Below are 115,343 nucleotides of genomic sequence, written 5' to 3'. Positions count from 1 at the left end.
GATGTGAAGTTTAGTGGTGTTTCTTGGTATAAAAATGAAGGATTCTACTACTCAAGCTATGACAAACCACAAGGAAGTGAGTTGTCTGCTAAAACGGATCAACACAAGTTATACTACCACAAATTAGGAACAGCTCAAAAAGAAGATGCCTTAATTTTTGGTAAAGATCAAAAGAGAAGATATGTAGGTGGTTACGTAACAGGTGATAATCAGTATTTAGTGATTACTGCAGCTAACTCAACCTACGGAAATGAATTGTACATCAAAGATTTGACGAAAGCAAATAGTCCAATCGTAACGTTGGTTAGCAATTTTGACAGTAGTAACGGTGTATTAGATAGTAAAGACGGTAAGCTGTATATTGTAACTGATTTTAAAGCACCTAACTCACGTGTAGTAACGGCAGATGTGACGAAACCACAACAAGCAAATTGGACTGATTTTATTGCTGAAACCGAAAATGTATTGTCTCCAACAAAAGGTGGAGGATTCATTTTTGCTAGCTATTTGAAAGACGCTGTTTCTATGGTAAAACAGTATGACTATAGCGGTAAAGAAGTGAGAACAATCGAATTGCCAGGGATTGGAACAGCAAGTGGATTTAGTGGTAAAAAAGAAGATACAACCTTGTATTATTCTTTCACTAACTACATCACGCCAGGTACGATCTATGCGTTAGATGTAAAAGAAGGAGCTTCAAACGTATATGAACAACCAAAAGTAAAATTCGATGCTACGCAGTATGAATCGAAACAAGTATTCTATACGTCAAAAGATGGAACAAAAGTTCCAATGATTATTACGTACAAAAAAGGAATCGAACTGAACGGTAAAAACCCGACTATGCTATATGCTTATGGAGGGTTCAATATTAGCTTAACGCCTTCATTTAGTATTGCTAATGCAATTTGGTTAGAAAACGGTGGAGTGTATGCAGTGCCAAACCTTAGAGGAGGTGGTGAATATGGTAAAGCATGGCATGTGGCTGGAACAAAATTGCAAAAGCAAAATGTGTTTGACGATTTCATTGCAGCAGCGCAATACCTAATTGACAATAAATACACGTCATCAGACTTCTTAGCAATCAAAGGTGGATCAAATGGAGGGTTATTAGTTGGAGCAACAATGACACAACGTCCTGACTTAATGAAAGTCGCTCTACCTGCAGTGGGTGTGTTGGATATGTTGCGTTACCATACGTTTACTGCAGGAGCTGGATGGGCGTATGATTACGGTACAGCAGAAGATAGCAAAGAAATGTTTGAGTACTTAAAAGGATACTCTCCTTTACATAATGTAAAAGAAGAAAATTATCCTGCAACAATGGTGACAACTGGTGATCACGATGATCGTGTTGTTCCTGCACACAGCTTTAAATTTGCTGCTGAATTACAGGCAAAAGACAAAGGACAAAATCCAATGCTGATCCGCATTGAAACCAATGCTGGACATGGTGCGGGTAAATCAATTGCACAACAAATTCAAGAGCATGTTGACTTACAAGCTTTTACTTTGTACAATATGGGAGTAAAGAAATTAAAATAATCGGTTCCTATGACCACAAAAAAAACCTCATCTACTTTGGATGAGGTTTTTTATTAGTTGTATTTGTAATCTTTAATGCCCGCGTTGATTTCTGCATTAATGAAATTTTGTTCCGGTGGAATTGGACAGGAAAATTTTGGGTTATACACACAATATGGATTATAAGCCAAATTAAAATTTAAAATAATTAAGTCTCCTTCGGGTATTTCTAAATCAATATAGCGTCCACCTCCATAGGTACTAACACCTGAAGTTAGATCCGTAAAAGGAAGGAAGAGGTGTTTCTCGTACTCTTTTTGATTACGAAGATTAATGTCTTGGAAAAGAGCTAAGGTTTGCTGTTTGCCATTTAGACTAAAAGTAGCTTCCCCATACTTGACGTAAATTGGTTTGCGTTCTGTCGTGGTTGGCATTTCAAAGGGCAATTCATCTGGCGTGCGCTTGAATGTAGCTTCGATGATAAAACGTTCATTTACAGGGAAAAAATCAAGTCCTTTAAATTTTTTTAAGGCATCAGGTACAAGAGGTGAAGTTTCCTTGTCGGAAAATTCTTTATTCAAACTTTTTTGAAATATAAGGGCTTTGTCTTTTTCTGTTTTAGGTGTGGTGCATGCTAGCTGTAATAAAATTAGAGCTCCAAGCATAATCAATCGTTTCATTTTTCTGTTTTGTTCTGGGTTGACCGTAAAAATAACAAAAAAAGGTTTGCCTTTTGAAGACAAACCTCTACAATAAGTATAGAATTGAAAATTACTTGATATGTGCGCGTAGCATCCATGCTGCTTCTTCGTGTTTTTCTAATAATCCAGTTAAGAAATCTGCAGTTCCTTGATCGTGCATATCGTCAATACCATCAATATTTTCTCTCAAATAGATGATAATCGCTTCGTGATCCTTGCATAGATCCTTAATCCATGAGGCACTGTCGTTGCCTGCATTATCTCTAGATTCAGCTAGTTGAGTTAAGGCAAGGTATTCTTTTAAGCTGCTAGGTGCGTAATGTCCTAAGTGGCGAATTCGCTCTGCAATAGCATCTACGTCCACAATGGTAGCTTCGTATTGTGTTTGAAAGAATAAATGCATCGAATGAAAGTCAATGCCTTCTACGTTGTAATGTGCGTTTCTCGTTTTCGTATAAAGCACAAATTCATCTGCTAATAATCGAGCGAGAATGTCAGTTATTTTTTGTCTTACGTCGTCTTTTAGACCAATGTTTGTTTTCATAGTGTTTGATTTTTAGTTCTTTACAAGGTACGAAAAAGGGAGAAAGTACCCTAAATTTGGGTGATAAATAAATGATAAAATTGATTTCAATCTTAAAAAAGTTCGATTTTTTTTAAAAGGAATACATAAAAAAAGGACCTGTTTCCAGATCCTTTATCGGTTTATTTTTTCAGTTTATCTGCTGCATTTTCCAAGCCTTTTTGCGCTTCTTTTGCGGCGTCATTTACATTTTCTTTTGTTTCTTTGGCCTCTTCTTTAAGGTCTTTTACTTTTCCTTTGGCCTCCTCAAGTGATTTTGCAGCTTCCTCTTTTAATTCTTCTGTTTTTTCACCAACTTGGTTCACTACTTCTTCTGTTTTAGCTTTTGTAGCCTCCCATGCTTTTTGTGCCTCGTCTAGCGTTTTTCTAGCTGCTTCTTCAGCTGCTTTGTCTCCACTTTTTACTGCCTCTTCAAGTGCTTGTTTTGCCTCTTCAAATTGAACCTCAGCTTCCGACTTTGCCTCTGTTAATTCAGTTGCTGGAAGAGTATCCGTTTCTGTAGGTTCCGATTTATTCTCTTTACAAGATGTAGCAAATAACAATCCACCAATAGCTAATGATAATACAATTTTTTTCATAACAAAAATATTTAAGTTTGATTAAAGTTATAAAAAATCTAGCTAAACAGGAAATAAAATGGACAAAATGTAAAGGTTTATTTCTTTTTGCCTTTTAAATCCAAAGGGCCATATCCCTTGATGTATTTGGCGATGGTCTGCTTTCTCTTGCTTACATAAGGGCCTGACTGTACCGGATTATAGCGTCTCGGACTGGGTAAGATTACCGCCAAACCCGCCGCTTCTTGTACGCTAAGCTTAGCTGCACTCTTCTTATACCAATGTTGAGCCGCCGCTTCTGCACCGTAAACACCATCTCCCATCTCAATACTGTTGAGGTAAACTTCTAAGATGCGTTCTTTAGACCAGAATAATTCAATTAGCACCGTGAAATAAGCCTCAAAACCCTTGCGAATGTAACTTCGACCTGGCCATAGAAAAACGTTCTTAGCCGTTTGTTGGGAAATTGTACTTCCTCCTTTGATGCGCTTGCCTTTTTCGTTGTTTTTCATCGCCTTTTCAATCGCTTTGAAGTCAAATCCATTGTGACTCAAAAAGTGTCCGTCTTCACTGACGATTACCGCCTTTTGTAGGTTCGGACTCATCTGGTCGATAGAAACCCAATCGTGCTCCAATTTAAATGATTTACCATCCTTCTTCTGTTCATACAAGCGTATAAACATTAAAGGGGTGTAGGGGATTGGAACAAAACGAAAAAAAATAACGGAAAGAATGCTTAACGCAAAGAACCACAACACAAGCTTAAAAATAAAGCGTATAAGTTTGCGAACCATAGATTTATATCATATAAAAACGTGTACAAATGTACTAACATATTGTCAATTATAATTCGCGGCGAAAAAAAAATGGATAAAAAAAAAGCTATCCCAAAGGTAGCTTTTTTATCTGTTATACTGGATTTGTCGTCCATAAAGAGGCTGTTTTTAACAGGGCTCTTCTCGGTAGCTTTAAGGTCGCTACAAGTAGTTCTGCAAAATCTTCTGGTTGTAAGATGTGATCGGGATTACCATCCGTTAGACCTAACTCAATCGACATATCGGATGCTATCGTACTTGGTGTTAAGGTACACACGCGAATATTGTTTTTTCGCACCTCTTTCATTAAAGACTCTGATAAACCAATGACAGCGAATTTAGATGCTGAATACGCAGAGGTTGATGGATTTCCATTTAAGCCTGCAGTTGAGGCAACATTGAAGATGTCACCTTCGTTTTTTGCAAGTAAATGAGGTAACACCTCACGCGTTACATTGTACACTCCCATGACATTGGTTAGTAAGATTTCTTCCCAACGATCCGCAGGCATGTCTGTAAATTTTCCAAATTCTGAAATTCCCGCATTGTTTACCAAAATATCTACACCTCCTAAGCGATCGATTACTTTAGCAATTGCTGTATGTGTAGCTGCTTTATCTACTACATCAAATACGGCATATGTGGCTTTTACTCCTAGTGCTGTTAGTTCTTCTACTGTTTGTTTGAGGCGTTCTTCGTTTCTACCGGTGATTGCCACGTTAATTCCTTCTTTTGCAAAGGCAAGTGCTGTAGCCTTTCCTAATCCTCTACCACCACCTGTGATAATTGCATTTTTTCCTTTTAATGGACTCATAGCCTTGTGTTTTTATATGTTAGATTAATTAATTTGTTTCGATAGCTCGCTCAATCGCATTCCATAAGCCATATCGTTTTACTAAGGCTTCTTTGGATACGCGAATGACATCTTGCCATTTTTGCTCCTCCGTACCACATAGTTCACTGATCATTTGCATCGCCATCGGTCCATGCTCATCTCCATCTAATTCGATATGACGCTCAAAGTAATAAATTAATTTTGACAAGTCTGTTTCGGGAAAGTTAAGTTGAAACCCTTTTAAGATTTCTGTGAACATATCGGGAATTAAATCCTCGCGACCAAATGTGAAGGCAGCGGCGATTTCATGTGGTTTTCCTTGTGCAATCACATCAAATGTAAAGGTTAAAAAGTCTTTGATATCTTGATCAACTGCTAGTTCTGCAATGGCTTGAGCAATGGTTGTACCTTCTTGAAGTTGTTGGAGGAAATTAGCAATTGTTTGAGTATCAGCTTGCGCCCCTTGCATGGCGTCTACATACATTTCGAAGTGGCTTAAGCGCTGTCCATCCATGGCGAGGTCTGATTCTTCTGCTAAGACAATTTCGTTGATTAAATAACGCGTCTGTGGGTAAGGCGAAGCAAACCAAGGTGTAGTTGTACACGTTAGCTTTTGTTGTAGGGCTTTGAGTAAAGACATAAAATCCCATACCGCATACACATGCCCTTCCATAAATTGTTGTAGATGAGCAATTGTAGTTATTTTTTGATATAAAGGATGCTCTAATAATGCCTGACGCTCTGGCGTAAGGAGCTGATTGACGGTTTGAATGTTCATAATGGGTAAAGTATTTGTACAAAAATAAAAAAGCTTCTCGGTAAGGAGAAGCTCTTTATATAAAGTTTATCTATTTTGTTATAAGCTAGACTACTTGAATGCAGGAAATCCTGTGACATCCATACCTGTAATTAACAAGTGAATGTCATGTGTTCCTTCATATGTTACAACTGATTCAAGGTTCATCATGTGACGCATAATTGAATACTCACCTGTGATACCCATACCTCCTAACATTTGACGTGCATCACGTGCAATTTCTAATGCCATCGCTACGTTGTTGCGTTTTGCCATAGAAATCTGTGCTGTTGTTGCTCTTCCTTCATTTCTCAAAACACCTAAACGCCAAGTTAATAATTGTGCTTTGGTGATTTCAGTGATCATCTCTGCTAATTTCTTTTGTTGTAATTGTGTAGCTCCGATCGGTTTGTCAAATTGGATGCGCTCTTTTGAGTAACGCAAAGCCGTATCATAACAATCCATCGCTGCTCCAATAGCTCCCCAAGCAATTCCGTAACGTGCAGAATCTAAACATCCTAGAGGTGCTCCTAATCCTGATTTGTTAGGTAATAAGTTTTCTTTAGGAACTTTTACGTTGTCAAAAATAAGCTCTCCTGTTGCAGAAGCTCTTAATGACCATTTGTTATGGGTTTCAGGTGTTGTGAAACCTTCCATTCCTCTTTCTACGATTAATCCGTGAATTCTACCTTCTTCGTTTTTCGCCCAAACTACAGCGATATCAGCGAAAGGTGCATTTGAAATCCACATCTTAGCTCCGTTTAATAGGTAGTGATCACCCATATCTTTGAAGTTGGTGATCATCCCCCCAGGGTTTGAACCATGGTCAGGCTCCGTTAAACCAAAACAACCGATCATTTCTCCAGTTGCTAATTTGGGTAAGTATTTATTGCGTTGTTCTTCGTTACCGTATTTCCAAATCGGATACATTACTAAAGATGATTGTACAGATGATGTTGAACGTACACCTGAATCACCTCTTTCAATTTCTTGCATAAGTAAACCATACGAAATTTGGTCTAATCCTGCTCCTCCGTATTCTGTTGGAATATAAGGACCAAATCCTCCAATTTCACCTAAACCTTTGATGATTTGTTTTGGGAATTCTGCTTTTTGAGCATATTCTTCAATAATTGGAGATACTTCTTTTTTTACCCATGCTCTCGCTGCATCGCGAATCAATTTGTGCTCTTCTGTAAGCAAATCATCTAAAAGATAGTAATCGGGTGCCTGAAATAAATCTGGTTTCATAATATTCTTAAGTTTATCAGTTGTGACAACAAAAATAAGTAATATTTAGATATGTGCAATTTTTGCGCGTGAAACTATATTTAAATTGTCTTTGTTTTTCTGTTTCTAGGCAGAAGCTTCATTTTTTTTGTTTTTTCTACGTTTTATACGGCGTCTAACGAGGTATAAAACTCCCAACGTGATAAGAATAAAAGGCCAAATGTAAAACAACCCTAAAGTAAAGGAAACGAGATTGCTCCAACCTTCTTTAAATGCCGTCAAAAATTCAGAACCAAATGCTGTTGTTGTAGGTTGTGTTTTTTCGTAAAATACAACGGTAAGTGTGCTATAAGCCACACTGTTTTTTAAGTAGTTTAATCGACCTTCATACGACTCAATATCCGATCTCAAGGCTTCGATTTCTTTTTCAATTGCCAAGATTTCCTCTATTTTATTCGCTTTGTTTAATAAGGCTTTATAGCGGTTTTCCAACTCTTTTTTCGTGTGTAGACGCGATTCAACATCGATAAATTCTTCCGTTACATCTGTGGCTTGAACATCTTGTTGTTCTATTTTTTTTGCGGTAGTTGAAATAGAGGCAAGAAGCAACTCAAAATTTTCTGCCGGAACGCGTAAGGTGAGCGTATAGGTAATGCGGTTGCCGTAAGTTTCGGCATTGTCTTGGGCAAGATACCCTTGATACCGAGTTAAATTAGCAGTAATCTCTTTGCGCGTTTCTAGTGCATGGGAAGTCTCGAAACGGATATTGCCATTTTTGATTATTTTGCGCGCTATCGCTTGTTGACCTTCTGATTTTTGCACGGAAGGAGAATCAGCTAATGCTGAACTTGCTGCAGTATCCGCACTAAGGTATTCTTTGCGTTGGTCGCAGGAGCATACAGCTAAAAGCGCACTGCATCCTAAGACGAGGAATAACATTCTTTTTTTCATGGCTTTCTTTTTTTTTATGCTGTGTACATCGTCCCCAAAAAGGAAAATGAACAAAGCGACTAGAGTTCTTAAAATTATTAAAAACAAATGAAAGTTAGGTAGTGATTTTTACTAGGGATAAGGGAAGGAATTAGGCAGAGAAAAAATACCTTGTCAGTCGTTTAAAAAATGGTAAATTGCGAGATAACCAATCTAATACACAACTAAATAATGAAAAAAACGACCCTTTTATTTTTAATGCTTGCGCTATCAACACTAAGTATGGCGCAAGAAAAATTGCATATCAAAGGCAAGTTAAAAGGACTAACGGAGGATGCAAGACTTTTTCTTGTTAGTGGAAATCAAGAAGAAGAAATCGCAAAACAAGGAGAGAATTTCGAAATTGAATTGCAATTAATAGAAGCGCCAGCAACGGTTTATTTGTTGGTAAGCGATGCGAGTGGGCATAAAAACACTCGTTTCTTTTTGGGTAATGAAGCTGTAGTGATTGAAGGATCGATGGATAACTTTTCTCAAGATATTCGCGCAATAAATTCAAAAAATGATCAGCTGCGCTATGAAAATTATTTAGCAAGTAGAGCTTTGCGCTTAGAAGGAAACAAAATACAGCAAGAAGCGATGGACCTTTGGAATCAAGGTAAAAGGGATAGCATACAATATATCTATTACAATCAAGTAGAACCTTTAGGTAAGATGACCAAAATCTACAGGCAAGTAAATCAAATTGATTACGTTTTTATAGAAAAGCACATCAATACACCCTACGGACGCGCTATGCTCCAATATGTGAAAGATAGATATACAGAGGATCAATTGAGACACTTGTTGAATTTAGTCAAACCAAAGTACAAACAGAGCAAAGAAGTCCTTTACCTCGACGCATTGGTAAACTATAAACAATTGGAATTAGGTGATTCGTTTTACGATTTTACAGCCTTAGATCACAAAGGAAATACAGTAGCGTTTAGTGATTTTTTTCAAGGTAAACCGGTTATTTTAGAATTTTCAACGATACAATGTGGCGCTTGTCAAGAAGCAGCTCCTCATACGTCAAAATTAGCTGAAGAAGTAAAAGATAAAGTGACCTATGTAACGTATTATGTCGACGACGGAGAAGAGGCCATGCAAATGTATTACGAATTAAAGGGCAGTAAAGGCATAATGCTTTGGAACAAGGAAGGACGTATGAGTTTGATGAATGCAAAGTACAAAATTGAAGGTACACCAAGTTATATTTTCTTTGATGCTGAAGGAAAGGTAGCCCATATAGAAGTGGGATACGAAACAGGGGTATTCGAACAAATGGTCAAAACGTGGTTAAAATAAAAAATGTCTCTCATCTGAGAGACATTTTTATTGAAATTTAGAATAAACAACAACCAGAAAAAGAGATAAACCACGCTCTTTTCTCGGTTTACTATAAAGTGAAGTATAGTCTATTTTTAAAGCGAGACGCTTATTTATCGGCTAAGCGGAGAATATCTCCAAATACGCCTCTAGCTGTTACAGAGGCTCCCGCTCCCGCTCCTTGAATGATAATGGGGTTTTCTCCATAACTCTCGGTGTAGATTTCAAACAAACTATCAGAACCTTGTAATTGCCCCAATGCAGAATTGAGAGGTACTGCAATTAATTTGGTTTCTAAAATTCCTTTGTCTTGCTGTAAATCACCCGATAGCTCTCCTACATAACGCAAAACGGTAGCTGGTTTTAGCGCTTTTTTACTAACGTCAAAGGACGAATCAAGCTGTTGAAGTTGCGACAGAAAATCAGCTGTTTTTAAACGTTGCAAAGCTGGAGGAATCAGATTTTGAATTTCGATTTCTCCGAATTCATTTTGTAAATCTAATTCACGAGCAAGAATAAGCAACTTGCGTCCTACATCATTACCCGATAAATCTTCTCTAGGATCGGGCTCTGTATATCCTTTGTCAATCGCCTCCTGTAAGATCGTACTAAACGGTAGGTCTGTTGTGGAATAGCGATTGAAAATATAGCTTAGACTACCTGAAAAAATCCCTTTGATACGCGTGATATTCTCACCAGATAGATGCAGTAATTTAATGGTGTCAATCAAGGGAAGTCCCGCACCCACATTTGTTTCGTATAAATATTCTTTGTGATTGTTTTTTAGCGTTTGACGCAGTTGCTGATAAAAGGAATACGAAATCGTATTCGCAATTTTATTAGACGAAATCAAATCGAATCCACCTTCCACCAGTTGAATGTAGTGTGAAACAAAGGAGGTCGATGCGGTATTGTCTATGGCGATTAGATTTTCCAAATGATGTTGTTCTGCAAAGGCGATTACATCTTCTATTGCATAAGGTGTTCCTTTCTGAGCTAATTGGCCACGCCAATCTCCCGTGATACCCGTATCAGATAGGAGCACTTGTTTGGAATTTCCAATGGCAAAAAGGTTCAATGCGATGTCTTTCTTTGCTTCGATTGATGTTGCGGAAGTCAAGATTTGATCAATCAAGGTGCCTCCCACTAAACCATGACCAAAAACAGCAAGGTTAATTTTCTTGGCAATACCAAATATCTGTCCATGAATAACATTTAGCGCTTTTTTCGCCTCTTCTTTGCGTACAACTAAGCTAACATTTTTTCCTGTTACGGTATTGTGAAAGAGGATGGGCGTAATTTTGTTTTTGACCAAAGCAGCATAAGGCTTATCAAAAGTGCTAAGGTCTTGTCCAATAATTGAAATAATAGCTATATCGGGATGAAGTGTAATCTGATCAACATCTTTGGTGTAGAAATCGGGTTGAAACTCTTTTTTGAGTACTTCAAGCGCCAAGGAAGCGTCTTTGCTTTCTACCGTAAAACCCAATCCTCGCTCAGATGATCCCTGTGAGATTACACCAATGCTGATTCCGGCATGGGCTAGCGCTGTAAAGATACGTGCGTCTATACCAACAATGCCCAGTAAACCACGTCCTTCTAGTTGAATTAAGGATACATTCGATTGTACTGAAAGCGATTTGATTCCTTTCTTACTCGGATTAGCAGAGATTAAAGTACCCTTGTTTGCTGGATTCAAGGTATTTAAAATGCGAAGGGGAATTTTGTTGGGTAATAGGGGTAAAATAGTCTTCGCATGCAAAATTGACGCGCCAAAATTGGCAAGTTCATTCGCTTCATCGAAATGAAGTTCATCGATTTTTTGAGCGTTTTTTACCCAGTCTGGATTAGCAGTATAGATCCCATCAACGTGAGTATAGTTTTGCAATTCGTCAGCTGCGGTGAAATTAGCAAGTAGAGCAGCAGAATAATTGCTGCCATTTCTACCTAAAGTAGTGGTTTCTCCTTTATCGGTGGCTCCAATAAAGCCAGTCACCACAGCAAGTGCTTGAGGATCTAAACTCTTGAAGTATACAGTTGTTTTGGCTTTGGAAACTTCCTCTTGCACTTGTGCCTGACCGAAGGATGCATCAGTAACGAAAAAATGACGACTGTCTACCGCTACAGCGGGTATGCCTTGTTCAACCAAGTGATGAGTCACTACTTTACTCGCTATAAGTTCTCCTTGTGCTAATACGTTATCTTTTATTTTTAGGCTGTAGTCTTCTATTAGTGAAACTCCTTCAAAGAGCTTTTGTAAAAGGGTAAACTCCTCCTGTAGGTCTATCCCTAGGTGATACGATCTCGTCTGAAAAGCAAGAAATGACGAGAGATAATCTTCTTGATTCTTGGCTAAATCTAGGATAGATTCGAGGGTGTCCGTAGTATCTCCAATAGCAGAAACAACTAGAGCAATTGTGTCTTGTGCTGCTTTTTTTTGTACGATCTGTATGACGTTGTCGAAAGCTTGCCCTGATGCAAGTGATTTTCCGCCAAACTTTACTATTTTCATGATTGTATTGCTTTAAAATAAGGGTTGTAATAGACGGTTTAGTTGCTCGTATTCAATGAGAAAAGCATCGTGACCGTGTATAGATTGTATTTCTTTATAATTGATAGTTGCCCCATATTGCAGTAAGGCCTCATAGGTTTGCAACTGTTCTTTTCTGGTAAACATATAGTCCGAATCTATGGCTATTAGCGTAATATTCGCTGTCGTTTCTTGGCTAAAGACGAGTAATTGATCCACAGTGAATCGTTGTCCTATGGTTTTCAATAGGTGATTCATTAGGCGATAAGCCGATAGTTGATATCTACTTTTCAACGCTTTACCGTGATAGGTAAGCCAACCTTCAATAGCGTATTGCTTTTCCTCGTAGTGTCTATTGAATTTCTGGGCAAGGGATTCAGGTGTCCGATAAAGGAGCATCGCGTGTTTGCGCGCATCTTCTATAGGGTGACTTGAGTTATTGAGGATGGTTTCCTGTACGTGTACTTGCCCAATTAACCAGTCAGAGGCCTGTACATTGGTTGCGATTGGAATTAAGTGACCAATTGATTTAGGGCGCTGAAGTGCCATTTCCCAAGCAATACTACCCCCTAAACTTCCGCCAATCACAGCGTAGAGCGTTGTAAGTCCTAAACGATCAATCCCGATCCAAAATAATGAGGCAATGACTTCGGTTGTAAATGCGTCGTACCTGACGCATAGGTGTGGTTCCTTTTGCTCATATCCATTGCCGGGAATATTAAACGCAAGCACCGTGTACTTCGCCAAATCAATCACTTGATCTTGACCAATGATTTTGTTCCACCATCCGTTTTTCCCCGTCACTGTACTGTTTCCTGTTAAGGCATGATTGACCAAGACCACAGGGGCTTCATGTAACGGTTGACCAAATAACTCATAACTTAAATACAAGGTTTGTTTGGTTTGGTCGGGTAAAAGATAATCGGGGATTTCTATAAGGTTCAAGTGTGACATTGTTTGAGTTTACTCGTTTTTGGTTTGTTGTAAAATTAGGAGAGAAGGAAAGAAATTACAGGGTTTGGAAAACGCGATCTAAATCCTGTTTTAAGTCCTCTACTGATTCCAGACCGACTGAAAGTCGTACTAGATCAGGCGTAACTCCTGTGGCTTTTTGTTCGTCGAGGGTCAATTGTTGATGCGTCGTGGAAGCAGGGTGAATAATTAGCGATTTTGTATCACCAATATTGGCTACTAAAGAAAATAATTGGGTATGATTTGCTACTTTCTTAGCCGCTTCGAAGCCTTGTTTTAGACCGAAAGTGATTACACCACTTTGTCCATGAGGTAAATAAGTTTTCGCCAGTGTATGATACGGACTTGAGGGTAATCCTGGATAGTTTACCCAAGCAACAGTCTCTTGTTTTTCAAGCCATTGGGCTAGAACTAGGGCGTTTTCACTGTGTTTTTGAAGGCGAATAGGTAAGGTTTCTAAACCTTGTATTATTTGAAAGGCATTGAAAGGACTTAACGCAGCACCTAAATCGCGTAATCCCTCTAAGCGAATCTTGGCAATGAATGCTGCACGTCCTAATGCTTCGTGGTAGATTAACCCGTGGTAACCAGCAGCCGGTTCAGTGAATTCTGGAAACTTCCCACTGCTCCAATCAAATGTTCCTGCATCAATGATTGCGCCCCCTAAGGCTGTGCCATTACCCGAAATGTACTTGGTTAAGGAGTGAACGACGATATCTGCACCGTGTTCAATAGGACGTAATAATGCAGGTGAAGGAACCGTATTGTCTACTATAAAAGGCAAGTGATGCGTTTTGGCTATTTGCGCAATTCCCTTTAAATCGAGAACATCAAGCTTGGGGTTTCCTAAGCTTTCAACAAAGAGAACCTTGGTGTTTTGTTGAATATTCTTGGTGAAATTAGCACAATCAGAAGGGTCGACAAAAGTGGTGTGAATCCCCAATCGCGGAAGGGTAACATTTAGTAAGTTATACGTGCCACCATATAAACTGTTTGAGGCAACGATGTGATCACCCGCTTTTAACAAGGTGAGTAATGTAGTGCTAATGGCTGATGCGCCAGAAGCGGTGACAACCGCGCCAATCCCACCCTCTAAGGTAGCTAATCGCTGTTCTAAAATGTCATTGGTGGGGTTGTTTAATCGCGTATAAATATAGGCAGGTACGGATAAGTTGAAGGCCCCTGCTGCATGGTCGGCGTTTTCAAAAACATAAGAAGATGTTTGATAGATAGGAACCGCTCTCGATCCTGCTGTTTGTCCTACTTGGTGACCTGCGTGTAAAGCTTGTGTTGAAAAATTGAAATTGCTCATTGTGATTTAGATTTTTGGTTGAAAAAAGACATAAAAAAAAGCCCCACCGTTTGACCGATGAGACTTCAACTAATTTATCCTACTTTATATCAGGTTAATTCATTGACTTTTCGGCCATAACAAAAGGGTGAACACATTGTGTTCATCAGTAGTGGCATCATCAAAGAAGTAACATTGAAAATCATGGTTCTGTTTTTATGAAGTAACGGAAGACTTAACTTGTTTTCTATATCCGTTTACTTGAATTATTCTAGAGCAAATTTCTGTAAAATATTTTGAATAGCAGTTATAAAAACTTGTAATGCTATAATTTTAGATAAAAATTCTGAACAAGGGTGGTGAATTCGGGGGTGTAACAGTGTCTTTTTTCTTCAATTGTCAACTCATTTAGAGGAATTTTCTCTATGCGCTTTCTTGAAAAGGCAAGTAAGCTGCGTTTTATCTCACTAGTAGGTGTTCCTTTTACACGGGTTACGCGCATCGGGTAGATCTCAAACTCTGCCGCTAAATACATGATGCGCTCTTCTTCTTTAGCAGGTACAATAATGCTAAAGACCCCTTCTTCGGATAAAAAATACTCCACAGCTTCAATTAATAATTCAAAAGGCAGTGAATCTTGAAAACGAGCTTGATCTCTTTTTGTGTCATTAGAGTAGTAATCTTCACTGTAAAAAGGAGGATTGGACACAATTAGATCGTATTCTTCATCCATTTCGTTGGCAAAATCTTCTAATCCAGCATGGTAACAGAATAATCGATCTCCCCACGGACTATTTTCAAAATTGTCTATGGCTTGTTCATGTGCTTCTGCATCGATTTCAACAGCGTCAATTTGTTCCGCAGTAGTGCGCTGTGCCAACATCAAGGCGATGAGTCCCGTGCCCGTACCAATATCTAATATTTTGTTGGGATTGTGGTCAACAGGCGTCCAAGCACCTAAAAGCACACCATCTGTACCCACTTTCATGGCACATTGGTCTTGTTGTACAGTGAATTGTTTGAATTGAAACATAAGAATAAGTATGATTTCTAGGCTTCAAAAGTACAAAAAATGAAAGAGTAGTTCAGAATATTCACCTTCAATCAGGCTGAAGAAGGGGGATTCGGGTGCGAATTATTTAGCGTTAAGGAATTATATAAGTAAAGAAGTCATGTCTAAATGTAAAGTATTTCTTACATATTGAAAAGTTTTTATTACATTTGAATCAACTTTATAACCAACTAACTATGGAAACAAAATTTTTATTACCTCATTCTTTTAAAAAGATCGGGTGGACTTTATTAGCAATTAGTGTTTTAATTTGGATCTATTCCATCATCTTACTTCAAGACGATATTCCGTTTCTTGAGATGAAGGTCTTCACTGTAGTGGGAAGCGCATTCTTTAAGGGAGAAACGAGTTACTTTGGTTTTATAGAAACCAATATTACCTCTACTTTGATGAGTAGTTTATTTTTGATAGGAGGACTACTAGTGGCGTTTTCAAGAGAAAAAATTGAAGACGAATTTATTTCAAAGTTGCGTTTACAATCTTTTCAATGGTCATTTTTGATTAATTACGTGCTATTGCTCTTGTTGTTTCTACTGGTTTATGGAATGGAGTTTTACTACGTTATGGTCTACAATATGTTCACCATGTTGATTTTATTTATTTTGCGTTTTCACTATTTATTAAAGCTAAACAAGGAATAGGACCATGAAGAATACGTTAAAGGTACAACGGGCTATTAAAAATATCACACAAGAGGAATTAGCCAACATCATTGGTGTAAGTAGGCAAACGATTAATGCTATGGAAAAGAATAAATACGTTCCGTCCACGGTTTTGGCGCTAAAGCTTGCTCGTTATTTTGAAGTGAGTGTGGAAGCTATTTTTAGTCTAGAGGAAACAGATTGAGTAAAAGTAGCTTTGTTGGAGCTTGAAATAGCCGTTACAAGCCCCATGTTTGATAGGCTTTCCTCAACGCTTTAAAGGACGTAATGCGCACATAAGGAAGACTGCTAGTTTCTACTAGGTTTTGGTATTTTGCTTTGCTTTTAGGGAATTTAAAAAGAATATGACGAATCATATTCCAATTAAATTGTCGCGTTGCACCCTCAAGATTTCCAGCTCGATTGAGGTTATTTTGTAAGGCGCGCTTTGTATAGCGATAAAGGGAATTCCAACGGGAGAAGTCTAACCAAATGATTGCGGTTGCCTGTGCAAAGCGCTCCGGCATGAGGTAGCTATAATTCCCTTCAATCACCCACTGTTCCTGTTGTGCTAAAAAGGCTTGATGATCCAATCGCATGAGTTCTCGATCCCTCGGTTGCCAGTTCGTATGAGGAATATGAGCCATTTGGTCCAAATGACATATTGCTAAGTTGAGGTGTTGACCTAAGTGTTGAGCCAAAGTAGATTTTCCGGCACCACTATTGCCAATGATGCAAATGCGCTTGCCTAAAGTTTCGAGTGGGATCATTTTTGTTGTTCGTTTTTCGTTTTTCGTTTTTTGATGTTTTTTTTAAAATTAGAAGAACCTTCTTTAAACCTAAAGATGCATAAAAAACAAAAAAACAAAGAAACAAAAAATCCTATTTATTCTTTTTAATTTCTTTCATTAAATCTTCTAGGTAGTCTACTTGCACTTCTTGAATCTCGAGTATTTTTTTATTTTGATGCACCAATAAATGGTCTATTTTTTCACTGAGGAGTTTGATTTCCAGTTCCGCTTTGAGGTTGATTTTGTAGTCGTGTTCGCCTCGTTGTCTGTCTTTTTGTTCTTGTCTGTTTTGACTCATCATACTAATAGGTGCTTGAATAGCAGCCAAACAAGATAGAATTAAATTAAGTAAGATAAAGGGATAAGGATCAAATGGTTTATCTATCACTATCTCAACAACCAACAAAAAAACGCCAAGAGAATTTATTCTCTTGGCGTTTTTTTTATCAACGATCAATTAATTATCTAAATACAAGTCTACTAATCCTGCGGGGATATGAAGTATTAATCTTTTGTTTTCGCGATCTACTTCTTCGATAAATTGGTCGATCATGGGTACTAAAATTTCAGTTCCCTTGTGATCAATTTCGAAAAGGGCTTGGTAGTTGCTGTCGTTGATACGCACTAAAGTTCCGATAGAACCCAAGGTTGTGTCAACTACTTCAAAACCTTCTACTTCGTGATAATAGAACTTATTCCCTTCTAGTTTGGGTAATAAGCTCAAAGGCAAATATATTTCTGAGCCAATAATACGATCGGCTTCCTCTTCGGAATTACAATCTTCAAATTTTACTCGTAAGAAATCATTTTTGTGCAAAAAAGCGTCTTCAATAAAAAAAGGAACCAGTTGTCCGTTAAAGTCAACGAACACTGATTCCAAATTTTCGTATAACTCAGGTTCGTCTGTGTCTAAATAGATCAAAACTTCCCCTTTGAAGCTAAATTTTTTTGCGATTTTGCCTAAATAGAAACAATCTTTTTTACGCATATCGCTTAGAAATTATGCTTGAGTTTCTTCGTTGTTTTCTTCAGTTGCCTCTTCAGTTTCTACATTTGCAGACTCAGCAGCAGCTTTAGCTTCTTGAGCAGCAGCAGCGCGTTTAGCGTTAGCCTCTTTCTCAGCAGCGATTTTTTGTGCTTTCTCAGCAGCTTTAGAAGATGATAAACCATCTTTCTTAGCGTTGATTTTGTTTGCTTTCTCTTCTAACCAAGCAGCGAATTTAGCATCAGCTTGCTCTTGTGTTAAAGCACCTTTGTTCACTCCACCTTGTAAGTGGTGTTTCAATAAAGCACCTTTGTAAGAAAGTAATGTTCTAGCAGTATCCGTTGGCTGTGCACCGTTGAATAACCATTTAACAGCTGAATCTACATCAAGCTCAACAGTTGCAGGGTTAGTGTTTGGATTGTAAGTACCGATTTTTTCTAAGTATTTACCATCTCTTTTAGCGCGTGAATCAGCAGCTACTACCCAGTAAAAAGGTTTTCCTTTTTTACCGTGTCTTTGTAATCTAATTTTTACAGACATAATAATTTGTTTTGTTTGAGGTACCCGACCTCGGTTAAAAATTTGCGCAAAGATACTAACTTTTTTAATTAGTTGAAGGAATTAAATAGAAAAATACTAAATATAAGACGCTTGATTACAAAGGGGTTATAGGCAGTATAAGAGATTATCCAAGCAGATGAAAGGCATTTTTCTTTGTATTTAGGTACAGGCGAATCAAAAAAAAGGGTTGTGATGCTTCCTTTTTTCTTTTTGTGAATAATGTAAAAAAAGAAGCAGGTTTCTTAAATCGAAAGGCTTATAGATTGTGTTTTTCTCAAAAAGATTGAAGAGTTAAGCCCTATATCGGGGTACATCGGTTTTTAATCTTAAGGAAATATAAATAGGACTTTGTTTTCAAAGTTAAAGTTTTATTAAAAAAATTTTTTTATGAACAATAAAAAATATATTTTTGCGATGTATATATATCACTAATAGGTTAGTACAATATGAGAAAGATAATAGGAATATTTGCTTTAGCTCTAGGATTTATGGCATGTGAAAATGATGTTAAATTTTCAAATCCTGGTATGCATGCTACAATGACATTAGACGCGATAGTTGATACAGCGAAAATCAAAGGCAATCCATATAGTCATTTTGCAGAATATAAACCACAGAGCTTTAAAGCCTATGTGGTTAATGATAAGACGCTGATTATCGATGCTAAAACAGATTCTACTCAATTGAGAATTTATTTACCAGATTACGAATTTGGTGCAAAATACGAATTTAACGCAACAGAAAATATCAAAGCGGATTATTTAGTTTTAAATGATTTTGATGTAGTTACGTCGATGTATTCTACAGATGCGCTTTCAATAAAGGATCAAAAACCAGTTAATCGTCCGGGGTATGTTATCCTAGATTCTGCTGATAAACAAGTGCCTGGAACGATTTCAGGAACATTTGCGATCAATATGAATGCATCAAAATTACCTGAAAATGAGGTGGATGAGACGAATAAACCGATCAAGCGCTACGTAGATAGAAAGTCATTTGACGGTGGTACCTTCTATAGAATTCCACTTGAAAAAGGAAAATAGAGAATTGTAAATTTATTTATATTGAAAAAAGTCGCTTACGAAATAAGCGGCTTTTTTTGTACCTTTGAAATTGTTACAAATCTCCCTGTTTTTGGGTTAATAATCTATAAATCAAGTATGTATTTAATTTTTGATACGGAAACTACTGGGCTTCCGAAGAGTTGGTCTGCCCCCTTAACGGATACTGATAACTGGCCAAGATGTGTGCAGATTGCCTGGCAGTTACACGACGATATGGGACGACTGGTTGAACATCAAGATTATCTGATTAAACCAAAAGGATTCAATATTCCCTATGATTCGGAGCGAATTCACGGTATCTCTACCGAATTAGCAGATGAACAAGGAATTGATCTGGAAGAAGCACTTGCTAAATTCAATATTGCTTTGTCAAAAGCGCGTTTTATCGTTGGGCAAAATATCGGTTTCGACGTCAATATCATGGGATGTGAATTCTATCGTATGGGTGTTGATAGTATCCTAACACAAATGCCTGTTTTAGATACGTGTACTGAAGTTACTGCTGAATTGCTAAAATTACCTGGTGGTAGAGGTGGGCGTTATAAATTGCCTACTTTAACGGAATTACACACCTATTTATTCGGAGATGCTTTTGCGGAAGCACATAACGCTACCGCCGACGTAGAGGCAACAACGCGTTGTTTCCTCGAATTAGTTAAACGACAAACGTTTTCTAAGGAGGAACTTCAATGTGATGATACCTATATTCAACGTTATATAGCATTTAATCCTCAGCCTTTTCAACCAGTTGGATTAAAGCACATCAATTTAAAGAAAGCTTCTGATGAAATCAGAGCTCGCCTTGCTAAAATGCAAGGAAGTGCTGCGGAAACGATCTCTACAGAAGAGCGTCAACAGTTGCAACAAGCTCGATTTGCGCATCTACACGTACATACGCAATTCTCGGTCCTACAATCAACGATTGGTATTGCTAATTTAGTTAAGAAAGCAGGAGAGATGAATCTGTCTGCGATCGCCATGACGGATCACGGTAATATGATGGGCGCCTTCCATTTTGTGATGGCCGTGAATAACCATAACAAAGGGATAGAAGCGCAAAATAAAACGCGACTTGAACAGGGGGAAGCAGCGTTGCCTTTGTTAACTCCTATTGTAGGGTGTGAGTTTTTTATTAATGAAAACCACCTCGATCGAACGAAAAAAGACAATGGGTATCAAGTTGTTTTGTTGGCAAAGAATAAAAAGGGCTATCACAATTTAGCTAAAATGGCTTCTATTGCTTATACGGATGGCTTCTACTACGTTCCGCGTATTGATAAAAGTGTTGTAGAACAATATAAGGAAGACGTAATGGTACTAACAGGAAACTTGTTTGGAGAAATTCCAGGTAAGATTCTGAATGTTGGTGAGCGTCAAGCGGAGGAAGCTTTGATTTGGTGGAAGGAGCAGTTTGGTGCGGATTTGTACATTGAGCTGATGCGCCACGGTCAAGAAGATGAAAATCGCGTCAATCAAGTATTAGTTGAATTAGCACGTAAGCACAACATCAAAATGGTCGCAACGAATAACGCGTACTATTTAGATAAAAAAGATGCCAATGCACACGATATTTTGCTGTGTGTAAAGGATGGGGAAAAGCAAAGTACCCCAATTGGAAGAGGTAGAGGGTATCGTTATGGATTGCCCAATCAAGAATACTACTTCAAATCAGAAGAGGAAATGAAAAAATTGTTTGAGGATTTACCTGAAGCAATTTACAATATACAAGAAGTCGTCGATAAAGTAGAACCATTTGTTTTACATCGAGACGTATTACTGCCAAAGTTTGATATTCCCGAAGAATTCCAAGACGCTAGAGATCTCGAAGGAGATGGCTCTGGAAAACGGGGAGAGAACAACTATTTAAAATATTTAACCTATGAAGGAGCCAAGCGCCGTTATCCTGAAGTAACAGCGGATATACGCGAACGTCTGGACTTCGAATTGGAGACGATCGAGCGTACCGGATATCCAGGATACTTTTTGATTGTACAGGATTTTATTGCTGCGGCTCGTCAAATGGGGGTTTCTGTTGGTCCAGGACGTGGGTCTGCTGCAGGGTCTGCGGTAGCCTATTGCTTGGGAATTACCAACCTTGATCCCATTGAATACGATTTGCTTTTTGAGCGTTTCTTAAACCCAGATCGTGTATCCATGCCCGATATTGATATCGACTTCGATGATGAAGGACGAAGTAAGGTTATGGATTATGTAATTGATAAATACGGATCCAATCAGGTTGCGCAAATTATTACCTATGGTAAAATGGCTACCAAATCGGCGATTCGAGATACTGCTCGGGTGTTGGATTTACCGTTGTTTGAAGCAGATCGAATTGCAAAATTGATTCCGGGAATGATGCCTTCCAAATGGAACTTAGCGCGCTTCTTGTCTGAAAGTGAAGATGCAATAAAAGGAGCCCTGCGAAGCGAAGAATTTGATAAGGTTAAAGAATTAATTGCCTTAGCGAAAGAAGATTCGCTAGCTGCAGAAACAATTCAACAAGCAAAAATATTGGAAGGCTCCATGCGAAATACGGGAATTCACGCTTGTGGGGTAATTATTACGCCTGATGATATCACAAAGTTCGTACCTGTGACTGTAGCGAAAGATTCCGATTTGTATGTAACTCAGTTTGATAACTCCGTAGCAGAGAGTGCAGGGTTGTTGAAAATGGACTTCTTAGGATTGAAAACCCTAACGTTAATTAAGGATACTATTAAGCTTGTTAAATATAGAACGGGTATCGAAATTGATCCGGATTTGATTCCGATTGATGATCAAAAGACTTATGAACTCTTTCAACGCGGTGAAACAATTGGGGTATTCCAATATGAATCCGCAGGGATGCAAAAGTACATGCGCGAATTAAAACCAACGGTTTTTGCGGATTTAATTGCCATGAATGCCTTGTATCGCCCAGGACCGCTAGAGTACATCCCGTCGTTTATTCGCCGTAAAAATGGTGAAGAACCCATTGTGTACGATTTAGATGCTTGTGAAGAGTACCTAAAAGAAACCTATGGAATTACGGTATACCAAGAGCAGGTAATGCTTTTGTCACAGAAATTAGCAGGATTTACAAAAGGGGAAGCCGACGTTTTACGTAAGGCTATGGGTAAAAAACAAAAGGACGTCTTGGATAAGATGAAGCCTCAATTTGTAGATCAAGCAGCGCAAAAAGGGCATGATCCTGTTGTGCTAGAAAAGATTTGGAAAGACTGGGAGGCTTTTGCTTCTTACGCCTTCAACAAATCACACTCTACTTGTTATGCGTGGATCGCCTATCAAACGGCTTACTTAAAAGCGCATTATCCTGCAGAATATATGGCTGCTGTACTGTCGAATAACATGAACGATATCAAACAAGTGACCTTCTTTATGGAAGAGTGTAAACGCATGGGATTACACGTGTTAGGTCCGGATGTCAATGAGTCGTTTTACAAGTTTACGGTAAATGATGAGTACGCAATTCGATTTGGAATGGGAGCTGTGAAAGGAGTAGGGCAAGGGGCTGTAAAGACCATTGTTGATAATAGAACCAATGGTCGCTATCGATCGATCTTTGATTTAGCCAAGAAAATAGATTTGAGAGCAGCGAATAAAAAAGCATTCGAAAACTTAGCCTTGGCTGGTGGATTCGATTGTTTTGAAAATACACATCGCGCACAGTATTTCTATACAGATCCGACAGATCCCAATACATTCTTGGAAAAGGCCATTAAATATGGTGCTAAAACACAGGAAAGTGAGAACTCTGCGCAGGTCAGTTTGTTTGGGGATAGTAGCGAAGTTCAGATTCCAGAGCCGCTTTTACCCGCTTGTGAAGAATGGAGTACCATGGAAAAACTCGCAAAGGAAAAAGAGGTGGTAGGGATTTACATTTCTGGTCATCCCTTGGATGATTTTCGCTTTGAATTGAAGAGTTTCTGTAATGTTCGAGTAGAAGAACTCGTGCGTTTGGAAAACTTCACAGGACGTGTTGTTAGTTTTGGTGGAATGATTAGTGATGTGCAGTTTAGAACTTCAGCAAAAGGAAAAGATTGGGCTGCCTTTACTATTGAAGGATACGATGAATCTTTTGAATTCCGTTTGTTTAATGAAGATTTCTTGAAATTTAGACATTTCTTATTGACAAATACTTTTGTATTTGTTCGCGTACAAGTAAATGAAGGCTGGATTCGAAAAGATACGGGTGAGCGTGGCGAGCCTCGTCTGCAATTCATGGAGATGAAACTGTTACATGAAGTAATTCCTTCATTTGCAAAACAACTTGTGGTACAAATGAATATTAAGGATCTAAATCAGAGTAGATTAGATGAGATTAAAGCGACACTCGATAAATACAATGGCGATAAACAGGTCTTTTTTGACATTTATGAGTTGGAAAAAGTAGAGTTAGAAGAAGAGGTAAAGCCAATCGCAATGATTAGTACTGTGAACGAGGATGGTGAACCCCTTGATGGACTGATGGAGGGAGAAGAACTGTCGTTTGAGGTAGAAGAGAAGAAAGAAGAGTTCAGAATAATCAATCGCATTGAAATGTCTAGTCGAAATAGTCGCATTACCATTAGTGCGGATTTATTAGAAGAATTAGAACGTCAACAAGTGATGTTTAAATTGAATTAGAATAGGAGTAAGAAAATATAAAAATCCTTGGTTTACTAGTAAATCAAGGATTTTTTATTGTGCTTGACTTTGAATACAATTGCATAATGTTGCTCACTTTTTCTAAAGCTTGTGGAGTAAAATCAGTACAAGTAATAAAGTATAGACTTTGCCATTGTTGGGTTTGCAGAGCCTGTTTACTGGTGGGTAGCTCCCAATCGGGATATACGCGAAACCCGCGCTTTCCTTCTCTCTTGGCTGTCGTTAGGATACCTCTTTCTCCTAGTATAGCGCGAGGAAAAATAAAAAAACCAGTTTGATCGCCATCCTCTGTCAGTATAATGTAAAAATCAAAAGGATCTAACGTTGTAAAAGGAGTTGTTATACCAACCGCATTTCTTTGCCATACAGTTACAAACTGTCCTGTTTTTTTGGGCGTAATTTTAGCCTTCCTATATTTAATAGTAAAATTAGCAAGTTGACAGCTGTAGCCAAAATATTCTTCGCATTCTAGGTCTTTTGTGCAATTGCTGTGCGTTAGCTCTAAATGATGGGAAAGTTGTGATATAAGTGGAATCAATTTGTTGTCCATTTTTTATAGTGAATAGTAAAAGCTACTATTTATTTCAGTTTCCAATTATCCAATACAAGTGTTACAATAGCATGTGGCCACATTTCATAACCTAGTAATTTTGGTTCAACAGGAAGAATAGAAGTTTTAGCCCAATCTTGATGAGTGGGAGTAAACATCATAGCCTTATATTTCAATTTTTGATCAAAGGGGTTTTTGACCACGAGTATGGTTTGAATACGCGTTCGATCACTAGCCTCTTGTGTAAGTTCTATTTCGATGGTTCGCGTGGGGTGGTTATTTTGTTCCACCACTTTCATGCTTTGAATAGCGTTGCCTTCTATTTCACATTCAACCCACACTTTTTCGTTGCAAAAAAGTTGCAGGGTATTAGGAGCAACAAAATAAGGACTTGCTGGAATATCCATGCCATATTGGTGCTGTTCATCTGCGGCAATTTCTAATCTATAGGCCGGTCTTTGAGATGCTCTATCTTGTGCTTGTACTATAAAGGAGCAAAGAATGATTGCAAAAAAGAAGTGTTTTTTCATTCGACTTGTCAGTTGATATGGTTGTTAGCAGAAAGGTACAATATTTTTAGAACTATAAGTAAAGGAGGGAATACAAACGTAGGATCCTTAAACCTAGATGAGAGAAGATTAGCTTTGTATATTATCAAATAGATAAAATTGATTAAAAAGGATGAGGTAAGTTTAATAATTTTAGTAGTTTTGTCTTATAACGTAAAAAAAATATTATCATGGCATTAGAAATAACAGACGCTACATTTGAAGAAGTAGTATTAAAATCAGATAAACCAGTTTTAGTAGATTTTTGGGCAGTATGGTGTGGACCATGTAAAATGTTAGCTCCAGTTGTATCTGAATTAAGTACAGATTTCGAAGGAAAAGCAGTAGTTGGAAAAGTTGACGTAGACAATAACCAAGAATTCGCTTCAAAATATGGAATTCGCAACATCCCTACAGTATTAGTATTCAAAAATGGAGAAGTTGTAGGTCGTCAAGTAGGAGTAGCTCCTAAGAAAACATATGAAGATTTAATCAACGACGCTTTGTAAGAAGTGTAAATCAGATTAAAAAATAAAAAAAAAACAGCAGTATATGTACATGTACTGCTGTTTTTTTTGTTCTATTCTGAAGCTTAGGAAGAAGAAAAGAGCGCTAGTTACACTAAAAGAAGTGGAAAAAAGGAAGTGTAGAGAAGAAAAAAAGGCTGTATTCGAACGAAAAGAAGTTCACTATGGCAAAATGCAGCGAGAAAAAAGATTCGTTTTAAAACAAAAAGAGCATATAAAACCTGATTTGTAGAAAAAGAAAATGGGAGAAAACGGGAGTATAAGGATCAAAAAGGAGTAAAAAATAGAGGCTAGAAGCTTTTTTTAGGAGAAAGATAAAAGGAAGTATTCCTTTAAAAAGCACAAGGATTCAAAAAAGACGCAAAAAAAGTCATTTTTTTTTAATAGGATATAGTGTTGAAACTCAGACGGCTTCTGGTTTTGGTTGTAAAAAATTTATTTTTTTTTATCGTAGGATTTGGAAGTGTAGAAAATGGTCGTATATTTGCACCGCATTACAGCAATAAAGACAAGGTTTGGTAGTTCAGTTGGTTAGAATACATGCCTGTCACGCATGGGGTCGCGGGTTCGAGTCCCGTCCAGACCGCAAAACTCAAAAGCAATTTTGAGTCAGCGAAAAAGACAAAGAAAAGAATAAATTTCTTTGTAGTTTTTAAAAAAAGTCTATCTTTGTCGCTGTAATGATTTTATGGTTAATACTGGTTTGGTAGTTCAGTTGGTTAGAATACATGCCTGTCACGCATGGGGTCGCGGGTTCGAGTCCCGTCCAGACCGCCAGTAAAAAAGAAGCCTCTCATTTCGTGGGAGGCTTTTTTTGCCCTCTAATAATCACTGAATTAATAGAGTGTAAAACTTAGTTGTGTTGTTAAGTGCGTAAGCACTAAGGTTTAGTAGTTAGACCAATGAAAAGCTTTCCTGAAATTCAAGGAGAGCTTTTTTGTTTTTAATCCAGTACGGTACATAGCGAACTGCGTATCATTTTCCCTATCTTTGCTTCGAATAAAATGGTTCTTCTGTAACAAGAAGATGTCAAAAGGGAATGGAGTGTAAGTCTCCAACAGGCCCGCTGCTGTAAGCTCATTCGTTTAGTAAGCTTAGTTGTCCACTGTGTATTATGGGAAGGACCTTGCTAAGAGTAAGTCAGAATACCTGCCATTTTAGGTTTTGTTTCATGTTTTCGATGCCAAAACAGTAAACGTTATTCCTCATGCGCTTTGTCTTTTTCAAATCCGCATAGTGGCTATGCGTTGGTGTATTGAAGTGATTTACACGTATGCAGGTACAGTACTTTTTATGGATTGTTTTTGTGGTTTTTTTTGGTGTAGCAAGTAGTTATGCCCAACACGCCCAAGACAGTATAACGACGTTAAGTGAAATTGTCGTTCAAAAAGATAAAGCAATAGATATTATTCCTCCTCAACGTTTAGCAGGTGAAGCGCTGCAACGCTTGAATCAATATAACGTCGCCGATGCATTGCGTTATTTTGCCGGTGTAAAAGTAAAGGATTACGGCGGTATGGGAGGCATGAAAACAGTTGATGTTCGCCATATGGGAACCCATCATGTAGGGGTTTTGTATAACGGAATTCAATTGGGAAACGCTCAAAATGGAATCGTTGATCTCGGTAAGTTTGCCCTAGATAATATCGAGCAAATTGACCTGTACAACGGACAGCGCAGTAGCACACTTCAAGCAGCTAAAGAATTTGCCTCAGCATCTCTGGTCTCAATCCAAACGAAACAACCTGTTTTCGAAGCTGGAAAGCGAGTACAAGGACAGGTAAGTTACACGTTAGGGACTATTCAATGGGTCAATCCTTCAGCAGGGGTAGAAGTAAAGGTAAACGATCAGGTTAGTACCCGTATTAGTGGAGCCTATCTCTATTCGAATGGTCGTTATAAATTCAGGCAAAAACGCCACAATATCGATGGCTCTGTTGCTTATGATCTCACAGATTATCGAAGAAATAGTGGTATTGAATCCTATCGAATCGAAAACAATTGGTTTGGAAAAGATGAGGTAAATACGTGGCAAGCAACGGCCTATTTCTATCAATCTCAACGGGGGTTACCCAGTGCTATCATCAAGAAGAGTGATATAACCGAAGAGACAGAAAAGCAAAACGAACAACAAGGCGATAAAAATGTAATGCTTCAAGGCGAATGGAAACGCACGGTATCCCCATACTATCAGTTTGTGCTGAAAGGAAAGTTTGCCTACGATCAGCTGCATTATAAATCGAGAAAAACAGTTGATTTTGACGGTGATGAGGTAACATATAACCCACAATTTGACAATACCTACGAGCAACAAGAGTGGTATGTGTCTGCCGCTCATTCACTCTCTCTTAAGCCTTATTGGATGGTTGATTGGGCAACGGATATACAATACAATAAACTCAACGCTAGTCGAGTAGGACAAGAAAGCCTATTTTCTTTTCCAGAGCGCTATACTTTTTATACGGCACTATCTACGAGAGTAACTATCGGACCACTGAAAGCGCAAGCAGCTATATTGGGAACGTTTACAAAAGAAAAGGTGAGATACAATTATCAAGCACCAGATCGCACCATATTTACTCCTTCTGTCTTTGTAAGTTATCATCCTTGGCAGGAGCACCAATTGGAACTGCATGCTTTTTATAAACATACCTATCGATTGCCTTCGTTTAATGATCTGTACTATACGCAACTGGGAACTGCACAGCTGAAACCGGAATATAACCGACAGCTGACAATCGGTTTGTCTCATCAACAACCCATTCGCTCAAGCAAAGTAAAAGAGGTGTACGTTGCTGTAGAGGGATATTATGCAAAGACGAGTGATAAGATTATAGCTTCTCCTACGTCAAGCATGATGCGCTGGATGATGTCCAATTTAGGAGAAGTAGAGCAATACGGTATTGAAAGTCAGGTAAAAACGACTTGGCAGCTCTGGGCAGAAGTAAGGGCTCGTGCGGGACTTACCTATGAGTATACAAGGGCAAAAGATTGGACTGTTACCCCCGCAGGAAAACCCTCTTACTATGGAGATCAAATTCCCTATGCTCCTTGGCATTCGGGATCGGCTATCGCCGGATTGGACTATCGCGATTGGAGTCTTACTTACAGTTTTATCTATGTAGGAAAGCGATACAATGGAAATAAAAATAACAATAAACGCAATGAATTACAACCTTGGTACACCCATGATGTTGGGGTGGTGCGAACGATAAAAGGACCGAAATGGCAAATGAAGGTGAGCTTAGAAGCGCATAATTTAGCCAATCAGTACTATGAAGTTGTGACTAATTTCCCCCTGCCAGGGCGTAATTTTAGAGTAACCGTAAACGTAGCGATATAATACCATGAGAATAGTTGTTTTTTTACTTTTTAGTCTGAGCCTCTTCTTAAGTAGTTGTCGCAAAGATGAGCTGATTTTTGTATCGGATAGCTCAGTAGTTTCAATTCCAGTTGACCTAGAGCAGTACAGGGGGTTCTATCTCCTCAATGAAGGAAACATGGGAATGAATCGCGCGACAATTGATTACTTTGAGTATCAAACGGGAAGTTATACGCGAGATATTTTCTCAGAACGAAATCCTACACTCCCACGAGAATTGGGAGATGTTGGAAATGATCTTGTGATTTATGGCAACAAAGCCTACGCGACAATTAATGCCTCCAATTTTATAGAAGTGTTTGATGTTGCAACGGGTAAGCACATCAAGCAAATTCACCTACCCAATTGCCGCTATTTGACGTTTGATGAGGGCAATGTGTACGTGAGTTCTTTTGCCGGAAAAATAGAAACAAATCCCAATGCTGAAATTGGCTTTGTAGCTGAAATTGATACGCTTTCCCTTGCGGTTACTCGAAAAGTAAATGTCGGATATCAACCTGAAGAATTAGTTGTGCATAAGCGTAAACTTTACGTCGCTAATTCAGGGGGATATCGCGAACCCAACTATGATACTACCGTTTCTGTCGTGGATTTAACCACCTTTACGGAAATAAAAAAAATAGAAGTAGCACCCAATTTGCATCGCATGCAGGTAGATGCTTCAGGTGATATTTATGTCAGTTCTAGAGGAGATTACAAAGAGATCCTTCCTGCGTTGTATATACTGGACTCAAACGCGGATCTGGTCAAACAAAAGCTCGATATACCCGTAGCAAATATGACCTTAGATGATTCTTTATTGTATTATTATACTTCTAGTTATCAATTGAATACAAGGGAAAGTTCGATATCGTTTGGCGTTTTAGATACCAAAACAAAACAGGTCATTCGCAATTCAATAGCTACAGATGGCACAGATCAGCAACTGTTCATGCCTTATGGAATTGCAGTTAATCCGGAGACAAAAGAAGTTTTTTTAACAGATGCGCAAGATTACATTGGAAATGGTTATATTTACTGTTTATCTCCAATTGGAGAATTAAAATGGAAGACTATTACGGGTAATATTCCTGCTCATCTTGCTTTTGTAAAAAAGTAAAAGCGGAGGTATATTCGCTCAAAAGAAAATATGATTAGAAGATTAGGAATAGTAGTAATTGCAAGTAGTTGTATTGGAATGGCACTGGGCTGTTCGAATGATAGTGAAGCTCGAGATGAGAATCCGAAAGAGTACAAAGCAACGATTAGTAAGGTGTTTGAATATGCACCAGCTTTTGGGCAGTTTGTCAATAAATTGCCGGTATATGAAGAAGGTGATACAGCCGAGCATATGCGTGTAAAGGCAGAAAGGGCTTTGCAAAATAACGAGGTTATTACCTTAGGTGGATTTGGAGGGTATGTCGTATTTGGATTTGATCATACCATTGCCAATGTACCGGGTAAACGCGATTTTCAGATTTTGGGTAATGCGTTTGCGAATAATGCAGAACCGGGAGTTATTCTTGTCGCTTACGATGTGAATAAAAATGGAAAACCAGATGAGGATGAATGGTTTGAGATTGCTGGGAGTGAACACGATAAGGCAATTTTAGGATATGAAATCACGTATTATAGACCTACTAAGGCAAGCGATTTAAGTAAAGAAGAAATTGAACATTATATTCAATGGTCAGATAATAAAGGGAATAGGGGATGGAAAAAGAAAAATACGTTCCATAACCAAAGTTATTATCCCCAATGGATTCAGGAGGAAACCTTGACATTTAAAGGAACTTTGTTGCCTTCAAACGCGATAAAAAAGGATGATACAGAGAAGGGATGGCAATTAAAGGCATTTGAATGGGGCTATGCGGATAATTATCCGAATAGACAAGAAGGGTCCAAGATCGATATTGATTGGGCGGTTGATCGAATGGGAAATAAAGTAAATTTACCGGGGGTAGACTTTATTAAAGTCTATACGGGATTAAATCAAGAAGCTGGATGGCTAGGAGAAACCTCAACAGAGGTAGCAGGAGCGATTGATTTACATGGGGAAGAACAAAAATAAAAACACTTAAAAATAAATAAATATGAAAAAAAGATTATTTAGTCTTAGCGCCTTAGTAATGGTAGGGCTTGGTTTATCAGCAGTTACGCTAACAAGTTGTTCTAGCGATGACAATAAGAGTGTATACAATATCAATGTTGATAAAGGAAAGTTAACAGCTGTGACGTTTGAAGAAATTACAGTTGATACAGGAATTACAATTAATGACGCTGCTTATACTTGGTTTGATCACACGACAAGACAAGTAATTTCAAAAGAAGCGGTTTTAAAACACGCATTTAAAACACCGGGTGAGCACAAAATCTCATTGAAAATTGAGCATAAAAGCAAAACGGAATTATATAGTTATTTAGTTGATGTTTCGAAATCAGCAGATTACGATTATATCACTTTAGATCTTTCTGAATTTGATTTAGGAGAGGGAATTGAAACAGCTGGAGGATTCATCTGGGATCAAACATTTACAGCAGAGGCAGTGCTCGAATCGGATGTTTACACCTTTAATCACATGGCTTCAGCAGATGGAAGCTATTGGTCAGGATTTACGGTTTCAAACAGTACGGATGATGCAAATCACGTGGATGCAGAAGGTGGATGGGAGAAAAACCAATGGGGAACAATGGCAAAAGGTAATGTGGAAGGAAATGAAGGACATTACTTAGTGGCTTATGCAGATCAAGCACCAGCAGGATTACAGCAAGGAGCAACGGTTAATGTTGAAGATTATAGCGCTGTTGTGACGTTAGATGATGAAGCTACTTATCAAGCAATCAGTACACAAGTAGCTATGAGTCCTTGGGCTTACTACGGTATTACAGAAGGGGATGACTTCGCTACAAAATTCGAAACAGGAGATTACTTTGCACTGAAGGTATATGGAGTTGATGCAGACATGAAATTAACTTCTGCTGAGCCTGTAACGCACTATTTTGTTGACTTTAGAAATGGAGTTAACGCTATTAGTAAAGATTGGAACAAGGTAGACTTATCTTCATTAGGTGAAGTGAAGCACTTGTTGTTCTTCCTTGAGACAACAGATAAGAATGATGCTGGATATGCTAATACAGCTCTTTATTTTACGATGGATCAATTAACAGTGAATCCCGTTCAATAAGAAGAACTAGTATACAATAATAGAAAGCCTTGCCCTTTGCGGCGAGGCTTTTTTTGTTGCTTGCGATTAAAAGTAAAAAACTAAGAGAAAAAGGACAGAAACACAGAAAAACTACCGTATTTTGCAGCCAAACTAAAAAGCATAAAAAGATGGGATCTAAACCTAGAATAGCACTGTTTATTGGTATTTTGTGTATTTCTATTTTTCCAGTGTTGGTCAAAATGGCCCTTGTACCAGGGTTAATTTCGGCGTTTTACCGCATGGCTATCGCGGCTTTGTTTATTGTTCCTTATGCTTTTTTTACCAAACAGATCAAAGTATACGATCGAAAAACAACAACGTTAATGGTGTTGTGTGGAATCTGCTTCGGTTTGGATATTGGGGTGTGGAATATTGCTATTCAAGGTTCCACCGCTACGCAAGCAACTTTGTTGGGAAATCTAGCGCCGGTATGGGTGGGAATTGGAAGCTATTTTTTCCTGCAAATTAAACCATCCGTTAATTTTTGGATAGGCACCCTATTTGCACTTATTGGTATGGTTACCCTTGTTGGAATTGAGGTTTTTGTGAACCTGTCTTTTGATATTCCTTTCGTGTTTAGTATTCTTTCGGGAATGCTCTATGCAACTTATATTTTGTTGAGTAAAAGGGTATTGGGACAAGTAGGTGTTGTGCCTTTTATGTCTTATAGTATTTCGGTATCGACAATTTTTCTCGCGATTTTAAACGGGATTACGGGTTCTGCTTTTACTGGGTTTTCAATGGAAGGCTGGATGACGCTACTGATTCAAGGCGTGGTATGCCAACTACTCGCGTGGTTGCTCATTAGCTATGCAACGCAACAGATGAGAGCTACCCGTGTTTCCTTGAGCTTGCTCAGTCAAGCGCTATTCGCAGCCTTACTCGCTTGGTACTTCTTAGATGAAGCAATCTCCCTACAAATGGTTGTAGGAGGATGTATTATTTTATTGGGTATTGCCATAACCTTTGTCAATAAACCGCTAATTGGTCGACCACAGTAACGCTTGAGAAGAAAACTTCTCAACAATTAGTACAATTCCCCAAATCAGAAAAACAACGGCAAAGACTACCTTGAGAAAGGTAGACGCGAGGAATCCGATAAAAGAACCGATGGCCGCTTTTAAGGCACGAGAAATATTGCGACTGTCAAAGATTAACTCACCAATCAAAGCCCCGAGAAAAGGGCCTATTATAAACCCTAATGGAATAGGAGCAATAATCCCTAGGATCAATCCGATATTAGTTCCCCATACCCCATATTTACTGCCGCCGAATCGCTTAGTTCCTTGTGCAGGGATTACGTAATCTAACACTGAAATGACTAGGGTAACCACTAAACTTCCCCAAAGGGAATAGCTGCTCATCGTTATACCATCGACAAAATACAAGCACAAAATCCCAAGCCAACTCAGAGGTAACCCAGGTAAAGCAGGTAGTATACTGCCAATAAGGCCCATAACAAGTAGTAAAATGCTTAATAGCAATAAGAAATAGTCCATCTCTTTTTTTTTCGTATTTTTGATTAACTAAATTTACAACAATATTGTTTGATGAAACTCAGTTGGATCGTTTTCTTTTTTCCCTTTTTAATTACCTCTTGTCAGTGGATGTCTAATAAACTTCCTGATGAGCAGCAATTATTGGAGGAAGAATTAAATAAAATCGATTGGACTAAAGTGGACACTTATCCCAGTGTAGCTAGCTGTGATTCGATTTTTGATGATGAAACGCGAAAAGATTGTTTCTTTAACTATATTACTGCTGAATTAGAAGCAAAACTTCAGGTAGATACCCTAAAGGGCGCATTTGCACAGATTGATACCCTAAAAGTATTGGTGACGATTCAATCCAATGCCCAAGTATCGTTGGCGCTGTATCAATTGAATGACAGCCTCAAACAACAGCTAAAAAGTGTCGATAGTCTGTTACAAGAAAAGAGCAAAAACTTGCCCCATCTTTCTCCTGCAATCAAAAGAGGCGTTCCTGTAACCAGTCAGTTTGTGCTGCCTTTGGTTTTACACAAGCAGTGATTATTTCTTTAACTTAAACGTCAGTACAAAATAGCTGCCAATTGAAATAGGCAATACGATATTCAATAACCAGATTAGCGTAGCAACTAAGGCAACCACCCATTGGTTGACATCTAAAGCAGTAAAGATAAAAAGGGCTATACTGCCTTTGACTGCGAATTCCAAAAATTGAAAATTAGGCAGTGAAGACGCTAAAAGATAGATGGCGGAAACAGCACATAGCAATTCAAAATACGGAATATTTACACCAAACAAATAGTACAAAATAACATATTGGTGGGTGAAAGAAGCATAGCGCAACAAAGCTAAAAATAAATTTTTGCGATGGGTTTTTTTGGGAATTTCCCTTAGCAGCTCAAGAACGGTATGAATAGAATAACCTTTAATGGTCAAATGACGCAAAGAGAAAATCAAAAGTAGAAGTAGCGTGGCAATGCCATAGAGTATCCATAGGTAATAAGGTGGAATAAAGGCGTGTGTATAGTTGAGCAGGGTTAGACCTAACAACCCAAATACAATAGCGTAAATTACCTGTACTCCATTGCATACCATATTGAGAAAGATGACTCTTCCCGCGTCTTTTTTTGGAAAATAAAGTGCCTTACCCGCATATTCACCAATGCCATTGGGCGTGAAAATTCCCAACGTTAACGCACTTAAAACCTGTTTAGTCGCTTGTCCAATGGAAACAGGTTGTATCAAGGACGACAAATTTTTCCATTTTAAGATTTCAATAAATCGATTGGAAAAAGTCAACAAAAGCAAAGCAAGCAAAGCCCATCTATGTTGTGGATGGAGCAAAACTTCTTGCAGCAAGGTAGAATCCAAGGTCTTGTCACTTGATAGCTTGTTATAGATATAATAAAAAGCACTACATACAACAATTATCTTCAGTAGAAGTACAAGGAATTGCTTAGTTTTGTTGGATAGAATTTTCATCAGCACAAAGTAAATCCTTTTTTTCGTGTCTAGGTGATTACAAGAACAAAAATTAAGCATTTGACAATAGATAGAATTATATTAGGTATTGATCCAGGGACGACGATTATGGGATTTGGACTCATTCGCGTGGTTAATAAGAAGATGGAATTTATTCAGCTCAACGAATTGCAATTGAATAAATATGACGATCACTATACTAAATTGCGTCGAATTTTTGAGCGTACCATCGAGCTGATAGAAACACATTGCCCGGATGAGATTGCAATTGAAGCTCCTTTCTTTGGCAAGAATGTACAGTCCATGCTAAAATTGGGACGTGCACAAGGGGTAGCTATGGCTGCAGGACTTTCAAGGGGAATTCCCATTACTGAATATGAGCCTAAAAAGATAAAAATGGCTATTACAGGCAATGGAAACGCCAGTAAAGAACAAGTGGCAAAAATGTTACAACAACTTTTAGGCTTAAAAGAATTACCTAAAAATTTAGATAGTACAGACGGATTAGCCGCAGCTGTATGTCACTTTTTCAATTCTGGGAAAACAGTCGTAGGGAAGTCTTATAGTGGATGGGATGCTTTTGTTAAACAAAATCAAGATCGAGTAAAGAAATAATGGCTGGTATTTATATTCACATTCCGTTTTGCAAACAAGCTTGTCATTATTGTGATTTTCACTTTTCTACTTCGCTGAAGAAAAAGCAGGAGCTACTAGCTGCACTAAAGCAGGAACTCTTTTTGAGAAAACAGGAACTCAATGGGGAAGAAATCGAAACGATTTACTTTGGAGGTGGTACACCTAGTATCCTTACCATGGAGGAAATCAATGCGTTGATCGAAGTAGTATACCAAAATTACACGGTTGTTGATCAGCCTGAAATTACCCTAGAAGCCAATCCTGACGATTTAGATTCCGCTACAATTTTGCGATTAGCGCAATCCAAAGTCAATCGGTTGAGTATTGGAATTCAGTCGTTTGGTGAAGAAGATTTGAAAATGATGAATCGCGCCCATAACGCTGAAGAAGCTAGTACCTGTTTGCAAGAAGTGGTCCAATACTTTGACAATATCTCCGTTGATTTGATCTATGGTATTCCCAACCTTTCCAATGAACGTTGGCTTGAAAATATTCAACGGGTTTTAGATCTCGGAATACCACATATTTCTTGCTATGCCTTGACGGTTGAGGAACGCACGGCACTGAATAAACTCATTCAAAAAGGGGTTATTCCCAGTCCAAAAGAAGAGGTTGCGCACGCTCATTTTATGCTGTTAATCGATAAGCTCAAACAAAAGGGTTATATCCATTATGAATTGTCGAATTTTGCCAAACCAGGTTATTATTCTAAAAATAACTCAGCCTATTGGCTCGGTAAAAAATACTTAGGCATTGGTCCTTCCGCTCACAGTTTTGACGGTAAGTATCGCAGTTGGAATATCTCTAATAACTCTCTGTATATCAAGGCGATCGAGGCGGGTGAGTTGCCGTCTGAAGTCGAAGAGTTATCTGTTGCAGATCGTTACAATGAATACGTGATGACGGGTTTACGCACCATTTGGGGGGTTGACTTAGCGCGCATTGCATGTGAATTCGGCTCGACATTCCACGCGTATCTAGTACGAGAATCGGCTTCTTTTATTGCGGATGGATTGATGCAAGAGGAAGCAGGGGTATTGACCATAACAACCAAAGGAAAATTTTTAAGTGACGGTATTGCATCTGATTTATTTTGGTTAGATTTGAACTAAAACAGTGAAAGCAACCCTCTCTATCTCGGATTATAACTATACGGTTGATTTTTCCCAACCCATTGATATTTCAATTCCCTTGTCGAATACGGACGAAAATCCCATTGCGTGGTATCTGGATAAACCGATTATTGAACCCGTACGTATGGGGGATTGGATTGGTAAAGTAAGTGAAGGACAATCGTCTACTAACTTCAATAACATAGCCTTTAATCCGCATGGACACGGTACACATACGGAGTGTTTGGGGCATATTACGCGCGACTTTTACAGTATTAACAATACCTTGAAAACGTTTGTTTTTTTGGCACAGCTTATTACCATTCAACCGGAAGAAATGGACAAAGATAATGCCGTAATTACCCTAGAGCAAGTGAGTCAGCTGTGGCAAGCGAAAGGACAAACAGCAATTGTAATTCGCACTTTACCGAATGAAGCTACAAAGAAACACCGCAAATACTCGAATACAAATCCACCTTATTTAGCCGCTGATGCTGCTACTTTTTTGCGCGAACAAGGAATTAAACATTTGTTGATCGATTTACCGAGTGTGGATAAAGAGAAAGACGAAGGTAAACTCTTGGCTCATAAAGCGTTTTGGAAGGTAGAGGAGGTGGATCAAGTCAATGCTGATGCTCAGTTCGATGCGACAATTACCGAGATGATTTATGTACCGACAACGGTAAAAGACGATTTTTATATCTTAAATATACAAATTGCCTCTTTTGTCAACGATGCCGCACCGAGTAAACCAATTTTGTATCAAATTTTCTAACCTCTTACGCGATGGATGTACAGGTGATTTACGATTATTGTCTCAATAAAATAGGAACGACAGAAGATTTTCCTTTTGATGAGGAAACACTGACCTTTAAAGTAGGTGGGAAGATTTATTTACTACTCAACTTAACAAAATGGGAGCAGGGAAATTGTTTTGTCAATTTAAAATGCAATCCTGAAAAAGCAGAAGAATTACGAGCAGATTACACGGAGATTACTCCAGGTTATCACATGAGTAAAAAACATTGGAATAGCGTGCAATTAGGCGGTTCTGTTCAGTGGAGCTTGCTGAAAGAATTGATTGATCACTCGTATGAATTGGTTTATGCGAGTTTAACAAAAAAAGTGAGAGAGAGTTTAGTGCAGGGAGACTTGTAAACTGAAGAACGATAAAACGACAAAAGAGCGATTCAATCGCTCTTTTGTCGTTTTAGGAAGTTTTGGCTTTGAGTATAAAGGGAAGAATGTCTTTCTTGCGCTCATACTCATCTAAAAGGAGTTGTTTGAGTTGAGGGGATTGAAACATCTGAATGAATATAGCACCTTGGGTGCGTAGTAGCTGTTCTTCCTCATTTGTCCCTAAATTGAGCTTATACACATTGTATACACTCTCCCTATAATCGTCGTAAAACGTATAGGTTTCACTATTTAGATGATTGATAATCGCATCAAAAGCAAAGGCTTCTAAATAGGGAGATCGCTTTTTCTCTGTTTTGGGTAGGGCATGTATACCTACACATATTCTACCAGTATAGTGTCCTTGCGTATTAATTCCCGTGATATTAAAAAATTTAACCGCTACATTGAGTACGTTGTCTATCGTAACGGTGTCTTTGGGTTGTGTCTGGTCAATTACCTTAGCTTGGTAGGTGCTGATAAGATGGTTAAAAGTCGTGTCTTGTTCAATGTGATGCATTACTTGCTTTTCTACAACTGTGGTGTCTTTGATTTGTTGTAAAGCATCATAGTCCAACCGTGCAATATAATTGGTCGTAATAAATTCCCAAAAAGACGATTGCCCATTTACGGCCATCGCGTGAGACCTCGTTGGATCAACTTCCTTGATCTTGATGTAAGGGGTTGATTCGTAGAATAAAATTTCGAGGAAGTCCCCGTACTCTTGTAAAGGACTATCTTTCGATTGTGCTTGGGCTTGTCCAGCTAGAAGCAATAATCCTAGTAACCCAAGATGTAAAATAGATCTCATTTTTATGCCTTTTTGTTTGTTGGAGTTCCTTGAATGGTGATAGGAAGTGCAAATTGACTGCGTACAACTTGCCCCTTTTCTTTGGCAGGAATCCATTTGTCCATTTGCGTTATAGCAGCTATAGCAGCTTCACCTACACCATAACCAGGATCTTTAACCACTTTTATGTCGCTCAAACTACCGTCTTTTTCCACGATAAACATGATAATTACACGGATAGAGGTTCCTTCAAATTCAGGTGTTCTAAAATTGGAAATAAAAGATTGATTAAACGCTTGCATCCCACCAGGATAATTCGCTGGTTCACTCACTGATATATAAACCTCGTCTGGGTCGTTCGTGGGGGTGGCAGGTGCAACTGTCTCAGTTTCTTTTACTGTCGATTGTGCAAAAACAGTCGTCGCTCCTAGAAGCAATAACAGTGTAGTTGTCCCCAAAATAGCTAAGGTATTTTGCAGGGGATTGTTGGTTTTAGTTAACATAGTAAAACGTTTTTTGGTTAGGTTAAAGTTGAACGAACTACTGAGTGGAAGCTCATTTTGTTGAAATGTTTGCTTCAATAATAATTGTAAGTAGGCTTGTGTTTCTTCTTTCGTACTGTTCAGCGCATCATCAGCCAAAAATTCGTGATTTAAAGCGATATGTTGTTGATACCAGTACAAAAGCGGTTGAAACCAACATACAATTTTGAGTAGTTCGATAAATAAAATATCGGCACTGTGGTTCTGCTTCACGTGATTATACTCGTGTAAGAGAATCTTGTTGTTCCAATCGATGGGAATGTGAAGCGGTAAATAAATCGTCTTTCTAAAGGTGAAAGCTGCATCTAAATGACCGACAAGTACAAATTTTTGCCCTCGATTATAGACAATACTTCCCTGCTTGTCTAAGTGGTGAAAGGAACGAAGTGATAGTAGAAAGCGAATGAGAAATAGACTAACACCTAAAAAATAAACAAGAAGGAGTACATCACTTCCTGTCCAAGATGCTAGTGTTGTAGGTTCATTTTCTGTTGCTACAGGGGTAATTATAACTTCGTTTAGTTCCTGTAATTTGGTATTTGCTACAGTAAAAGCTCCAGTTGAAGGAATTTTTACTAACGGTAAACTAAAGGCTAGTACTAGAGCACTTAACAAGTAGTATCGTTTAAACGCATGTATTTTAATCGGTTCTAAGAACAGTTTGTATATACCCAAGGTCAATAGCAATAAGAGAGTGGTTTGGATGAGGTATAGTAGCATAGTGTTATTTTTTTAGTTGGTCTTCTACAATTTTTTTCAAAGCTTCTAGTTCTTTTTTATTCATGTTGCTTTTCTTGGTAAAGAAAGAAGCAAAAGAGAAAGCAGAATTATTGAAGTGTTGCTCTACCATCGTATTCAAGTGGGTCTCAAAATAGTCTTCTTTTTTGATTAAAGGCAGATAAGCTCTTGAATTACCATAGGTTTTATAGGTGATAAACCCTTTTTCCGTTAACCGTTTTAACAAGGTTGCTAACGTAGTTTGCGCCGGTTTGGGATCAGGGTATTTTTCAAGAAGATTTTTGGCGAAAGCTTCGTTTAGATCCCAAATGTATTCCATTAGTTGTTCTTCTGTTTGCGGTAATTTTATCATGGTCGTACTATTGTTTCGTATTTTAATTGTCCTTCGTCATAATGTTTGACATGCGTTAATATTTCTTGGCTGTTGTATATAAACCAAGTTCCAAAATAGTAGTAATGCAAACCCCAATTGGTCGTTACTAGTTTTGTTTGCCCTCGTTCTGCTACCTTGCCATTGGGATGGTAGTAGGTGGTATACGCAATAGAATTCTTAAACTGTTGTTTCTTATATAGTTTTCCATTGTACCGATACCGCCAGGTTCCCTTCTGCCATCCCTTTTTGTCATAGCGCCCTCTTACAACATCTTTGTTGTTGTCTATCTTAGTTTTGTATACCCATCGACCAACACATTCTCCATTGATCGTTTGGTTGACCGTACAACTTTGTAAAAGAATCAGCAAAAAACTAAAATAAACATATTTCATATCTATTGATGTAGATGCTGTTCTACAAATATAGAATAGTTTTTAAATATACCTTAGTATATTTTTTATTTTTTTGAGAAAACCTAGTAAATTTACGAACGTAAAGTAGTACTATTGAATGGTATAACAAATAATAGCCTATGGTTTTTGATATTTTAGCTAGGGGAAATACCAGTTTAGCTAGCAGAAAAAAAGTAATAGATCAACTTGAGAAGCAAGAGAATGTAGTAGCTACTTTAGTGCAGTTCACCTTTGATGAGAATTGTAAGGTAAAAGTATTAGCCAGTATTGTTTTAGATGATTTACTACAAGTTAACCCCTATTTGTTGGATGAATACATTTCCACTTTTATCGAACAACTACCTTCGGTACGAGATGAAAGTGTTAAACGTTTAACCAGTAAAATGGCGATTTTGTTGGTAGAGAAACGAAGTATGTTAGTTCACGAGGGGTTAGAGGAACAATTGTTGGATCAGTGTTTGGTTTGGTTAACTTCGGATGCTAAAGTGGCAACAGAGGCGAATGCCATGCATATCATTATGTTGTTGTGTAAAAAGTTTCCCATACAAGCACAATTAATTGCAGAACTGATCGAAGTTAGGTTTGCTGAGAAAACACCGGCTTATCAGAGTAAAGCGCGTAAGCTGTTGAAAAAAGTAAGCAACTTAAAAAAATAGCAATAAAAAAAGGCAAGTGTATCAACTCGCCTTTGTGTATATTATCCGTGAATGTGTTCTTTTGTTCCGTAACTCTGAATTAAGTTTCCTTCAAACTCCAACCATTCTTTCCAACGTTGATCGACATCTACGCGTTCCGTGTATTTGCGTGCAAATTTTAAGAAGGTTGTATAGTGATTGGCCTCCGAAACCATGAGATCGTAGTAAAATTTAGCTAATTCTTTGTCTTTGATATTTTGAGACAATACGCGAAAGCGTTCACAACTTCTGGCTTCAATCATGGCAGCAAAAAGCAATCGATCAATGAAAGCATCGTTTCTACTTCCGTCTTTTTTGCAGAATTTTACCAATTGATTCACATAGTCATCTTTGCGTTCACGTCCGAGCGTGTAGCCTCTTTCTTTGATGATATCGTGTACCATTTTGAAATGTTCCATCTCTTCAATGGCAATGGCAGTCAATTCCGTTACTAAGTCTTCGTGTTCTGAATTGTTTGTAATTAATGTAATGGCATTGGTTGCTGCTTTTTGTTCACACCAACAGTGATCAGTCAAGATTTCTTCAAGATTTGATTCCGCAATATTAGCCCATCTTGGATCGGTTAAAAGTTTAAGTCCTAACATAATTCCTTTTCGTTTGCTACAAAAATACTAAATATAATAGACATTAAAAATGGGAGAGGGATACTGCTAGAGAAACTGTATTTTTGTTGCATGGAAAATGCATTAAAAGGAAAGAAGCTATTGGTTATCGGTCAAGTATGGCCAGAATCGCGTTCATCTGCAGCTGGAAAGCGAATGTTGCAGCTCTTGGATGTTTTTCATCAATGGGAGATGGAGCTGTATTTTGGTTCTACTGCTCAAAAATCACCGTATAGTGATGACCTGTCTCCTTGGGGCATAAAAGAAGTGGACTTATACCTCAATGATGAGCGCACAGATCGCATTTTAGCCGATTTGCAGCCGGATTGGGTGCTATACGATCGATTTATGATCGAAGAGCAATTTGGTTGGCGGATTACCGAACAATGCCCGCAAACCAAAACGATTCTCGATACGGAAGATTTACACTTTTTGCGCTATGCTCGCCAAGAGCACCTAAAAAAGGGGGTAGGCGTACTTGAAGATTATTTGTATAGCGATCGTACAAAAAGAGAGCTAGCGAGTATAATGCGCTGCGATTTGACCGTGCTCATTTCACAAGTTGAATTCGAACTTTTAACCCAGCGTTTTCGAATAGCGGAAGACGTATTGTTGGTGCTTCCTTTCTTAGAAGAGGCAATAACAGTTGAAGAACAAGCCCATTGGCTATCTTTTGAAGAGAGAGAAGGATTTGTTTTTATTGGCAATTTTATTCACGAACCCAATTGGCAGACCGTTTTGCGACTGAAGACGGAAGTTTGGCCGCTGTTGAGAAGAGCATTACCTCAAGTGAATATGCATATTTATGGGGCTTATCCATCTACAAAAGTGTTGCAGCTACACAATCCCAAAGAGCATTTCTTTATACACGGTCGAGCAGAAGATGCGCGCTCTGTTGTCGGAAAGGCGAGGGTGATGCTAGCTCCCATTACTTTCGGTGCGGGAATTAAAGGCAAGTTTATCGATGGTATGCGTGTGGGAACTCCTAACGTAACAACCACGATCGGAATGGAAGCCATGGCAAGCGAAGAGGAGTGGAATGGGTATAAAGCTGATGAGATCGAATTATTGGTCGAAAAAGCCGTAGCGCTCTATCAACAACAAGAGCTATGGCTGGAAAAACAACAAAAGGGAATTGCCTTGATACAAAAAAGATATAACAAGTTAGTGTATACCAAACTTTTTAAAGCGAGAATGTTGCAATTAGATCAAGAGATAGAGGCACATCGAAAGGCACATTTTTTGCTTGAAGTATTTAAGCATCATACCGCTCAAAGTACCAAGTACATGGGACTTTGGATTGAGGAAAAAAACAAGCATAAAAAAAGCGAGTAACTGAAAAGTCCTCGCTTTTTTGTATAAGTACTCCTCTTGACTTTCTCTAATTGATTGAAAAATTGCTCTTTTGAGCCTGCTTTTTGCCATTTTTTCATTCCGTAGCCCTGCTATGCAACTTAAAAATGTCTTTAATCAGATTCAAAATAGCTGATTTTTACTTCAATCAAAAAAGTCAAGAGGAGTTCTAAATTATTTTGCTAATTCCATGTAGTATTTGTAGAACAGTGGAATCGTCTCAATACCTTTCAAGTAGTTAAATACCCCAAAGTGCTCATTCGGAGAGTGGATCGCGTCAGAATCTAATCCGAATCCCATCATAATAGATTTAGAACCCAATTCTTCTTCAAATAAAGCAACAATTGGAATACTTCCTCCCGAGCGAACCGGAATTGGCGTTACACCAAAGGTGTCTTCATACGCTTTGGCTGCTGCTTGGTATCCGATTGAATCGATTGGCGTTACATAGCCTTGGCCTCCATGATGTGGTTTTACTTCTACTTTTACACCCGCTGGAGCAATGCTCTCGAAGTGTTTTTTGAATAGATCTGTAATTTCTTCCCAATCTTGGTTCGGAACTAAACGCATTGAGATTTTAGCGAAAGCTTTACTTGCGATAACGGTTTTAGCACCTTCGCCTGTATAACCACCCCAAATTCCGTTTACGTCTAAGGTTGGACGGATTGAGTTGCGCTCGTTCGTTGTATAACCAGCCTCACCATATACTTCATCAATGTCTAATGCCTTTTTATAATCGTCTAACGAGAATGGTCGTTTAGCCATTTCATCGCGCTCTTCACGTGACAATTCCTCTACTTTGTCATAGAACCCTGGAATTGTAATATGGTTGTTTTCATCGTGTAGAGAAGCAATCATTTTCGTTAATACATTGATCGGGTTTGCAACCGCTCCACCGTATAGACCAGAGTGTAAATCTCTATTTGGTCCTGTTACTTCCACTTCCACATAACTTAATCCTCTTAATCCTGTTGTGATTGACGGTTGTTGATTAGAAATCATGCCCGTATCAGAAATAAGAATTACGTCGTTTTTCAATTTGTCGTGGTTTCTTTTTACAAACCAACCTAAACTTACAGATCCAACTTCTTCTTCCCCTTCGATCATGAATTTCACGTTACAAGGTAAAGTATTTGTTGCAATCATATATTCAACCGCTTTCACGTGCATGAACATTTGTCCTTTGTCATCACATGCCCCACGAGCGAAGATCGCTCCTTCTGGGTGAATTGGCGTCGTTTTAATTACAGGTTCAAACGGCGGAGACGTCCAAAGTTCAATTGGATCTGCCGGTTGTACGTCGTAATGACCGTAAACCAATACCGTTGGAAGGGCAGGATCGATGATTTTTTCTCCATATACGATAGGATATCCTGGAGTTTCGCACAATTCTACATTGTCGCAACCTGCTTTTATTAAATTTTCTTTTACCGCTTCTGCCGTGTTTATTACGTCTTGTGAGTAGGCACTATCTGCACTAACAGAGGGTTTTTTTAGTAGTTCAATTAGCTCATCTAGAAGACGTTGCTTGTTTTCTTGAACAAATTGTTTTGAATCTTTCATAGTATGTATCGATACAGTTATATTATTCCTTACAAACATAAGAATAAAAAAAAATTATTTTTTTCTTGCGCATTAAAAAACAGGTCGTATATTTGCAACGTCTTAAAAGAACAACAGTACACAACAGTACGACAGTTCTAAGCCACTTGCGGGTGTGGTGAAATTGGTAGACACGCCAGACTTAGGATCTGGTGCCGCAAGGTGTGAAGGTTCGAGTCCTTTCACCCGCACTAAAGCCTCTTCATTTGAAGAGGCTTTTTTTATGGCTGGAAGTCTAATGTTTCTTTACCAAATCACCTTAATCCAAAAAGTTTACTTTACCTGTTTCCATTTGGTATTCGGCGCCTACAATTTTGATCTCTCCTTTGCGTTCCATCTCTTGTAAAATTGAACTGTTTTTTCGAATGTTAGCTAAGGTTTGCTCAATATTTGCCTGGTTTACTGCTTTCAGATAGGTGGGGTTGTCATAGCTCTTTCTTCCATCAAAGCTTTCTACTTGTGCAATAGCTGGAGCTATTTTGTCAAGCAAAGAGGTTATATTTCCTAATTCAACTTTTTGAATCGCCGATTTAATTGCGCCGCAATGTTCGTGTCCCAAGACTACAATTACTTGTGCTCCCGAAACTTTACAGGCGTATTCTAAACTTCCTAAAATATCTTCGTTGCAAATAGCACCTGCTACACGTGCGACAAATAAATCGCCAATACCCGAATGAAAGACATCTTCCACTGGAACGCGTGAATCTATACAGGATAAAACGACTGCAAGTGGATATTGTGCTGATGCCGTTTTTTTTATTCTCTCCGGTTTGTTGAGTATGGTGAGTTTATCCGCTGTGTAGTCTTGGTTGCGCTTTTTTAATGTCTGAAGGATAATGTCCGGTGTAAGCTTTGTTTGAATCTCTTGCGTTGGAATAACGCCATCTGCTACTACGTTCTCTTGATTCGCTACTTTTGTATCTTTCGCAACGCTTTCTTGTTTGCAAGAGGATAAATGCAATGCAAGTAGGATCAGTAGAATACTGAATTTTTTTTCTTTTTTCATGGCTTGGATGTACTATATTATTACTAGTAAATTCGGATAACTACTTGGGTAGTTCTATTGTTGTATGATTAGGTGAAAGTAGGTAAAAATGCATAGTTATGGTGTTTGATGTTTGATATTTGTATGTATTTAGTTGTTTTTATGTATTTAGTTTAATTAAGATGCAAAAACAAGGCACGTTGTCTTGAAAGAGTATTGCGTTGTGCTGCCTCCTTTTACCAAGTTGTATAGCGTAAAAAAAAAAAGGATTGTAGTTGATGTGCATTAGGGAAATGAAGAACATTTTTTTACTATAGAATTACACAAAGAATTAATTTTTTTCTCTATCCTTGTGGGACCAAAAAAAAATAGAATTGTTATGATAAAATCTTTGTTAACGCATGTGATGCTGCTATTTTCGCTTTGTTGCCTTGTAACAAGTTGTTCTTCGAGTCGAGTTTCTTATATTAAAACGAGTACATACGATCAAAAAGAAGAAGTAACAACTTATACCCTTTCGCCTTTGGGAACCGTTAAGATACCGGGTCAATGGGAACAAACGAGTTATAATTCAAGCAGTAAACAACAGTTTTTTACTAATAGGGATAACAGTGCCACTATTGCTCTTACGTTCGCGCCATTTACGTCCTATGAGTTTAATAAAGAAGGAACGTTAAAGGGATACGATTTCACCAAAGCCTTTTATGAATGGGACTCCAGTTATATGAAAAAAACGTTTAATGCGGAAGTAACCATATTAGAGGAAGATGTGGATGAAAATTATATGATTTGGCAAGTGGATTTGAAAGAAGAAGAAATTAAAACTTATTTTCTCTTTGGAGAAAAGAATGGAGTTGTTCGCAATTTTTCTGTTACAAAAAGCAATTGGACCAAATCAGAAGTTGTTGTATTCCTGAAAGAATTGTATTTATCCAAGTGATGACTCATTTACGAGTGAACTAGCACGTAAGAGCTATTAGTCTATACTTCTTTTCTTTTTTAAGGAATTGAAATTGTAACGACTAGGTTTGTCATTACACAGTCAAAAGTAGAGTTTCTTGGAGGATAAAAAGAAATAAAACCTCGCTTTTAAAGCGAGGTTTCGTTTTTTGGCTAATCACTACCAAATATATCAAAGAATTAATTGGGTTATTGAATCTCAAATAGTGATCCAATATGGCCTGGATAGAACGAAATATAGCCAGAAGTACTTTTGTTTTTTGTAACATCTAAAGGCCAAATAGATTTGTCTTTATTTGGATATTTATACGTCCAATTGATCAAAGCATTGATCACTCGTAGAGTAGATGTAACAAAAACTTTTCGCTTTGTACCTTTTCCAGCAAAGGAATCCTTCAGTAAAATCGTCATTTGAATAGGTTCGTCATAACTTGTTGTTGATACTCGGATAATGCTGTGTAATTTTTGATTATTGTTGTAAAAAAAATCAGAAACACTCGTTTGGTTTTGATTCAAGTATACAGTGTTGACCGGTTGGGTATTCGGATTTTGTGTTGTTGTAATACTGTTATCTTGATCACTAAAGTAGCGATCGTTTCTAGTTTCTAAATAAACACTTTGATCATTTTGTCTGATTGCCTCTCTGATACTGAGGTTTATGTTATTCAAACGATTTTCAAAGCGTTTTTTATTTTCAGGTTTTACTTGAGCTAAACTCGCAGTATCCCCTGTATAGTCCATGTAGTACTGTTTGTGCTCTTTGTCTATACGCACATAGTCTTGTAGGATGACTTCATCGAGTACATAACTGTTGGTAGCTCGAATATCCCTTGTCTCTACCGGAGGAGAGGAGGCGATAGGATCCTCCTTACTACAGCTGTAAAGTGTTAAAGCTAGAACAGCTAATAAAATTGACATTTTTTTTATTTTCATAGAATTTAATATTTATTAGGGCTAAAGCCCAATTCAGCGTCCAAAATTCTATATAAAATAGGCTAATGTCCAACTATTGTTTGATATTAGTATGTAATTGTTGGTTTTTGTGTGGATCTTGTATGTAAAATGAGTTTTTTTAGCTAATAACAAATTGATTCCTGTCAGGGTATAGGCCGCTTTTTAAGTGAATAAGATTGGTCATCTCACAACACAAAAAGGCGAAAACGCAAAAAATACATCAACCAAATATCCTACCTTTGCACCATGAATCAAGCTGATATCCTTAAGAAATTGGAGATTGTATCGTTGAACGATATGCAACTTCAAACCCTTCAAAACGCGAAAGTACACGATAGTATCGTTTTATTATCTCCTACGGGTTCGGGTAAGACACTGGCTTTCTTATTGCCTATAGTAGAACGTTTAAGTCCGAAAATCAAGGGCGTACAAGCGGTTATTCTCGTTCCTACTAGAGAATTAGCGATCCAGATTGAAACGGTGTTTAAAAAAATGGGAACTGCGTTTAAGATCAATGCGTGTTACGGTGGTCATTCTACCCGTACGGAATTGAATAACCTAGCTTCTCCACCTGCCGTATTGGTTGGAACGCCAGGAAGGGTGGCTTTCCATATCGAAGAAAATTCGTTTGATACGGGGGCAGTACACAGCTATGTTGTGGATGAGTTTGACAAAGCATTGGAAATGGGGTTTCAAGAAGATATGGAGTATATCATTCACTCGTTTGAACAGCTTCAATTTCGCATGCTTACTTCGGCAACTCCTTTAAAGAAAATACCCGCATTTACGGGAATTGAAAATCCCAAAAACCTCAAATTTTTGCAAGCAGCGGAAATCAAACCCCAGTTGACCTTTAGCAAAGTGGTTTGTCCTGCAGAAGAAAAACTTGAAGCGGTGATTCAGTTGATTGGAAAAATAGGGAAGGACACCATTTTAATTTTTTGTAATCACCGCGATGCGGTTGCGCGAATTAGTGAAACACTGACCAATAAAGGTGTGGCAAATGGCGCTTTTCACGGCGGATTGTTACAAGAAGATCGCGAACGCGCTTTAATGAAGTTTAGAAATAGGAGTTGTCACATTTTAATTTCAACAGATTTAGCCGCACGTGGATTGGATATTCCTGAAATTGGCCATGTGATTCACTATCAGATTCCCGAAAAAGAAGATGCTTTTATTCATCGCAATGGTCGTACGGCTCGTATGAAGGCTAAAGGAAAGGTATACCTTATGGTAACTAAAGAGGAAGAATATAGCTTTATAGATCCTAATTTGCCTATCGAACAACTGCAAGGAAATTATGCGATTGACAATCGTACTGATTTTCAAACCTTGTATATCAGTGCAGGAAAGAAAGACAAAGTCAACAAAGTTGATATTGTGGGCTATTTAATTAAAATAGGCGGGTTGCAAAAAGAAGACCTAGGGTTGATTGAAGTAAAAGATACACAGGCTTTTGTAGCAGTCAAAACAACAAAAATAAAAAACCTGTTGCAAAAACTCAAAGACACAAAATTGAAAAATAAAAAAGTGAGAATTGCCGTTGCTAGAGATTAGCTTTATTTTTCTTTGCGATACAGGGCTTGAGCGGTATCAAAGGATACTTGTATGGCCTTGGTTACGGGTTTGCTAAAATAGGAGAGGATAACGATACTTGCCCCACTGAGCATAAAACCAGGAATAATTTCATACAGCGGTTCTCGATAACCGAAAATTTGAATAATCGATCTGTTGGAGCGTACTAGCCAGGTCAATTTGTTGCTAAAGCAACAGACCGACCACCTAGATGAAGCCACAACGTGAAAAATAATACTAGTTGCTCAGGTTTTATTAATTTTCAATAGCTCCCCAGCCGCTCATCATTATAGCTAAGGCTTTAAAACCCCAAGTCATTTCATCAGCAGCATAGATGGGCGTAGCTGTCTTACTTGTTAGATCTTGTTGAGGTATGACTTGTTCTTTGATTGCTTTTGGCTTCATTACTAACGTTGCTTCTTCATTATTTAGGTAATAAATATCCAAACGCAAAATTCCCGCATTTTCTTCTAAATAGAATGGATGTGTGAAATTGATGGTATTACTAAATAACGATGAGGTGTACACCGTTATTTTTTGCAACTGCATTGGCATATTTTCATCTACTGTCTTTGGTGTATAAACAACTACATCACATTCATAACCTAAAACATTTTGTTTTTTAGGTTGAACCTGACGAGTAAACGCACTAAAATCAATAGTATTTGTGGCATTTACACCTGTATGTTCTGAGGGTTTGAACTCGGAATATATTTTTCGATCTTCGGCTGCAATTTCATCAATTTGGGTAAGTGTTTCTAAATACACGCTACCTTTGTCTTCGACTGTATTGTGGTAATTGTACATATTCCAACCAAAACCACTAGCTTTTCCTAAGACTTCTTCGTTTTTAATGAAATAGGTGCAGTCGGAAATATTCATTGACATAGCCAAGGCAACTAGTGGATTTTGATTGCTCGTGTTTTTAATCACCTCAAAAATGGCTTTGGCTTCGGCATCATTTGTTAGTAAATCTTGATATTGCTGTGTAACATCTTCTCTGGAAAAATCTATTTTACCAATGATTTTTCCTAAATCCACCTCTTTGCTAAAAATTCCCATTTCAACAATACCTTCGACAAAAGGTTTATTGATAACGGTATGGTTGTCGTCTGTTGGTATGGTTTCGTCTGACGAGCCACAACTAAACAGAAAAAATACGGATACTAAACTACTTATAATTACTTTTTTCATTACTATACGTTAAAAAAAGCTGTTTCTTGGTTTGAAGCAACAGCTTTTTGCTATTAATTAACTTTTACTAATTCTACCCTGCGGTTTTTAGCTTTATTTTCTTCGGAATCGTTTGTTTCTAACGGTTTTTCAGCACCGAAACCTTTTGCTGTTAATCTAGTTTTATCAATTCCGTCCGTAACGAGAGCGTTCAGTACCGAATTTGCCCGAGCATTGGATAATTTCTTGTTGTGCTCCGCATTTCCGCTATTATCCGTGTGTCCTTCAATCGAAATATGTAGCGCATTATCTTTTTGAAGCGCTTCGGCAATTTGAGTAACCACTTCTTTTCCGTCGGTCGTAATATTGGATTTGTCTACATCGAAATTAATGTACAAAATCGACTTTCCTTTTTCGGTCAAGTCTTTTACAATATCAGCAGCAGTTACCTTAGTAATGGTTTGTTGAAAAGCTTCTTCTTGCATAATATTTAGTTTTCCTCCTGCATTATTAGAAGTAAATTGGATATAAATATTCCCTTTGTCTTTTGTGCGAATTATAAAAACTTGTATGCGTTGATTCCAATATCCTATATCCCCAGAATCGCCCTTATTAGGGTCTTGTTTGTGATAACGTTCGTATTCTTCTTTGGTGATTTCACCATCAAAAATGGTAACCGCTTTAACAGAAAGCAAATAATCTTCCATACTTTTTTCAAAATAACGTTGTGAATATTCTTCGCCACGAACCGCAGAAACATTTGCCTTATACAGTTTACCTTCGAAAGGGGTCATTGTTCCATTGATGGGAAAGAAACATACATCAAATTTTTTTTGAATAGCACTTTTATCGGCTTCTAATCCTTCTGGAAGATTGATGAAGGGAAAATCGCCTATATCAACAGTAGAAAATGGAATGTTCTCAATATTGAATTCAGCCGAAGAATTTGCATCTTCTGTTTTAACTTCATTTGCTTCCGTGGAAGTTTCTATCGCAATGGATTCATTATTTTCTTGTTGTTTATTAGCTTGATTACAAGACACAATCAAAGCGGATAATCCAAAAATAAGAGCTGTTTTTTTCATTTTTATACACTCAGTTTTTATTATACAATAGTCTTTTGCTTTTTAACCGTGAGAACAACTCCTACTGTCAAAAAAGTCAAGAATACAGGATAAAGCGTAAAAAAAACAGCGTGACTGGAGGTTAGTGATAGACTTAATGCTAAAAACATATGTAGGCAAGCGGTTACAATTACACCTCCTGTTCCAAGGGTAAAAAAAGGATGAAATTTTTTCATGTTTTTATTTTTTTGGTAGGCTAAAGATAAACGTTTTACTTGCTAAGAAGACATTTAATCTATTGTTTTACACCTTCAAAACGAAAATGAATATCTGTTTCGGATTGCTCTTCTGTAAAAACACTAATGTTTTTATTAGAGCCATAAAAATGAAAAATACCTTCTAAACTACCTGTTAAGGAAACAATATCTTGTGTGTTTTCGCCAAAACAAGCACAAGTTTCGACGGCAAAGGTTTTAGAAGTTACATACGAATATTCTTCACCTGATTTTGCGGTAATTTTTAATTTATTACTTCCTTCTTTTGTAACGCTAACAATTGCATCATACCATTCATATACTCCATTTGTGTCAAAGGTGCTTAACTTTCCTTTGTACGTTCCCACTGCAGCATCAATAGAGCCTTGTGTTGGTTGTTCGTATCCATTATCATCATCATTTTTACTACAGCTTGTAGCGACTGTTCCAAATGTCAATGTGGCTAATATGCCTAAAATCGCAATTTTTGTGTTTACTTTTTTCATATTATATCTTTAAGTTTGAATGACAAATCTCTATAGATTTTAAAATCAAGACAATCATTGAAAACCATGATTTTGTTTCTAATGGTTTACCATGATTTTTTATTCCAATAAAATTTTATGACTTTTTATAAAGATATTTGCATTAAACTTTCGATCAAGATGTACAGATTATCCTTGCTTTTTCTTATTTTATTCGGATTAATTTCCCAAAAAAATCAAGCACAACTTCCTTTAAACATGGAACAATATGCTAAGGATTTATACAAATCGTTAGAGACAGCTTCTAACGATAGTTTGCGGGCAACGATTTACTTTAATTTGGTAACGTATTGGACACCTAAAGACTCGTTAAAAACGTTTGAATATTTAGAAAAAGGGCACGAAATGGCTCATAATAGTCTGTATTTGAAAGGTTTGTATTATGCGAAAAAAGGATATTATTATTACTCAAAAGGAAACCTGGAAGAAAGTGAAAAACACTATTTAACAGCAGATTCTTTCTTGAATGAAATTTCGGGAAACGTAGATAGTTATAAAATTCAATCTGATATTTGGAACAATATTGCGGTTATTCATCAAATTGAAGATGAAGATGAAAAATTTGTAGATATAACGCTGAATAAAGCGATTCCGTTTGCCGAAAAAGCTAAAGATGACAGTAGACTTGCTACGCTTAACATTAGTTTGGGAATAGGTTTTATGAATTTAGAACAATACGAAAAAGCAATTGCTTATCTTTTAAATGCAGAAAAACTGCTGCTATCTCAAGAAAATCAAAATCACAGGTTAATAAGTATGTACAATCGCATAGCCGAATCTTATGTTATAATGAACCAAACAGATGAGGCAAAAAATTATATTGATAAAGCAAGAGAAATTCTTAAAAACAATCCTGATTCTGATCAAAAAAGTATTTTTTATTTAATAGAAGGCTTATACTTCCAAAAAAATAATCAATTTAATTCTGCATTAAATTCCTACAACAAAGCCTTAACGTTTACAGCTGGTCCAAATAAAACCTATCATATTTATGAAATTAATATAAATAAGGTTGCCTTATTATTAGAATTGAAGCGTTTTAACGAAGCTTTACAATTGGGTTTATTCTTAGAAAAAGACCCATTTACGGATGAAGTTGATACAAACAAAGCATCAGTTTACAAACATATTTCAGATGCTTACCTGGGGTTGGGAAAAACAGAAAGTGCGTATGACTATTTAAAAAAATACAGCGATCTTAATATAGAAATTCATGATCAGGATTTTAAGGAACAAATTAATGATTTAGAACTAAAATACGATGTAGCACAGAAAGAAAAAGCATTACTGCTTGCTAAAAGTAGCGAAGAAAAAGCCCAGTTTAACTTAAAAAACAGTAAACTAATTACGGCTTTATCACTTGCTGGCGTTGTTATTTTATTGCTAACTACACTCATTACTTTTAATTATTATCGAAATAACAAACGTCGATTACGTCAAAATGAAATTATTCATCAACAGAAAATTAAAGAAAAAAACACCGAAGCCAAATTGGCAGTAAAAAATGCAGTATTGGAAAGTGAAGAGCAAGAACGTCAGCGTATTGCCCAAGATTTACATGATAGTATGGGCGGAATGCTTGCCAATATCCGAATGTCGATCTCTCAAGAAAATACTCCAAACTCGAGCGAATTGTTAGAAAAAATAGATAAATCAATTGTAGAAATGCGTCGTATTTCGAGAAATTTAATGCCCGAAACACTAAAAAATCTCGGACTGGAAATTGCACTAAAAGAACTTTGCGAATCTATGTCGCAAAAACAATTTTACATTCAGTTTGAAGCTTTCGATTTATCAGAAAACATTCCTTTTAAAATGCAATTATCTCTATATCGCATAGTTCAAGAAAGTATCAGTAACGTAATCAAATATGCTCAAGCAGGGAATGTTATTGTTCAAATTAGTCAGCATCAAAATACAATAAATTTAACGATCGAAGATGACGGAATTGGTTTTGATACAGCTAAGGTTGATTATGGTTTAGGAATAAAAAACATTGAAAATCGAACTGCACTAATGAATGGAACGGTAGAGATTTTGTCTGAAAAAGGAAAAGGAACCACGATAAATGTAGAATGTTATGTATAATGATGAAAGTTTAAACTTAGTACTAGTTGATGATCATCCAATGGTTCTGGAAGGTCTAAAATCATTATTAGATCAGGAAAAAAAATTTAAAATAGTAGCTTTTACAAAAGGAACCTCTGCATTAGATTTTATTCAGGAAAATAAAACCGATATAGTTTTACTAGATATTGTGTTGAGCGACGGAAGCGGTTTAAATTTTTGTCAGTTAATTAAACAAAAATCGCCCAAAACCATTGTCATCGGAATTAGCAATCAAGCTGAACGAAGCATTATATTTCGTTTTTTAGAAAACGGTGGAAATGGCTATATCTTAAAAAATGCAGATGTAAATGAAATCATTCATTGTATCGATAAGGCAATAAAAGGAGATTTGGCATTAAGTAAAGAAGTACAGGAAATCATGTTGCGTCCGTCGGCAAATAATGTTGAACTTCCGCGCGTAACAAAGCGAGAACAACAAATTCTTAAAGCAATTTCCGAAGGAAAAACTTCAGCTGAAATTGCTGATGATTTATTTATTTCAATAATCACTGTAGAAACACATCGCAGAAATTTATTGCAAAAATTCAAAGCCAAAAACATGATGGAATTAGTTAAAGTAGCCACTGAAAATCAGTTAATTTAACCCATTCAGTTTAGGCAAAATGACAAACTTTTGCCATTCTTCTCTTTCTCTTCATACGGCTAGCAAATTGTTTCTCTTCACAGTCCTCGCCTTTCGTGCTCAATGAAAGGCGTAGCATAAAGGCGTTCGCTTATGTTCTTGGGGACAACCGTATTGATACCTTGCTCTATCAGTTGCTTTTTAAAATCCGTTTCGCTGTTTGTGGTGTGTATAACCAATGCAAGGGTTATTCAGAACAGATTTTGTGGGATTAGCTTTATTTTTCTTTGCGATACAGGGCTTGAGCGGTATCAAAGGATACTTGTATAGCTTTGGTAACGGGTTTGCTAAAATAGGAGAGGATAACGATACTTGCCCCACTGAGCATAAAACCAGGAATAATTTCATACAGCGGTTCTCGATAACCGAAAATCATGCCGCCTAAGAGGTATTCTTGAAACATCGGCCAAAAAATCACCGTTAATCCTCCGACAAGGATTCCGGCTAACGCACCTTGAGCGGTGGTTTTTTTCCAAAACAAAACCAAGAGAATCAACGGACCAAAGGCAGCACCAAAACCTGCCCATGCACGAGATACTAAGGCGAGAATACTATTGGTTTCATCAGAAGCAATGCCGATGGCAATAAGGGAAATCAACAACACTGCTAAACGACTCATCCATACTAATTCTCGTTGACGCGCTGCACGGCGAAAATAGGAGTGATAGAAATCTTGCGTAAGTGTGCTAGAAGCCAGGAGCAGTTGCGCGCTTAATGTACTCATTACGGCTGCTAAGATGGCAGAAAGTAGAAGACCAATAACCCACGGATTGAATAGAAAGCGAATGAGTTCAATAAAAATGAGTTCTCTATTTTGATTGACTCCATGAGCTTGTTGGGGATTGGCTTGAAAATAGGCAATGCCCAAGTAACCAATGAACACGGCTCCCGCCAAACAAAGTACCATCCACGTCATGCCAATGCGCCTTGCTTTTTTCATCGTTTTGACTCCTTCAGCAGCCATAAAACGCGCTAAAATATGCGGTTGTCCAAAATAACCCAACCCCCATGCCGCAGCACTGATAACGGTTATAAAGCTGATGTTGTGCGCCAAATTTGAATAATCGATCTGTTGGAGGGTACTAGCCAAGTCAATTTGTTCTAAAGCAACAGACCAACCGCCTAGATGAAGCAACAACATAATGGGAGTAACAAGTAAGGCAAACAGCATTAATGTTGCTTGTATCGTATCACTCCAGCTCACCGCTAAGAATCCGCCAATAAAAGTATAGGTTATCGTCGCAAGTGCACTAATCCACAAGGCTTGTGTATAGGAAAGCTCAAAAATAACAGTAAATAATTGTGCACCAGCTACCATGCCTGATGCACAATACAGCGTAAAAAAAAGGAGAATAGCGAGTGCTGCAATCGTCTTCACCGCTTTTCCTGCTGTGCCAAAACGATGAAGAAAAAAGTCGGGGAGCGTCAAGGCATTGTGATACAATTCGGTATGGATACGCAAGCGACCAGCAACCAGTTTCCAATTGAGATAAGCACCGATTAATAAACCTATAGCAATCCAACTTTGTGCTAAACCAAAGGCGAAAATGCTACCCGGTAATCCCATAAGTAACCAACCCGACATATCCGAGGCTCCTGCCGATAATGCTGTTACCAAGGCGCCTAAACGACGACCACCGAGAATGTAATCAGCGAAGTTTTTTGTTTTTATATAAGCGATTAAACCAATACCTAAGATTAGAACGAGGTAAATCGAAAAGGTGATTAAGGTGGGGGTACTAGACATTTTTATTTTAAAACTACTTAAAATAAATCGTAAGTAGTTGATTGTGTTTGATATAAGTAAGTAATCGCTAGTTGCTGTTTGAATAGTGTATAAATGATGGGGCTATAAATAAATCAGGTCCTCCTTTTTGGAGAACCTGGTTGTAATCAAAAAACGAATTTTTTGGGGGCTATGCGTGTAATAACGCTAGTTGGATATCGGTTAATTCTTGGAGAATAGCCGATTTCTCTTTCGTAAAATAGGTGTTATCTTGTTCAAATAAGTGGTGATAGTACGCAATTCCGTCGGTAAGGTTTTCTTTGGTTTTATCCAATTTCTTCCGTTGTAATGGAGTTGCTTCTCCTTTGATCTGTCGTTTTTCTTCCTTGAAGTGATCCAAATACATACGCAATTCTTTGATAAAGAAATGAGGACGATGTAGGGTGTCGATTACATTAGCACGACCATAAATGTGATGCATCATGTGTTTGAGAGATACTTCTTTGTTGAAGTAGGCAATATTCGGACCAGGACAAATAACGACTCCTTGAGCTTCTCCTTTGATTTGCATGTCGTTCTCTAAGAATGAGGCATTGGCTAAACCAATACACAGACAAGCTTTTTCGGTAATAGTCTCAAACCTTTGTTGGTATTCTGAATCCGAGAGTTGATCTTTTTGTTGGTGTAACGCTTCTAATTCTATCGTCTGGTATTTACGTGAAGCGGTGCAAATTCCTTCGCTGTCGTGTAATTTGTTCAGTGCCAAATATTTTCTTGGACAAGAGCTTCCTGCTTTGTTCTTGGCAATGCGTGCTGCTTTGTGTGTCTCGTTTGTTGTTCCTTTAATGTTGTTAAAGGGAATACCCAAAGGAGAAATGTGACTCAAATACAAATCTTCTTCTCCTGCATTGGCTAAAAGCTGACGGGTAGCAGGATCAACAGAAGTAGCTTCGGGAACAAGTAAAAAAGGGGATCCCCATCCCACAGAATCTACTTGGTAGTGATCGAGTAAAAATTGATGTTCAGCAGCTGTGCCCACTCCTCCTTGTGCTGTGATTTTCAGACTTAAAGGGGTTGTAGGTACAAATTTTCCTTTTTGTTCAAGTGCTTTACACATCAGTTCATGGGTTGTGGTGATTAGCTCTTCTCGTTTGGTTTTAAATTCGTTTAAGATTACACCGAGTAAGAATCCATCCGTAGCAAAGGCATGTCCTCCACAGTTTAAACCTGATTCTATGCGGTATTCAGAAACCCATAATCCCTTTTTAGCAAGGAAACTCCCCTGAATTAAAGCCGAGCGATAGTCACTTACTTTTAAAATGATTTTCTTTTCTAACGTCTGTGTCGAAGTAGGATAAAAAGCGTCAAACGCTTCAAAATAGCTAAAGAGTTTGGGGTTCATACCAGCGGATAAAACGACAGACGAACGTAACGTACTGTTGCTAAAACCGCGTAAAGCAGCATGTGCATCGTTGTAGATAGCAGGTAAAGGATTTTTTTTATCGAATTGCTCTCGGTCTACTTTAGTCATGATATTGACATCAATATCTCCAGGAGTTAAATAGGTATCGAGGATGTGTTTTAAGTTGTCTACCGAAATTTTATCGTCTATATACGTCTGTAGTTGTCTGCGGATCTCGGATACCGTTGGGAGCATATCCATGTAATCCTCTACGTTTTTTTTACTTTGTAGTAAATCTCTTTTAAGGGTGTCGAATTTTCGCTTGACAATAGTGTCTAGCGTATTGAGGTATGCGGTTATGCGCTTGGCTCTAAAATCTTCTATTTTTTTAGTGATTTCTTGATAGGGCAATTCAAACTTTTCGCAATAAAATTTATTCATGCGCTCTATCAATTCGTCATCCATTACAGATAACGTCGAGGCCAAACCATATTGTGCCACGCGAATTGGGCTGTCTATGGTATAGGCGAGTCCCATCACAGGTATGTGAAAGGAATGCATAGGTTTTACATTCATTTGGATATAGGTTTAGTTGTAAAAGAGGAAAAGTAGGTGATTTATTCGGAAACTTAGGTGATAATTATCATGCGATAGCCAACCGGTATCATCCGAAAAAAGTGCTGCTTCTTCACTGAAACTCGTAGCGACATCACTAAATGAGATTTTATTAAGGCAAAGAAATGATCGTTTTAGAACTAAAGAAAGTTGAGGTAATTATTTGTTTTTTTATCTTTTAATAGTTGTGTTAAAGTCTTAATTTTATCAGTTGAAGGGTGCATAAAAAGTGACTTTTCTGCGACAACCTGTCCAAATAGTATAGATCCACTTAATAAAAGAGACTTATTTTGAATTTAAAATTATTGCTTTCTAAGTTTTTAGAATATGAACTTTACGCAAGTAAATCAATTAGTATAACAATTGGAACTATCCTTTTTATTGTTTTTACGTTGATGATTACGAAATATGGATTGAACTTTTTGAAAAAAACGTTTATCAAAAATGCCTCTCCTGATGTAGCGTTGCGTTTGCGCAGTGTCTTTAATTTCGTCAATTACTTCATCTATGTCATTATGTTCTTTTTCATTCTCAATGTGATAGGACTTAATATTAGTATGTTCCTGACTACTTCTGCCGCTTTATTTGTAGGTTTGGGATTTGCCTTACAAGATATTTTTCGCGATATCATTGCGGGGATTTACATTCTCTTTGACAAAACCTTAAACATGGGGGATGTCATTGAAATCAATGGACAAGTAGCGCGTGTAAAGGCAATTCACCTGAGGTGTACGATTGTTGAGACGCGTAATTTAAAAGATATTGTGATTCCCAATCGCAAATTGATTGATGATATTGTTTACAATTGGACGCACGAAGATCCTGTGATTCGTGCTCGAATAGATGTTGGCGTGTATATCGGTACGGATGTCGAAGTAGTAAAAGCTGTATTGTTGTCGGCAGTTGAAGACAATCCGGATGTGTTGAAGCATCCAAAACCCATTGTGTTTATTGATCAATTTGGCGATTCCTCCATTCGCTTTATTCTGTACTATTTTATTGATCATGCTTTTGATAACGACCGCATATCCAGTGATATTCGCTTTGCTATTGATAAGAAGTTTAAATTGAATGGTATTTCTCTTCCTGTACCTGTGTTAAAGGTTGATCAGACACCTGTGCGATAATTCTCGTGCATATTGTTACAGTAAAATACGTATTTTTGTTTTTTTACAATACTTATGGCTTCTACAAAATACGGAACGGGGCAAAATTCTCCAATTGCAGTGGTAAACAAAAAACAACCTACAAAGAGAAAACCCACGCCACGACGACCAAAAAAGAAAAAAGGCAATACGGTGTTTACGCGTGTTAAGTGGATCTGTATTGTAGTGGTTTTAATAGGCGTTGGCGTATGGTTTGGTATTACGTTTCAAGAGGGAATTAAGTACTTTTTTAGCTCACAGCGCAAAGAAGCGGATGAAAAATCCTTCTTTGATTTCCGCACAGTTGAAGTATTGCAGCGTCATAGTGATCGCATGATTGGATTTGATGTCTCGCATTACCAAGGTGTAATTGATTGGCAACAAGTAGACTCTGTTGCGCAACGTGCACCGTTAGAATTTGTGTTTGTTCGCGCTACCATGGGGGATGATGGCAAGGATAAAGCTTTTGAAATCAATTGGAAAGGCGCTCGTGCGAATCACTTTATTCGAGGAGCTTATCACTATTATCGCCCGGATGAGAATTCCATCAAACAAGCGGAGAATTTTATAGCAACTGTTACACTCCATGAAGGCGATTTTCCTCCTGTATTGGATATTGAAGATCTTCCAAAGCAACAATCCATGGAAAATCTTGTTCTAGGTTTAAAGCGATGGATGGAAATGGTGGAAAAACACTATGGAGTACGACCTATTCTGTATTCAGGGGAACACTACTATACCAATCACCTAAAAAAATGGTTTCCTGATCATATCGTGTGGATTGCCAATTATAACTTCTTCGTAGAGGAAATTAAACCAGAGTGGCATTTTTGGCAATTTACTGAAAAAGGTGTGGTGAAGGGAATTGACGGAAAAGTGGATCTCAATATTTACAACGGAACAAAATCTGATATTCGCAGTATTCTAATCAAATAATAGGGTTATTTACGCACATCAAAGGCATCGCGAATTGCATTGCCTAACTGTGTAAAACACATAACAATACTAAACATAGCCAAGCCCGGAAGTAGGGCTAAATAAGCTTTCCCAACCAAGATATAGTTGTAGTTTTCTTTGATCATGGCTCCCCAACTCGGAGTCGGTACTTGCGTTCCTATTCCCAAAAAGCTCAATCCGCTTTCAACTAAAATTGCAGAGGCAAAGTTAGCAGCCGAAATCACAATCACAGGTGCCATGCAGTTGGGTAAAATGTGTTTCATAATAATGCGGTAATCCGAATACCCCAAGGCTCTAGCTGCTGTTATGTATTGTTGTTGTTTGGTGCTAATGACCTGTCCGCGAACAACACGGGCTACTTCTACCCACATCGTAAGACCCACCGCTATAAAAACTTGCCAAAATCCCTTGCCTAAAGCTAAGGTAATGGCTATAACCAACAGCAGGGTTGGAATAGACCAAAAGATGTTAATGACCCAAAGAATGAAAGCATCGATCTTGCCTCCATAATAACCGGCAATAGCTCCTAAGCTAATACCGATGAGCAAAGAGATGGAAACGGCTATAAAACCAATAGAAATAGAGATGCGAGACCCTAAAACAAGGCGACTGTAATAATCCCTCCCTTGGTTATCTGTGCCCAGCCAATAGGTCTTTTCTTGGATGAGATTCGCTCTCTCCTCAGCTGTAAAACCAGACAACGCTAATTTCTTTTCCTGTACTCCTTCTTGTAGTTCGGTATAGGGGGTATAGATCAAGGTGTCCTGCTGGAGGGTGTATTGACTCAATGGAACTTGGTCAGGCGATTCTTTACGTCCAAACCAATAGTCCGACCACGTTGTTTTTGTCTGATCCGGAAAAACAAGAACGGCAGTTGTAAAACCAGGATGCTTGGAACGGATCGCTAAATCTCCTGCATTGGCATGCTGGGATTTATCAGGTATAATGAAGTACGCAAATACACTGACCAAAAGGAAGAAGATAATAATCCAAAAACACAAAACGCCCCGAAAATCCTTTTTGAATTTTCGGAGCGCAATATTTGTGTTACTATTCTTGTTTCTAGCCATTGAACTAGCTGTGCTTACAGTTTTTTATCAGAAAATGTTTTTGTATTTCGAGGTGCTGTTGTCAGTTGTTTAATGTCGTTTAGGATTTTTACTCCTTCTTCAACATATACATCACTGCCCAAAGATTCATGCCATCTATCTCTTTTTTGTTCTAAAATTGTATCGGTTTTGATGCGCTCAATTTCACTTGGTAAAGAAGAAAATGTCAGGTGATTGTTGTATTTCGAAATGGCTTTGAATTTCTTCACTTTTTCGTCCACCTCTTTTTGTTTGGCTTCGTATTTCTTTAAGTTCAACGTAAATTCTTTTTCATCCTTACGTTGGTTAATCCACTGCGCATTTTCATCAATCAGCTTGAATTGATCGTGACCTGCGATTCTCGATTTACTCTTGTTAATTACGGAAGTAAAGTCGTTGTTATAAGGCGTGTAATTTGCGCGGTCAATTTTATCCCACGGCATCGCATTGTCCATATCACGTTCTCCCATGTCAATGTAAGAATAGCGATCTGGTAAAACAATATCACTCAATACTCCTTCTCTTTGCGTAGATCCTCCATTGATTCGATAGAACTTTTGAAGGGTGATCTTCAACGCTCCTAAGTCGCCATACGGTTGTTTCTTTAATAACTCATTTAAGTCAACTAAATTTTGAACCGTTCCTTTACCATAGGTGTGCTTACTACCAATGATCAATCCGCGTTTGTAATCTTGAATAGCAGCAGCGAAAATCTCAGAAGCCGAAGCAGAGAAATTATTAACCAGTACCACTAACGGACCATCCCATACAATTGGCGTGCCTTTATCATCTAAAATTTGTTGTTTCCCTCTTGATGATTTTACCTGAACTACAGGTCCTTCTTTCGAAAACAAGCCAAGCATATCTACAACGGTTTGTAATGATCCTCCACCATTGTTTCTCAAGTCCATGATGATTCCATCTACATTTTGTTTTTTTAGCTCAATAATTTCTTTTTGAACGTCAGTAAACGCATTGCGGTTGTCTTTGTTTTCAAAGTTGATGTAGAATTTTGGCAATTGGATAATACCATAGCGATTCGCTCCATCTTCAATGATACTCGACTTGGCAAATGTTTCTTCAAATTCAATTACTTCACGGGTGATCGCAACGGTCTTAATTGTTCCTTCAATTTTCTTGATGGTCAAGTAAACGGTTGTCCCTTTTTTTCCCTTGATTAATTTCACCACATTGTCCAAACGAACACCTACAACATCAATAGGTTCTTCCTCTTTACTCTGTGCTACTTTTAAAATGATATCTCCAACTTCGATTTCTTTTCCTCTCCAAGCTGGGCCTCCAGGTACTAACTCGTTGATTTCAACACCTTCTGTTTTCTTTCTTAAGACTGCACCAATTCCTTCAATACTACCACTCATACTCGCATCAAATTTCTCTTTGTTCTCTGGAGCAAAGTAGAAAGAATGCGGATCAAAACGCTCCACAATAGAATTTAAATAAACCGAAAACCAATCTTTGCGCTCTAAATCATTCAACGCATCAAAATACTCGTCTAGCGACTTTTTAGTGCTTTCACGCGCTTCTTTTTCTAATTGCTCAAAGGATTTAATCTCTTTGGGTTTATCGTCTTTTTTCTTTTTAGTAGCCTTCGCTTTTTCTACGGTATTGCCGTATTCATCTACTTCTTCTTCCTCTTCCTCCACGACATCTTTGCCCTCTTGGATTTTGATGTTGTCTGTTAAGGTAGATAAAGCATTTAGTTTCAATTGTTTTCTCCAGCGATCTTTGAGCTCTGCAGGGGTCTTTGCAAAGTCAATGTTGTCGTAATCCGCATCAAAAGACTCCTCCTGAGTATAATCAAAAGGCTCAGCTAAGACCTCGCTATAAATGTCTTTCGCTTCATTCATACGAGCCGTGATACGCTGATAAGTTAAATCAAAGAAAGACAACTCTTTCAATTGAATCATGTCGTCAATTAAAAGCTCATATTTGCTAAACTCATCGATATCCGATTGAAGAAAGTAACGCTTCATTGGATCAAGCGCCTTGATGTATTCGGTATATACTTCTTGTGAAAACTTGTCATCTAACTTGGGTGGATCATAATGGGTACGCTCCATTAAGTATGCGACTAACTCTAGTAAGAGTTGGTCTTTTTCTGGATCCTCCGTTTCCTTTTTAGGTATAAAACTCCATAAAGCTGCAGAAACTGCAAGAAGAAGAATGATAACCTTATAATTTCTTTTCATAAATGCCCAAATAGTATTCATTAAATAGTTTTGAACTAAAGTAGTTAAAAAAGTAGAGTAATTATGATGCGAGCAGATAATTATTTGTTAAATCACAAGATAGGACGTGAGCGACTCCCATATTTGTGTTTATAAAGTCTGAAATAACGAAATGTTTTACATAATAATTGTTACTTTTACGAAAGTAATTAAAAATTTGAGATGATGCAAAAACCATTAATACTTGTTACTAATGACGATGGTATCACGGCGCCAGGAATCCGTGCTTTGATTGATGTGATGAAAGAAATAGGGGAAGTAGTTGTGGTAGCTCCTGATAGTGCGCAATCTGGAATGGGACACGCAGTGACCATTAATAATACCCTGACACTAGAACGTGTAAATATTGACCCAGAAATAGAACTAGAATACGCTTGTTCAGGTACACCTGTGGATTGTGTGAAAATCGCCTTAGGACAAATCTTAGATCGCAAACCTGATCTGTGCGTTTCGGGAATTAATCACGGATCTAATTCGTCTATTAATGTGATTTATTCGGGAACAATGAGCGCTGCTTTGGAAGCGGGAATGAGTGGAATTCCTGCGATTGGCTTTTCCTTATTAGATTTTAGTTGGAATGCCGATTTTGAACAGGTTCGCACTTTTGTAAAAAAGATCACAACCCAAGCGCTAGAAAATGGAATTCCCAAAGAAGTGGTGTTAAATGTGAATTTTCCGCGTTTGCTGACCGATGAAATCAAGGGAATCAAGGTTTGTCGACAAGCTAAAGCGGTTTGGATTGAAGACTTTGACAAGCGAATGAGCCCGAATGGAAAAGAATACTATTGGCTAAAAGGAGAATTTGTCAACCAAGATAAAGGAGAAGATACGGATGAATGGGCTTTGAGAAATGGGTTTGTTTCTATTGTTCCTGTACATTTTGACTTAACGGCACATCACGCGATAAACAGAATTAATAATTGGGAATTAGTATAGATGGGAACTAGAATTAAAGACATTCTACTGGGCTTTCTAATCGGATCAAGTTTGACCGTAATTGGAGCTGAACTCTACTTGAGGTTATTTACCAACTTTGATTTATTCGTCAATTTCGATTTAATCCGCAAAGCAGGCCTGTTGGGGAGAATTGTAGCCATTGGCAGTTTGTTGAATTTGGGAATCTTTACCTTTTTTATCAATAAAAGAAAGGATTACTATGCGAGAGGCTGCATTTTTGCAGTGATTATTATTACGCTAATCACACAGTTGTTGTAGATGAAATATTACATTATCGCAGGTGAAGCATCAGGTGATTTACATGGTGCCAACCTAATGAAATCAATTTACGCGAAAGATCCGCAAGCCGATATTCGCTTTTGGGGTGGTGACTTGATGCAAAAAGTAGGAGGGACGTTAGTGAAACACTATAAAGATTTAGCCTTTATGGGGTTTGTAGAAGTCGTTCAAAACCTGCGTACCATCCTGAAAAATATTTCTTTTTGTAAAAAAGATATTGCTGCTTTTGCACCGGATGTGTTAATCTTTATCGATTACCCAGGTTTTAATATGCGCATTGCACAATGGGCTAAAGAACATAAAATACCTACACATTATTATATCTCCCCCCAAATTTGGGCGTGGAAGGAAAGTCGAATCAAAGCCATCAAACGAGATGTCGATTTTATGTATGTGATTCTGCCTTTTGAAAAGGACTTTTACGAAAAGAAACATCAATACCCAGTCACTTTTGTAGGTCATCCTTTGATCGACGAAATTGAAGAATTTCGCGCCAAAGAACGCCCTGATTTTCGCCAAAAGTATCAGTTAGATGAGCGCCCAATTATTGCTCTTCTGCCAGGTAGTAGAAAGCAAGAAATTAAACGCTTATTAGGTGAGATGCTATCTGTGATACAGAATCACCCCGAATATCAGTTTGTCATTGCAGGGGCTCCTGGCCAAGAACCCTCTTTTTATGAGCAGTTTTTGAAAGGACAAAATATTTCTTTTATCACTAATGATACGTATGCGCTACTAGATGTTGCTTATGCTGCTTTAGTGACTTCAGGAACAGCTACCTTAGAAACAGCACTGTTTAAAGTGCCACAAGTCGTCCTGTATAAAGGCAATACCATCTCGTATGAAATTGCCAAGCGAATTATTACTTTAAAATACATCTCTTTGGTTAATTTAATTATGGATGAAGAGGTTGTTGTCGAGTTAATTCAACACGATTGCAATGCGAAAAGAATCGCTCAAGAGTTCGAAAAAATTGCGAAAGGTGAAAAAAGAAGCGAAATTTTGTTGGATTATGAAAAATTAATTCATAATTTAGGCGGTCGCGGGGCTAGTGATTTAGTAGCCAGCGAGATTATTAAAAATTCTAATTGAAAATTGAGTATGTAAACCCCCTTTTGCTATGAAAAATAAAACAGTACTTTCCACCATTTTTGTAGGTTTGAGCCTAGTGTGCTCGAGCTACACACAAGCTGCAACAACAAAAGTTGAAAATCCAGTGAAGAAGAGGGGAACAGTGGTTTTAAACGAAAGCAAAAAGACGGATGATGAGATTCGAAATCAATTGGATGCACTATTAGAAGAAATGAGTACTTCAAAAGCAGTTAGCGAAGAAGTATCGGATTTAGTGCTAAATACAGCCTTTGACTTTGAAGGTGTACGATATCGTTTTGGCGGAACAACCCGAAGTGGAATGGACTGTTCTGGTTTAGTGATGAATGCCTTTAATGATACCTCAATCAATTTACCTCGTAATTCAAGCGCAATGGCGCAAGTAGGTGATAAAGTTTCTAAAAATCAAGCGCAAAAAGGCGATCTTATTTTCTTCCGTACGGGACGTGGAAATAGAATTAGCCATGTTGGTATAGTAACAGAAGTAATTGATGATGAGATTAAATTCATTCACTCTTCTACTAGTAAAGGTGTAATCGTTTCTTCAACGAAAGAAGATTATTACAAAAGAAGATTTGTTCAAATAAACAGAGTTTTGACAGACGAAAGTATCTAAATCAAAACAAGGAAAATAACTTGGAGAGAATTTTGATGTACTCATCGCATGAGGCCATTAAAATTCTCTTTTTTGTTTTATGCCACTGCGGTGGCTCTTGGTATTTGTAGTAAATCCCTCTGTAGTGTAAAAGGGGTTGTACCTGTTTGCATTGCTTTTGCCCTCTTGCTTTTTCTTTCGATCAAAAGCAAACGCATATTTCATCCTTTTTCTTTTTATTTTACTGGGTTGCTCTACTATGTCCTGTGCTTTTGTCTTGGCTTTTTGACTGCTTTTTTTGTGGATTGGAGACAGCAACATGGTAATTATACATTGGCTGTTGTGGATCAACGAGCGTATCAAGTGGATTTTCGCCTAGTGGAGCGGCAACAAACAAGGAGTGATAAAACGCGTTATATCGTTGCTATCGAAGCTGTTGATCAAGTGTTTACACAAGGGAAAGCGCTTGTGTTTTTAGAAGATAGCGTGTTGAAGCTCGGTACTAAATACCAAGCAGTAGCTCATTTTAAGTCCTTTGAAGGGGTTAAAAATAGTGGACAGTTTGACTATGCTGCTTTGATGAAAAGAAAGGGAATTGAGAAGCAGCTACTTGTTCAAACGATGTACCCTGTTGATGAAGGTCAATACGGGTATGCTTGGTTTATGGCAAGGCGTGTAGAGCTGCAACAACGCATCGCTCAAACGAAGATGTCCCCACAGGCGAAAGCCTTGCTTTCTGCTCTTTTGTTGGGGGATCGCCAAGGTATAGAGCAGGAGCAGATCGATGTCTTTCAACGTTTAGGATTGATGCATGTTTTGGCTATTTCTGGTTTGCATATCGGTGTGATCTACCTGTTTTTATCTGTCTTAACTTCTTTCTTGAACCCGCGTTATCGCTGTGTATTACTCGTGTTTCTGTTGTGGATTTTCGTTTTTCTTTCGGGTTTCTCTCCTTCTGTTTTTCGAGCGGTTTTCATGTTTTCTCTACTATCCGTAGCCAAGGAGGTGAGACGCAAACAACCAACTCGTGAAATCATCGGATTAACGCTTTTTTTCAGCTTGCTGTTTCAGCCCAATTGGCTTTTTGATGTCGGGTTTCAATTGAGTTATGCTGCGGTATTAGGTATTGTGTGGTTGATGCCTTTGTTTAAAAAAGCGTATACCCAAAATAAATATGTAAACTACTATTTAGGATTGTGTTATGTTTCTTTGGTGGCACAATTGAGCGTGCTTCCTTTGCAGCTGTATTACTTTCATTCCTTTTCCTTCTCTTTTTTATGGAGTAATGTACTGGTGATTCCACTTCTAACTTTACTCCTCGTTCTAGGGATGTGCTTTTTGTGTTTCGGATGGATGATCCCTGTTGTGGCAGAAAGTTTGGCGTTTTGCTTGGAGCAAATTACTTCCTTTCTTTTTTTGTTGCTAGATGGATTGGATCAGCTAAACATTCAACTTACATCGATTTATATCAGTCGCGTGGACTTAGGGCTGCTTCTGCTAGGATTGGTATGTATGGGGTATGTGCTGCATCATTTCAATCTCAAGAGCATTAAAATTGCCTTAGTTAGTCTCCTGTTATTACCCCTGATCAGTAGCGGTGTTCGGTTTATAGATCAACCATCCAATGCCTTTATTATCGCTTCAACAAGGGAGAAAGAAATGCTTTTACTGCAGTATAAGAATAAAGTGCTTTCTGTATTTGAGTATGGCGGAACTACTTCGATTATAGTCAAGCGTTATCAACAGCACTATCAGCCGTCCAGGTTGGTTCAAACAAGAGGGAAAGACGTGTATCAACTAGACAGGTCCACTAAACTAGTAGTACTCTCTCGCACCACTCCTTTTTATCAACTGAAGCACAAAGTAGAAATCCTTTATTTTCACGATAATGTTCAGGTTAATTTCGATCGTGTTTTAGCGTATCACCAACCAAAGCAAATTGTTATCGGGAATCAGATGGGAGCGGGCTATAAGAAGCGATTAAAACAAAGTTGTAGGCAAAAAAATATCCCTTTTCACGATATACGTCAAAAGGGATATTGGGGGTATCAATTTTAATGAGATTATATTTTACTCAATAACTGAACAGGTGTATGATAACCAACAATTGATTGATCTAAGTTTCCTTTTTTGTCTAAGATAACCATCGTTGGGTAACCAGGCACACGTAAGAATAAAGTTAATTCATGTGTAGCATTTCTTCCTTTTCTACTCGCGTCATAGTTTGGATTGCTGTACGTCTTACCATTGTAGGTAACCGTTTCATTTCCTTCTGCGTTGAACTTTACAGCATAGTAATTTTTCGTTACATGCGCTGCAAATTTAGGATCACTGAATGTGTTGCTATCTAACATTTTACACGGACCACACCAATCGGTATAGACATCCATAAAAATAGGTTTTGGATCTTTTTTTTGTGCAGCTAAAGCATCGTTTAATGACATCCATTTGATTTCTTGTGCTTGCGCTACAGCCCCAATTAAAAATAGGGTGAATAGGAATACGATTTTTTTCATTGTAATTAGGTTTGTTTTTATTTAACACCGTGCATTAGACGTTTCATAACTGGATTTAGTGCAATCACTAGAATACCGGCAACAATGGGAACAATAGTAAAGATTAAGAAAAACCCAGATAAAGAGTATTTCTCTGTAATATTTTCAATTTGACCTCCCAATTTAGCGGCTAGATTATTACCAATTGCAATCGCTAAATACCACATACCAAACATAAAGGCAATCATTCTCGCAGGAACAAGCTTAGAAACATAAGAAAGTCCTACTGGTGAAGAGAACAACTCCCCTAAGGTATGAAATAAATAGGCAAAAACAAGCCACATCATCGAAACTCTGTTTCCTTCGGTAATTCCATTAGCGCCATACGCTAAAACTCCAAACCCTAGCGCCATAATGATTAAACCTAATCCATACTTAATCGACGCAGGTGGATTGTATTTTGAATCCCATAGTTTAGAAACTAAAGAAGCAAAAGCAATGATAAAGAAGGAGTTTAAAATAGAGAACCACGAAGCGGTAATCTCTACTTGATTGTCCTTGATTTCTTTGATCTCTGCTTGTACAATATGTGGTATTTTATCATGTGCTCCATATTCAGCAAGTAATTTAGCTTCTAATTCATCCGTCAGAATGTGGTAGGTGCCCAATTCTTCATAAATAGCAACTGTTGTGCCAACTGCATATTCTTCGCGGTTTGAAATAATGGTGTTTTTTTCGACAATTTTATCCCCATCTTTGGCTTGAAAAGCCGTTGAAACCGGTTGGTAGTGATAGGTGGCATTTTGATTGTCGTCTAGTTTTTGACTTCCATCTTCATTGAGAACAAGTGTTTCTACTGTTTGGTAGTGTACTTGGTACGCATGTGAAGACCAATCTCTGTCTAACATCCAAACGACAGCTCCCCAAACACCTAAGAAGGTTAGTCCCAAGATGATGTTAGAAACGAGTGCTTTTTTGTACGTTCGTTTTGCTAAGATGATCAATACCCAAGAGATTAATGCCAAAGGAATAATCGTTAAGAGCGTATTGAAAATTTTAAATAGTAGAGCCGTATCACCAGAAAGCACACGTTGTGTGTTGTCACGAGCAAAGATAACTAAGGAAGTTGCCCCTTGTTCAAAACTCATCCAGAAGAAGATGGTAAAGAACGCAAAGATAATTACGGCAATCATTCGATCGCGTACTACTTTTGCATAGCGAGCAATACGCCAAATAACAAGAACTAAGAAGACGATCAACCCGAAGGCAATCCCTACTGTAGAACCGTCTTGTCCGAGAATTGTTTCAGGGAAGAGATTGATTCCACCCACAATGCGGAATACATCGTCAAAAGCGTATAGTAAACCGATGATGGTGGTAATTGCGATTAAGATATAATCAATCGTGGTAAAGGGATTGCGTTTTAACGAATCTCTTTCTTCCGGTGTCATGTTGGTTGTATCAACAACTTCTTCTTTATCACTTCTAGCTTCCTTGGAAGGAATATCTCCAATAGAACCGAAGATCGGTTTAGCTAACCAGAATTGAAGTGTTCCTAACAACATAAAGATCCCTGCTAGTCCGAAACCCCAGTGCCATCCAACGCGCTCTCCTAAGTAACCACAAAGCATCATTCCAAAGAACGCCCCTGCGTTTACTCCCATGTAGAAAATCGTATAGGCCCCGTCTTTTTTCTCTGGAAATGATTTGTACATTTCAGATAGAATAGAAGTCATATTCGGTTTAAAGAATCCCGTTCCTATTACTAAACACGCTAAACCGATGTACATGAAAGTCTCTCCTTCCAATGCCATTGCGGCGTGTCCTAAAGTCATAATTAAAGAACCAACGACTACAGCCAATCGGTATCCCATATATTTATCCGCTAAAATACCTCCAAAGATAGGAGTAATGTATAGTAACATGGCGTATGTAGCAAACAAAGCCCCTGCATCAGCAACATTCCAACCCCAACCAGTATTGATTCCAATTACGGACATGGTTAAGAATTGAATTAATAAAACCCTCATTCCGTAGAAGGAGAATCGCTCCCACATCTCGGTAAAGAATAATACAAATAAACCAGCCGGATGCCCAAGCACCTTGGTGTCGAAAAAGTTTGGCTGCGAACTCGAGTTTGCCTGCATAATGTATTGTTTTTTAAATTGGTTGAGAAAGATAACTATTTTTATTTAGTTTAAACGGTTATTTTTTTCGATCTCAATAATTTTAGTATAAAAACACTTCGTTATTTTTTGTTTTCGATTGGTTTAATCACCAATTTATCATAGATAACTAAAGTGACCACAGAAAATATACCAATAGCAAAAATAACATACCAAATTTTGTTTGGACTATAGGTGTTCCAAAGCATATCCACCATTTCCCAATGCGACATACCTAGCTTTTGCTCTGCTAAAGCGAAGTATTCATTTTTAGAGAAGGGGAAGTGAATTTGGCTAATATCAATGGCTTTAGATGCTGCAAAATCCTTGAAGGCTTGTGTCACTTGTAGCCAATCTACTGTGTCTGCTTTGAGGTTGAATTGTTTTTCAAAAGCAGAAATGGACATATTTAACGCCTTAGCTCCTTCTTCTATGAATTGTTCGTGACTGACTACTTCAGGCATTGGCACGTTGCGCGTTGCCATCTCTGTTTTTAAGAGGGATAGCTTATCTGACCACGATTGGTATAAGCTTCCTGATATATAATCCGTAACAGAGTAACTCGCTGCCACAGGTAAAAAGTACGTCCCTTGGTATAAACCATCTTTTCCTTTAGGAGTAATTAATGAAATAAAGGAAGACACGGTTGGACTCGACATCATTTCCCCAATTGAGAAGATCATGGTTCCTAAAATTGTAAATAGTGGATTGTGTGTATAGAAAGTTAGTCCAACTCCAATACTCGCAATAACAGCCCCGCGAATTACTGCGTTGATGTGACGCATCTTAGTTACGAAATAAGAAATTGTCACCTGACAGATGATAATCATAAAAGAGTCAATATTCGTAAACCACTCGGGTTTTACTTGACCATCTTGTGTCAATAAGGTTCCTAAGAACGGTACATTTTCATTGATCCACTCACTTAATGCGGCAGAGTTTACCCAATCCTCGATAAAGTTAGGCAAGGTGTTGAACAATTGGTTAAACATGGTCCAAAAACCAATCATTAATACAAGTAGAATACCTAAACGGACGTCTTTTAAAGCTTCAAATATACCTAGTACAGAATCTTTAATCGCCTTTCCAATAGAGTCTTTGGGTTTTTCTACTTTGGATTCTTTATAGAAAAATAATACGACAACTAAGTTAATAGCAATTACTACGGCAGCTTGTATGAAGATGATGTTCCATCCGTAGGTAGTGCGCAATCCCGATGACATCGCGGGTCCGATAAACCCTCCGATATTCACCATCATATAGAAGATACCAAAACCTAAGGTACCTGAAGATTCATCGGTGTTACTTGCAATAATGGCTGATGCTACAGGTTTAAAAAACGCTGCTCCTACCGCAACTAATAAAAACGCAGCATAGACATTGGAGAATGCAGTTACCTCCCCTAAAAGGTAATAACCGACGATCATGATAATAAAGGAAATAATCAAGGATATTTTATAACCAATACGATCAGCAATAACGCCAAAAAATAAAGGCAAGAAGTATAATATAGCTACTATTCCTCCCATGATACTTCCCTTTTGAACGTGGTCAAAACCAAGGCCACCTGTATCTGTTGAACCAACTAAGTAAAGTCCTAAAAGGGTGTAAATTCCGTACCATGCCCAACGTTCCATGAGTTCCATGAAGCTGGCGATCCAGAAGTTTTTATTGAACGATCGCAACGTTTGTCCAAAGGTTTTATTATTTTGTGACATGATGATAATAGGTTGTTAAAATTTAGGAGTGTAATTTAATTCCTATATTCTATATGGCAATGGATTCCATGTTAAAAAAATAGCTGAAAAAAGAAAAAGCGACCGATAGGCCGCTTTTGTCTTGTTGATATAATAAAAGTGTCGTTTGATTACTTCACTTCCTGCATTAATTTTTTCATCAGTGGTGAAAGTGCAATTAGAATTACCCCAGCAACCACGGCATAAAGACCCAAGTCTTTGTATCCATCTGTATAAGAAAGAAGAGCATCGTAGTTCGGGTGATTCCCTGTTTCAATTTCCGTACGTCCTTTAGACATAGCAGCACCAATGATACCTGCAACATATTGTCCGTACGCACTCGCCAAGAACCACATTCCCATCATCATCCCTTGTAAGTTAGCCGTTGAAAGTTTCGTCATAATAGACAGTCCAATTGGCGATAGGCACAACTCTCCTAGGGTAATGATTAACAAGGCGAAGGTAAAGAAGTCTAACGAAGTCATACCAGCAGCATCAGCGAAGAAACGCGTTCCAAATAAAGCGTAATATCCAGCGCCTAAAAGAATAAATCCTAAACCAAACTTCATTACGGTATTCGGTTCGATTTTCTTTTTCGCCATCCAAATCCACAATAAACCTAATAAAGGTGCAATGAAGATAATGAAGAACGCTCCACCAGAGTTATTCACTCCGTTTGGATCTAGGTGAATACCCAATAAATCTGAATTCAAGTTTTTCGCAGCAAAAATGCTCAATGATCCACCAGCTTGTTCGTAAATACCAAAGAATAGAATCGAGAAGAAAATAAACACTAAAGCAGCAATGATTTTTTTGCGTTCAGCGCTTGTCAATTTAGTCATTTCGTAGAACAAGTAAGCCAAAGCTAAAGGCCCAACTGTGTACATGAAATAAGCCGTGTAATCCGTATTGTCAATCATAAATACGATTACGGGTACCATGGCAAAAGTTAAGACGTATGTCCCTACTTCCTTCCATAAAGGCATTTTTACTTGTTCGCCGTTCGCATTTGTTTGCATCGGTTGTAGTCCGATAGGACCTAAGTGTCTTTTGGTAAAGATGAAGTTCACTAAACTCACTAACATAACGAAAGCGGCTAAACCAAAAGCAACGCTCCAACGGTTTTCTACTGCGATAGAATCTTGGAATAAGTGTCCTTTTCCAATAGCGATACACAAGTATCCTCCAATCAATGCACCTAAGTTAATTCCTGCATAGAATAAAGAGAAACCAGCATCTGTACGATCATCTCCTTTTTTGTACAATTTACCAACCATTGTTGAGATGTTGGGTTTAAAGAAACCTGTACCAATTACCGTAAAGGCAATACCAATGAAAAAGTAAGCGTGAGGGTCAATCGCTAAGATTAAACTCCCTAAGATCATCATGGCACCACCCCAAAACAAAGACTTTCGGAAACCTAAAATTTTATCTGCAAAAATACCTCCTAAAAAGGTGAAGGCATATACGAAAGCTTGTGTAGCACCGTATTGTAAGTTCGCTTGTGCTTCTTCAAATTTAAGTTGGTCAATCATAAAGAAAACCAACATTCCTCTCATTCCATAGAACGAAAAACGTTCCCACATTTCTGAGAAGAATAAGCTCCAAATTTGCTTCGGGTATTTACCAGAGAAATTTTGAATCTCTTCTAATGTCTGTGTTTGACTCATTGTTTATAGTTTTTATTTATTGTGCAATGCACGGTGGGTTAACGAACACCGTGCATTAGTTTTTTCAATAGTGGGTTTACTAACATCACCAATATTGCAGCAGCAGCTGGGATTAAAGTAAACAAGAAGAAGAAGTGACTCAACGAATATTCTTCCTTAATATTTTCAATTTGCCCTCCTAGGATCGCAGCAAATTTTTGAGCAATTGCCAAGGCTAAGTACCACATACCAAACATAAAGGCTAGCATTTTTCCTGGTACTAATTTCGATACATACGACAATCCTACTGGTGAAATAAATAATTCCCCTAAAGTATGGAATAAGTAAGTTAAAACTAAAAATATCATCGACATTTTTACACCATCACCTAATCCCATTGATCCCAATCCTAAGATTAAGAATCCAATTGCAACTAATAGCAATCCAATTCCGTATTTAAATGCAGCAGGTGGGTTGTATTTAGAATCCCATAATTTCGATACCGAAGACGCTAAAGCAATAATAAAGAACGAGTTTAAGATTGAGAACCATGAAACGGTGATTTCAGAAGCTTCTTTTGAAAATTCAGCATTTAACATATAAATCGCCATCGCCCAAATACCAGCAAAACAAATGAATAAAATCACATTGGATAGCGCGATTTTTTTCCAAGTTGCTTTCGCTAAGAGAATCAATACCCATGAAATAATCAACAAAGGAATGATAGTTAAACACGTATTGATGATATTAAACACCGTTAATGCAGTTCCTTCTAAAGTTCGATCTACATAGTCTCTCGCAACAAGTACTAAAGAAGTCGCTCCTTGTTCAAAACTCATAAAGAAGAACATCAAGAAGAATGCCAATAAGATAACGGCAAACATACGATCTCTAATTACTTTACCATAACGTAGAATACGAGAGACTACTAAGTATAAGAAAGAAACTAAAGCCAAGATAGCCATTAAGTTTTGTCCGCGTAAGTACGAGGTGTCTAAGAAGGCGAAAATATCTAATACACCATTTTTAGATAAAGGATCATTAAATGCGTACAGTAATCCAACAATAGATACAATAGCGATTAAGATGTAATCTACAAGCGTATAAGGATTTTTTGTTTCCTCTTCTTCTTTGATTTGGTTCGCTGTTTTTTCAACTGTAGTATCTTCTTTTTTCAATTCCCCTAAGCTGCCAAAAAGAGGTTTAGCTAACCAAAATTGAATCGTTCCCAAAAGCATGAAAATACCCGCTAATCCAAATCCATAGTGCCATCCTTTTGTTTCGGCTAAGTACCCACAAAGCATCATTCCGAAGAAAGCTCCTGAGTTTACTCCCATGTAGAAAATCGTATAAGCCCCATCTTTCTTTTCAGGAAGTGCTTTGTACATTTCACCTAGCATGGAAGGCATATTAGGTTTGAAGAAACCCGTACCAATCACCAAACAAGCGAGTCCAACAAAGAACCAAATTTTAGAGATTCCCTCTGCAGCCATTGAAGCGTGACCTACGGTCATAATAATCGCTCCAACGATTACCGCCCAACGAGAACCAATGTATTTATCGGCGATAACTCCCCCTAAAATTGGAGTTAGGTATAAAAGCATCGCATACGTACCATATAAGGCACCGGCTTGCTCTGCTGACCAGCCCCATCCTGAAAACTCGCTGCCAAAAAGCACTTGAGCGGTTAAGAATTGAATCAATAATACTCTCATTCCGTAGAAAGAGAAACGTTCCCACATTTCCGTGAAGAAAAGAACGAAAAGACCTGCTGGATGTCCTAAGACATTAGACTTAAAAAGGTCTGATTTAGTAGCTGTTTCTGCTGCCATTTACGTTAAGTTTAGTATAGTTTGTTTTAAAATTTAAACTATAGTTTTAATAGTTGATCGTTAGTCGTTTTATAAGTTGTTTAAGATGAAATTTGTCATCTTGGTGTACAGTTGTAAGCGTGTGTTTCCTCCGTAGATTCCGTGGTTTTTATCTGGGTAGATTAACCAATCAAAATCTTTGTTGTGTTGAACTAAGGTTTCAATCATCGCCATGGCATTTTGAACGTGTACGTTGTCGTCTGCTGTTCCATGCACTAATAAATAGCGTCCTTTGAGTTGGTTGGCAAAGAAATACGGAGAGTTGTCATCGTATCCCGATGGGTTCTCCTGTGGCGTTTTCATGTAGCGTTCGGTGTAGATTGAGTCGTAATATCTCCAGTTGATTACTGGTGCTACAGCGATTGCCATTTTGAATACGTCATTGCCTTTTAAGAGACAGTTCGTCGACATAAATCCGCCGTAACTCCATCCCCAGATTCCAATTCTAGAGGCATCTACGTAACTTTGTTGAGCAAGGTACTTCGCCGCTTCGATTTGGTCTTCTACTTCGTATTTACCCAATTCGTATTGTGTTGTTTTTTTGAAGGCAGCTCCTCTAAATCCTGTTCCTCTTCCGTCAACTGTAACGACAATGTACCCTTTTTGAGTCAGCATCGCATGCCAGTAGTCATTGGAATCAAACCAATGATCTGCCACTTGTTGTGAACCAGGACCACTGTATTGATACATGAATACCGGATATGTTTTGGACGCGTCAAAATTAACGGGTTTCATGATCCAAGCATTCAGCATAACGCCTCCTATTGTTGGAATTTGTGTGAATTCTTTTGTTGGAAGTTGATAGGCTTTTACCTTGTTCTCTAAAGGTGTGTTATTCAAAATTTCTTTCACTACTTTGCCTGTATTACTTTGGTGTAAGGTGTAACGTGGTGCAGTTGTAGTCGAAGAATGTACATTGATAAATAAATCAAATTTCGGACTGAAAATAGCTGTATTTGTTCCCAATTGCGAAGAAAGTAGCTTTTTGTTTTTGCCATTTAATTCGATGGAGTAAACGTCTCGGTAGATCGAGCCTCGCTCTACGGATTGGAAGAATAATCTTTTGTTTTTTACATCAATACCATAGTAGTCAGTTACTTCCCAGTTGCCTTTGGTGATTTGATTTAACAGTTTTCCGTCTTTGTTGTAGTGGTATAAATGGTTGTTTCCATCGCGTTCACTCATCCAAACAAAGTCATTATTGGCTAAAAAGGAAAGGGTGTGTACATCAACATACGCTTTGTCTTTTTCATTTAGGATTAATTTTTTTGCTCGTGTATCACCGTCTACAAAAAATACTTTTAAATCATTTTGATGTCTGTTGATTACTTGGATACTCAAGTATTTAGCGTCGTTGGTCCATTTGATTCTCGGAATGTAAAAATCGGAAAATTCAGATAGATCCACAGTGTTGTTCTCCTTTTGATTGACATCGTAAATATGAAGAGAAACTACTGCATTTTTTTCTCCTGCTTTTGGATATTTAAATTTATCTTGTGTAGGGTATAATCCCGATCCATATACGTCCATGGAGTATTCCGGAACTTCAGTTTCGTCAAACTTGACATACGCCAATTGTGTACTCGATTTATTCCAATCAAACATGCGTACAATGCTGAATTCTTCTTCATACACCCAATCGGAAATACCATTAATGATATGGTTTTTCTGTCCGTCTTGTGTTAGTTGCGTGGTTTTTTTTGATGCAATATCGTAAATGAATAGGTTGTTTTGATAAGCATAAGCTATCTTGTTGCCATCAGGAGAAAAAAGCGGTTCCATGATGGGGTGATCTGCTATTTTTGTAATCTGATTCGCCTTGGGATTGTACAAGTAGTAATCCGCTAAGAAAGAACGGCGATAGATTGGTGTTGTGTTGGTTCCAATAAGAATTTGTTCCTCTTTCGCGTCAAAGACATAGCTTTCGATAGATTTGACGGCAGGGAAATGCTGATTACTGAAAACCGTTTTTGTTTTTTCTAAGGTTGAGAAGTCGTATAAATTAATTACTTGGTGCTGCTCAGAAATGCGCTCAATACGCGCGTATTGATTCTGGGTCTCTAAGGTGTTGACCGCTTGCATAGCCTCTGTTTTAAAGGTGCCATTCCATATTTCTGATAGCTCAATGCTCTTTTGCGCTAGACCAATTTGCGTAGCAATCACGCAAATTAAAGAGGTGAATTTAATGTATTTCATTATCTAATTAGTCGAAAAAACTTCCAATTTTACTGAAAAAATCTGATTTATGCCAATTTTCATTCAGATTAAATAATAAAAACTTAATTTTATTGAAGCGTTTTTGGTACTGAAAGTCCCAATACCTTGCACAAATCGTATGGAATTTTATTTATTTGCTTTTTTTACGGGCTGTTGTTTAGAGTATTCTTGCATCATAGATAATTTAACGGATAATGGAGTGAGGAGAACGGAATTAGCAAGGTGTTGCCGAATAGGGTTGTCTTTTTTTATCCCTTGTCATGGGGGTTGAAAATTAGACTAAGACTACAAGAGGTCTATCTATCACTAAAAAATGAAAACGTACACAGTTGGTGTAAGTATAGACTAGGCTTGTTCGGGGTGAGTCCATAGTGAGTCCATGGTGAGTCCATAGTGAGTCCATTAAAACGGTTATTTTAATAGAGGCACTATGGACGCACTATTGAGCTACCCTAGACATATACTAATGATGACTAGAACAAGACATGAGCAGGACTACCCCCTCATTATTTCCTTAGCGATGTTACGCATGCCAGCGATTTACAGGGCGTTGTTGCTCCTTTCTCTTTTCTCCTTCAATATTTCCATTTCATAACCCAATAGAATCACGTATCTTTGTTTCTTAAACTTTTTAATCATGATAGGGAGTATAAATGGGTTTTCTAAACTAAACAAGGAGGAGAAAATCAATTGGATAGCAAAAACATATTTAAACAACCAAGAAGCGGTCGTAGATTTAATCAAACAGTATTGGAATTCAGACGAGGATTTACAGAAATTACACGATGAATTTATTGAAAATACGATTACAAATTTTTATCTACCTCTTGGTGTCGCTCCTAATTTCTTGATCAATGACATTTGGTATACGATTCCTATGGTGATTGAAGAGAGCTCGGTTGTTGCTGCTGCATCTAAAGCTGCAAAATTTTGGGCTGATCGCGGTGGGTTTAAAGCAACAATCTTAGACACCGAAAAAATTGGTCAAGTTCACTTTCTTTACAAAGGGGATAAACAGAAATTGAATCAATTGATTCAAGATCTTCAGAAGACTTTCCTTGAAGATACGTTTCCTATTACTCAAAACATGCAAAAACGAGGAGGTGGTATCTTAGCGATTACTTTGCGCGATAAAACACAAGAAATTGAAAACTACTATCAATTGCACGTTACTTTTGAAACGAAGGATAGTATGGGGGCAAATTTCATCAACTCGTGTTTGGAGCAAATGGCTACAACATTAAAGCGAGAAGCTTTGGTTTATCCTGCATTTAATGAGGAGGAGAAAAACATAGATGTGGTGATGAGTATCTTGTCGAATTATGTGCCCAATTGTGTGGTTCGCGCTGAAGTTTCTTGTCCTGTTGGTGAATTGAAATCAAGTGATATTCAGGATCCTGTACTTTTTGCAGAAAAATTTGTACAAGCGGTTCGCATTGCAGAAATTGAACCTTTTAGAGCCGTAACGCATAATAAAGGAGTGATGAATGGAGTGGATGCTGTTGTCTTAGCTACTGGAAATGACTTTAGAGCGATTGAAGCAGGGGTTCATGCTTATGCGGCTAGAGATGGACAATACCGCAGTTTATCTCATGCGTCAATCGAAGGTGGGATTTTTAAATTCTGGATTGATCTACCGCTAGCAGTAGGAACGGTTGGGGGATTAACCTCCTTACATCCAATGGTGAAAATAGCCTTGCAAATGTTACAAAAACCGTCAGCAACACAATTGATGCAAATTATTGCGGTTGCTGGTTTGGCACAAAACTTTGCAGCGGTTAAATCACTGACAACCACTGGAATTCAACAGGGTCACATGAAAATGCACTTAATGAATATCTTAAATCAATTTAAAGCAACGGATGAAGAACGCGTAAAAGTAGTGGCTCATTTTGAAAAAAATGTAGTTTCACACCGTGCTGTAGTTGAATTGTTAGAAACGCTTAGAAAATAGTTTAGATGGATTTTTACAGCCCTGGTAAGTTGTTGATTGCTGGTGAGTATGTGGTGTTAGATGGAGCAAAGGCCTTTGCTTTACCTACTGCCCAAGGCCAATCGATGCACGTCGAGTCCATAGAGGAAGCTGTATTGGATTGGACGAGCTATGATGCAGATGGGGAAATTTGGATGCAAGAACAAGTGACAATTGATCAGCTGCTGCATAACAAAGGAATACAGGGCAGTGCATATCTTCAAACCTTAGTTGGCGTATTGAGAGCAGCGCATAGTCAAAATCCAAGGCTTTTACAACGTGGAGGAGGATTTAAAGTAACGTGTAAGCTGACTTTTCCTCGTTTGTGGGGATTGGGAACTTCTTCTACTTGGATTAACAACGTAGCACAGTGGTTTGGCATTAATCCCTATCAATTGTTGCAAGAATCTTTTGGAGGTAGTGGCTATGATATTGCTTGTGCACAGCATAAGAGTGCCTTGTTTTATCAGTTGACAGATCCTATTGAGCCTCGTGTTGAATTGGTTGATTTTCAACCTGCCTTTTGCAAGAAAATGTACTTTGTCTACTTAAACGAAAAACAAAGTAGCAAAGAAGCGATTCAGGCTTATCGAGCAAAAAAAGGTTTGCTTTCCGCTGAGATCAAACGAATCTCTGAGATTAGTCAAGCATTAGTAACAGCGACTTCGGTGGAAATTTTTGCCGAGTTGATTCGCGAACACGAAACAATTGTGGGTCGAATCCTTGGTATTCAGCCTGTTCAAGAACGCTTGTTTGCCGATTTTACAGGAACTATAAAAAGCCTAGGTGCTTGGGGAGGAGATTTTGTTCTCGTACTCGCAGAAGAGGATCCAACGGTCTATTTTGCAGCAAAAGGGTACACAACAGTCTTACCTTATGAACAAATGATTGCCCGTTAAAATATAAAGCTAAAACTCCTTGTCTATCATGGAGTTTTTTGCGTTTTATAGGTGCTGTATCCATCCTTTTTAAAAGTGAAAAGGAAAGAATAGCCCTATTTTTAGCTTTTACTACGGATCTTGAATGAGATGCTTTGTTTGATAAACAGATTAGTGGGTTTTCGCAGTTTTCCCTAGGTATTATGGAAAAATAAGGGTTTGAGAAGGTTCTATGAGGTAATTTTAGTGGAATTTAGTATATTTATAATGTTTTAATTCGTTGATAACTGATTTAGTTTCCGAATGTGTTCAATTGTATAGAAATAGCTTTTAGGTATGAGCAACATAAGAAGAAGCTATGGAGAAAAAAGGCATCTTATTGGGGTGCCTTTTTTGCGTCCTAGCGTTTAGATTTTGAGTATCTTTAAGGAAGAAAAAGAAAGTAGATATGATTCATACAATCTTACAAGCAGTTGAACACAGACCCTGGCCAATGCCACGCGAAAAGTGGAGCTATTACCAGGAGTGGAATCGACTCCTTTTTTTGCATTTTGAAGTGCCTTTTGATGTGTTAAGGGCTTTAGTTCCTGATGCACTCGAATTAGACGCCTTTGAAGGTAAGTACTATATTTCAGTTGTTCCTTTTACCATGGAGAAGATTCGTCCACGGTATCTACCAGCCGTGGGTTTTATATCCAATTTCGATGAGCTCAATGTCCGTACCTATGTAACAAAAGAAGGGAAAGCAGGGGTGTATTTCTTGAATATTGAAGCAGGAAAAACGCTTTCTGTTTATGTTTCCAAGAAACTATCGGGATTGCCTTACGAAAAAGCAACAATGAAACGAAAAGGGGAGCTGTATACCTCTTCAAATGAAAAGAAGAAATTTCGATTAGAAGCAAATTACACTATAGGAAAAAAAGTACAACAAAAGACACCTTTACAAATATGGTTAACAGAGCGCTATTGTTTGTATGTGTATGTCAACAATAATTTATATCGCTATCAAATTCACCATGAAGTTTGGGAGTTAAAAGAGGTAGCGTTTAATCATCTGAAAGTAGATTATCAATTGGCGGGGATTCACTTAACGGAGGATCAGGTCATCGCCCCTAATTATTCGGATGGAATTCAAGTGGTCGCTTGGAGTAAAGAAAAAGTGAGGAGTGAGGAGTGAGGAGTTTGTTGAGATGGCGGTTGTCTCCTTCTTTAAACGATAAATCGCTAGGACGAACGACGACCAACGACCAATGAACACGCTCTCAACAATTCAACCTGTAAAAAAACGACATTAGTATATATGGCAAAATACCTCATTCAGATTCCAGAACCGTGTTCTGAAGATTGGAACCAAATGACGCCTTTGGAAAAAGGGCGTTTTTGTGCGGTTTGTGAAAAGGAAATCTATGATTTTTCAACTTATACAAAACAAGAATTGATTAATCGCATCAAGAAAGGCGATAAGTTATGCGGACGGATACCAGCGAAGTTTTTAAATACAGAATTGAATGATGATTTATATATAACAAAAAGTTTTCGATTCAATGGATTGGTAGCGACTTTTGTAAACTTATTAGTATTAACTGCTGCTACAACTACACAAGCACAAGAAAAAAGAACAACAGAACAGTTGCCTTTTAAGACTGACCAAAGCAAAAAGCAGAATGAATCTATACTGAGTCAAGAAAGAGTTTTGAAAGGTGTTGTTATAGATGGAGAACAGCATGCTTTACCTGGAGCTGTTGTAACTATATTTGATACCAAATACAGGGTAGAAACGGATGTGTTTGGTAAATTTGAATTAGTTATACCAAAAGATAGCGGTAAACAGTTAAATCTCAGTGTATCTTTTATTGGATTAGATACTCAAATTGTAAATGTTACAGATTTTGAAGCTGTCCTTGAGATAGTGATGGTAGATGAAGTGGAGGTTATTTTTATGGGAGAACCTACTATATCGAGAAAGAAGAAATAGTAGTTAGTCTTTTACTTTCAATTGATCAATTTTATTTTGTCTTTTCCAATTGTAGGTTTGTGTCGTTTGATTGATGGTTATATAAAGCATCAAAGCAGTTTCTTCGTATGCCTGCTTTTGATTTAAATCAGTTATTTTTTCTGCTAAGGCAACTAGTACGTCAGCAAGAATCTCTTGATTTGACGCGTCAAAAGCGGAAATTGAGCCAAGGTATTTTTGCATATCTTGTTGCGTTTGTAACTGCAACAAGACTTCTAGATCAAGTGTTGTTTGTTCCTTGAGCGTGGATGTAAAATCAGTAAGATCTTTTTCTTCCATGGGATCTTGAGGTACTTGATTAAAAAAGGCTCTTAAAATAAGAGCCGTTTGTTGGATAAGTCGTAAAATAGTGTCTCGTGATTCCATTAGCGTACGGGACGTAAAGTGTTGCTAAACGTTACTTTGAAAGGATTGTCTTTACTGCTGTTTTTCATGATGTAAATAAATTTAAACATCTTAGCATGATCACTTTCAATAGTTACTTCACTATTGGTATAATTGTCCAAAATCGAAAAGCTGTCCGTGTTGTCCACGCGAATGGATTTTGCAATCCCATTGGATAAGTCGCTCATTACCATTCCTTTAAAAAAGGTTTTAGTGCTGTTTTTTACCACAATGTTCTCTCCTTTAAATCCTTGGGTAAGAATCAGAACGCTGTATTTGGCGCTTGTTGCTTGCATCCCTTGTAAATAGGATTCTTTTGTTTTGTCTGTTACAGATCGAAAATCATCTCGAACTTGAGCGTAATCAGGCAAATCAATCACGTCTTTTTCTTCTGGTAAGCGGTTTTCTTCTTTGATTTCTTCAATGCGTTCTTCAATTGTTAATTCTTTAGAAGAAGCAGTTGAGCTGCTGCTGTTTGTATTGTCTTTTGTGTTCGTGCTACTTCCGTGCGGAACTGATTTACACATAGCAAATAAAACAAGTAGTGCTAAAAATGGCAATTTTTTCATAATCTTAATTTTACAATGATAGGGATGCGATTGTAAGTAAGTATCTTTGTGCCTGTAAAGATAAAAGTTTCATATAGAATAAAAAAAGAGAACTTTAGTAAATGGCTAAATATGGGGATTATGCATTATGATATTATTATTGTAGGTGGTGGTGCTGCAGGTTTTTTTACGGCAATTAATTTGGGTGAGCGCAACGCAAATTTAAAAATTGCCATTATAGAACGCGGAAAAGAAGTACTTGCTAAAGTTAGAATATCAGGCGGCGGACGTTGTAATGTTACGCACGCGTGTTTTGATCCGAAAGAACTAGTTCGATTTTATCCTAGAGGTTCGAAAGAATTACTTGGTCCTTTCCATCAGTTTTGTTGTGGGGATACGATTGAGTGGTTTGCTAAATACGGTGTGGAACTGAAAATCGAAGAAGACGGTCGTATGTTTCCGGTTACAGATTCCTCTCAAACGATTATTGACTGTTTTGCGAAAGCAGCGGCAAAGTATAAAATTGAGGTATTGCAAGGGGTTAGTGTACAAGGAGTTTATCAAAGTGAGAAAGGATGGAAATTGGATACTTCTAAAGATGGAATGACGTGTTCTCAACTGGTTTTTACTACAGGTAGTAATCCGAAAGTATGGCAAATGATGGCTGATCTTGGGCATCGCGTGGTTGAACCTGTACCGTCTTTGTTTACCTTTAATAGCAAAGATAAACGCATTGTGGATTTAATGGGGGTTGCAACTCCTGCTACAATCAAAGTAAAAGGAAGTAAATTAGAAGCAACGGGACCCTTGTTGATTACCCATTGGGGGATGAGTGGACCTGGTATTTTGCGCTTGTCTGCTTGGGGCGCTCGTCTTCTGGCAGAAAAAAAGTATCAATTTCACATTCTTGTTAATTGGCTTCCTCAATTTGATCGAGAAGATTTACTAGTCCATCTGAAAGCCTTTAAACACGAACACGCAAAGAAAATAATCTTGAAAAGAGGATTGTTTGAGTTCCCTACTCGACTATGGGAACGATTAGTTGTGGCGGCAGGAATTACTGCGACCACCACCTGGGCGGATTTAAACAACAAACAATTACAAGCTTTAGTCGTAGAACTACAGGAAGGAGAATACCAAGTGAATGGCAAGAGTACGTTTAAAGATGAGTTTGTAACCGCAGGGGGAATTGATTTGCGCGATGTGAATTTTAAAACGATGGAAAGTAAAATTTGCAAAGACTTGTATTTTGCAGGTGAAATCCTCAATATTGATGCTATTACAGGTGGTTTTAATTTTCAAAATGCTTGGACTACCGGTTTTTTAACGGCTCAAGCTATTGCTTCAACAAAGTAATAAAGACGATATGACATTTACTTATTATAATACGAGTAGTAACGTGTTACTTTTGCTCGTTTGTTTGGGACCTTTTTTATCAACAGCTATTTTCTTTTTGGTTGTTGGTGTGGGGATCGTTAAGCTTGTTGCCCTCGTGCTCTTCTTTCTGTTTTTGGTATTCTTTTATAAAATTGTCTTTATGAAAGTGAGTATTGACGAAAAGGGGGTGAGGTATAAGAGCTTATTTAAAGAAAAATTCTTGGCTTGGACCGAGATCAAAGACGTTTTGATCGTGGTAAGAGAAAGGCGCTCTGTACCCGATTACTACAAATTAGAAGAGTGGCTCCAATCGGGACGCTCTGGGAAAAGCTACTTTTTGTTGTTTCGTTCAACAAGTGAATTTCCTGCTAATCCGATGTTTATGTTCAGTGCGCCCATTGATACAGATTATATCAGTGTGCAAAGTAGAAAGACAATTTTAGCCGAAGTAAACCGCTATTTTTACAGTTCTTAAACTTAACATAATTAAGGGGAAATTGGTGATAACATTGTTGATAAGTTTATTTGAAACTAGTGGATTTCAAAGGAATTTTATGTTCCTTTGGCAAACACACAACTAAAAAATCAGAGTCTCATTCTGATTTAAAGATGTATGTAATTTTGTAAGTGCTAATAGAAATATGGAAGGTTCTCCCTTCCATATTTTTTTATGTTTTATGGAAGGGATTGTAAACCAATGCGAGTGTTCGTTGGTAATCCTTTATAAAACGTATTCCTACCGTAAGCGTTGACAATCCTATTAGGGTTTTGATGGACCAGTTTTCGATCGGTATGAGAAAAAAGATCAATAATAAAGCGCTAATAGTCATGGATATACGGAGGTTGTAATGCCCTGTATGTATAGGGTGTCTGTACAAAACCATAAATAATAATAGTACAATTACTGTGCTTCCCAATAAGAATACTAGTTCATCCCAATTAGAGGTTGCAAATATGGAATAGGCAACGGCGATTAAACCAGAAAGAAAGCTTACAAATAGGTTAGTTTGATCTAACAGATATATGCGAGGGACTAAACACAAGTCAAGCGCAAGGTCATCTGTCAATTGAATTTCTTGTTTCTTTTTTTCATTTAGTTGACTCAAGGCAAGGGTATGAGAACTGTTTCCATATACAAAAGTCAATTCATCTACGTCATTTTCTAGTCGTAAATAGGTTTGGGAAGAAGTGTCAACTTCTTTGATTAAATGTGTCCCAGCGTAAATGAAAACAGAATAGTTTCCGTCTAAATGCATTTTAGACGTCGCTGTAAGGTGTATTTTTTTCATTTTTTTGGTTGTTTAATTATCTGTGGTAAAAGCAAATTAATGAATTTTTGGTTTTAATACAATGTTTAACTGTTTTTTATTTGCTTTTGTTATTTTGAGGTTTGTTGTGCTACATACTTGTTGAATTAGGTTGTTGGTTTATCCTTTTAGGATAAGTTTTGTGAGATGTTATAGGGCTAGTGTCGTATGTAATAAAAAGGTAGTATTTTTGTCAAAAAAGGGAAAGGAATGACAAACGCAAGTGATTTTATATTTGATAGAAGTAAAAGTACGGTAGCAGCTGTGCAACAAGGACAATTTACTTGGAGCGCTCCGAGTAATATTGCATTAGTGAAATATTGGGGTAAAAAGGAGAATCAAATTCCTGCTAATCCCTCTTTGAGTTTTACCTTGAGTAATTGTAAGACAATTACAACATTGGCTTTTACATCCAAAGCAGCAAAGGGAATTAGTTTTGATTTGTCTTTTGATGGGAAACCGAAAGAAGAGTTTAAACCGAAAGTGCAAAAGTTTTTTGAGCGCATTGTCAACTATTGTCCTTATATAGAGGAGTATCACTTTGCGATTGACACGACGAATACGTTTCCGCATAGTTCGGGAATCGCCTCTTCGGCATCGGGTATGGCAGCGCTGTCGATGAATATTATGTCCCTAGAGCGCTTGCTTCATCCTACTATGGCAGAAGCATACTTTTTGAATAAGGCTTCTTTTCTAGCTCGCTTAGGTTCTGGAAGTGCTTGTAGAAGCATTAAAGGAGAGGTTGTTATTTGGGGAGAACAAGCGGATGTGCTAGGCAGCTCAGACTTATTTGGTATCGAAGCTCCTTTTGCGATTCATCCCAATTTTAAGGAATATCAAGATGTGATTTTACTGGTAGATAAAGGGGAGAAACAAGTATCGAGTACGGTGGGACATGATTTGATGCACAATCATCCTTTTGCAGCTGAGCGTTTCAAACAGGCACATCAAAACCTAGGTATGTTAAAAAATATACTCGAAACAGGTGACCTTACGAAGTTTGTCGCTTTGGTGGAAAGTGAAGCATTAACCTTACATGCTATGATGATGACCTCTATGCCTTATTTCATTTTGATGAAGCCCAATACCTTACAGATTATTGAGAAAATCTGGGCTTTTAGGGCAAAAACTGCTATTCCTGTTTGTTTTACTTTAGACGCAGGGGCGAATGTTCACCTCCTTTTTCCTGCTGCTGTAAAGAATGAGGTTCTCCATTTTGTGCAAGAAAGTTTGAGTGATTTTTGCCAAAATAAACAGTTTATAGAAGATAAAGTAGGGGGTGGAGCATTATTTATTAAATAAAAGTGCTAAATTTACAGTAGAAAAATAGTGTTTAATAAAAAAATAGATCAAGCTATGAGAAATGTTATTAAGTTATTAGGACTCGTGATGTGTAGCTTGTTTACTTATCAAGCAAACGCACAATCACTAATAGAGGATCAAAATCCGAATTATCATGTAAGTAAAGAAAAATACATGATGAACAAAGATTCTTTAACAGCTACGTTGAGTGAAACAGTTCACAATACATACAAGGCGTATGATTGGTATGAAGCAAAACAAGAGCGAAAAGCATTGAAACGCCAATACCGTCATGAAGAACGTATGGCAAGAGCAAAATATGGTCGTTCGTATTATTCCGATTACGGATATGATTACAACTACGGATACAATAATTACTATAGAAACTATAGCAATTGGAATTGGATGCCGCGTATTGGCTTTAAAACCGGGAACTGGTGGTTCTCTATTTAGTAAAAACATTAATGAATAATAAAAAAAGTATGCAAATTAAGAAGATAGCTTTAGCTGCAGTTTTAGCAGCATCAGGTTTATTTATCACCTCATGTGGCCGTCAGGTTACACGTGTTAGTACGGAAGAAACAATCGACTTAAGTGGTAGATGGAATAATTCAGACTCAAGAGAAGTTGCTCAGCAAATGACCAGACAAGTACTTGATGGTGGTTGGATTGGAGATTTTCAAGACGACAACAACAATAAAAAACCAGTAGTTATCGTGGGCATGGTATACAATAAAAGCCATGAGCATATTGATGCTGAAACATTTGTTAAGGATGTGGAGCAATCGTTTATTCAATCTGGACGTGTTCGTTTAGTACAAGGAGGTAAAAAACGCGAGGAACTAAGAGGAGAAAGAGCAGATCAACAAACGAATGCTTCTGCTTCTTCAATGAAACAGTTTGGTTTAGAACAAGGTGCAGACTTTATGTTGCAAGGTTCTATTAACTCCATTGTAGACTCACACAAAAAGAAAAAAGTTGTTTACTATCAAGTTAATTTAGAATTAACGAATCTACAAACGAATGAAGTTGTTTGGATTGGAGACAAAAAAATAGCGAAATACGTAAAAAACTAAACTTATAATTGATGGTTTTCAATCGAACCATATCTTCCATAACAAAAACATTAGTGCCTGTGGCACTAATGTTTTTCGTCTTTGGATGCGCCACATATCACGATAGAATTACAGATTATTACCAGCGTATGACACACGAAGACTACGTTGGTGCGGATAAAGCTTTAGACAAAAATAAGCTGTTACAAAAATCGAGAAACCTCCTGTTGTTTTACATGGAGAAAGGTAGAGTAGAGCATTTAAAAGGAAATTATGCACTGAGTAATCAGTATCTAAATAAGGCGGATCTCTTAATTGAAGATCAAGTCTCCAAGGTTGGAGATGTGATGGTAGGACTATTTTTGAATTCGATGTCTCAAAGTTATAAAGGAGAAGAATTTGAAATTTTTATGCTACACTATTATAAAGCATTGAACTACTTATATCTCGGACAATCCCAAGAAGCACTCGTCGAAGCTCGACGTATTTCGCTTCAAAACTATCAACAAGGTGATAAGTACAACGATAAGACAACACGTTATTCTAAGGATGCCTTTGCTTTGAATTTGCAAGGACTAATCTACGAGTCTGTAGGGAATTATAACGATGCTTTTATCGCGTATCGCAATGCCGTAGAAGTTTACCAAAGCGCGGTAGGCGGGTTGTATTACGGAGTGAGTATTCCAGAAAACTTAAAGTACGATGTCATGAATATGGCAAATAAACTAGGCTTTACTGGCGAGTTGAGAAAGTTTGAAAAAGAATTTGAAATGCCTTTCAAAGCCTATCAACAGGCTGAGGGAGGGGAGCTAGTTGTTTTCTGGGAAAATGGTACGGCTCCTGTTAAGGAAGAAGAAACGATGTTCTTTTCTTTAATTAGAGGAGATAGTGGTTCTCTCGTTTTTACTGATGCGTTAGGGGTGATGATTCCGTTGGATTTTGGTATAGCGGGAAAAACGGACCTTAGTGATGTTCACAGTGTAAATGTCGCCTATCCGAAGTATATTAGTGCACCTGTTCCCTACACAAAAGCCCAAGTAGAGGTTAACGGAACAGCAACTTATGCCTTGGAAAAAGTACAAGATATCGATGTTGTTGCGGTTTCTACTTTACAAGAACGTGCAGGAAAAGAATTAGGGAAAATCTTAACTCGTTTAGCAGTTAAAAAATCAGCGGAATACGCGGTGAAATCAGTGGCAAGATCGAATGATAACAATGCTGTATTAGAAGGATTGGGGTTTGGATTGCAGCTGTATAACTTATTTTCAGAAAAGGCAGATACCCGTAATTGGCAAACGCTTCCTGCTGAAATAAAATATGCACGTGTGCCTTTGGTAAAAGGAAAGAACCAATTGTCTTTTGATTTACAACGTGCGCAAGGACAAAATGTTCAGCAGCAAGTGGAGATCGAAGCAAAAGGCGGGCTACAGTTCTACAATTTTGCTACAATGAGGTAAAGTATGGGGAAAAATAAAGTGTGCACACGTTGTAAAACACCAATTAACTGTCAACCAGAGACTATTGAACATTGCGACTGTACACAGGTTACACTCCATCCGGACACTAAAGCGTTTTTGCGTTCTTCTTTTCACAAGTGCTTGTGTAAGGCTTGTTTGGAGCAAATGAATCAGCTGCTTATGGAAGCAAGAACGGAAGATTTTCCGCTAAAACGAAGTGAAATGGTGGAAGGTAAACACTATTATTTAGAAAATGGTTATTTTGTGTTTACCGAATTGTATCATTTACTCAAAGGACAATGCTGTCAAAATGGATGTAGGCACTGTGTTTACGGTTTTAAAAATCGGTACCTGTAGAAAAAAAATAAAACAAAACTACCTAAGCGTGAATATTATACGTACCTTTGCAAGGTAAATTTACTTTTATAAGCTATGAAAGGACCTTTATTTTATTCTAAGATTCTCTTATTCGGAGAATACGGAATTATAAAAGACTCAAAAGGATTATCAATTCCTTATAATTTCTATAAGGGAGCTCTTAAGATGGAGGATAACTTAGAAGGATTCGCAAAAAAATCAAATGAATATTTGAGCAATTTTGCTGCATATCTTGTTGATATGCAGGAATCAGAGCCAACATTGGTTCAATTTGATATGGATCGTTTGCAAAGAGAAATTGAAAACGGACTGTATTTTGATTCAAGTATCCCACAAGGTTACGGTGTAGGAAGTAGTGGTGCTTTGGTAGCAGCAATCTACGACCAATATGCGTTGGAAAAAATTACTGTTTTAGAAAACTTGAGCAAAGATAAATTGTTGAAGTTGAAAGAGATCTTTGGTAAAATGGAAGCTTTCTTTCACGGTACCAGTTCTGGATTAGATCCTTTAAATAGTTACTTAAGCTTGCCTATTTTGATTAATTCAAAAGACAATATTGAACCTACGGGCATTCCTTCTCAAAGTTTAGATGGAAAGGGAGCAGTGTTCTTAATTGATTCTGGAATTGTAGGAGAAACAGCTCCCATGATTACAATCTTTATGGAGAAATTAAAAGAACAAGGTTTTAGAAAAGTGTTGAAAGAAGAGTTCATTAAGCACACAGATGCGTGTGTAGATAACTTCTTGAAAGGGGACTTGAAAGCACTATTCAATAATACGAAAGAACTTTCTGCTGTAGTTTTCAATCACTTTAAACCAATGATTCCAGAGCAATTTCACAATGTTTGGCAAAAGGGAATTGAAACCAATGACTACTATTTAAAACTATGTGGTTCTGGTGGAGGTGGATATATCTTAGGATTTACTCCCGATATTGACAAAGCAAAGGAAACGCTTAAAGACTATAAATTAGAAGTAGTATATCAGTTTTAAGCAACAACTATAAAAGAATGTTATAACCGTTTTACTAATCGAGAGAAAAATATAATATGTTATCTAGGAAAAATAAAATACTCTTAGCTAAAATATTTAGTTTGTTTTCTGTGGTGAGAGGTTATAACATTTTTGTTATTATCCTAGCCCAATACTTAGCTTCAATTTTTATTTTCGCTCCAGAAAAAAGAGCCTTAGACGTTATTATAGATTGGCGCTTATTTCTTATTATTTTAGCCTCCGGACTTGCAATCGCCTCAGGTTATATCATCAATAATTTTTACGATGCTGAAAAAGACTTAATTAATCGACCGAATAAATCAATGTTGGATCGATTAGTAAGTCAAACAACGAAATTAAGGGTTTATTTTCTTCTCAATTTCTTATCTGTTTGTATTGTATTTCCCGTTTCCTTACACGCAGTAGTCTTCTTTGCTGTTTATATTTTTCTGTTGTGGTTCTATTCCCATAAATTAAAAAAGTATCCGATCATTGGAAATTTGGTAGCATCTCTACTCGCGATGTTGCCTTTTTTTGCCATTCTGATGTATTTCCAATCATTTTATATCTCTATTTTTATTCATGCTTTTTTCTTGTATTTGATTATTCTCATTCGAGAAATTATGAAGGATTTAGAGAATCTAAAAGGAGATTTTGCTAATAATTATCAAACGATTCCCGTTCGCTTTGGCGAGCAAAAAGCCAAAGAGGTTATTACGGCTGTTTTTGTACTAGCTTTAATACCGATCTACTTCATGACCGTGCGTTATGATGTCGGTTATATGATCTATTACTTTTATTTTAGTATCGTTATTTTGCTTTTCTTTTTGCTAAAGCTTTGGCGATCTCATACGACCCAAGCGTACCATCAATTGCATTTTTTACTTAAACTTTTAATCTTGTTAGGTGTGCTTTCTATTGTGTTAATTAAGCCTGATGTTTTAGCAAGTGGGAAGTATCTTTTGGAAGAGACTTTATAATTAAAAGCTATATTTTTTTGTATATTGAAATAAAAGAAGGAGTTTGTCTATCTTTGCAAAAATATTTAATATGAATAACGGTAAATCAGGTTCTAGAAAAAACCAATCTAATCGCAGTGGTAAACCAAAAGCTGGAGGGGCTAAGCCGTTTCAGAAGCGAGCTAGTCAAGGACAAGGAACACAAAAACCTAATCCTTCTGCTAGAACATTCGATAAAAAACCAAAAGTTGCAACTGCGCCAAAAGAAGATAATGGCGAGATGCGCTTAAATAAGTATATTAGTAATTCTGGCGTTTGCTCTCGTAGAGATGCCGATTTATATATCGTTTCTGGTAATGTAAAAGTCAACGGAGAGGTTGTAACGGAATTGGGTTATAAGGTTAAGGTAACGGATGTCGTGAATTTTGACGGAATGGTAATTACACCAGAAAAAAAGGTCTACCTTGTTTTAAATAAACCCAAAGGATTTGCTACGATTAATGAGGAGGTTGTTAGTCAAGAAAACGTGTTAAGCTTGGTTAAAAATGCAACTAAATCCTATATTGCACCTGTTGGGCGTATGGATAAAAGTACGTTGGGCTTGATGTTGTTTACCAATGATACGAATCTCATTCAGAAGTTGAGTTCCCCAGAGCAACGCTCGTCTAAAATGTACCAAGTTTCTTTAGATAGAAACTTGAAGTATGAAGATTTAGAGCGCGTTCAAAAAGGAATTTATATCGAGGAAAAACGCGTTTTTGTAGAGGATGTGGCTTATGTGGAAAATCAACCGAAAACAGAAATTGGAATAAAACTAAAGGCATCGAACGTAAAACTAGTGCGTGCTTTATTTGAATCCATGGATTACAATGTTTTGAAAGTTGACCGCGTGATGTATGGCTCAATTACGAAATGGAATCTACCAAGAGGAAAATGGAGATTCTTAACAGAAGAAGAAGTTCGAAGCTTACAACAAGGGTAATTAGTGATCAGTTATCTGTGATCAGTTATCTGTGATCAGAATCAAATAAATGAACAAAGGGCAAGTTTAATTTAAACTTGCCCTTTGTTCATTTATTGCTTGCTTCTTTGTCTACGCGTTTAGGCTAGTACAAATTGTGTTTCGATGTCAACGTTTACTTCTTCACTTACTAGTAAACCACCTGCTTCTAGTGCTGTGTTCCAATTTAGTCCCCAGTCTTTTCTATTGACTTTTCCTGTTAGGGCTAAAGCAATTTTAGCATTTCCCCAAGGATCGATAATGATCCCACTGTATTCAGCGTTTAGTTTCACTTCTTTGCTTACACCGTGCATAGCTAATATACCTGTTATAAGGTAGTGTGTTTCTCCTTTTTTCTCAATCTTGGTTGAGCTAAAATGCACTGTTGGGTACTGTGCTGAATCAAAGAAATCTGCACTTCTCAAGTGGTTGTCTCGATCTGTGTTGTTCGTGTCGATTGAGGTTGCCTGTGCTTCAAAGCTAATTGTGCTTTCTTCAAAGTTGTCATCGACTAAATTCAATGAAGCAGTGTAATCCGTGAAATTTCCTCTTACATTGGTAAACATCATGTGTTTGATTTTAAATCCAATTAAAGAGTGTGTGGTATCGATTGTCCATTTTTTTGTTTCCATCGTTGTTAAATTTTAGGTGTTTGTACTTATTGTAAGTAACTAGGTAATTCCATTGGAACTTCCATTAGTAATAGTTGTGCATTTGTTGTTGCTTGAACTTCAAGGTAAGAGATATCCCATATGCCAAGTGCATCTCTTCGATCTAACACGTGTCCACCTGCGGTAATACTCCCTTCTAAAACAAATAGGTATACCCCATTCTTTTTGTCTTTCAAATCGTAGTTTAGTTTCTTAGTTGCTTCTAAAGTAGCTAGGTGAAACCATGCATCTTGGTGAATCCACGCTCCTGCATCTTCTGGGTTAGGTGATAGTATTTGATCCCAATTGTTATTTCTATTTGCTACTTCTAAAGGTAATTGCTGATAACGGGGTGTAACGTTTAGTTTGTTGGGAAAAAGCCATATTTGCAAGAATTCCGAAGCTTCTGTTTCACTTGGATTAAATTCACTATGTTGTACCCCTGTACCTGCACTCATGACTTGGATCTCGTTGACGTGAATGGTTTCTCCATGGCCCATACTATCTTGATGAGCCAAGCTTCCTTTGAGCGGAATAGAGATGATTTCCATATTTTCATGCGGGTGAGTTCCAAATCCCATGCCTGGAGCTACGTAATCATCATTGAGTACACGTAATACACCAAAGTGTACGCGATCATTGTTTCTGTAGTTGGCGAAGCTAAAAGTGTGGTGTGATTTTAACCAACCGTGATCGGCATAACCTCTTGTATCTGATTTGTATAAAATAAAATTCTCCATAGCTGTATTGATTTTGTTATACAAAGATACAGGCAATCAGAGGGTTACTTGCTTAATGTAGGTTAAGAAATAGGGGGTGTTCGTTGTTTGTCCCAACGCCTAACACCTAACAAACAGCTCATGTCTATTTCGCCGTCAGTATTCTCTTTTTTAGTTTGCTAAAAAATTCAGGGGTAATACCCAAGTAAGAGGCGATTTGCTTTTGTGGTAGGCAGTGTTTAATCTCTGGGAAACGCTCACAGAAGCGTTCATATCGCTCTTCTGCTGTAAGCGATAGGTTATCCATTAAACGTTGTTGATTGGCGATTAGCGATCGCTCAATGAGGATACGGAAATAACGTTCCATTTTAGGAACTTGATCAAAGAGATTCAATTGTTGTGCTCTTGTCATGGTGAGTACCATGGCATCTTCAACAACTTCGATATAGGAGTTTCCTGGTTTTTGCGATAGAAAGCTGTACATATCGGCAATCCACCAACCATTGGTGGCAAAACTAACGGTGTGTTCAACAATTTGATCATCGACAAAGTAGTTGCGTAGAATACCAGAAACAACAAAGGTTGAGTTATAGCAAATTTCCCCTTCTAAAAGGAGTTTTTCTTTGGCACTATACCGATGGGATTCAAACGAATCCAACACAATTTTTTGTTCAATTTCTGTAAGCGTAACATGCTTCGCAATACTTTCTAATAGAATATCCACAACGATTGATTTATCTTATAAAAGTACAATTTTATTTATACAAAAAAAAGCGCTAGTACTGATGTATTAGCGCTTTTACTATGTAGAAGGAGCTTATTTCAAAGCTTCTTTCATTCGTTTTAGAGCTTCTGTTAGTTGATCTTCGCTAGTTGCGTAAGACAAACGGATACAGGCTGGATTTCCGAAAGCATCACCTGTTACGGTAGCTACATACGCTTTATCTAACAAATACAGGGATAAGTCGTTTGCATTGTTGATCGTTACTCCTTGTAAGGTTTTACCAAAGAAAGAAGATACATCCGGGAATAAATAGAACGCACCATCAGGTATATTTACTTTTATACCAGGGATGTCTCTTAATAGGCTTACTACTAAGTCTCTTCTGTTTTTAAAGGCTTGTACCATATCTTTTAATACGCTAGGGTCTGCATTTACGGCAGCAATTGTAGCGCGTTGTGCAATGGTATTTGCTCCCGAAGTTACTTGTCCTTGCATTTTAGCACATGCTTTGGCGATAAATTCAGGTGCACCTATATATCCAATGCGATATCCTGTCATCGCAAAGGCTTTCGAAATTCCGTTGATAGTAATGGTACGGTCAATCAGATTGCCGATTGAACCAATACTGCAATAAGCACTTCCAAAATTGATGTGCTCATAAATTTCATCTGAAAGAATGTAAATAGAAGGGTGTTTCGCCAATACAGCACCAATTGCTTCTAGTTCGGCTTTGTTGTAAACAGATCCACTTGGATTACAAGGAGAGCTGAACCAAATCATTTTGGTTTGAGGTGTAATTGCATCTTCTAATTGTTGAGGTGTGATTTTGAAATCTGTGTCAATCGTAGTCGGTACTTCCACAGGGATACCTTCCGCAATTTTTACAATTTCTGCATAACTCACCCAAAACGGAGCAGGGATGATAACCTCATCACCAGGATTAATCATCACTTGTGCTACGTTGAATAGTGCTTGTTTAGCTCCCGTAGATACTACAATTTGATTGGCAGTATAGTGTAAATTGTTATCTCTTTTAAATTTATTGCTAATAGCTTGTCTTAGCTCTAAATATCCTTCAACTGGAGGGTATTTACTGTAGTTATCTTTGATGGCTTGAATAGCAGCTTCCTTGATAAAGTCAGGTGTATTAAAATCGGGTTCACCAAGGCTCAAGCTGATAATGTCTATTCCTTGTTCTTTTAGCTCGCGAGCCTTTGCGGCCATCGCTAAAGTCTGTGAAGTTGTAAGATTGTTTATTCTATCTGATAGAACTTGAGTTTCCATAGGTCTTGATACATTTAAATAGTATCGATCAAAGGTAAGTATAATAAATTATAATATAGTTTACAGGTGGTTTATTTACCGATAAAAAAAGCTATTTTTGTCAAAACTTTTGAAATGGAAGAAATTTTAAAATATTTCCCTAATCTAACTCCAGAACAGCTTGTTCAATTTGAACAATTGGAAAGTGTTTACAACGAATGGAATGCAAAAATTAACGTTATTTCTAGAAAAGATATACACGAATTATATGTGAAACACGTGTTGCATTCTTTGGGAATTGCCAAGGTAATGGAATTTGTTCCAGGTAGTAGTGTACTAGATGTTGGAACAGGGGGAGGTTTTCCAGGTATTCCATTGGCTATTCTGTTTCCTGAAACTAAATTTTACTTGATTGATATTATCGCTAAAAAGATACGCGTGGTTAATGAAGTAGTGCAAGCCTTAGGATTACAAAATGTAGTTGCTGAACAAAAAAGAGCAGAAACCGTAGAAGAGAAATTTGACTTTATTGTCAGTCGTGCCGTAACGAATATGCCTGATTTTGTGAAGTGGATTCGCCATAAAACAAAAAAGGAAAATAATCACGAGTTCGAAAATGGAATCCTGTACCTGAAGGGGGGAGACCTAACGGAAGAACTGCAAGATTTCCCAAAAGCGGTTCAGTTCGACTTGAGCAATATTTTTGACGATGCGTTTTTTGAAACGAAAAAGGTAGTTTATTTACCGTTGAAATATAAAGGGTAAATTGGAGAGAGGAAAACGGAGCGCAGCGTAGATTCATCGAACACAAAAACCAATATGATATAAAAATGGTCTCCTATTTGGCATTATCTTTTATAAAAAAGGCATGGATTGCAACTACAATCCATGCCTTTTTATTTTTTAAAGAAGTTTTTTTCCTTCTCACTTCTTTCCAATCAGTGGTTTGACAAAAAGCAAACAAGTGTCGGTAGGGCGGTGGAGTACATGCGTAGCGACACTTCCTAGAATAATATCTTTGATTCCTGCGGAACCTTTGACTCCAAGAATCATTAAATCCGCTTTTTTGGTTTTGGCATATTGAATTAAGGCTGCGGCAACATTTTGATTTTTAGCGGGTACAATGACAATATCCGTATGTTGAGCATAGGCTTTGTTCCATTTTTCTTCTTTCTCCTTAACATCTTCCAGTGATATTTTATCCAATTCTTTTTCTGTCATCATGGGTAAATAACTCCAATATGATTTTGAGATATGTACGGCAGAATGTTGAATGGGTTGACCTTTAGAATTGTTTTTAAAGCGATCTGCCCAAAGCATAATTGCAGGGGTATAGCGCGAGAAATCAATCGCGTCAATGACGGTCTCAATTGGAATGTGAAACGTCTCTGGAACCAATAAGGTAGCACAAGGAAGAATTCGAATCAATTTGTTTGCTAGAGCACCGTTTCCTGTAAATTGTTGTTTGTTTCCCAGTACTAGTAGATCAAAGGATTGTTGTTTAGCAATCGCCGCAAATGCAAGTTCAGAATAGTTTTCTACTGTCACGAGTATTTCATGGGAATACTCAACTTCTGTTGCTGCAATTTGCCCTTCCACTCTTTTCTTGATTCGCTCTTGAATGAGTGTTAGTTGATCTTTTTCAATGAGTTCTTTCGGAAGCTCCCCTAGCTTTAGGTTGTGAATAAACGTGACCTGTCCTATATTTAAAATATGGTCGAGTATTTTGACGTATTGGATGAGGTATTGATCCATTTCGGAAAGATCTAATCCAATTAATATATTGAGTGTTTTGTTCGTTTCCATCCTTTTTTATTTTTGTTGTTCTTCGATTAAGTCGGAAATAATTTCCTTGTAACTTCTTTCTTGTTTGGACTTGAGCTGCTTGGCTTTTTTGTTTAACTCATCTTGTAAGCCTTTCTGCAAGCTGTAGCACATGAAGAGCAAAATCATAGCAAAGGGTAGTCCTGTTATGATTACGGCTGTTTGTAGTGCGTCTAAACCTCCTCCCCACAGGAGTACAATAGCAATGAGTCCTTGAGCAAATGACCAGAAGACACGTTGCCAAACGGGTGAATTTCCTTCGCTTCCTGAGGTGATGTTATCAATTACCAACGAACCAGAATCGGAAGATGTGATAAAAAAGGAGAAAATTAATATAATAGCAACAATAGATAGGAAATTGGTAAGAGGGAAGTTTTCTAAAAAGACGAATAAAGCAGTTGAAATATCCTCTTTCACAGCGTGTACCATCGTCATATCTCCTTCTAAGATGGTGTGTAAGGCACTTCCGCCGAATACATTCATCCAAAGCAATGTAATTAAGCCAGGGACAATAAGTACACCTAGAATGAACTCTTTCACGGTTCTTCCTTTAGAAATGCGCGCAATAAAGCTTCCTACGAACGGAGACCAAGCAATCCACCAAGCCCAATAGAAGATCGTCCAAATATTTTGCCATCCAGATCCTTGATAGGTATCATTCCAGGTACTAATGTCGATAAAGTTCGCTAAGTAAGACCCAGTGTTTTGCACATATCCTTTGAGGATAAATAAGGTAGGACCAAGAACAAAAATCAAGATCATAAAACCGGAGGCCATATACATATTGACATTACTCAACAGTTTTACTCCTTTGTCTAATCCAGAGAAGACTGAAATGGTAGCAACACTAATAACACCAATAATAATTCCCGCCTGCATTAAAGGAGAAATTTCCCATCCGTAGAGGTATTCTAGTCCCGCTGTAATTTGCGTTACCCCTAATCCCAATGAAGTGGACAAACCAAAAACAGTGGCTAAAGTAGAGAGAATATCGATGGTATGTCCCCACCAACCGTGAATTTTCTCTCCCAAGAACGGATAGAGTAAAGAGCGGAAAGTCATGGGTAATCGTCGATTGAATCCAAAAAAGGCTAGAGCCAATCCAACGATTGCATAAATAGCCCAGGCATGTAATCCCCAGTGTAAACTCGTAAATTCCATCGCTTGAATAGCTGTGTCGATATCGCTATCTGCTGGTCGTGGAGGATTGAAGAAGTGAGAGACGGGTTCTCCAATACTAAAGAACATAATCCCAATTCCCATTCCCGTGCTGAAGAGCATGGCGAACCAAGACGGTTTTGAAAATTCAGGTTCTGCATCATCCCCCCCTAAACGGATGTTCCCGTACTTACCAAAGGCTAAAAAGAGCGCAAAGATCAAGATGATATTAACGGTAAGAATGAAGAACCAACCAAAGTTCTCTGTTACAGCGAGCTGTCCGACGTGAAACCAATCACCTACTTTACTAGGAAAGAGGAGACAGACGGAGATTAGTGCAATGATTAGTACAATTGAAGTGGTAAAAACAGGCGGGTTAATAACCAGCTGTTTACTGTCTAGTAATTTTTTAAACATGAGTTATATACTATTTATTAATACGTATAACCCAGTACTTTAGAAATGAAATAAGGAACTTTTTCTGCTGAAAAAGTATAAAAGCAAAATATAAAAGTATTTTTTACTTAATCGTCGGCCTCGATGAGGAAGAAGCGATCCCAATAAAAAGCACTGAATTGTGAAATAAAAAAGGCGGTTAACAAACCGCCTTTGTATGTATTATCCTAAGAAAGGATATTTGTAATCTTTTGCAGGAACAAATGTTTCTTTAATTGTTCTTGGCGATACCCAACGCAATAAGTTCAAGATAGAACCTGCTTTGTCGTTTGTACCTGAAGCTCTCGCTCCACCAAATGGTTGTTGACCTACAACAGCACCTGTTGGTTTGTCATTGATATAGAAGTTACCTGCTGAGTTTACTAAGGCTTCAGTAGCTTCAGCGATTGCGTAACGACATTGTGAGAAGATTGCTCCAGTTAAGGCATAAGCGGAAGTCTCATCTACTAATTTCAATGTTTCTGCCCATTTAGCATCCTCGTATACGTAAATAGTTAGAACAGGACCGAATAATTCTGTTTCCATTGTATCGTATTTTGGGTTAGAAGTCAAAATAACGGTTGGTTCAACAAAGTAACCTACAGCTTTATCGTATTTACCTCCTAATACAACTTCTGCGTCTTTCGCTGCTTTCGCTGCTTCGATTGCTTTCGCTAATTTGTCGAAAGAACTCTCAGAAATTACAGAAGATACGAAGTTTGAAGGATCTTCTGGTGAACCCATTTTGATTGTTGCTAAATCAGCAGCCATGAATTCTTTTACTTGTGGCCATAAAGAAGCAGGGATATACGCTCTTGACGCTGCAGAACATTTTTGTCCTTGGTATTCAAAAGCACCTCTAGTTAAAGCTACAGCTACTTCTTTAGCGTTTGAAGAAGGATGTGCTAACACATAGTCTTTTCCGCCTGTTTCCCCAACAATTCTCGGGTATGTTTTATAATTGTTGATGTTTTGTCCGATTTTTGTCCACATGCTATTGAAAACACCTGTTGATCCTGTAAAGTGGATACCAGCAAAATCAGGGCTAGCTAAAAGTGTATCAGTGATCATTGCAGAATCTCCGTAAACAACGTTGATTACACCGTCCGGTAAACCAGCTAATTTGAATACTTCAACGATTACTCTAGCCGAGTAGATTTGCGTAGCAGATGGTTTCCAAACCACAACGTTCCCCATCATAGCAACGGAAGAGGGTAAGTTTCCAGAAATTGCCGTAAAGTTAAATGGAGTAATTGCGTATACGAAACCTTCTAAAGGTCTATGCTCTAATCTATTCCAAACTCCATCTACTGATAAAGGTTGTTCTGCATAAATTTGAGTCATATATTCTACGTTGAATCTCAAGAAGTCGATGAATTCACAAGCAGCATCAATCTCTGCTTGGTGTAGCGTTTTAGCTTGTGCGATCATTGTAGCAGCATTGATTTTAGCGCGGTACGGACCTGCTAATAATTCAGCTGCTTTTAAGAAGATAGAAGCTCTGTGTTCCCAAGGCATTGCTGCCCATTTTTTCTTTGCTTCTAAAGCAGTACTAATTGCTTTTTCTACTAAAGCTTTGTCTGCTTGGTGGTAAACACCTAATTTATGTTTGTGATCAAAAGGTGGAAATAAATCTTTTGTATTTCCAGTTCTGATTTCTTCACCACCAATATATAATGGAATATCAACTAATTGGCTATATTGCTCTTTGAAAGAGTTCAAAGTCAATTCTCTTTCTTGCGTTCCTGGCGCGTATGATTTTACAGGCTCATTAATTGCACTGGGAACTTTGTAGAATCCTTTTGACATAATGTACTTTTTTTCGGGTTTATTAAAATATATAAAGACAAAGATAATTAATTTTACTCGAACTAGCGGTTATTACACACTAGTTTAACTTAAAGCATCTAATTTAAGATAAAAGGGGCAATGAGCTTAAAAAAGGGGATTTCCACTGTGATTAGTTCGTCATTATCTGTTCGAATTACATTGTAATACCCTTGCATTGCACCAGAAGTTGAAGTTAAAACGCAACCACTAGTATAGGTGTATTTCTCCTTGGGATGGATAAAAGGCTGTTCTCCAACTACGCCCAATCCTTCTACAATTTCTTTTGCGTTGAGCGAATCATAGATTTCCCAATGGCGCGAATGGATTTGAATCGTCGTGTCACTTTGATTCTCGATGGTAATTTCATAACTAAAGGCAAATTGCATGCTATTGCTTCGTTGGAAAAAACCTTCATACAGTGTTTCTACGGTTACATTAACTCCTTTGGTTTGTTTGGATACCATAATACTTTTCTTTTGATCTTAATATGTTATTTGTTCGGCATTTGCCTCTGTAAAGCCAATAACGCGATCGTATAGATCGGTTGCTCCTTTATAATATACTAAAATTTGATATTTATTTGTGGTTAAGGCATGATTGCCATCTGGATTGTATTTAGGGCTAACCTTTCCTTTTTGAGCGGTTGTGATGTTGTAGTTGGTGAACCCTTGTTTAATTAGCACCGCTTTTTCAAAGCGCTCGGTTTGTGGATTGTAATCCAATTGATGTTCTGAAGTCAGCTCGTAGTTGTTGAACATTCCCGTGATATAATACGCGTTGTTCTTGTCGTCCTCTATGGGGTCAAAACTAAAATAAACCCAACTGTATTCACCCTCAATACTCGCATTTTTACCGTATAAGTTTCTTACTTTAAAAGATCCGTTGATGTCGGGGAAGTAAGAGTACTTTTTCTCTAGCCAACCCGTAATAGGGTAGAGTAGCGTTTTGTACATCTCGTTTTCTTTCGAATTGGAGTAAATCATGTTATTGGCTTGTTTGAGATCGCTGTTGTCAAAATAGCGAAATTGATTACCTCCCCAAAAGCTAGTTTCTTGATCGTACTTGTAAATTAAGTCTGTACCTAGGGTATATTGAGGGGGGACTTTGGTGATGTAAGAATCCCAACGTCCATTTTGAAATAAAGCTACCTTTACGTTTGACGTGGGGTTTTGATACGCTTGTTCGCCTAATTTTACGGTGAGCTCTAAGGTTTGTTTTTGGTCAATATAAGTGAGATCTCGTGTTCTTTTTACTTGTGCACCAACACTTGCAATAGTTTCATACAGTACAAATTTACGTCGAATCACTACTTGATTGTCTTCGTCATAAATTTCTAAAATATAGTTTCCACTTTTGGTAATTCGATAAACGGAGTTGGGAATTGTCAATCGATAGTGGGTATACATTTGTAAGGTATTGAATGAAGTCGTATACACTTGAATACGCTGATTATCCATCCCTTGTATGTAGTCTATAGGTTTTAGTTTAGAAGGAGTCCAATCGTAATTATACGCGAGTACGCGATAGAAATAATTACCTTCCTCTCCATATAAATCGTCAAATTCAAAAGCAAAGCTTTCATTTAGTGGAAAAAATGGAGTTACGGCCATTTCATTATTCATAAAAGCAGCCATTTTAATGTAATTAGCTGTGTAGTCTTGTGTTTTTTGCGCTTGAAGCAAGCCTGTACAAAAGAATAAAAGGAAAAGCCAATACTTGTTCAACATGAATAAGAGAGATTAAGAGGTTACGTAACTTAAAGCTAAGAAATTTTCTTCAAACTCTTCCAGGCTTCTTAGCTTTCTATCTGCTAGGTCAAATTTAGGATCGTGGTAAAATTCAGCTTCAGGTACGATAAAGACCGTCATTCCTGCTTTTTTCCCTGCAGTCGCCCCTGTAAAAGAATCTTCGATGACGAGGCAGTTTTCGGGATTGCTGTTGATGTTTTTAGCTGCTTGTAGGTAAACATCAGGAGCAGGTTTTCCCTGTGTTACATCGAGCACAGATACGGTTGTTTGAAAAAAAGAAGCAATGCCCAATCGCGTCAGTACTGTTTGGATTAAAGAAGGAGTTGAATTTGTTGCTAAACCTATCTTTAGATCTTGGTCTTGTAAGAATGATAAAGTAGCTAAGACACCCGTTTTGATTTCTCCCTCTTGGCGGATTAGTTCATCAACGCGGTCAATAACGGCTTGTTCTACTTCTTCTAGGGTTTTACCCTCCCAAGGAAATAAGTTGTACCATAAGGCTGTGACTGCTTGTGTTGTTTGTCCTGTTGTTTGGTGCGCAATTTCCTCACTCCATTGACAGCCGACAGAAGTAAATACTTCTTGTTCCGCTTGTTGCCAAAATTTTTCGGAGTCAATCAAAACACCATCCATATCAAAAAGGACCGTTGTAATTTTCTTCATATCCGTTGACTAAAAATAGTAGGACGAAGATACGCAAAAGAGATAGAATGAGAAAGGAAGGTTTATGCAGGTTTGAAACAAACGGGAATGATTTCACCCAAAGCGAGACAATATTTGTCAACTGCTGTTGCTGGAAGTTTGCGGGTATAGTCTTCTTCGATTACAGTAAAACCAATTTGGCGCAATTTGTCAAAATAGTCTAAACCATATACGCGTACGTGGTCGTATTGACCGAATACTAAAGTGCGTTCTTTGGGATCCGTGATGCTGTCGTCTTGGAAGGTTATCGCTCGATTCAAATCTTGAGGAACTTGAAAAATACCCATACCTCCCGGTTTGAGGATGCGATACAATTCTTGCATTGCCTTCGTATCATCTGGGATGTGTTCTAGTACGTGGTTACACAAGATGATATCAAAAGAGTGATCTGCAAAAGGGAGATTGCATATATCGGCTTTTACATCAGCTAAAGGCGACTCCAAATCTGTTGTGGTATAGGTTAAGTTGGCTTGTTTTTTGAAGCGTTTATAAAAGGCCTGTTCTGGTGCGACGTGTAAAACGCGCTGAGGTGCAGTGAAGAAATCCGTTTCATTTTGCAAGTACAACCACAACAAACGATGTCTTTCTAAAGACAGCGTACTTGGAGAAAGTACATTTGGGCGTTGTTTGGCATAGCCATAAGGTAAAAAGCTTGTAAAACTTTTGCCATCAATAGGGTCCGTATAGCGATCGCCTTTGAGATACCAAGCAAATAAGGGACGAACAAGATAACTCAACCGAATTAATATCGGTCGAGGTATAATGTTCAGTATCATTTTGAAAAGTTTCTTCATTAGAGGCAATGAATTATAAAACTAAAGGATTAGCTCTAAACTCATCTTCTTCGTTGCTTTGGATTCCCAAGGCTTGGTAAATGTATTGAAACGTAGATAACAATTCTGGTTTTCCGTTTACTAAAGCTACATCGTGCTCAAAGTGAGCCGATGGTTTCCCGTCACGCGTAACGATAGTCCATCCGTCATTCAGTTGCTTGATGTTTCTTGTTCCTAAGTTGATCATAGGCTCAATAGCAACAACCATACCTTCAACGAATTTCTTCCCTCTACCTGGTTTACCGTAATTCGGCATCTCAGGCGCTTCGTGCATTTTCGTTCCCAGTCCGTGACCTACTAATTCGCGCACTACCGTATAGCCTTCTTTTTCGCAATAACGTTGAATCGCACTTCCTACGTCTTCTACGCGGTTTCCTAGTTTGAATTCGCGAATTCCAACGTAAAGTGATTCTTTCGTAATTTGTAGTAAACGCTTGGTTTCAGGTGCAACTTCACCTACTTCAAAGGTATAGGCGTGGTCCCCATAATATCCATTCATCACGGTTCCACAGTCAATCGATACGATGTCACCTTCTACAATGGGTTTATTTGTTGGTAGTCCATGTACAATTTGCTCGTTTACACTAGTCAAAATAGTAGAAGGACATCCATATAATCCTTTGAAACCCGGTACTGCACCGTGATCTCTGATAAATTCTTCTGCTTTTTTATCTAATTCTAAAGTCGTTACTCCTGGCTTTAGCTCTGTTGCAAGCATCCCCAATGTTTTAGAAACTAAAAGGGCACTTTGTCTCATCAACTCAATTTGTTCTAGAGTTTTTGGAATGATCATACTTTATTGATTTAAGAACTACAAAATTACGGTATTCCTTTGAATCTAAAAAATAGATGAAAATGGAATTTTAGAAATAAAGAAGTTCGATGTTGTAGAGAAGCAAAATATGGGTTTATTTCCAATCAGAAGTAAGAATGGTGTGGTTTTGGTTTTTGACTTCTAGTTCGATCATGGCGAAACTAGGTTGTGCTTTCAGCGATGTAGGATACCAATTTCGGTTCAAGTTGTAATAAATCATCAGAAACTTGAGTAAGTTTCCCTTCTTCAAAAGCATATAAACTAGCATTTTGTTTATTTACTATTTCTTTTGAGTTAGCTTCATTTAGAAGTAAATCAAAAAGAAAACGATCGTAGTATTTACTTCTCCAATTGGTATTGTATGCTTTGTAATTTATCACATAAAGAGGAAGGTCAATATATTGATTAAGTGTAGCGCCTAAATTATTGTATCCTACAGTTACGAAGTAAAGTTTGTATCCATTCTCGTCTGCCCAGCGTTTGAAAGTTGCTAAAGGATAGCAAGTAGGTCCGGAACAACCATTGGCAAAGAGGTACACTAGAATTTTGTCGTGTTGCTGCATTTGTTGACGGATTTGTTCTCCAGTAATACTGTAAAAGTGATTCGGAAGAGGATCTTTTCCTTCTTCATAGGTAGCAAGGTAGGGGGTGGAAAGCCGGATCTAATTTTTTATAATCACTAGTTAGACCTGTTATGGTAACACAAGAACTACATAGAAGTAAAAGTGCCAGTAGAGTAAAGATTTTAGTCATTGGTTGTGGTTTTATTGGTTGTAGGTCATACGAATATAGTAAAAGACTTAACAAAAAAGGCGCTTTGTAAATTTACAAAGCACCTTTTTTTATTTTTGGTTCTTTCCGTTTATACTAATGAATGTCTCGTCATTTCTTTGGGTTGAGGTAGTCCCATCAATTTTAAGATTGTTGGTGCAAGATCACCTAAAACCCCGTGATTGATTGTTTGGATGTCTTTGTCTACTAAAATAATAGGCACTGGATTAGTCGTATGTGCTGTGTTAGGTGTACCATCTTCGTTTAGCATGGTTTCACAATTTCCGTGGTCAGCAAGTACAATCGTTGTGTAGTTATTGGCTAGAGCTGCTTCAATTACTTCTTTAACACATTGATCTACCGCTTCACAAGCTTTAATTGCTGCTTCCATTACTCCAGTGTGTCCAACCATATCACCATTGGCAAAGTTTAAGCATACAAAGTCAACCGCTCCTTTTTGCAATTCAGGAACTAGAGCATCTTTTAAATCATAAGCACTCATTTCGGGTTGTAAGTCGTAGGTTGCTACCTTGGGAGAAGGACAGAGAATGCGTTGTTCGCCTTCAAAGGGCAATTCTCTTCCTCCAGAAAAGAAGAATGTCACGTGAGGATATTTTTCTGTTTCTGCAATGCGAATTTGTTTTTTGCCATGTTGCGCAATAACCTCACCTAAAGTATGATGTAGGTTTTCTTTGTCATATACCACGTGTACGTTGCGGAAGGTATCATCGTAATTCGTTAAAGTAACGAAATACAACGGCAAGGCTTTCATTTCATATTCAGGGAAATTGTCTTGAGATAAGACATGAGTTAGTTCACGTCCACGATCGGTACGGAAGTTAAAGAAGATGACAACGTCATCTGCTTCAATTTTTCCCACTGGATGATTGTCTTTGTCAACCATTACAATAGGATCAAGGAACTCATCCGTAATATTGTTGGCATAGCTGGCTTCTATACTTTTTACAGCATCCGTAGAGTGAATTCCTTTACCATCTACAAGTAAATGATAGGCTTTAGCAACTCTTTCCCAGCGTTTGTCGCGATCCATGGCGTAATAGCGTCCAATTACAGAAGCTAGTTTGGCTGGTGAATAAGCGATGTGTTGGGCTAATTGTTCCAAGTGTTTCGCTCCTGACTTAGGATCTACATCTCGTCCGTCAGTAAAGGCGTGGATGAAAATATCTTGTAAACCAAAATCTACCGCAGCTTCAAGTAATCCATATAAGTGTTTTTCATGTGAGTGCACCCCCCCATCGGATAGTAAGCCTAGAAAGTGAACTTTTTTGTTCTTTTCTTTAGCATAGGTGAATGCTGCTTGTAGGGCTGGTTCATGCGCAATAGATTTGCTTTCAACCGCCATGTTTATTTTTACTAAATCTTGGTACACAATTCGACCTGCGCCAAGATTCATATGCCCGACTTCCGAATTTCCCATTTGTCCGTCCGGTAGTCCGACATTTAATCCGTCCGTTAAAACATAGGTATTCGGGTATTGGGTATATAGACTATCGATAAAAGGGGTATTTGCTTGTGCAATGGCTGAAACTTTTGGGTCTTGTGTCTTACCCCAGCCATCGAGTATCATCAAAATTACTTTTTTATTCATCGTTGTGTTTTTTTTGTGGTTTGACTCAATTAATACACAAATTTACAGATTGTATTTTGAACGTTTGCCTTTCCTCTGCAGATTCCTGCTTTTTATTTTAAAAATAATACCTTCGACAAATTCATGTTTTTTGAACTCTAGCAAATTGAGATTTTTTTCTCAATCGGATTTCTCGATTTGTAAGACAGAATTAAAAATAGATAAAAAAACAGCTTAGTTTGGTGATAATCATTTGTTTGGTAAGAATATTTTTTTATTTTTACGACTTCGTAATTATAAATAACCCCTTTTAGTAACTAGTGAATGATGAATTACAAGCAGTGGATAGTGGCTTCAGCCGCTTTGGTATTAGTTGGAGCAGGTATTGCAAAAAATTCAATGCAATTTGAGATTTCTTCCATTAAGTTGGATATCGATAAAATAGAGGAAGGAACAGACAAGGAAGCAGTAGAAAAAGTTGAATTATCAGCGGAAGAGCGTTTTGCGTTGAAAGCAAACACTCTTTTTCAGACGTTAGACTTAGACAATTTTGAAGCACCTTCTGAGAAAGTATTTACGATGGCCTTGAAAGGCTATTTGAAAATGGAAGAAGAAGGAGTAATTAAAAACAATAAACTGACGATTGTCGATTTTAGTGTTTCTTCAACACAAAAGCGTTTGTGGGTGATTGACATGGAAAAAAACGCAGTTTTATTGGCTTCTGTTGTAGCGCATGGAAAACGCACAGGAGACGAATTTGCTACGACATTTTCTAACCGAATCAATTCACATATGAGTAGTTTAGGTTTTTACAAAACAGGAGAAACATACCAAGGGATCAATGGTTTTTCGATGCGTTTAGACGGCTTAGAGAAAGGGATTAACGACAATGCGCGTACACGTGCCATTGTTGTACACGGTGCAGATTACGCTTCACCTGCGCTGGCTTTAAAACAAGGTAGATTAGGAAGAAGCTACGGATGTCCTGCTGTACCTAATGAAGTAAATAGAGAATTGATCGAGTTGATTAAAGATGAATCATGCATGTTTATCTATTCTTCACAGCAAGATTACTTGAAGAAATCAAGATATTTAATCTAAGCAAGAATTAGTAAGTGATTATAGTGAAACGCCCATAAAGTACAGTACTTTATGGGCGTTTTTATTGATTTTAAATGGAAATAAGCCAAATGTAAAAGAGCTTCGCTGTGAATAGAATTAGTTCACTAAGCGTTTATAAAGCTCTTCATCGTATTGATAAATATCTTTAAAATACGTGAATTTTCCTTCTTCGTCAACTTGTACAGTCCAATACAATAAGTGGACATCAATGGGGTTATTGCTGACTGAGATACTTTTTGTTTCTTGTGATTCAATAATTGTATCTACTTGCTCTTTGGTGAGATTTGTAGCCGCTTGTGCGAAAATATAGGCCGTTAGATCAAATGGATCTTGTACGCGGACACATCCAGAGCTTAGGTTTCTGTCATTACGTGCAAACCCCCATTGACTCGGTGTATCGTGTAAATATACCGCATGGTTGTTTTGGAACATAAATTTTACCCGTCCCAAGGTGTTTCCTTTTCCTCCTTTTTGGACATATCGATACGAAGTTCCCTTTGCAGCATCCCAATTTTCTGGAGCAACAACTTTTCCGTTGCTGTCGTAAATGGTGAAATTCAGCCTGGAGAAATAGGATAAATCACTTGATGCTTTAGGTACAAGGTCATTCTTTTTTATCGTCGGCGGTACAGTCCACGTGGGATTGAGGACGACTGTTGTCAATGTCGAGCTCAAGATAGGTGTTTTTCTAGCCTTTGTTCCAACCACAACTTTGTGCTGTTGAACCGTATCCTGTTTGGAAACCGAGACTAAGCTAAAGGCGGGAATGTTTACTAAAATGTAGTTGTCTGAAAATTCACGAGGAAACCATCTCCAACGTTCTAAATTAAGAATTAACTTTTCCTTTAATACATGCTCATCTTGCAAGATAGCCGCTATCATCTTACTGTCTGTATAGCCTGTTACATTCAATTTCTTTTTTGTCTGAAAGGCTTTGATTGATTGTGCTATTGATGGGGTGTAGATTGCATCTGAGTTAATACTATCTGCCATTTGATTCAAGAACAAAAGGTGCTTTTTAAGGGCAACTAGTTCTGGAATCGTATCATTGATCTTGGCTTGCTTAAAGGGTTTTAAGGTATCTTGTTCCAAGGCATACAAAGAAGAAAGTTTGTTTCTTAAATTTGTGTATACCCGTTGTTTTGTTCGGATACTGTCATAAGTAAGCCCAATGTTTTTATGCTCTAAAGCCAATAACAGAGTCGCACTTGTATTGAGTGGTTTGGGAATTATTTCCCAATCGCCATACATGCGTTTGGCCTTGACACTGCCGTTGTACAATTTTTCTATCGTATTGACATACATGGTAGAAAATAAAAAATCGGCTTGAATTTTATCTTCGTCTTCTAGACTGTCATAGGTTGAGCTGAGATCCGTTAGGCGCAACAGTTCAGTTGAAGCAATTTTGATTCCATCTAGTTTGAGATCTGTCACATTGGTTAAGAGTTGTTGTCTATTGTGTTCATTCGACCACCCCAAGTGATAGTTGTTCTTTTTGTAAAACAATTGAACATCTTCTTTCAATTTAGCCGTTTTCAAGGAGTCAAATTGAATATTAGGTACTTCAAGTAGCGCTTCGACCTCTGGATTCTCGTTATAAATGACTCGCATAGCCTGTTTTCCCTTTTCCCCACAGGAGGTAAGAACCCAAGTAAGCAATACGGCTGGTAGTATAATCTGTTTAATCATAAAGCAATTTTATAAGGCAAAAATAATGAAAATAATTTAGATTTAGTTTGTGTTTTATGTTTGATTTTTTTGTATAACTCCTAAAATGAGGAGAATAAGGTATTTTTTTTAGAATAAAAAACCGGACTGCTCGCTATCTTTAAACTGGACTAGAAAGGAAAAATATTCCTCCTGTACTTTTGCCAAACACAAATGAAATAAGAATAAGAACGCTAAATAGTTATGAAACGTATTTTTTTTATCCCCTTAGTATGTTGTAGTTTTTTATCTGTTGTCAGTCATGCGCAGGAAAAAAATACAAAGGTCACGGAAGAAGAAATGGAGGAGATTGTGATTTACAATCAACGCTTACAACTGCCTAGTACTTTAAAGAATAGGAATATCACGATTGTAGGGCAAGATCAGATCAGACAATTGCCTGTAAGTTCTGTACATGAATTATTGAGCTTTGTGGCGGGAGTAGATTTGAGACAACGTGGACCCAATGGAACTCAAGCTGATTTGAGTATTGACGGGGGGAGTTTTGAACAGAATATCTTATTGTTAAACGGACAGAAGATTTCTGATCCTCAGACAGGGCACAATTCATTAAATATCCCGGTGCCACTAGAGGCAGTGGAACGCATTGAGATTGTTCGTGGTCCTTCGGCCAGATTGTATGGAATAAACAGCTTGACGGGCGTTGTGAATATCGTCACGAAAAATCCAAAGAAGGATGGAGTGTTTGCGGCTGCTTATGGAGGTACCAGCTTTAAAAAAGACAAAGAGGAAGATCATAAGGAAACGTATAACAACCGCGGTATTCAAGTTGGTGGAACCTTAGTTCGCGCAAAAGACAATCACTTGTTGTTTGGAAGTCACGATTCGGGTAATGGCTATCGTTATAATACGGCTTATCACAACAATAAAGTGTTTTATCAGGGAAATATTGTTCCCAATGAAACTAATGCCATCATGGTTTTGGCAGGTCATGCCACTAGTTCTTTTGGAGCAAATGGCTTCTATGCAGCTCCTGGGGATAAAGAATCGAAAGAAATTGTGAGTACGACGATGTTTAATGTAAGCTCTCGTCATTATCTATCGGATCGATTGACCTTAATGCCTAGTCTTGCCTATCGCTATAATTTTGATGATTACCGCTATTACCGCAATCGTTTAGATGTGGCGAGAAGTAGACATTATACCCATGCGATTACCTCGAATATGAATGGTGAATATACAGCAGATTACGGGAAATATACTTTTGGTGGAGAGATGCGTTATGAAGAGATAAACTCTACAAATATTGGAGATCACAGCAAGAGTAATTATGGCTTTTTTGCTGCTTTTCAACGCGAATGGCTTGAGAATTTAGACGTTAATCTAGGGGCTTATCTCAATTATAACTCGAAGTATGGTTGGGAAATTTTTCCTGGTATTGATGCCAGTTATACCTTTAATTCCCATTGGCAAGCTACATTCAATGCAGGGACAGCGAGTAGAATTCCTTCTTTTACGGATTTGTACTTGAATCAACGACCAGGTAACATTGGAAATCCCGACTTAACGCCTGAAAAAGCATATCAAGTTGAGGTAGGGGGAAAATATAGAACAAGCAAATTCCAAGCAGAAGCTTTTGTGTTTTATCGCGATATCGATGATTTTGTAGATTGGATTCGAGTAGATACAGATCAACCTTATCAACCCTATAACGCTTCTAAAAACAAAACGAAAGGGGTGAATACAGCGCTCCGTTATCGCTTGGGAGATGAGGTAAACTTTTGGAATTTAGGGCTTTCTTATACCTATCTTTCTCCCACAATTGAAAACAAATCAGCGGGGGATGGTATGCTCTCTAAGTATTCCCTCGAAAGTCTAAAGCATCAAGTGGTAGGAACGGTAAGTTATACCCAAGATAAATTTAGCGCAACCTTAGCTAATCGCTTCAATGAGCGATTGACGTATAAGAGTTATTGGATCACGGATATTCGTTTCAATTACACTTTAGACAAAGTGAAATTGTATATAGATGCTCAGAATATATTTGACACCACCTATATTGAAGCAGGGGCAGTTCCTATGCCTGGTAGATGGTTTACACTGGGAATAAAATTTGATGGTCTCTAAGGATACGAATATTTTGGTTAGTTGGAAAAACGAGTTAGAAGGGATATCTAACTCGTTTTTTTGTTCGGTTTGTGCTTTGTTCGGTTTGTGCTTTGTTCGGTTTGTGCTTTGTTCGGTTTGTGCTTTGTTCGGTTTG

107 protein-coding genes, 3 tRNA genes, 1 pseudogene and 1 riboswitch (1 of these 112 running past the window's edge) are annotated in these 115,343 nt (G+C 37.8%); of the genes and pseudogenes, 50 read left to right on the top strand and 61 right to left on the bottom strand.

Features of this window, described 5'->3' with window-relative positions; translation table 11 throughout:
* On the top strand, window positions 1-1,545 hold the 3' portion of the coding sequence (locus ACPDG9_RS03210) for a prolyl oligopeptidase family serine peptidase (RefSeq protein ID WP_430526369.1). Its footprint begins 576 nt before the window's first position; 1,545 of the gene's 2,121 nt are visible here — the last part of the coding sequence; its start codon lies off the left edge, out of view; it ends in the stop codon at window positions 1,543-1,545.
* A gap of 53 nt (window positions 1,546-1,598) precedes the next feature.
* On the opposite strand, the gene ACPDG9_RS03205 is transcribed toward ACPDG9_RS03210, so the two are convergent.
* From ACPDG9_RS03205 to ACPDG9_RS03170, 8 genes are all read right to left on the bottom strand, one after another.
* The gene (locus ACPDG9_RS03205) at window positions 1,599-2,189 is read right to left on the bottom strand and encodes a DUF1684 domain-containing protein (protein WP_430526395.1); all 591 of its coding nucleotides are present in this window, start codon (window positions 2,187-2,189) and stop codon (window positions 1,599-1,601) included.
* Between the two features lie 106 nt (window positions 2,190-2,295).
* Window positions 2,296-2,769, bottom strand: coding sequence for a Dps family protein (locus ACPDG9_RS03200; RefSeq protein WP_430526368.1), 474 nt, complete (start codon window positions 2,767-2,769; stop codon window positions 2,296-2,298).
* A gap of 161 nt (window positions 2,770-2,930) precedes the next feature.
* Window positions 2,931-3,386, bottom strand: coding sequence for a hypothetical protein (locus tag ACPDG9_RS03195; RefSeq protein ID WP_430526367.1), 456 nt, complete (start codon window positions 3,384-3,386; stop codon window positions 2,931-2,933).
* 77 nt (window positions 3,387-3,463) lie between these two features.
* Window positions 3,464-4,159 (bottom strand): monofunctional biosynthetic peptidoglycan transglycosylase, encoded by a 696-nt coding sequence (mtgA, locus tag ACPDG9_RS03190; protein WP_430526366.1) that lies wholly within the window; start codon window positions 4,157-4,159, stop codon window positions 3,464-3,466.
* Window positions 4,160-4,274: 115 nt separating this feature from the next.
* Window positions 4,275-4,994 carry a 3-ketoacyl-ACP reductase gene (locus tag ACPDG9_RS03185; protein WP_430526365.1) on the bottom strand — a complete coding sequence of 240 codons (720 nt, stop codon included), beginning with the start codon at window positions 4,992-4,994 and terminating at the stop codon, window positions 4,275-4,277.
* Window positions 4,995-5,022: 28 nt separating this feature from the next.
* Complete coding sequence (locus ACPDG9_RS03180; protein WP_430526364.1) at window positions 5,023-5,793, bottom strand: DUF3050 domain-containing protein; 771 nt, start codon at window positions 5,791-5,793, stop codon at window positions 5,023-5,025.
* Between the two features lie 90 nt (window positions 5,794-5,883).
* Window positions 5,884-7,062: an acyl-CoA dehydrogenase family protein gene (locus ACPDG9_RS03175; RefSeq protein WP_430526363.1), complete on the bottom strand. Its 1,179-nt coding sequence runs from the start codon at window positions 7,060-7,062 to the stop codon at window positions 5,884-5,886.
* Window positions 7,063-7,167: 105 nt separating this feature from the next.
* Entirely contained in the window at window positions 7,168-7,992 is an 825-nt protein-coding gene (locus ACPDG9_RS03170) for a DUF4349 domain-containing protein (protein ID WP_430526362.1), read from the bottom strand.
* Between the two features lie 210 nt (window positions 7,993-8,202).
* Between ACPDG9_RS03170 and ACPDG9_RS03165 the strand changes: the two genes are divergently transcribed.
* Window positions 8,203-9,318: a TlpA family protein disulfide reductase gene (locus ACPDG9_RS03165; RefSeq protein WP_430526361.1), complete on the top strand. Its 1,116-nt coding sequence runs from the start codon at window positions 8,203-8,205 to the stop codon at window positions 9,316-9,318.
* A 130-nt stretch (window positions 9,319-9,448) separates the two neighbouring features.
* Here the strand turns inward: ACPDG9_RS03165 and thrA are convergent, their stop codons facing one another.
* The 4 genes from thrA to ACPDG9_RS03145 form a co-directional block, all read right to left on the bottom strand.
* Window positions 9,449-11,851 (bottom strand): bifunctional aspartate kinase/homoserine dehydrogenase I, encoded by a 2,403-nt coding sequence (gene thrA, locus ACPDG9_RS03160; RefSeq protein WP_430526360.1) that lies wholly within the window; start codon window positions 11,849-11,851, stop codon window positions 9,449-9,451.
* A gap of 12 nt (window positions 11,852-11,863) precedes the next feature.
* Complete coding sequence (locus ACPDG9_RS03155) at window positions 11,864-12,823, bottom strand: alpha/beta fold hydrolase (RefSeq protein ID WP_430526359.1); 960 nt, start codon at window positions 12,821-12,823, stop codon at window positions 11,864-11,866.
* 55 nt (window positions 12,824-12,878) lie between these two features.
* Entirely contained in the window at window positions 12,879-14,153 is a 1,275-nt protein-coding gene (locus ACPDG9_RS03150) for an O-acetylhomoserine aminocarboxypropyltransferase/cysteine synthase family protein (RefSeq protein WP_430526358.1), read from the bottom strand.
* A gap of 304 nt (window positions 14,154-14,457) precedes the next feature.
* Window positions 14,458-15,165 carry a tRNA1(Val) (adenine(37)-N6)-methyltransferase gene (locus tag ACPDG9_RS03145; protein ID WP_430526357.1) on the bottom strand — a complete coding sequence of 236 codons (708 nt, stop codon included), beginning with the start codon at window positions 15,163-15,165 and terminating at the stop codon, window positions 14,458-14,460.
* 215 nt (window positions 15,166-15,380) lie between these two features.
* Here ACPDG9_RS03145 and ACPDG9_RS03140 point away from each other — a divergent pair, with 215 nt between their 5' ends.
* The gene (locus tag ACPDG9_RS03140) at window positions 15,381-15,845 is read left to right on the top strand and encodes a hypothetical protein (protein WP_430526356.1); all 465 of its coding nucleotides are present in this window, start codon (window positions 15,381-15,383) and stop codon (window positions 15,843-15,845) included.
* A 4-nt stretch (window positions 15,846-15,849) separates the two neighbouring features.
* Entirely contained in the window at window positions 15,850-16,050 is a 201-nt protein-coding gene (locus ACPDG9_RS03135) for a helix-turn-helix transcriptional regulator (RefSeq protein ID WP_430526355.1), read from the top strand.
* Window positions 16,051-16,084: 34 nt separating this feature from the next.
* On the opposite strand, the gene ACPDG9_RS03130 is transcribed toward ACPDG9_RS03135, so the two are convergent.
* From ACPDG9_RS03130 to ACPDG9_RS03115, 4 genes and pseudogenes are all read right to left on the bottom strand, one after another.
* Window positions 16,085-16,615 carry an adenylate kinase gene (locus ACPDG9_RS03130; protein ID WP_430526354.1) on the bottom strand — a complete coding sequence of 177 codons (531 nt, stop codon included), beginning with the start codon at window positions 16,613-16,615 and terminating at the stop codon, window positions 16,085-16,087.
* A gap of 112 nt (window positions 16,616-16,727) precedes the next feature.
* Window positions 16,728-17,018 (bottom strand): annotated as a pseudogene (locus tag ACPDG9_RS03125) (DUF1003 domain-containing protein); the annotation flags it as partial.
* A 75-nt stretch (window positions 17,019-17,093) separates the two neighbouring features.
* Window positions 17,094-17,624 (bottom strand): ribosome maturation factor RimM, encoded by a 531-nt coding sequence (gene rimM / locus ACPDG9_RS03120; protein WP_430526353.1) that lies wholly within the window; start codon window positions 17,622-17,624, stop codon window positions 17,094-17,096.
* A gap of 12 nt (window positions 17,625-17,636) precedes the next feature.
* On the bottom strand, window positions 17,637-18,161 hold the full coding sequence (locus ACPDG9_RS03115) for a 30S ribosomal protein S16 (RefSeq protein WP_430526352.1): 525 nt from the start codon (window positions 18,159-18,161) through the stop codon (window positions 17,637-17,639).
* Between the two features lie 467 nt (window positions 18,162-18,628).
* Between ACPDG9_RS03115 and ACPDG9_RS03110 the strand changes: the two genes are divergently transcribed.
* Entirely contained in the window at window positions 18,629-19,225 is a 597-nt protein-coding gene (locus tag ACPDG9_RS03110) for a DUF6252 family protein (protein WP_430526351.1), read from the top strand.
* A 117-nt stretch (window positions 19,226-19,342) separates the two neighbouring features.
* Entirely contained in the window at window positions 19,343-23,875 is a 4,533-nt protein-coding gene (dnaE, locus tag ACPDG9_RS03105) for a DNA polymerase III subunit alpha (RefSeq protein ID WP_430526350.1), read from the top strand.
* A gap of 43 nt (window positions 23,876-23,918) precedes the next feature.
* Here dnaE and ACPDG9_RS03100 read toward each other — a convergent pair whose 3' ends face one another.
* Entirely contained in the window at window positions 23,919-24,446 is a 528-nt protein-coding gene (locus tag ACPDG9_RS03100; protein WP_430526349.1) for a MepB family protein, read from the bottom strand.
* A gap of 29 nt (window positions 24,447-24,475) precedes the next feature.
* A complete protein-coding gene (locus tag ACPDG9_RS03095; protein WP_430526348.1) occupies window positions 24,476-24,976 on the bottom strand; it encodes a hypothetical protein in 501 nt (166 codons plus the stop codon).
* A gap of 209 nt (window positions 24,977-25,185) precedes the next feature.
* Between ACPDG9_RS03095 and trxA the strand changes: the two genes are divergently transcribed.
* The 8 genes from trxA (at window position 25,186) to ACPDG9_RS03055 (ending at window position 33,089) form a co-directional block, all read left to right on the top strand.
* Window positions 25,186-25,503 (top strand): thioredoxin, encoded by a 318-nt coding sequence (trxA, locus tag ACPDG9_RS03090; protein ID WP_182648049.1) that lies wholly within the window; start codon window positions 25,186-25,188, stop codon window positions 25,501-25,503.
* Between the two features lie 530 nt (window positions 25,504-26,033).
* Window positions 26,034-26,107: transfer RNA gene (locus tag ACPDG9_RS03085), tRNA-Asp, on the top strand.
* 114 nt (window positions 26,108-26,221) lie between these two features.
* A tRNA-Asp gene (locus ACPDG9_RS03080) sits at window positions 26,222-26,298 on the top strand.
* Between the two features lie 211 nt (window positions 26,299-26,509).
* Window positions 26,510-26,692, top strand: a riboswitch (cobalamin riboswitch).
* 102 nt (window positions 26,693-26,794) lie between these two features.
* Window positions 26,795-28,864: a TonB-dependent receptor gene (locus tag ACPDG9_RS03075; RefSeq protein ID WP_430526347.1), complete on the top strand. Its 2,070-nt coding sequence runs from the start codon at window positions 26,795-26,797 to the stop codon at window positions 28,862-28,864.
* A gap of 4 nt (window positions 28,865-28,868) precedes the next feature.
* A complete protein-coding gene (locus tag ACPDG9_RS03070) occupies window positions 28,869-30,002 on the top strand; it encodes a YncE family protein (protein WP_430526346.1) in 1,134 nt (377 codons plus the stop codon).
* 30 nt (window positions 30,003-30,032) lie between these two features.
* Window positions 30,033-30,953 carry a PKD domain-containing protein gene (locus ACPDG9_RS03065; RefSeq protein ID WP_430526345.1) on the top strand — a complete coding sequence of 307 codons (921 nt, stop codon included), beginning with the start codon at window positions 30,033-30,035 and terminating at the stop codon, window positions 30,951-30,953.
* 22 nt (window positions 30,954-30,975) lie between these two features.
* A complete protein-coding gene (locus ACPDG9_RS03060) occupies window positions 30,976-32,067 on the top strand; it encodes a DUF4465 domain-containing protein (protein WP_430526344.1) in 1,092 nt (363 codons plus the stop codon).
* Between the two features lie 149 nt (window positions 32,068-32,216).
* A complete protein-coding gene (locus ACPDG9_RS03055) occupies window positions 32,217-33,089 on the top strand; it encodes a DMT family transporter (protein ID WP_430526343.1) in 873 nt (290 codons plus the stop codon).
* Here ACPDG9_RS03055 and ACPDG9_RS03050 read toward each other — a convergent pair.
* Complete coding sequence (locus tag ACPDG9_RS03050; protein ID WP_430526342.1) at window positions 33,069-33,587, bottom strand: DUF456 domain-containing protein; 519 nt, start codon at window positions 33,585-33,587, stop codon at window positions 33,069-33,071. The genes ACPDG9_RS03055 and ACPDG9_RS03050 overlap by 21 nt on opposite strands.
* 51 nt (window positions 33,588-33,638) lie before the next feature.
* On the opposite strand from ACPDG9_RS03050, the gene ACPDG9_RS03045 reads away from it, so the two are divergent.
* A complete protein-coding gene (locus tag ACPDG9_RS03045; RefSeq protein ID WP_430526341.1) occupies window positions 33,639-34,118 on the top strand; it encodes a hypothetical protein in 480 nt (159 codons plus the stop codon).
* On the opposite strand, the gene ACPDG9_RS03040 is transcribed toward ACPDG9_RS03045, so the two are convergent.
* Window positions 34,119-35,057 carry a hypothetical protein gene (locus tag ACPDG9_RS03040; protein WP_430526340.1) on the bottom strand — a complete coding sequence of 313 codons (939 nt, stop codon included), beginning with the start codon at window positions 35,055-35,057 and terminating at the stop codon, window positions 34,119-34,121.
* A gap of 60 nt (window positions 35,058-35,117) precedes the next feature.
* Between ACPDG9_RS03040 and ruvC the strand changes: the two genes are divergently transcribed.
* From ruvC to ACPDG9_RS03020, 4 genes are read left to right on the top strand one after another with little or no spacing between them, the layout of a single operon-like run.
* Entirely contained in the window at window positions 35,118-35,672 is a 555-nt protein-coding gene (gene ruvC, locus ACPDG9_RS03035) for a crossover junction endodeoxyribonuclease RuvC (RefSeq protein ID WP_286440707.1), read from the top strand.
* Complete coding sequence (hemW, locus tag ACPDG9_RS03030) at window positions 35,672-36,805, top strand: radical SAM family heme chaperone HemW (protein ID WP_430526339.1); 1,134 nt, start codon at window positions 35,672-35,674, stop codon at window positions 36,803-36,805. Before ruvC ends, hemW begins: the two co-directional genes overlap by 1 nt.
* Window positions 36,806-36,809: 4 nt before the next feature.
* Window positions 36,810-37,580, top strand: coding sequence for a cyclase family protein (locus tag ACPDG9_RS03025; protein ID WP_430526338.1), 771 nt, complete (start codon window positions 36,810-36,812; stop codon window positions 37,578-37,580).
* An 11-nt stretch (window positions 37,581-37,591) separates the two neighbouring features.
* Window positions 37,592-37,963, top strand: a complete 372-nt coding sequence (locus tag ACPDG9_RS03020; RefSeq protein ID WP_430526337.1) for an MmcQ/YjbR family DNA-binding protein — start codon at window positions 37,592-37,594, stop codon at window positions 37,961-37,963.
* Between the two features lie 52 nt (window positions 37,964-38,015).
* Here ACPDG9_RS03020 and ACPDG9_RS03015 read toward each other — a convergent pair whose 3' ends face one another.
* From ACPDG9_RS03015 to ACPDG9_RS03000, 4 genes are read right to left on the bottom strand one after another with little or no spacing between them, the layout of a single operon-like run.
* Complete coding sequence (locus ACPDG9_RS03015; protein WP_430526336.1) at window positions 38,016-38,792, bottom strand: hypothetical protein; 777 nt, start codon at window positions 38,790-38,792, stop codon at window positions 38,016-38,018.
* Window positions 38,793-38,794: 2 nt separating this feature from the next.
* Window positions 38,795-40,033 (bottom strand): M56 family metallopeptidase, encoded by a 1,239-nt coding sequence (locus tag ACPDG9_RS03010; protein ID WP_430526335.1) that lies wholly within the window; start codon window positions 40,031-40,033, stop codon window positions 38,795-38,797.
* 4 nt (window positions 40,034-40,037) lie between these two features.
* On the bottom strand, window positions 40,038-40,403 hold the full coding sequence (locus ACPDG9_RS03005; RefSeq protein ID WP_430526334.1) for a BlaI/MecI/CopY family transcriptional regulator: 366 nt from the start codon (window positions 40,401-40,403) through the stop codon (window positions 40,038-40,040).
* Window positions 40,400-40,816: a hypothetical protein gene (locus tag ACPDG9_RS03000; RefSeq protein ID WP_430526333.1), complete on the bottom strand. Its 417-nt coding sequence runs from the start codon at window positions 40,814-40,816 to the stop codon at window positions 40,400-40,402. The genes ACPDG9_RS03005 and ACPDG9_RS03000 overlap by 4 nt, the downstream gene beginning before the upstream one ends.
* A 140-nt stretch (window positions 40,817-40,956) precedes the next feature.
* Between ACPDG9_RS03000 and ACPDG9_RS02995 the strand changes: the two genes are divergently transcribed.
* Window positions 40,957-41,493: a hypothetical protein gene (locus ACPDG9_RS02995; RefSeq protein WP_430526332.1), complete on the top strand. Its 537-nt coding sequence runs from the start codon at window positions 40,957-40,959 to the stop codon at window positions 41,491-41,493.
* A 41-nt stretch (window positions 41,494-41,534) separates the two neighbouring features.
* Here the strand turns inward: ACPDG9_RS02995 and ACPDG9_RS02990 are convergent, their stop codons facing one another.
* The gene (locus ACPDG9_RS02990; protein WP_430526331.1) at window positions 41,535-42,116 is read right to left on the bottom strand and encodes a tRNA-(ms[2]io[6]A)-hydroxylase; all 582 of its coding nucleotides are present in this window, start codon (window positions 42,114-42,116) and stop codon (window positions 41,535-41,537) included.
* A 90-nt stretch (window positions 42,117-42,206) separates the two neighbouring features.
* On the opposite strand from ACPDG9_RS02990, the gene ACPDG9_RS02985 reads away from it, so the two are divergent.
* Window positions 42,207-43,469 carry a glycosyltransferase gene (locus ACPDG9_RS02985; protein WP_430526330.1) on the top strand — a complete coding sequence of 421 codons (1,263 nt, stop codon included), beginning with the start codon at window positions 42,207-42,209 and terminating at the stop codon, window positions 43,467-43,469.
* Window positions 43,470-43,661: 192 nt separating this feature from the next.
* Here the strand turns inward: ACPDG9_RS02985 and ACPDG9_RS02980 are convergent, their stop codons facing one another.
* Window positions 43,662-45,050: a dipeptidase gene (locus ACPDG9_RS02980; protein ID WP_430526329.1), complete on the bottom strand. Its 1,389-nt coding sequence runs from the start codon at window positions 45,048-45,050 to the stop codon at window positions 43,662-43,664.
* A 148-nt stretch (window positions 45,051-45,198) separates the two neighbouring features.
* Between ACPDG9_RS02980 and ACPDG9_RS02975 the strand changes: the two genes are divergently transcribed.
* Window positions 45,199-45,280, top strand: a tRNA-Leu gene (locus ACPDG9_RS02975).
* A gap of 68 nt (window positions 45,281-45,348) precedes the next feature.
* On the opposite strand, the gene ACPDG9_RS02970 is transcribed toward ACPDG9_RS02975, so the two are convergent.
* A complete protein-coding gene (locus ACPDG9_RS02970) occupies window positions 45,349-46,095 on the bottom strand; it encodes a carbonic anhydrase family protein (protein ID WP_430526328.1) in 747 nt (248 codons plus the stop codon).
* A gap of 358 nt (window positions 46,096-46,453) precedes the next feature.
* Between ACPDG9_RS02970 and ACPDG9_RS02965 the strand changes: the two genes are divergently transcribed.
* Complete coding sequence (locus ACPDG9_RS02965) at window positions 46,454-47,014, top strand: hypothetical protein (protein WP_430526327.1); 561 nt, start codon at window positions 46,454-46,456, stop codon at window positions 47,012-47,014.
* 209 nt (window positions 47,015-47,223) lie between these two features.
* Here ACPDG9_RS02965 and ACPDG9_RS02960 read toward each other — a convergent pair whose 3' ends face one another.
* Complete coding sequence (locus tag ACPDG9_RS02960) at window positions 47,224-47,967, bottom strand: hypothetical protein (protein ID WP_430526326.1); 744 nt, start codon at window positions 47,965-47,967, stop codon at window positions 47,224-47,226.
* Between the two features lie 267 nt (window positions 47,968-48,234).
* Here ACPDG9_RS02960 and ACPDG9_RS02955 point away from each other — a divergent pair, with 267 nt between their 5' ends.
* Complete coding sequence (locus ACPDG9_RS02955; protein ID WP_430526325.1) at window positions 48,235-49,545, top strand: DEAD/DEAH box helicase; 1,311 nt, start codon at window positions 48,235-48,237, stop codon at window positions 49,543-49,545.
* A 2-nt stretch (window positions 49,546-49,547) separates the two neighbouring features.
* On the opposite strand, the gene ACPDG9_RS02950 is transcribed toward ACPDG9_RS02955, so the two are convergent.
* The 5 genes from ACPDG9_RS02950 to ACPDG9_RS02930 form a co-directional block, all read right to left on the bottom strand.
* Complete coding sequence (locus ACPDG9_RS02950; RefSeq protein WP_430526324.1) at window positions 49,548-49,742, bottom strand: hypothetical protein; 195 nt, start codon at window positions 49,740-49,742, stop codon at window positions 49,548-49,550.
* A gap of 76 nt (window positions 49,743-49,818) precedes the next feature.
* Window positions 49,819-50,757, bottom strand: coding sequence for a hypothetical protein (locus ACPDG9_RS02945; protein WP_430526323.1), 939 nt, complete (start codon window positions 50,755-50,757; stop codon window positions 49,819-49,821).
* A 53-nt stretch (window positions 50,758-50,810) separates the two neighbouring features.
* Entirely contained in the window at window positions 50,811-51,821 is a 1,011-nt protein-coding gene (locus ACPDG9_RS02940; protein ID WP_430526322.1) for an OmpA family protein, read from the bottom strand.
* A 20-nt stretch (window positions 51,822-51,841) separates the two neighbouring features.
* The gene (locus ACPDG9_RS02935) at window positions 51,842-52,036 is read right to left on the bottom strand and encodes a hypothetical protein (RefSeq protein WP_430526321.1); all 195 of its coding nucleotides are present in this window, start codon (window positions 52,034-52,036) and stop codon (window positions 51,842-51,844) included.
* Window positions 52,037-52,095: 59 nt separating this feature from the next.
* The gene (locus ACPDG9_RS02930; RefSeq protein WP_430526320.1) at window positions 52,096-52,560 is read right to left on the bottom strand and encodes a hypothetical protein; all 465 of its coding nucleotides are present in this window, start codon (window positions 52,558-52,560) and stop codon (window positions 52,096-52,098) included.
* 159 nt (window positions 52,561-52,719) lie between these two features.
* On the opposite strand from ACPDG9_RS02930, the gene ACPDG9_RS02925 reads away from it, so the two are divergent.
* Together ACPDG9_RS02925 and ACPDG9_RS02920 are read left to right on the top strand one after the other, a co-directional pair.
* The gene (locus tag ACPDG9_RS02925) at window positions 52,720-54,687 is read left to right on the top strand and encodes a tetratricopeptide repeat-containing sensor histidine kinase (protein WP_430526319.1); all 1,968 of its coding nucleotides are present in this window, start codon (window positions 52,720-52,722) and stop codon (window positions 54,685-54,687) included.
* On the top strand, window positions 54,680-55,312 hold the full coding sequence (locus ACPDG9_RS02920) for a response regulator (protein WP_430526318.1): 633 nt from the start codon (window positions 54,680-54,682) through the stop codon (window positions 55,310-55,312). The genes ACPDG9_RS02925 and ACPDG9_RS02920 overlap by 8 nt, the downstream gene beginning before the upstream one ends.
* Window positions 55,313-55,568: 256 nt before the next feature.
* On the opposite strand, the gene putP is transcribed toward ACPDG9_RS02920, so the two are convergent.
* Together putP and ACPDG9_RS02910 are read right to left on the bottom strand one after the other, a co-directional pair.
* On the bottom strand, window positions 55,569-57,098 hold the full coding sequence (gene putP / locus ACPDG9_RS02915) for a sodium/proline symporter PutP (RefSeq protein ID WP_430526317.1): 1,530 nt from the start codon (window positions 57,096-57,098) through the stop codon (window positions 55,569-55,571).
* Between the two features lie 169 nt (window positions 57,099-57,267).
* Window positions 57,268-59,055, bottom strand: a complete 1,788-nt coding sequence (locus ACPDG9_RS02910) for a hypothetical protein (protein ID WP_430526316.1) — start codon at window positions 59,053-59,055, stop codon at window positions 57,268-57,270.
* 329 nt (window positions 59,056-59,384) lie between these two features.
* On the opposite strand from ACPDG9_RS02910, the gene ACPDG9_RS02905 reads away from it, so the two are divergent.
* Together ACPDG9_RS02905 and ACPDG9_RS02900 are read left to right on the top strand one after the other, a co-directional pair.
* A complete protein-coding gene (locus ACPDG9_RS02905) occupies window positions 59,385-60,221 on the top strand; it encodes a mechanosensitive ion channel family protein (RefSeq protein ID WP_430526315.1) in 837 nt (278 codons plus the stop codon).
* 54 nt (window positions 60,222-60,275) lie between these two features.
* Window positions 60,276-61,175 (top strand): glycoside hydrolase family 25 protein, encoded by a 900-nt coding sequence (locus ACPDG9_RS02900; RefSeq protein ID WP_430526314.1) that lies wholly within the window; start codon window positions 60,276-60,278, stop codon window positions 61,173-61,175.
* Window positions 61,176-61,180: 5 nt separating this feature from the next.
* On the opposite strand, the gene ACPDG9_RS02895 is transcribed toward ACPDG9_RS02900, so the two are convergent.
* Window positions 61,181-62,266: an ABC transporter permease gene (locus tag ACPDG9_RS02895; RefSeq protein ID WP_430526313.1), complete on the bottom strand. Its 1,086-nt coding sequence runs from the start codon at window positions 62,264-62,266 to the stop codon at window positions 61,181-61,183.
* A gap of 14 nt (window positions 62,267-62,280) precedes the next feature.
* Entirely contained in the window at window positions 62,281-64,515 is a 2,235-nt protein-coding gene (locus ACPDG9_RS02890) for a carboxy terminal-processing peptidase (RefSeq protein WP_430526312.1), read from the bottom strand.
* A 183-nt stretch (window positions 64,516-64,698) separates the two neighbouring features.
* On the opposite strand from ACPDG9_RS02890, the gene surE reads away from it, so the two are divergent.
* From surE to ACPDG9_RS02865, 5 genes are read left to right on the top strand one after another with little or no spacing between them, the layout of a single operon-like run.
* On the top strand, window positions 64,699-65,469 hold the full coding sequence (gene surE / locus ACPDG9_RS02885; RefSeq protein WP_430526311.1) for a 5'/3'-nucleotidase SurE: 771 nt from the start codon (window positions 64,699-64,701) through the stop codon (window positions 65,467-65,469).
* On the top strand, window positions 65,470-65,748 hold the full coding sequence (locus ACPDG9_RS02880) for a hypothetical protein (protein WP_430526310.1): 279 nt from the start codon (window positions 65,470-65,472) through the stop codon (window positions 65,746-65,748). It begins immediately after the preceding gene.
* Entirely contained in the window at window positions 65,749-66,861 is a 1,113-nt protein-coding gene (gene lpxB / locus ACPDG9_RS02875; protein ID WP_430526309.1) for a lipid-A-disaccharide synthase, read from the top strand.
* A 28-nt stretch (window positions 66,862-66,889) separates the two neighbouring features.
* Window positions 66,890-67,495, top strand: coding sequence for a C40 family peptidase (locus ACPDG9_RS02870; protein ID WP_430526308.1), 606 nt, complete (start codon window positions 66,890-66,892; stop codon window positions 67,493-67,495).
* 48 nt (window positions 67,496-67,543) lie between these two features.
* Entirely contained in the window at window positions 67,544-69,532 is a 1,989-nt protein-coding gene (locus ACPDG9_RS02865) for a ComEC/Rec2 family competence protein (protein WP_430526307.1), read from the top strand.
* Window positions 69,533-69,537: 5 nt separating this feature from the next.
* On the opposite strand, the gene ACPDG9_RS02860 is transcribed toward ACPDG9_RS02865, so the two are convergent.
* The 6 genes from ACPDG9_RS02860 to ACPDG9_RS02835 all read right to left on the bottom strand — a co-directional run bounded on the left by ACPDG9_RS02860 (window position 69,538) and on the right by ACPDG9_RS02835 (window position 79,586).
* Window positions 69,538-69,990, bottom strand: coding sequence for a thioredoxin family protein (locus ACPDG9_RS02860; RefSeq protein ID WP_430526306.1), 453 nt, complete (start codon window positions 69,988-69,990; stop codon window positions 69,538-69,540).
* Window positions 69,991-70,007: 17 nt separating this feature from the next.
* Window positions 70,008-72,116, bottom strand: coding sequence for a peptide MFS transporter (locus tag ACPDG9_RS02855; RefSeq protein WP_430526305.1), 2,109 nt, complete (start codon window positions 72,114-72,116; stop codon window positions 70,008-70,010).
* Between the two features lie 101 nt (window positions 72,117-72,217).
* Complete coding sequence (locus ACPDG9_RS02850) at window positions 72,218-73,852, bottom strand: MFS transporter (protein WP_430526304.1); 1,635 nt, start codon at window positions 73,850-73,852, stop codon at window positions 72,218-72,220.
* A 149-nt stretch (window positions 73,853-74,001) separates the two neighbouring features.
* Window positions 74,002-75,540, bottom strand: a complete 1,539-nt coding sequence (locus ACPDG9_RS02845) for a peptide MFS transporter (protein WP_430526303.1) — start codon at window positions 75,538-75,540, stop codon at window positions 74,002-74,004.
* Between the two features lie 38 nt (window positions 75,541-75,578).
* The gene (locus ACPDG9_RS02840) at window positions 75,579-77,351 is read right to left on the bottom strand and encodes a peptide MFS transporter (protein ID WP_430526302.1); all 1,773 of its coding nucleotides are present in this window, start codon (window positions 77,349-77,351) and stop codon (window positions 75,579-75,581) included.
* Between the two features lie 69 nt (window positions 77,352-77,420).
* The gene (locus ACPDG9_RS02835) at window positions 77,421-79,586 is read right to left on the bottom strand and encodes a S9 family peptidase (RefSeq protein ID WP_430526301.1); all 2,166 of its coding nucleotides are present in this window, start codon (window positions 79,584-79,586) and stop codon (window positions 77,421-77,423) included.
* A 658-nt stretch (window positions 79,587-80,244) separates the two neighbouring features.
* Between ACPDG9_RS02835 and ACPDG9_RS02830 the strand changes: the two genes are divergently transcribed.
* The 4 genes from ACPDG9_RS02830 (at window position 80,245) to ACPDG9_RS02815 (ending at window position 84,432) form a co-directional block, all read left to right on the top strand.
* Window positions 80,245-81,561: a hydroxymethylglutaryl-CoA reductase, degradative gene (locus ACPDG9_RS02830; protein ID WP_430526300.1), complete on the top strand. Its 1,317-nt coding sequence runs from the start codon at window positions 80,245-80,247 to the stop codon at window positions 81,559-81,561.
* A gap of 5 nt (window positions 81,562-81,566) precedes the next feature.
* Window positions 81,567-82,478, top strand: a complete 912-nt coding sequence (locus tag ACPDG9_RS02825; protein WP_430526299.1) for a GYDIA family GHMP kinase — start codon at window positions 81,567-81,569, stop codon at window positions 82,476-82,478.
* A 427-nt stretch (window positions 82,479-82,905) separates the two neighbouring features.
* Window positions 82,906-83,634, top strand: a complete 729-nt coding sequence (locus tag ACPDG9_RS02820) for a YqjF family protein (protein WP_430526298.1) — start codon at window positions 82,906-82,908, stop codon at window positions 83,632-83,634.
* Between the two features lie 123 nt (window positions 83,635-83,757).
* The gene (locus tag ACPDG9_RS02815; protein WP_430526297.1) at window positions 83,758-84,432 is read left to right on the top strand and encodes a carboxypeptidase-like regulatory domain-containing protein; all 675 of its coding nucleotides are present in this window, start codon (window positions 83,758-83,760) and stop codon (window positions 84,430-84,432) included.
* A 3-nt stretch (window positions 84,433-84,435) separates the two neighbouring features.
* On the opposite strand, the gene ACPDG9_RS02810 is transcribed toward ACPDG9_RS02815, so the two are convergent.
* Together ACPDG9_RS02810 and ACPDG9_RS02805 are read right to left on the bottom strand one after the other, a co-directional pair.
* On the bottom strand, window positions 84,436-84,837 hold the full coding sequence (locus tag ACPDG9_RS02810; RefSeq protein ID WP_430526296.1) for a hypothetical protein: 402 nt from the start codon (window positions 84,835-84,837) through the stop codon (window positions 84,436-84,438).
* Complete coding sequence (locus ACPDG9_RS02805) at window positions 84,837-85,424, bottom strand: hypothetical protein (RefSeq protein ID WP_430526295.1); 588 nt, start codon at window positions 85,422-85,424, stop codon at window positions 84,837-84,839. Before ACPDG9_RS02805 ends, ACPDG9_RS02810 begins: the two co-directional genes overlap by 1 nt.
* A gap of 120 nt (window positions 85,425-85,544) precedes the next feature.
* On the opposite strand from ACPDG9_RS02805, the gene ACPDG9_RS02800 reads away from it, so the two are divergent.
* Both ACPDG9_RS02800 and ACPDG9_RS02795 read left to right on the top strand, forming a co-directional pair.
* Window positions 85,545-86,759, top strand: coding sequence for an NAD(P)/FAD-dependent oxidoreductase (locus tag ACPDG9_RS02800; protein WP_430526294.1), 1,215 nt, complete (start codon window positions 85,545-85,547; stop codon window positions 86,757-86,759).
* A 181-nt stretch (window positions 86,760-86,940) separates the two neighbouring features.
* Window positions 86,941-87,255 (top strand): hypothetical protein, encoded by a 315-nt coding sequence (locus ACPDG9_RS02795; protein WP_430526293.1) that lies wholly within the window; start codon window positions 86,941-86,943, stop codon window positions 87,253-87,255.
* A 193-nt stretch (window positions 87,256-87,448) separates the two neighbouring features.
* On the opposite strand, the gene ACPDG9_RS02790 is transcribed toward ACPDG9_RS02795, so the two are convergent.
* The gene (locus ACPDG9_RS02790) at window positions 87,449-88,069 is read right to left on the bottom strand and encodes a hypothetical protein (RefSeq protein ID WP_430526292.1); all 621 of its coding nucleotides are present in this window, start codon (window positions 88,067-88,069) and stop codon (window positions 87,449-87,451) included.
* 228 nt (window positions 88,070-88,297) lie between these two features.
* Here ACPDG9_RS02790 and ACPDG9_RS02785 point away from each other — a divergent pair, with 228 nt between their 5' ends.
* The 8 genes from ACPDG9_RS02785 to ACPDG9_RS02750 all read left to right on the top strand — a co-directional run bounded on the left by ACPDG9_RS02785 (window position 88,298) and on the right by ACPDG9_RS02750 (window position 95,213).
* On the top strand, window positions 88,298-89,389 hold the full coding sequence (locus tag ACPDG9_RS02785) for a diphosphomevalonate/mevalonate 3,5-bisphosphate decarboxylase family protein (protein WP_430526291.1): 1,092 nt from the start codon (window positions 88,298-88,300) through the stop codon (window positions 89,387-89,389).
* Window positions 89,390-89,443: 54 nt separating this feature from the next.
* Complete coding sequence (locus ACPDG9_RS02780; protein WP_430526290.1) at window positions 89,444-89,842, top strand: hypothetical protein; 399 nt, start codon at window positions 89,444-89,446, stop codon at window positions 89,840-89,842.
* Between the two features lie 29 nt (window positions 89,843-89,871).
* A complete protein-coding gene (locus ACPDG9_RS02775; protein WP_430526394.1) occupies window positions 89,872-90,465 on the top strand; it encodes a penicillin-binding protein activator LpoB in 594 nt (197 codons plus the stop codon).
* Between the two features lie 68 nt (window positions 90,466-90,533).
* Window positions 90,534-91,901 carry a COG3014 family protein gene (locus tag ACPDG9_RS02770; RefSeq protein WP_430526393.1) on the top strand — a complete coding sequence of 456 codons (1,368 nt, stop codon included), beginning with the start codon at window positions 90,534-90,536 and terminating at the stop codon, window positions 91,899-91,901.
* A gap of 3 nt (window positions 91,902-91,904) precedes the next feature.
* The gene (locus ACPDG9_RS02765) at window positions 91,905-92,258 is read left to right on the top strand and encodes a cysteine-rich CWC family protein (protein WP_430526289.1); all 354 of its coding nucleotides are present in this window, start codon (window positions 91,905-91,907) and stop codon (window positions 92,256-92,258) included.
* 75 nt (window positions 92,259-92,333) lie between these two features.
* Complete coding sequence (locus tag ACPDG9_RS02760; protein WP_430526288.1) at window positions 92,334-93,272, top strand: mevalonate kinase family protein; 939 nt, start codon at window positions 92,334-92,336, stop codon at window positions 93,270-93,272.
* A gap of 56 nt (window positions 93,273-93,328) precedes the next feature.
* The gene (locus ACPDG9_RS02755; protein ID WP_430526287.1) at window positions 93,329-94,252 is read left to right on the top strand and encodes a geranylgeranylglycerol-phosphate geranylgeranyltransferase; all 924 of its coding nucleotides are present in this window, start codon (window positions 93,329-93,331) and stop codon (window positions 94,250-94,252) included.
* Between the two features lie 70 nt (window positions 94,253-94,322).
* Entirely contained in the window at window positions 94,323-95,213 is an 891-nt protein-coding gene (locus tag ACPDG9_RS02750; RefSeq protein WP_430526286.1) for a pseudouridine synthase, read from the top strand.
* A gap of 119 nt (window positions 95,214-95,332) precedes the next feature.
* On the opposite strand, the gene ACPDG9_RS02745 is transcribed toward ACPDG9_RS02750, so the two are convergent.
* The 4 genes from ACPDG9_RS02745 to ACPDG9_RS02730 form a co-directional block, all read right to left on the bottom strand.
* Window positions 95,333-95,863, bottom strand: a complete 531-nt coding sequence (locus ACPDG9_RS02745) for a YceI family protein (RefSeq protein WP_430526285.1) — start codon at window positions 95,861-95,863, stop codon at window positions 95,333-95,335.
* A gap of 26 nt (window positions 95,864-95,889) precedes the next feature.
* Window positions 95,890-96,621 carry a pirin family protein gene (locus ACPDG9_RS02740; RefSeq protein ID WP_430526284.1) on the bottom strand — a complete coding sequence of 244 codons (732 nt, stop codon included), beginning with the start codon at window positions 96,619-96,621 and terminating at the stop codon, window positions 95,890-95,892.
* Between the two features lie 124 nt (window positions 96,622-96,745).
* Window positions 96,746-97,324 (bottom strand): Crp/Fnr family transcriptional regulator, encoded by a 579-nt coding sequence (locus tag ACPDG9_RS02735; RefSeq protein ID WP_430526283.1) that lies wholly within the window; start codon window positions 97,322-97,324, stop codon window positions 96,746-96,748.
* A gap of 93 nt (window positions 97,325-97,417) precedes the next feature.
* Complete coding sequence (locus ACPDG9_RS02730) at window positions 97,418-98,608, bottom strand: pyridoxal phosphate-dependent aminotransferase (RefSeq protein ID WP_430526282.1); 1,191 nt, start codon at window positions 98,606-98,608, stop codon at window positions 97,418-97,420.
* A 114-nt stretch (window positions 98,609-98,722) separates the two neighbouring features.
* Here ACPDG9_RS02730 and rsmG point away from each other — a divergent pair, with 114 nt between their 5' ends.
* Window positions 98,723-99,352, top strand: a complete 630-nt coding sequence (gene rsmG, locus ACPDG9_RS02725; protein ID WP_430526281.1) for a 16S rRNA (guanine(527)-N(7))-methyltransferase RsmG — start codon at window positions 98,723-98,725, stop codon at window positions 99,350-99,352.
* A gap of 159 nt (window positions 99,353-99,511) precedes the next feature.
* On the opposite strand, the gene ACPDG9_RS02720 is transcribed toward rsmG, so the two are convergent.
* From ACPDG9_RS02720 to gpmI, 10 genes are all read right to left on the bottom strand, one after another.
* On the bottom strand, window positions 99,512-100,393 hold the full coding sequence (locus tag ACPDG9_RS02720; RefSeq protein ID WP_430526280.1) for a universal stress protein: 882 nt from the start codon (window positions 100,391-100,393) through the stop codon (window positions 99,512-99,514).
* 6 nt (window positions 100,394-100,399) lie between these two features.
* A complete protein-coding gene (locus ACPDG9_RS02715) occupies window positions 100,400-101,986 on the bottom strand; it encodes a BCCT family transporter (protein ID WP_430526279.1) in 1,587 nt (528 codons plus the stop codon).
* A 201-nt stretch (window positions 101,987-102,187) separates the two neighbouring features.
* Complete coding sequence (pruA, locus tag ACPDG9_RS02710) at window positions 102,188-103,813, bottom strand: L-glutamate gamma-semialdehyde dehydrogenase (RefSeq protein ID WP_430526278.1); 1,626 nt, start codon at window positions 103,811-103,813, stop codon at window positions 102,188-102,190.
* Between the two features lie 98 nt (window positions 103,814-103,911).
* Window positions 103,912-104,298: a Co2+/Mg2+ efflux protein ApaG gene (gene apaG / locus ACPDG9_RS02705; protein WP_430526277.1), complete on the bottom strand. Its 387-nt coding sequence runs from the start codon at window positions 104,296-104,298 to the stop codon at window positions 103,912-103,914.
* An 18-nt stretch (window positions 104,299-104,316) separates the two neighbouring features.
* Window positions 104,317-105,561, bottom strand: a complete 1,245-nt coding sequence (locus ACPDG9_RS02700; protein WP_430526276.1) for a DUF5103 domain-containing protein — start codon at window positions 105,559-105,561, stop codon at window positions 104,317-104,319.
* A 12-nt stretch (window positions 105,562-105,573) separates the two neighbouring features.
* Complete coding sequence (gene hxpB / locus ACPDG9_RS02695) at window positions 105,574-106,245, bottom strand: hexitol phosphatase HxpB (RefSeq protein WP_430526275.1); 672 nt, start codon at window positions 106,243-106,245, stop codon at window positions 105,574-105,576.
* A 62-nt stretch (window positions 106,246-106,307) separates the two neighbouring features.
* Entirely contained in the window at window positions 106,308-107,078 is a 771-nt protein-coding gene (locus tag ACPDG9_RS02690) for a class I SAM-dependent methyltransferase (RefSeq protein WP_430526274.1), read from the bottom strand.
* A 13-nt stretch (window positions 107,079-107,091) separates the two neighbouring features.
* Entirely contained in the window at window positions 107,092-107,910 is an 819-nt protein-coding gene (gene map / locus ACPDG9_RS02685) for a type I methionyl aminopeptidase (protein ID WP_430526273.1), read from the bottom strand.
* 182 nt (window positions 107,911-108,092) lie between these two features.
* Complete coding sequence (locus ACPDG9_RS02680) at window positions 108,093-108,494, bottom strand: hypothetical protein (protein ID WP_430526272.1); 402 nt, start codon at window positions 108,492-108,494, stop codon at window positions 108,093-108,095.
* A 299-nt stretch (window positions 108,495-108,793) separates the two neighbouring features.
* Window positions 108,794-110,311 carry a 2,3-bisphosphoglycerate-independent phosphoglycerate mutase gene (gpmI, locus tag ACPDG9_RS02675; RefSeq protein WP_430526271.1) on the bottom strand — a complete coding sequence of 506 codons (1,518 nt, stop codon included), beginning with the start codon at window positions 110,309-110,311 and terminating at the stop codon, window positions 108,794-108,796.
* Window positions 110,312-110,614: 303 nt separating this feature from the next.
* On the opposite strand from gpmI, the gene ACPDG9_RS02670 reads away from it, so the two are divergent.
* Window positions 110,615-111,391 carry a murein L,D-transpeptidase catalytic domain family protein gene (locus ACPDG9_RS02670; RefSeq protein ID WP_430526270.1) on the top strand — a complete coding sequence of 259 codons (777 nt, stop codon included), beginning with the start codon at window positions 110,615-110,617 and terminating at the stop codon, window positions 111,389-111,391.
* Between the two features lie 117 nt (window positions 111,392-111,508).
* On the opposite strand, the gene ACPDG9_RS02665 is transcribed toward ACPDG9_RS02670, so the two are convergent.
* On the bottom strand, window positions 111,509-113,101 hold the full coding sequence (locus ACPDG9_RS02665) for a L,D-transpeptidase family protein (protein WP_430526269.1): 1,593 nt from the start codon (window positions 113,099-113,101) through the stop codon (window positions 111,509-111,511).
* A 222-nt stretch (window positions 113,102-113,323) separates the two neighbouring features.
* Here ACPDG9_RS02665 and ACPDG9_RS02660 point away from each other — a divergent pair, with 222 nt between their 5' ends.
* Window positions 113,324-115,207: a TonB-dependent receptor plug domain-containing protein gene (locus ACPDG9_RS02660; protein WP_430526268.1), complete on the top strand. Its 1,884-nt coding sequence runs from the start codon at window positions 113,324-113,326 to the stop codon at window positions 115,205-115,207.
* Window positions 115,208-115,343 lie beyond the last annotated feature (136 nt).

The sequence above is a fragment of the Myroides sp. C6-3 genome (assembly GCF_050522425.1).
Lineage (GTDB): Bacteria > Bacteroidota > Bacteroidia > Flavobacteriales > Flavobacteriaceae > Flavobacterium.
Note: the sequence above shows the minus strand (reverse complement) of the source record. Positions and strands in the feature narration are given on the sequence as shown.

Bases quoted from the DNA above. Each gene is read 5' to 3' on its own strand.
- ACPDG9_RS02910 (WP_430526316.1), bottom strand. From the start codon at position 59,055: ATGAATGTAAAACCTATGCATTCCTTTCACATACCTGTGATGGGACTC.
- ACPDG9_RS02970 (WP_430526328.1), bottom strand. From the start codon at position 46,095: ATGAAAAAAGAAAAAAAATTCAGTATTCTACTGATCCTACTTGCATTG.
- ACPDG9_RS02960 (WP_430526326.1), bottom strand. From the start codon at position 47,967: ATGAAAATAAAAAAAATGTCAATTTTATTAGCTGTTCTAGCTTTAACA.
- ACPDG9_RS03040 (WP_430526340.1), bottom strand. From the start codon at position 35,057: ATGAAAATTCTATCCAACAAAACTAAGCAATTCCTTGTACTTCTACTG.
- ACPDG9_RS02930 (WP_430526320.1), bottom strand. From the start codon at position 52,560: ATGAAAAAAGTAAACACAAAAATTGCGATTTTAGGCATATTAGCCACA.
- ACPDG9_RS03070 (WP_430526346.1), top strand. From the start codon at position 28,869: ATGAGAATAGTTGTTTTTTTACTTTTTAGTCTGAGCCTCTTCTTAAGT.
- ACPDG9_RS02715 (WP_430526279.1), bottom strand. From the start codon at position 101,986: ATGTTTAAAAAATTACTAGACAGTAAACAGCTGGTTATTAACCCGCCT.
- ACPDG9_RS03100 (WP_430526349.1), bottom strand. From the start codon at position 24,446: ATGGACAACAAATTGATTCCACTTATATCACAACTTTCCCATCATTTA.
- ACPDG9_RS03055 (WP_430526343.1), top strand. From the start codon at position 32,217: ATGGGATCTAAACCTAGAATAGCACTGTTTATTGGTATTTTGTGTATT.
- ACPDG9_RS02935 (WP_430526321.1), bottom strand. From the start codon at position 52,036: ATGAAAAAATTTCATCCTTTTTTTACCCTTGGAACAGGAGGTGTAATT.
- ACPDG9_RS02840 (WP_430526302.1), bottom strand. From the start codon at position 77,351: ATGGCAGCAGAAACAGCTACTAAATCAGACCTTTTTAAGTCTAATGTC.
- ACPDG9_RS03060 (WP_430526344.1), top strand. From the start codon at position 30,976: ATGAAAAAAAGATTATTTAGTCTTAGCGCCTTAGTAATGGTAGGGCTT.
- trxA (WP_182648049.1), top strand. From the start codon at position 25,186: ATGGCATTAGAAATAACAGACGCTACATTTGAAGAAGTAGTATTAAAA.
- ACPDG9_RS02815 (WP_430526297.1), top strand. From the start codon at position 83,758: ATGGCAAAATACCTCATTCAGATTCCAGAACCGTGTTCTGAAGATTGG.
- ACPDG9_RS03130 (WP_430526354.1), bottom strand. From the start codon at position 16,615: ATGATCCCACTCGAAACTTTAGGCAAGCGCATTTGCATCATTGGCAAT.
- ACPDG9_RS03140 (WP_430526356.1), top strand. From the start codon at position 15,381: ATGGAAACAAAATTTTTATTACCTCATTCTTTTAAAAAGATCGGGTGG.
- ACPDG9_RS03000 (WP_430526333.1), bottom strand. From the start codon at position 40,816: ATGAAATATGTTTATTTTAGTTTTTTGCTGATTCTTTTACAAAGTTGT.
- ACPDG9_RS02920 (WP_430526318.1), top strand. From the start codon at position 54,680: ATGTATAATGATGAAAGTTTAAACTTAGTACTAGTTGATGATCATCCA.
- ACPDG9_RS02785 (WP_430526291.1), top strand. From the start codon at position 88,298: ATGACAAACGCAAGTGATTTTATATTTGATAGAAGTAAAAGTACGGTA.
- ACPDG9_RS02990 (WP_430526331.1), bottom strand. From the start codon at position 42,116: ATGTTAGGACTTAAACTTTTAACCGATCCAAGATGGGCTAATATTGCG.
- ACPDG9_RS02795 (WP_430526293.1), top strand. From the start codon at position 86,941: ATGAAAGTGAGTATTGACGAAAAGGGGGTGAGGTATAAGAGCTTATTT.
- hemW (WP_430526339.1), top strand. From the start codon at position 35,672: ATGGCTGGTATTTATATTCACATTCCGTTTTGCAAACAAGCTTGTCAT.
- ACPDG9_RS03135 (WP_430526355.1), top strand. From the start codon at position 15,850: ATGAAGAATACGTTAAAGGTACAACGGGCTATTAAAAATATCACACAA.
- apaG (WP_430526277.1), bottom strand. From the start codon at position 104,298: ATGGTATCCAAACAAACCAAAGGAGTTAATGTAACCGTAGAAACACTG.
- ACPDG9_RS02805 (WP_430526295.1), bottom strand. From the start codon at position 85,424: ATGAAAAAATTGCCATTTTTAGCACTACTTGTTTTATTTGCTATGTGT.
- thrA (WP_430526360.1), bottom strand. From the start codon at position 11,851: ATGAAAATAGTAAAGTTTGGCGGAAAATCACTTGCATCAGGGCAAGCT.
- ACPDG9_RS03115 (WP_430526352.1), bottom strand. From the start codon at position 18,161: ATGTCTGTAAAAATTAGATTACAAAGACACGGTAAAAAAGGAAAACCT.
- ACPDG9_RS02870 (WP_430526308.1), top strand. From the start codon at position 66,890: ATGAAAAATAAAACAGTACTTTCCACCATTTTTGTAGGTTTGAGCCTA.
- putP (WP_430526317.1), bottom strand. From the start codon at position 57,098: ATGTCTAGTACCCCCACCTTAATCACCTTTTCGATTTACCTCGTTCTA.
- ACPDG9_RS02965 (WP_430526327.1), top strand. From the start codon at position 46,454: ATGATAAAATCTTTGTTAACGCATGTGATGCTGCTATTTTCGCTTTGT.
- ACPDG9_RS03110 (WP_430526351.1), top strand. From the start codon at position 18,629: ATGAGAAAGATAATAGGAATATTTGCTTTAGCTCTAGGATTTATGGCA.
- ACPDG9_RS02820 (WP_430526298.1), top strand. From the start codon at position 82,906: ATGATTCATACAATCTTACAAGCAGTTGAACACAGACCCTGGCCAATG.
- gpmI (WP_430526271.1), bottom strand. From the start codon at position 110,311: ATGAATAAAAAAGTAATTTTGATGATACTCGATGGCTGGGGTAAGACA.
- ACPDG9_RS03005 (WP_430526334.1), bottom strand. From the start codon at position 40,403: ATGATAAAATTACCGCAAACAGAAGAACAACTAATGGAATACATTTGG.
- ACPDG9_RS02680 (WP_430526272.1), bottom strand. From the start codon at position 108,494: ATGCAGCAACACGACAAAATTCTAGTGTACCTCTTTGCCAATGGTTGT.
- ACPDG9_RS03095 (WP_430526348.1), bottom strand. From the start codon at position 24,976: ATGAAAAAACACTTCTTTTTTGCAATCATTCTTTGCTCCTTTATAGTA.
- ACPDG9_RS03065 (WP_430526345.1), top strand. From the start codon at position 30,033: ATGATTAGAAGATTAGGAATAGTAGTAATTGCAAGTAGTTGTATTGGA.
- ACPDG9_RS02800 (WP_430526294.1), top strand. From the start codon at position 85,545: ATGCATTATGATATTATTATTGTAGGTGGTGGTGCTGCAGGTTTTTTT.
- ACPDG9_RS02955 (WP_430526325.1), top strand. From the start codon at position 48,235: ATGAATCAAGCTGATATCCTTAAGAAATTGGAGATTGTATCGTTGAAC.
- ACPDG9_RS03045 (WP_430526341.1), top strand. From the start codon at position 33,639: ATGAAACTCAGTTGGATCGTTTTCTTTTTTCCCTTTTTAATTACCTCT.
- ACPDG9_RS02865 (WP_430526307.1), top strand. From the start codon at position 67,544: ATGAGGCCATTAAAATTCTCTTTTTTGTTTTATGCCACTGCGGTGGCT.
- ACPDG9_RS02740 (WP_430526284.1), bottom strand. From the start codon at position 96,621: ATGGAGAATTTTATTTTATACAAATCAGATACAAGAGGTTATGCCGAT.
- ACPDG9_RS02670 (WP_430526270.1), top strand. From the start codon at position 110,615: ATGATGAATTACAAGCAGTGGATAGTGGCTTCAGCCGCTTTGGTATTA.
- ACPDG9_RS03195 (WP_430526367.1), bottom strand. From the start codon at position 3,386: ATGAAAAAAATTGTATTATCATTAGCTATTGGTGGATTGTTATTTGCT.
- ACPDG9_RS03155 (WP_430526359.1), bottom strand. From the start codon at position 12,823: ATGTCACACTTGAACCTTATAGAAATCCCCGATTATCTTTTACCCGAC.
- ACPDG9_RS03010 (WP_430526335.1), bottom strand. From the start codon at position 40,033: ATGCTACTATACCTCATCCAAACCACTCTCTTATTGCTATTGACCTTG.
- mtgA (WP_430526366.1), bottom strand. From the start codon at position 4,159: ATGGTTCGCAAACTTATACGCTTTATTTTTAAGCTTGTGTTGTGGTTC.
- ACPDG9_RS02690 (WP_430526274.1), bottom strand. From the start codon at position 107,078: ATGAAGAAACTTTTCAAAATGATACTGAACATTATACCTCGACCGATA.
- ACPDG9_RS03020 (WP_430526337.1), top strand. From the start codon at position 37,592: ATGGATGTACAGGTGATTTACGATTATTGTCTCAATAAAATAGGAACG.
- ACPDG9_RS03150 (WP_430526358.1), bottom strand. From the start codon at position 14,153: ATGAGCAATTTCAATTTTTCAACACAAGCTTTACACGCAGGTCACCAA.
- ACPDG9_RS03165 (WP_430526361.1), top strand. From the start codon at position 8,203: ATGAAAAAAACGACCCTTTTATTTTTAATGCTTGCGCTATCAACACTA.
- ACPDG9_RS02855 (WP_430526305.1), bottom strand. From the start codon at position 72,116: ATGCAGGCAAACTCGAGTTCGCAGCCAAACTTTTTCGACACCAAGGTG.
- ACPDG9_RS02845 (WP_430526303.1), bottom strand. From the start codon at position 75,540: ATGAGTCAAACACAGACATTAGAAGAGATTCAAAATTTCTCTGGTAAA.
- ACPDG9_RS02755 (WP_430526287.1), top strand. From the start codon at position 93,329: ATGTTATCTAGGAAAAATAAAATACTCTTAGCTAAAATATTTAGTTTG.
- ACPDG9_RS03075 (WP_430526347.1), top strand. From the start codon at position 26,795: ATGCAGGTACAGTACTTTTTATGGATTGTTTTTGTGGTTTTTTTTGGT.
- ACPDG9_RS02660 (WP_430526268.1), top strand. From the start codon at position 113,324: ATGAAACGTATTTTTTTTATCCCCTTAGTATGTTGTAGTTTTTTATCT.
- ACPDG9_RS03175 (WP_430526363.1), bottom strand. From the start codon at position 7,062: ATGAAACCAGATTTATTTCAGGCACCCGATTACTATCTTTTAGATGAT.
- ACPDG9_RS02985 (WP_430526330.1), top strand. From the start codon at position 42,207: ATGGAAAATGCATTAAAAGGAAAGAAGCTATTGGTTATCGGTCAAGTA.
- ACPDG9_RS02925 (WP_430526319.1), top strand. From the start codon at position 52,720: ATGTACAGATTATCCTTGCTTTTTCTTATTTTATTCGGATTAATTTCC.
- ACPDG9_RS02765 (WP_430526289.1), top strand. From the start codon at position 91,905: ATGGGGAAAAATAAAGTGTGCACACGTTGTAAAACACCAATTAACTGT.
- ACPDG9_RS02900 (WP_430526314.1), top strand. From the start codon at position 60,276: ATGGCTTCTACAAAATACGGAACGGGGCAAAATTCTCCAATTGCAGTG.
- ACPDG9_RS03170 (WP_430526362.1), bottom strand. From the start codon at position 7,992: ATGAAAAAAAGAATGTTATTCCTCGTCTTAGGATGCAGTGCGCTTTTA.
- ACPDG9_RS02775 (WP_430526394.1), top strand. From the start codon at position 89,872: ATGCAAATTAAGAAGATAGCTTTAGCTGCAGTTTTAGCAGCATCAGGT.
- hxpB (WP_430526275.1), bottom strand. From the start codon at position 106,245: ATGAAGAAAATTACAACGGTCCTTTTTGATATGGATGGTGTTTTGATT.
- ACPDG9_RS02850 (WP_430526304.1), bottom strand. From the start codon at position 73,852: ATGTCACAAAATAATAAAACCTTTGGACAAACGTTGCGATCGTTCAAT.
- ACPDG9_RS02835 (WP_430526301.1), bottom strand. From the start codon at position 79,586: ATGAAATACATTAAATTCACCTCTTTAATTTGCGTGATTGCTACGCAA.
- ACPDG9_RS02770 (WP_430526393.1), top strand. From the start codon at position 90,534: ATGTTTTTCGTCTTTGGATGCGCCACATATCACGATAGAATTACAGAT.
- ACPDG9_RS03180 (WP_430526364.1), bottom strand. From the start codon at position 5,793: ATGAACATTCAAACCGTCAATCAGCTCCTTACGCCAGAGCGTCAGGCA.
- ACPDG9_RS03145 (WP_430526357.1), bottom strand. From the start codon at position 15,165: ATGTTTCAATTCAAACAATTCACTGTACAACAAGACCAATGTGCCATG.
- ACPDG9_RS03205 (WP_430526395.1), bottom strand. From the start codon at position 2,189: ATGCTTGGAGCTCTAATTTTATTACAGCTAGCATGCACCACACCTAAA.
- ACPDG9_RS02760 (WP_430526288.1), top strand. From the start codon at position 92,334: ATGAAAGGACCTTTATTTTATTCTAAGATTCTCTTATTCGGAGAATAC.
- ACPDG9_RS02750 (WP_430526286.1), top strand. From the start codon at position 94,323: ATGAATAACGGTAAATCAGGTTCTAGAAAAAACCAATCTAATCGCAGT.
- ACPDG9_RS02780 (WP_430526290.1), top strand. From the start codon at position 89,444: ATGAGAAATGTTATTAAGTTATTAGGACTCGTGATGTGTAGCTTGTTT.
- dnaE (WP_430526350.1), top strand. From the start codon at position 19,343: ATGTATTTAATTTTTGATACGGAAACTACTGGGCTTCCGAAGAGTTGG.
- ACPDG9_RS02945 (WP_430526323.1), bottom strand. From the start codon at position 50,757: ATGAAAAAAGTAATTATAAGTAGTTTAGTATCCGTATTTTTTCTGTTT.
- surE (WP_430526311.1), top strand. From the start codon at position 64,699: ATGCAAAAACCATTAATACTTGTTACTAATGACGATGGTATCACGGCG.
- ACPDG9_RS02665 (WP_430526269.1), bottom strand. From the start codon at position 113,101: ATGATTAAACAGATTATACTACCAGCCGTATTGCTTACTTGGGTTCTT.
- ACPDG9_RS02830 (WP_430526300.1), top strand. From the start codon at position 80,245: ATGATAGGGAGTATAAATGGGTTTTCTAAACTAAACAAGGAGGAGAAA.
- rimM (WP_430526353.1), bottom strand. From the start codon at position 17,624: ATGCGTAAAAAAGATTGTTTCTATTTAGGCAAAATCGCAAAAAAATTT.
- ACPDG9_RS03050 (WP_430526342.1), bottom strand. From the start codon at position 33,587: ATGGACTATTTCTTATTGCTATTAAGCATTTTACTACTTGTTATGGGC.
- ACPDG9_RS03200 (WP_430526368.1), bottom strand. From the start codon at position 2,769: ATGAAAACAAACATTGGTCTAAAAGACGACGTAAGACAAAAAATAACT.
- ACPDG9_RS03185 (WP_430526365.1), bottom strand. From the start codon at position 4,994: ATGAGTCCATTAAAAGGAAAAAATGCAATTATCACAGGTGGTGGTAGA.
- ACPDG9_RS02720 (WP_430526280.1), bottom strand. From the start codon at position 100,393: ATGGAAACGAACAAAACACTCAATATATTAATTGGATTAGATCTTTCC.
- ACPDG9_RS02890 (WP_430526312.1), bottom strand. From the start codon at position 64,515: ATGAATACTATTTGGGCATTTATGAAAAGAAATTATAAGGTTATCATT.
- ACPDG9_RS02880 (WP_430526310.1), top strand. From the start codon at position 65,470: ATGGGAACTAGAATTAAAGACATTCTACTGGGCTTTCTAATCGGATCA.
- ACPDG9_RS02790 (WP_430526292.1), bottom strand. From the start codon at position 88,069: ATGAAAAAAATACACCTTACAGCGACGTCTAAAATGCATTTAGACGGA.
- ACPDG9_RS02825 (WP_430526299.1), top strand. From the start codon at position 81,567: ATGGATTTTTACAGCCCTGGTAAGTTGTTGATTGCTGGTGAGTATGTG.
- ACPDG9_RS02980 (WP_430526329.1), bottom strand. From the start codon at position 45,050: ATGAAAGATTCAAAACAATTTGTTCAAGAAAACAAGCAACGTCTTCTA.
- ACPDG9_RS02860 (WP_430526306.1), bottom strand. From the start codon at position 69,990: ATGAAAAAAATCGTATTCCTATTCACCCTATTTTTAATTGGGGCTGTA.
- ACPDG9_RS02810 (WP_430526296.1), bottom strand. From the start codon at position 84,837: ATGGAATCACGAGACACTATTTTACGACTTATCCAACAAACGGCTCTT.
- ACPDG9_RS02940 (WP_430526322.1), bottom strand. From the start codon at position 51,821: ATGAAAAAAACAGCTCTTATTTTTGGATTATCCGCTTTGATTGTGTCT.
- ACPDG9_RS03015 (WP_430526336.1), bottom strand. From the start codon at position 38,792: ATGAGATCTATTTTACATCTTGGGTTACTAGGATTATTGCTTCTAGCT.
- ACPDG9_RS02745 (WP_430526285.1), bottom strand. From the start codon at position 95,863: ATGGAAACAAAAAAATGGACAATCGATACCACACACTCTTTAATTGGA.
- rsmG (WP_430526281.1), top strand. From the start codon at position 98,723: ATGGAAGAAATTTTAAAATATTTCCCTAATCTAACTCCAGAACAGCTT.
- ACPDG9_RS02730 (WP_430526282.1), bottom strand. From the start codon at position 98,608: ATGGAAACTCAAGTTCTATCAGATAGAATAAACAATCTTACAACTTCA.
- ACPDG9_RS02895 (WP_430526313.1), bottom strand. From the start codon at position 62,266: ATGGCTAGAAACAAGAATAGTAACACAAATATTGCGCTCCGAAAATTC.
- ACPDG9_RS02995 (WP_430526332.1), top strand. From the start codon at position 40,957: ATGGTTTTTGATATTTTAGCTAGGGGAAATACCAGTTTAGCTAGCAGA.
- map (WP_430526273.1), bottom strand. From the start codon at position 107,910: ATGATCATTCCAAAAACTCTAGAACAAATTGAGTTGATGAGACAAAGT.
- lpxB (WP_430526309.1), top strand. From the start codon at position 65,749: ATGAAATATTACATTATCGCAGGTGAAGCATCAGGTGATTTACATGGT.
- ACPDG9_RS02700 (WP_430526276.1), bottom strand. From the start codon at position 105,561: ATGTTGAACAAGTATTGGCTTTTCCTTTTATTCTTTTGTACAGGCTTG.
- pruA (WP_430526278.1), bottom strand. From the start codon at position 103,813: ATGTCAAAAGGATTCTACAAAGTTCCCAGTGCAATTAATGAGCCTGTA.